Consider the following 115,343-nt stretch of genomic DNA (forward strand, 5'->3'; position numbering starts at 1 on the left):
CTGTCGTACTGGCGCGGGTAATTCTTTCCCCAGAGAACGGGGTCCGTCGTGCTGTCGTCGACGTTGACGACGCGGAATACGTGCTGCGTCGCCTCGGCCTGACGGTTCACGATGTTCTGGTAGAGCAGCAGCACCAGAAACGTGGCCAGCGCGACACCGGCGATCACGGCGACGTAGACCCAGAGGGCGACGCCACGACGGGAGGAGAAAGGCGAGTTCATGAGGGAAAGAAGTCGGACGGGCGGAGTGAAGGAGGGCGGAGGTGGCGGGCGTTCAGATGGTCGGGCCGTGGCCGACGTCCCGGTGACAGTGGATGCAGTCGAGCATCTCGCGGCTCTTGCCGGGGTGGGTGTTGATTCCGGATACGATCTGCTGGTGGCAGGACACGCAGTTGCGCTGCAGCACGGTGGAGTTCTTGGGGCGGATCTGGATCGGCTCGTGAAAATCCTGGAGCGTGAACCCCTTCGAGTGCCAGTAGCCGTTCTCCGCCTTCGTGAGGTACTTCCCGAGCAGATCGTGCGGGGTGTGGCAGTCGTTGCAGGTGGCGACCGCATGATGCGGCGACTTCAGCCAGCCGTCGTATTGCTCCCGCATGATGTGGCAGTTCACGCAGGCCTTCGGATCGTTCGAAAAATACGAGAGGCCGCGGGCGTAGTAGAACGTGTACGAACCCGCGCCGGCGAATAGCCCAACCGTGCTCGCCAACGCGAGCAGCAGCAGGATCTTGGTACGTGTCCGAGGTGGGGTCACGGGCATGCGGCTCAGCGTCAGTTCGGAGGTGGGATGGTCAAAGCAGAACCGCCGCTGTTCCCGGGAAACTGGCCGGGCGCATGATCTGGATCAAGCCTGCGCGCGCGGGCAAAGACGGAAAGCTGAAGCCGTCCCGGGGAAAGGCTGAAAGCTGAAGGCGGAAGGCTGAAGTCGAACTCGATTTCCGGCTTCCGGCTTCTGGCCTCTGGCATCCGGGCATCTGGCCTCTGGCGTCCGGCCTCTGGCTTCTGGCCTCGGGCTTCCGGCTTCCGACCTCTGGTTGTCAGCGACTGATGCGGAGGCGGGTGGGGCGGGCGGGAGGAATGACGACACCCGGGACGGTGATATGCCCCGTGGGGTCGACGCGGATACGCGTCGGAGCTGCGCTGTCCTGGATGACCGTAAGCTCGTCACCGGGACGCGGGCGGAAATGCTGGACGCGGCGCAGGGTCACGTCGGTCCGCACGGGTTCGGCGCTCACGGAGGGCTCCGCTTGGAGGGTGATCTCGTAATGGTCGGGCTCGTCCACGATTCCAGACCAGTCGAGCCCGCGGTTCATCCAGCCCACGATGTCGCCCGAGGTGGGCGCACCGTCGCCGGGGTCGCGATTGGTCGAGGTGTGCGAGAACGCGGGGAAGCTCTCGTTCAGCCGGAAACGCCGCAGCCGCTTCTTCCAGCCCTTGATGTCGTCCGGCGCGTCGCGGGCGACCGTTCCGTGCGTGCCATCATTCCAATGGGCGGCGAAGCCTTGCCGGGATTCGTCGAGGGTCCGGTAGAAGCCGGGGTTGTTCGCCCACGGAATCGACGTGTCCTGCCGGCCATTCAGGATGAACAGGAACGGTAGGTCGGCGGACGCGCCGGTGACATACCGGCCGGTGTCCATCCGTTCGAGAAGACGGGCGCCATCGTCTGTCAACAGGTCCGACGCGATGGGGCCGCCCACGAGTGGCTCGAGCCGGTGGGCGGTGAAGCCGGCGGCGGCTGAGCTGGCGTAACGATACGCCACAATCGGCACATTGGCGTGGCACGCCGCGAACAACTCGGGATGCCGATAGGCGAAGGTGAGTGTGCCACACCCGCCCATCGAACTGCCGTTGCAGTACCAGCGGTTGCGGTCAGTGCGGTAGTGGCGCTGCACCCAGTCGAGAAGCCAGAGCAGCCGACGCTCGGTGTAGGCGGTCGGGACGCCCTGCGCCGTGGTCGAGCGGTCGTAAATCTGCGAACTCGTGCCATACCAGAACGTCCAAATCGCCGGAACGCCGCTGTCGCCCGCCTCCGTGAAGGGGCGGTTGATCCAGTTGCGGTCGGTGGGCCGCACCACAACCTCGTCCTCCGCGATGCGCACGCTGAAACGGAAGGGCAGTCCCTCCCGCCAACCCATGCTGGCGTCGCCAAACATCAGATACTCGCTGCCAGCGACCACGCCGCCCTTCGCGTGCAGTTCCATGCGGAGCGGCAGTCCCTCGCCCGCTCCCGGCGCGGGCGCCGGCGCATCGGGTTGCCAGATGGGTTCGATCGCCCGGTGCGAGACGGCGACACCCGCCGCCGTGGCGTTGCGGCCGAGGCGCACGCTCCGGTCCTCGGTGCCGTCTGGGCCGGTGGTGGTCACCGCGAAGAACCGTGCCTCGGCGGCGGCGCTTGGCGTGTGGACGAACAAGCCGCCGCCGGGAGCGAGCCGGTCCGAGTGCGCGACGAGGCGAAAGCCGGGGGCGGCCGCGGGCTTGGCGTCCCGGGCAAACGCGGCCGGGTTCTCCCACCAGTCGGTCGCGCTGTGCGCCTCAATGTGGTGGCCGATGCGCGTGGCCGCCGCGACATCGCGGATCGGCGCCGCCGCGACGTACACGTTGAAGGTCGTGCCGGGCGGGGTGTCCGATTCCGCCCAAGTGAGGAAGACCTGGCCCTGGCGAGGCGCGGCGTGGAGCTGGCTTGCGGCTGGTTGCGCGCGGAGCGCGGCGGCCGGGAGGAGGCACGTGAGCAGAAGGGCGAGGTAACGGAGCAGCGGGTGCATGGGGCGCGAGCGTGGCGGCGAAGCGGCCCGGTCGCTCAAGTACGGTGACGTGCGACGCGCTGGGACCGAGTGCAACCAGGGTAGATGATGCCCTCCGATGCTCGGCGCTGCCATTGGCCGATCGGTCAGCGGCGACCGGCCCCCGCGGGCCTCGCGGTGGCCGACTCAAGCTTTGGCGGGAGCGGGCTCCAGGGTGACCGGATTGGTGAGGGCGCCGATCTTCTCGATCTCGATCGTGATGCTGTCGCCGGCTTTCAACCACACCGGCGGGCGGCGCGCGAAGCCGACGCCATGCGGCGTGCCGGTGAGGATTACCGTGCCGGGGAGGAGGGTCTTGGAGCCGCTGAGAAACTCGATGATCGCCGGCACGTCGAAGATCATGTCGTTCGTGTTCCAGTCCTGCATGACCTGGCCATTCAGGATGGTCTTCAGCTGGAGCGCATTCGGGTTCGGGATCTCGTCCTTGGTGACGAGCACCGGCCCGAGCGGACAGAAGGTGTCGAAGCTCTTGCCCTGGCACCACTGGCCGGCGCCGGCGTCGCGCTGCCAGTCGCGGGCGGAGACGTCGTTGGCGCAGGTGTAGCCAAGGACGTAATCGAGGGCGTTGGCGCGCGTCGCGTTCTTGCAGCGCCGTCCGATCACGACCGCCAGTTCGCATTCGTAGTCCACGCGGTGGCTGGCGAGGTGCTGGGGAATCTCGATCGGCTCGCCGGGGTGCTGGAGGGCGGCCGTGTTCTTGATGAACAGGACGGGGTACTGCGGCAGCGGGCTTTTGCTCTCGGCGGCGTGCTGCTTGTAGTTGAGCCCGATGCACAGGAGGTTCGTCGGCACGACGGGCGCGAGCGACTTGCCCGGCGTGACGACGCGGTTCGTTACCTGGAAGTCGCCGAAGATGTCCCCGACAACTTCGAGCGCGCGGCCATCAGGCTGCAACGCGGCGTAGGCGGGTCCGGAAGCGGTGAGGTGACGGAGCAGGCGCATCGGGAAGAAAAGGCTGAAAAGCTGAAGGACTGAAGGGCTGAAAAGGAGAAGGCTGAAGGGACGAAGGCTGAAAGCTGAAGGGAGCGGGAGCAGGCTGGGGGAACGAAGGGCTAAACTTGGCCGTCTTTTAGCCTTCGGTCTTTCAGCGGTTTCTTCCTCAGCTTTCAGCCTTCAGCATTCAGCCTTGCTCGTTCATGCCGACGCAGGAACAGACGAGGTTGCGGTCGCCGTACACGTTGTCGACGCGGCCGACGGTCGGCCAGAACTTGCTGGCGCGGGTAAAGCGGTCGGGGAACGCGGCGGTCTCGCGCGAATACGGGTGCGGCCACTCGTTGCCGCAGACGACCTTGGCGGTGTGAGGCGCGTGCTTGAGCGGGTTGTTGGCCTTGTCGGCCTCGCCGCTGGCCACGGCCTGCATCTCAGCGTGGATCGAGATCAGCGCGTCGCAGAACCGGTCGAGCTCGGCCTTCGATTCGCTCTCGGTGGGCTCGACCATGAGCGTGCCGGGGACGGGGAACGACATCGTCGGCGCATGATAGCCATAGTCCATCAGCCGCTTGGCGATATCCTCCACCTCGACGCCGTGCTTTTTCCAACTGCGGAAATCGATGATGCACTCGTGGGCCACCAGGCCCGAGGCGCCGCGGTAGAGGACCGGGAAGTAGGGCTCGAGCCGCTTGGCGACGTAGTTGGCGTTGAGGATGGCGACCTTCGTCGCGTCGGTGAGGCCGATGCCGCCCATCATCCGCATGTACATCCACGGGATGACGAGGATGGAGGCGCTGCCCAGCGGGGCGGCCGAGACCGCGCCCGCGGCGGGCTTGCCGGCGGCATGCGCGAACACGTGGCCCGGCAGGAAGGGAATGAGATGGCGCGCCACGCCGATCGGACCGACGCCCGGTCCGCCGCCGCCATGCGGAATGGCGAAGGTCTTGTGGAGGTTGAGGTGGCAGACGTCGGCGCCGATGTGGCCGGGGGAGGTGAGTCCGACCTGCGCGTTCATGTTGGCGCCGTCCATGTAAACCTGGCCGCCGTGCTCATGCACGATGGCGCAGATCTCCTTGATGCCGGCCTCGAACACGCCGTGCGTGCTCGGGTAGGTGACCATCAGCGCGGCGAGCTCGCGGGCGTGCTGGGCGGCCTTGGCGCGCAGGTCGGCGAGGTCGATGTTACCGTCGGCGTCGCACGCGACCGGCACGACCTTGAAGCCGCCCATCGCGGCGCTGGCGGGGTTCGTGCCGTGCGCGCTGGTCGGGATGAGGCAGAGGTTGCGATGACCCTCGCCGCGGGACTCGTGGTAGCCGCGGATGGCGAGAAGGCCGGCGTACTCACCCTGCGAGCCGGCGTTGGGCTGGAGCGAAACCGCGGCGAACCCGGTGCATTCGCAGAGCCAGGTCTCGAGATCGCGGACCACCTTGTGGTAGCCGCGCGCCTGCTCGGCGGGGGCGAACGGGTGGAGCTTGGCGAACTCCGGCCAGGACACCGGGAGCATCTCGCTGGTGGCGTTCAGCTTCATGGTGCACGAGCCGAGCGAGATCATCGAGTGGACGAGCGACAGGTCCTTCGCCTCGAGCCGGCGGATGTAGCGGAGCATCTCATGCTCCGTGTGGTACCGGTTGAAGGTGGGGTGGGTGAGAAACGCGCTGGTGCGGGCGAACGGGGCGGCGAAGTCGGCCTGGCTCTCCTGCAGCCCGGCGAGCTGGGCCTCGAACTCCGCGGCGGATTCGCGGAAACAGCCGAGCAGCGTGCGCACTTCGTCGAGCGTGGTCGTTTCGTCGAGCGTGATGCCGACGGTGTGGGCGTCGACGTGGCGGAGGTTGATCTTGCGCGCGGCGGCGGCGGCGTGGACGCGCTGCGCCGAGACGTTCGTCACCATCACGGTGTCGAACACGGGCTCGGCGTTGACCTTGGCACCCGCAGTGCGGAGGCCGGCGGCCAGCAACTCGGTGAGGAGCTTCACGCGGCGGGCGATCCGCTTCAGGCCTTCCGGACCGTGGTAAACGGCGTACATCGACGCCAGGACGGCGAGGAGCACCTGGGCCGTGCAGATGTTGGACGTGGCCTTGTCGCGGCGGATGTGCTGCTCGCGCGTGCCGAGCGCGAGGCGCAGCGCCGGATCGCCCTGGGCATCCTTGGACACGCCGACGAGCCGGCCTGGCATCTGGCGCTTGAAGGCGTCCTTGGTGGCGAGAAAGCCCGCGTGCGGTCCGCCGAAGCCCATGGGCACGCCGAACCGTTGCGAGGAGCCCACGGCGACGTCCGCCCCGAACTCGCCCGGCGGGCGCAGGAGCGTGAGGGCGAGCAGGTCGGTGGCGACGATGGTGTACGCCCCCGCGGCGTGGGCGGCGGCGAAGAAGGCGCTGAAATCGTGGATCGACCCGGCGGTGTCCGGATATTGCACCAGCACGCCGAAGCAATCCGCGCCAACCTGATACGTGGCGGCGTCGCCGACGACGACCTGGATGCCGAGCGGCTTGGCGCGGGTCTTGACGATGTCGATTGTTTGGGGGTGGCAGCGGTCGGAGACGAAGAACGTGCGGTGGCCGGCGAGGTCGCCCTCCTTCAGCCGGGCGCACATCATCATCGCTTCCGCCGCGGCGGTGCCTTCGTCGAGCATCGAGGCGTTGGCGATCTCGAGGCCGGTGAGGTCGGTCACCATCGTTTGGAAATTCAGCAGCGCCTCGAGCCGGCCCTGCGAGATTTCCGCCTGGTACGGGGTGTACGCGGTGTACCAGCCCGGGTTCTCGAAGATGTTCCGCTGCACGACCGGAGGCGTGTGCGTGTCCGTGTACCCGAGCCCGATGAAGCTGCGGAAGACCTTGTTCTCGCCCGCGAGGTCGCGCAATTCGCCGAGGGCGGAGCTTTCACTGGCGGCCTCGGGCAGGTTCAGGGCGCCGCGCCGGATGGAGGCCGGCACCGCCGCGTCGACCAGCCCGTCGAGCGACGTTTGGCCGAGAATTTGCAGCATGGCCTGGGTGTCGGCGCTGCTGTCACCCAGGTGGCGACGGGCAAAAGTGTCGTTGGGGGCAAGGAGGGCGCGCGCGGAAGACATGATTGGGCGCACGCTAGGACGGGCTTGCGGACTCGCAATCGTGATTTCGCGGGCCGGGTGGCCTTGCCGCCAAAACGTAGCTTTCGCGCCATTGACGTTCCGCGAGCATGATCTTTGCTGATCGCAATCGTGAACGTCTACCACGCCGAATTATCGGGTTCTCGAGTTGCAGCCAGCGGACCGCCGCCAGTGGCGTCCCGCCCCAGGATTCTGACTCGATTGCGTTCACGCTGAACGGCCACCTCGGCCGTCGATCGTTGCGCCGGGATCTTCATGGTCCACGCGCACCCACCACTCTTTCGCCGGCGCCAACCCCGCCGCCGGCACTCCGTCCCGTTTCAGCCATGTCCTTATCCCAACTCGTTACGCGGCGCGCCATCGTCGCGCTAATGCTCCTGGCCACCCTCGTGGTGGCTCCCATCGCCCGCGCCTACCAGGGCGTCACCCTGCAGACGCAGCTCGGCAATCCCAGCAATGCCACGGCCGATGCGACCAACCACACGCATTACCTGATCCAGCGCGACCAGTACGTGCTCGATTACAACGACACGAACTTCGAGTCGAACTGGGTGAGCTGGAGCCTCACCAGCTCGGACCGCGGCGGCACCGATCGGACGGACAAGTTCGCCGCCGACCCGCTGCTGCCGAGCGGTTTCACGGCCATCGACCAGAACGGCTACAAGGGCTCCGGCTACGACCGCGGCCACATGTGCCCGTCGGCCGATCGCACGACCAGCGTGGCGGACAACGAGGCCACGTTCTTCATGACGAACATGGTGCCGCAGACGGCGGACAACAACCAGGGCGTCTGGAATAACTTCGAGGGCTACTGCCGCGATCTCGCCGCCGCCGGCAATGAACTGCTGATCATCTCGGGTCCCGGCGGGTTCGGCAGCTCGAAGATCGCCAGTGGCGTGGCGATCCCCGGGTACACCTGGAAGATCGTCACCGTGGTGCCATTGGGCTCCGGCTCGGCCGTCAGTCGCATCACGGCCGCTGGCGCGGCTTCGATCCGCGTCATCGCAATCAAGGTGCCGAACATCGCGGGTATTCGCAGCAATCCCTGGCAGAACTACGTGACGAGCGCGGCGCAGCTGGAGTCTGACACCGGTCTCACGTTCTTCACTGAACTCGATACGGCCAGCGCCGCGACGCTTCGTGCGAAGGTCGACGGCTCCACCACGAGCGGCCTGCCGGTGATCTCCCTGCAGCCGGCCGGCCAGTCCGCCGCCGCGGGCGGCATGGCGACGTTCTCCGTCACCGCCACCGATGGCGGCAACCCGCCGCTCTCCTACCAGTGGTTCAAGGGCGAGGACGCGATCAGCGGCGCCACCAACGCGACCTTCACGCTCACGAACGTGCAGGCGACCGATGTGGCCGGCTACTCGGTCCGCGTCACCAACACCGTCGGCTTCGTCACGAGCTCCGTCGCCAACCTCGTCGTCACCGGCCTGCCGCCCGCGATCACCAGCGCGCCGCTCTCGCAGACCGTCGGCGCCGGCGCGAACGCGGTCTTTTCCGTCACGGCCAGTGGCTCGCCGACGCTCACCTATCAGTGGCGCAAGGACGGCAACCCGCTTGGCAATGGCACCGAGATCACCGGCGCCACCACGCCGACGCTCACGCTGACGAACGTCCAGGCCGCCGCGCAGGGCTCCTACGATGTCGTGGTCACGAACAGCGTCTCCTCCGCGACCAGCGCTGCGGTCACCCTGACGGTCACGGCCACCGCGCCGACCATCACCTCGCAGCCGGCTTCCCAGTCGCTCGGGCTCGGCAGCACCGCGACCTTCGTCGTGGTCGCGAAAGGCTCGGCGCCGCTCAGCTACCAGTGGCGCAAGGGCGGGGCGGACCTCACGACCAACAGCTCGGCGACCACCCCGACGCTCGTCATCACGGGCATGACCGCCGACGACGCCGGTGACTACGATGTGGTCGTCACCAACACCGCCGGCCACGCCACCAGCAGTGTGGCGACGCTGTCTGTCGCCTCGGCGACCGAGGCCGCGGTCTTCTACACCGGCGGCACGTACTCCCAGAACTTCGATTCGCTGCCGAGCGCCACGGGCAACTTCACCCTGACCGGCACCGGCCCGATCAATCTCTCCGCCGCGCCGATCTCGGCCACCGGGCTGGGCGGTTGGAGCTTTGCGAAGACGATGGGCAACGCGACGGTTGCCTTGTTCAACGTCGGCACCGGCAGCGGCAACACCGGTTCGCTGTACTCGTTTGGCGCCGCCGCCGCGACCGAGCGCGCGCTGGGGGCGCTCGCGAGCAACACGCTCACTTGCGGCTTCGGGGTCACGCTTGTGAACCAGACCGGCCACACCATCACCGAGTTCACGATTTCCTACACCGGTGAGCAGTGGCGGCGGGGCAATACCACCGCCGGCAGCCAGGATACGTTGGCGTTCGGCTACCAGGTGGGCGGCACCGACCTTGCGACGGGGACGTTTACCGATGTCGCGACGCTCAAGTTCGTCTCGCCCATCACGACGGCGTCGGCCGTGGCGCTCGACGGCAATCTCGCCGCCAACCAGGCCGTGATCAGTGGCTCCGTCACGGGCATCACGTGGAACCCCGGCGAGAAGCTCATCCTCCGCTGGAATGACGTGAACATCAGCGGCTCCGATGACGGGCTCGCGATCGACAATTTCTCCTTCACCACCAGCACCACCGGCCCGGTAGGACCGGCCGTGACCGCGACCTCGCCGATCAGCGGCGCGAGCGACGTCGCCCTCAACAGCCCCGTCACGATCACCTTCAACCAGGAGGTGAATGTCACCAGCGGGTGGGTCGCGCTCACGAGCTCGACGGAGGGCAGCATCAGCCCCGTCATCGCGACGACCGATCACAAGACCTTCACGCTCACGCCGCCGGCCAACTACGGCTACAGCGACACCATCGGCGTCACCGTCTACGGCGCCAACGTGACCAGCGAGTCGACCGGCCTGCATCCCGAGGGGGACTACACGTTCTCCTTCGTGACCGCCGCCCCCGTGGCTCCTTCGATCACGACGCCGCCCGCGAACCAGACGGTCGCCGCCGGTGAGACCGCCACCTTCACCGTGGTGGCCGATGGCACCCAGCCCTTGACCTACCAGTGGCGCAAGGACGGCGCGGACCTCAATATCACCACCAATCCCAGCGCCGCCACCGCCACGCTCGCCCTGGCCAACGTCCAGGCTGGTGACATGGGCAGCTACGACGTCGTCGTCAGCAACGGCGTCCTCCCCGTCGCGACGAGCACGGGCGCCACGCTCACCGTCACCGCCGCGGCGCCGACGATCGTCACGCAACCCTCCGCGGTGACCGTCACGGCCGGTGAACCCGCCAGCTTCAGCGTCACGGCCAAGGGCACGGCCCCCCTCGCTTACCAGTGGCGTAAAGACAGCACGCCGATCTCCGGCGCGACCACGGCGACGCTGAGCATTGCGCACACCGTGCAGGGCGACGCGGGCAGCTACGACGTCGTCGTCTCGAATTCCGTGGACGCGGTCACGAGCTCGGCGGCCGCCCTTGTGGTGAACGCCGCGGCCGCCGGCCACGCGACGTACGTGGGCGGGACCTACACGCAGGACTTCGACACGCTGCCCGCCGCGGGCACGTTCGCGCTCACGGGCAAGGGCCCGATCCAGCTCGACGACGGCGCGACCATCAACGCCACCGGCATGGCGGGCTGGAGCTTCGCCACCTACCTGGGCACCTCCACCGTGGCAAAATTCACGGTTAGCGATGGTTCCAGCAACTCCGGCAGCGCGTTCTCCTTCGGCGCCAGCGGCGCGACCGACCGCGCGCTCGGCTCACTCGGCAGCGGCTCCGTGGCCTCGCGCTTCGGCGTGACGTTCCTGAACAACTCCGGCCAGACTATCACCGAGTTCACGCTCTCCTACACCGGCGAGCAGTGGCGGCGCGGCAGTGCCGCGGCCAACACGCTTACGTTCGAGTACGCCGTGGACGCCACCGACCTGAACACCGGCAGCTACGCCGCGGCGACCGCCCTGAACTTCGTCGCCCCGGTGGCGACCGGTTCCGGCGCCGCCCTCGATGGCAACGCCGCCGCGAACCGCACCGCGGTCACGGCCACGGTCACTGGATTGAACTGGGCACCCGGCCAGACGCTCACGCTCCGTTGGAATGACGTCGACGACACCGGCAGCGATGACGGCATCGGCATCGACGACCTGACCTTCGCCACGCCGGCGATCGTCATGGCGGCGCCGACGATCACCACCCAACCCGTTCCGCAGATCGTCACGCCCAACTCCACCGTGACCTTCTCGGTGGTTGCGACCGGCGCGCCGGCTCCGACCTACCAGTGGCGCAAGAATGGCTCCGCTCTCGTCGACGGCACCGGCATCGCGGGGGCCACGACGGCGACGCTGACCCTTACCGGCGTCACGACTGCCGCCTCCGGCAACTACGACGTCGTCGTCACCAACGCCGCCGGTGAGAAGACCAGTGACGCCGCGGCGCTCACCGTCGCCGGCTTCACCCCGGGCAATCTCGTGGTGGTGCGCGTGGGCGACGGCAGCACGGGGCTCCTCAACACGGGCAACCCCGTCTTCCTCGACGAGTTCACGACCACGGGCACGCGGGTGCAGTCGATCGCGCTGCCCGCCGCCGTGAATGGCGCCAACCAGCCGTTGATCCTCAGCGGCACCGCCACCTCCGAGGGCCTCATGACCCGCTCTGTCGACGGCCGCTATCTCGTGCTCGTCGGCTACGGCGCGGTTCCCGGAACCCCCAACCTCACCACCTCTTCCTCCGCGACCGTCAACCGCGTCGTCGCCCGCGTGGCGGCGAACGGCGTGATCGACACGACCACCGCGCTGACCGATGCCGCGACCGGCAGCAACCCGCGCGGTGCGGCTTCGGTTGATGGCACCAGCTTCTGGGTCACGGGCGGCGCGGGCGGCGTGCGCTACGCTGCCTTCGGCGGCACGACGTCCACCCAGCTCACCACCACACCGACCAACGTCCGCAACGTGGCGGTGTTCGGCACCCAGCTCTATCTCTCAACGGGGTCCGGCACGCTCCGCGTCGCCAGCGTTGGCGCCGGGTTGCCCACCACCGCGGGCCAGGTGGTGACCAATCTCCCCGGCCTGCCGACCAGCTCGGGCAGTCCGTACAGCTTCTTCCTGGCCGACCTCAACCCGGAGGTCACAGGCGAGGACGTCCTCTACATCGCCGACGACTCCGGCAAGATTCTGAAGTACTCGCTCGTCGCCGGCGTCTGGACCGCGAACGGCTCGGTGAGCGCCAGCTCGATCCGGGCGCTCGATGGCCGCGTCAGCGGCACCACCGTCACGCTTTACGGCGCCTCGGGCGCCAGCAGCGGCACGGGCGGCGGCAACCTGTATGCCTTCACCGACACCACCGGCTACAACGCTACGCTTACCGGTACCGTGACGACCCTCGCCACGGCGGGCACCAACACCACGTTCCGCGGCCTGGCCTTCGCGCCGGGCGTTGAGCCGCCGACGACCCCTGCCATCACGACCGACCCGGTCACGCAGACCGTCCTGGCCGGCGACAACGTCACGTTCACCGTCGCCGCCAGCGGCACCGCGCCGCTGACCTACCAGTGGCGCAAGGGCGGCGTGGCCATCACGGGCAACAGCTCCGCGACCACCGCGACGCTCACGCTCGCCACCGTCGCCGTCGGCGATGGCGGCAGCTACGACGTCGTGGTGACGAATGCGGCGGGCAGCGCCACCAGCGCGGCCGCGACGCTCACCGTCAACCCGGCCCCGACCGCCCCGACGATCACGACCGACCCGCAGTCGCAGACGGTCTCCGTCGGGGGCAACGTCACCTTCACCGTCGTCGCCACCGGCACCGCGCCGCTGAGCTATCAATGGCGCAAGGGCGGCACTGACATTTCAACCGCGACGACCGACACGCTCACGCTGACGAACGTCACGCTGGCCGATGCCGGCAGCTACGATGTCGTGGTCTCCAATGGTGTCAGCCCGGCGGCCACGAGCGCCGTGGCGATCCTCACGGTCAACCGACTGCCGTCGGTCCTGGCGGCATGGGACTTCAACGGCACCTCCGCCACCACGATCCCCGGCGGGGTGAACGCACCCCTGCCGGTGGCGGGCTTCGGCACCGCCTCGCTCGTGGGCGGCACCACGGCCACGTTCGCCAGCGGCACCGGCTCGTCGGACAGCGTGACGACCTCGCCGCCGAACTACGCCTGGAACAACGCCGGCTTCCCGGCCGCCGCCGCCGCGAATCTCTCGGCCGGCGCCCAGTTCATGGTGAGCACCGTCGGGTACGACCACGTGGCGTTCCACTTCGACCTGCGGCACTCCAACACCGCGAGCCGGTATGAAGCCGTCCAGTACACACTCGATGGCGGTACCACGTGGACGACCGCGACGTTCTTCGACGGCAACGTGGGCAGCACCTGGTTCAACCGCGTGGTCGACTTCTCGACTGTCGCCGGCGTGGCCAACAACCCGCAGTTCGGCGTCCGGGTCGTCGCGGCCTTTGCCTCGACCGCCACGGGCACCGGCGATGCCGCCTATGCCCCGACCAGCGCGACGGGCACCTACGGTACCTCGGGCACGTGGCGCTTCGACATGGCGGCCGTCACCGCGCAGCTTGCCGGCGACCCCGTCGTCACCCTGGTGGCGACCGACGCCACCGCGGCGGAGGCCGGCCCGGAAACGGCCGCGTTCCGCTTCGCGCGCGACGGCGACACCACCGCCGCCCTGACGGTCAACTACACGCTCTCCGGCACGGCGACCGCGGCGGATGTGACGCCCGCGCTCACCGGTTCGGTGACCTTCCCGGCCGGCCAGGCCGTCGTCGACCTCGTCCTCACGCCCGTCGATGATGCCGCGAACGAAGGCGACGAAACCCTCACGTTGACGCTGGACGCTGGTACCGGCTACGTGCCGGGCGCCTCCACGGCCGGCACGGTGACGATCACCGATAACGACATGCCGGTGAATGTCGCGCCGACCCTCACGACGCAGCCGGTCGCGCAGACCGCGACGGTGGGCGACACCGTGACCTTCACGGTGGCGGCCGCCGGCACGCCCGCGCCCACGTTCCAGTGGCAGAAGGACGGCGCGGCCCTGGCCGGCGCCACCACCGCCACGCTGACGCTTCCCGCCGTGACGAGCGCCAGCGCCGGCAACTACTCGGTCGTCGCAACGAACGTCGCCGGCACCGCCAACAGCGCGGTGGTCGCCCTCACCGTCAACAAGGCCTCGGCCACGGTGACGCTCGGAGGACTCGACATTGTTTACGACGGCGCCCCGCATGCCGCCACGGTGACCACGGCCCCCTCGGGCCTGGCGGTCACGGTGACCTACAACGGCGTCGCGACGGTTCCCTCGGCGATCGGCACCTACGCCGTGGTCGCCACGGTGGACGACACGGATTTCGAGGGCAGTGCCAATGGCACCCTCGTGATCTCGCGGCCTGCCCCACAGGCTCAGGAGATCACGTTTGCCGCGCTGCCGGATGTCCTCTCCGACGCCGCGCCGATCACGCTCGTGGCCACCGCCAGTTCCGAACTGCCGGTCACCTTCACCTTGGTGTCAGGCCCGGCCACCTTGTCCGGCCGCACGCTGACGCTGACTGGCGAAACCGGCACCGTCACGGTGCGGGCGTCGCAGGCGGGCAATGACTTCTACAGCCCGGCGGCCGACGTGACCCGCAGCTTCGCGGTGGCGGCCGCCACCGAGGCGCCGCGCATCACCACGCAGCCGGCAAGCGTCAGCGCCCTGCGCGGCGAGAGTGCGACGTTCACCGTCGTGGCGACGGGCCGTCCGGCCCCGACCTACCAGTGGCGGCGCAACGGCACGGCCATCCCGGGGGCGACGGCGGCGACCTGTACGATCGCCGCGGTGCAGCCGTCCGACGCCGGCAGCTACGACGTGGCGGCCACGAATGTCGCGGGCACGGCGGTCAGCACGCTCGCCCGCCTGACCGTGACCTCCGCCGACCTCGCGCCGGTCATCACCACCCAGCCGCGCAGTCTGACGGCGGTGGTGGGCCGCAGCGCCGCGATGTTGGTCAGCGCCACCGGCGTGCCCGCGCCGACGTACCAGTGGTACAAGGACGGCGCGCTCGTGAAGGGCGCGACGGCCGCCACGCTGACGTTTGACCCGGTGCGGCCGCCGCTCGCGGGGAGTTACACCGTCGTCGTCGCGAACCGCGCCGGCGTGGTCACCTCCAACGCCGCCACGCTGCGCGTGATCGGCCGCAGCTATGCCGGCTGCTACTTCGGCCGGATCGGCAGCATCGGCTTCTTCGCGATCCAGATTCGCGACGACAACACCGGCGTGTTCCTCGGCTACCTGACCTCGATGCAAGTGCCGTTCATCGCGCTCGAGGTGACGGTCGACGACGACGGTCACTTCCACTTCGGCTCGGTCGTCGCCCCGGCGGGCGGCGCCTCGATCGCCGCGGACGGCGTGGGCACCGAGGCGGATCCGCTCGAGTTCACCTTCGACGGCGCGATCTCCGAATCGGGCGAGCTCTCCGGCACCATCACCGGCGCCGCGGATGCCGACCTCAGCGCGACCCGCGCGTCGGACACCGGCACGACCGGCGAATACGCCGGGTTCTACCAGGCCTCGGCCGCCGGCTCGGCGGCGACGACGTACACCATCGTGAGCCCCGAGGGCGAGGCGCTGGTGATCACGCAGACCGACAGCGGCGTCGATGCCGGCACCGGCACGATCGACAGCTCCGGTGCGATGGCCATCACCACGGTGAACAACCAGACGATCGCGGCGACCATCGCGGACGCGACCATTGCGGCGCAGGTCACGACGGCGGACGGCAAGACCACGAACTTCGCGGGCGGCACCGAGACGGTGCTGGCCGTGCAGCGGCTGGCCAACCTCTCGTCGCGCGCGACGATCGATCGCGGCGGTTTTGCGATCGCCGGCCTGGTCATCACCGGCCAGGAGGCCAAACCCGTGCTCCTGCGCGTGGTCGGCCCCGGCCTGAAGCAGTTCGGCATCGCCGACTTCCTCGCGCGTCCGCGCCTGCAGCTCTACTCGGGCCAGACGGTCATCGCGACGAACGAAGGCTGGAGCACCGGCAACGTCGAGGAGACCGCGGCGGCGGCCGCCATGGTCGGCGGTTTCCCGCTGGACAAGGGCAGCACCGACGCGGGCATGGTCATCACTCTCGCCCCCGGCCAGTACACCATCATGGTGACGGCGGCCGACGGCGGTGCGGGCACGTTCCTCGTCGAGGCGTACGACCTCGCGGCACCGAGCGTGGGCCAGAAGATGGTTAACATCTCGACGCGCGCGCACGTGGCCGCGGGGCGTCCGGTCATCGCCGGCTTCGTCGTCAGCGGCACGGTGCCGAAGCGCCTGCTCATCCGCGGCGCGGGCCCGACGCTCGTCGAACTGGGCATCACCGACCCGGTCGCGCAGCCGCGCCTCGCCGTTTATCACGAGGGCAAGGTCATCGCGGAGAACGCCGGCTGGACGGCCGACGGGAACGCGGCGCAGATCGCCGCGGTGGGCGCCCAGATCGGGGCCTTCGGCTTCACCTCCACCCGCGACGCGGCGCTCCTGCTCACGGTCGAACCGGGGGTTTACTCGGTCGTGCTGTCGAGCGACAGTGGCGTGCCGGCGACGGCGCTGGTGGAAGTGTACGAAGCGCCCTGACCGGTCTGCCCATGTCCCTCCGCAAAGTTCTCCTGTTCGTCCTGATTCTGGCCGCCGTCGCGCTGGCCTGGTTCGCCTGGCGGCGGGCCGGACCGGCGACGCCGGCCGCGGCAACGCGCGGCGCGGGGACGTCTTCGCGTCCGGCGGCCACCGCGACGGCGGGCGCCCCGGCGGACTTTGCGGCGCAGTTTGACGCGGCGCGGACGCTGACCGACCGCGGGCAGCGGAATCGCGAATTTGGCCGGCTCTTCCGGGCGTGGCTGGACCGCGATGCCGCGGGCGCGGTGGCGTGGTTGCGGCAACAGCCGCGCGACGCGGCGGAGTTCACGCCGCTGCTGCTCATGGCGCTGGACACGCTGGTGCGAACGGATCCCGACGCGGCGCTGGCGCTGGCGGGCGAGTTGGCGACGAATCGCGACCAGCGCGCCGGCTACAGCGTGATCTTTGCGGTGCTCGCGCAGCAGGACCCCGCCGCGGCGGCGCGCCGGTTGGCGCGGGTGCCGGGTGGGGAGGCGCGGGAGCTGGCGTTGCGCGCGGTGGCGGCGGCCTGGGCGCGGCGGAATTCCACGGCGGCGCTGGGCTGGGCGGAAGGCCTGGCGGACGACGACCGCGAGATGGCGGTCGAAAGCGTTTTGGCGGATCTCGTGCATGCCGATCCCCTGCGGGTGATCGAAGTCGCGCAGCGCTCGCTGCACGGCGAGGCGCTGGCGCGGACGCTGACGGCCGCGTTGCATGGCCTCGTGCGCACGGATCCGGTGGCGGCTTCGGCCATCGTGCCCCTGTTGCCCGCGGGCGAGGGGCAGGTCGTGGCCGCAGCGGCTGTGGCGCGCGCGCTCGTCGCGAAAAGCCCGGCGGAAGCGGTGAGTTGGGTGAACGGTTTGACGAACGACACCGCGCGGCGCACCGCGATGGCGCGGCTGCTGGAAACCTGGACGGCGACCGACGCCGAGGCGGCTGGGCGCCACGTGGCGTCGCTCCCGCCGGCGCAACAGGCGACTGACGCGCCGGTGGTGGCCGGCATCATGGCGGCGAAGAACGAGCAGGCCGCTCTGGCCTGGGCGCAGGCGCTCAGCACCGCCGAAGCGCAGGGCGTGGCCTTGGCGGCAGCGGCGAACGCGTGGTCGCAGCGTGATGGGGCGGCGGCCAGTCGCTGGGTGGCGGACAACGCGGCGCGGCTGGGCGAGCGGACGCCGGAGACGCTGCAGGCGGCGCTTTCGTATTGGATTTTGCAGGACGCCGCGGCGGCGCAGCGGTTCGTCGGCGCGCTGGCGCCGGCGCTGCAGGCCGGCGCGGCGGAGTTCGTGGCGCCGCTCCTGGCGCAGAAGAACCCGACGGCCGCGCTGGCTTGGGCGCAGAGCCTGCCGAGCGCGGAAGCGCGCGACGCCGCGGTTGCGGCCGCCTTCGTGCGCTGGCGCCGCAACGCGCCCACCGCCGCCGACGCCTGGCTCGCGGCTACGCCCCTCCCGGTCGAGACGAAGGCCAGGCTGGCGCCGCCTGCGCGCTAACACCGCTGCACTCCGATTCCGCCCGTCGAGCCAACAGCGGCGTGGGGACGAAACCCGAATCTTACAGGGAGTGACGCAGACCGACGGTCGGACTGGCGCCCTGAATTTCCGTTCGCTCTCCGGCTCACCTTCGCCCGGCGGAACTCGTCGTGGGAATACTTTTCTCCAGCGGCGAAAAATTCCGCTTGCCAGCTAACACGTTTTAGCATCCATTCGGGCTAAATCGATTCAGCCGCCCCCCTATCATGAATACCGATTTCAAGCCCCGCGGGGTGTATTCCGCGCAATGGATTCCAACCGACGCCGAGGGTCGGACGAAGCGCGGAGCACTGGCCCGCCATATGGCCTTTGAGCGAAAACAGGGCGTCGCCGGCTTCCTGGCGCTGGGGAGCTCCGGCCAGTTCCCGCTCTTCACGCTTACCCAGCGGCGGCGGATCCTCGAGGCGGTCCTTGCTTCAGCCGAGTCCCTGCCCGTCATCGCCAACGTCACAGCGCTGCGCGTCGGCGACGCCATCGAGCTCGGACGGCATGCAAAATCGGCCGGAGCGCGCGCGATCGCGCTGATGCCCCCGATGTTCTACCCCCTGTCCCAGGCCGACATCCTGGCCCATTTCCTGGCGGTCGCGGATGCCGTCCGCTTGCCGGTGATGCTCTACAATTTTCCCGAGCTCACTGGGAAGAAGATCGAGCTCGCCACAATTTCAGCCTTTGCCGACCGCGCGTCGATGGCGGCGATCAAACAGAGCGGCGGTGAGTTCTCCTACCATCGCGAGCTCATCGCGCTCGGCCGCAAAAAGGGGTTTGTTGTCATGTCAGGAGCGGACACGCGGCTGCAGGAGGTCTTTGCCCTCGGCGGGGCGGGCTGCATCGGCGGCCTCGTCAACATCGTGCCCGAGGTGATGGTTGCAATCTACCGGGCCAGCACCGCGGCGACGAAGACCGACATCGCCGCGCCGGCTGCGCTGATGGTCGAAGTGGGGCGGATCGTCGATCAACTGACCTTCCCAGTGAACGTGGGGGCCGGGCTCCAGGCCCGCGGTTTCGAAGCGGGCGAGCCCCAGATGCCGATCTCGGCCCAATCGAAAGTTTTGTATCGACGCATTGTCGCCGAGCTCCGTGCGGTCCTTGCAAAGGCGGGACTCACGGCGCCGGCCGAATCCCGTCCACGCGTCAAGGCCTGAGGCACGCCGCCATCGTCCATGACGAACGCACTGAGAGCACAGCCAGCGGAGTCCCTCCGTCCCGCCTACAAATGGTGGGTGGTCGGCATGCTTTGGTTCGTCTGTTTCTTCAACTACGCCGACCGGCAGGCAATCAGCTCGGTGCTTCCGCTGCTGGCGCGCGAGTTCAACCTCGATGATGTGGCGCTGGGCTGGATCGGCTCCGCGTTTGCCTGGGTCTATGCCGCGGCGGCGCCGGTAGCTGGTCTGATTGCGGACCGGCGGCCCCGCAAGATCCTGATCCTCGTGGCGTGCGTGGTCTGGAGCTTCTTCACGCTTGCCACCGCGTGGTGCCAGGGGGTGACGGCGCTGTTCGTGATCCGCGCGCTGACGGGGCTGGGCGAGACGTTCTACTTTCCAGCGGCGATGTCGCTGCTGAGCGACTATCATGGCCAGGGCACGCGTTCGCGGGCGATGTCGTGGCACCAGTCGGCGGTCTATGCGGGGACGATTCTGGGGAGCTGGCTCGCGGCTGAACTCGCGGAACGGCACGGCTGGCGGGCGCCGTTCTGGTGGTTTGGCCCGATCGGAATCGTCCTCGCGCTCGTCCTGTTCTGGGCGTTGCGCGAGCCGCGCCGGGGTTCGTCGGGCGCGGTGGCCGAGGCCCAGCATCCGGCCGTCGGCACCACCTCGCTTCCGATTGGCCAGACGTTGCGCCTGCTCTTCCATACGCCGGTGGCGCTGCTGCTGATGGGCGCCTTCCTCTGCGCGAATTTCGTGGCGGTGATCTTCCTCACCTGGACCCCCAAGTTCCTGGTTGAAAAGTTCGGCTACTCGCTCGGGTCCGCCGGCCTCACCGGCACGCTCTACATTCATCTGGCGAGCGCACTCGTCGTGCCGATTGCCGGGTGGCTCGCGGACTGGCTGGGGGCGCGGCTGCGCTTCGGCCGGATCCTCGTGCAACTGATCGGACTCTCGGTCGGCGCAATCTTCGTCTTCATCGTCGGCCACACCGAAAGCCGCGTGACCCTGGTGACGGCGATGACCTTGTTCGGTGTCTGCAAGGGGATGTACGACTCGGGCATCTTTGCGGCGCTGTACGACGCGATCGAGCCATCGGCCCGCGGCACCGCGGCCGGAATCATGAACACCGTCGGCTGGGCCGGTGGTGCCCTCGGGCCTTTGGCCGTCGGCATTGCCACTCGCTATGGACGGCACCCGCGTCTCATCGACAACATGAGCGAGGCGATCGCCCTCGGCTCGGTCGTCTATGTTGCCGGCGCCCTTTTGCTTGGAATTGCCGCCTGGCACCGCGCCCGGCACGCCGAGTAACGGCCGCTTCAGCCGGTCACGTCCGTCCCCTTTTCCCCAAGATACCACGATGCCTCAAAACACACCCACCATCCGCGGAGCGCGCGCCCGTCATCTTTGCTCGCGCGTCCTTCTGGTTCTCGTTTGCGGCCTGATGACGTGCCTGGCGGTCAGCCGGGTCGAAGCCGCGAGCCTTTCCGGCACGGTGAGCAATGCCGCCACCCGCCGTTTCCTCGAGGGCGCCCGGGTCGACGTTCCCGCGTTGGGCCTGTCGGCCATCACCGATCAGACGGGCAACTACCTCCTGCTCGACCTGCCGGCGGGCACGCATCAGGTCGTCGCCTCCTACACCGGCCTGGATCCGATCCACGCCACCGTCGCGGTGGGCGGCTCCGACCGCGCGGTGCACAATTTCGACCTGACCGCCGAAGTATACCGGTTGGAGGAGTTCCGGGTGTCCGGCGAACGCGAGGGCAATGCCGCCTCGATCACGCGGCAGCGCACCGCCGACAATGTGAAGAGCGTCGTCGCGCTCGATGCGTTCGGCCGGCTCAGCAACGACAACGCCGGCGAACTCCTCGTCCGGCTGCCAGGCATCGGCGGTCGGCTCGATGATGAGGGCAACATCACCGGCGTCATGATCCGCGGCACCGCCCCCGGCTTGAACACCGTCAGCGTCGATGGCAATCTCCAGGCCAGCACGGGTGGCATGGGCCGTGATTTCCGGCCGCACGCCATCTCGGGCGCGCTGTTCGACGAGATCGACGTGGTCAAGGCGCCGACGCCCGACATGCCGGCCGATTCGCTCGGCGGCTCGGTGAACTTCAAAACGCGCTCCGCCCTCGACATGAAGGAGACCCGGCGTTTCGCGTATCGCCTCTCGGGCCGCTGGGCTGCGCCGTTCTACGACACCATCCCGATGCGCGAGCAGCGGCGGCTCCATCCGCTGCTGAACGCGAGCTACCAGGAGGTGTTCAACGCCTTTGGCGGCACCCACAACCTCGGCATCTCCGTGGACGCCTTCTACAGCGAGAACGTATCCGGCTACTACAAGATGATCCAGGACTACGAGTACACGCTGAACTCGCCGGCGTACGTCTGGGATTACCGCACCACCGACGGCTACAACAACCGCAAGCAGACGAGCACCAACTTCAAGGTCGATTACCGGCTCTCCGACAACTCCCGGTTCTTCCTCAACTTCCTCTACAACGACGCGTTCGAGCCGTACAACCGCCTCTATACGATGCGCGCCTACACGTCGCGCAGCGTGGGTACCACCAGCTCCTCCGGCATTGCGCCCGGCTACACCGAGGATGTCACGCAGGTGAACCCCATCTCGTCGTCGCGCGTGCAGCTCAACTCCACGATGTACAGCTTCATGACGCGGGAGCGGCAGCTGAACCTCGGCGGCAAGCACGAGTTCGACCGCTGGAAGCTCGATTACGACGCGAATTACAATTACAGCCACCCGAACCTCGGCAACGGCCGGACGCCGGACCAAAGCGGCGGCATCTTCACGATGAACACGACGAAGACGGGTTGGATCCTGGACAAGACCGGGAGCGACATCTACCCGCAGTTCACCCAGACGTCCGGCGCCAGTCTGTCGAGCATTGCCAGCTACGGCAGCGGTCAGCTCGTCACCCGCAACGGCGGGCGCGATACCGATATCTACGCCGCTTCCGCCAACGCCAGCTACGTCCTGCCGACGACGCTCAAGGCAATCGTCAAGGCCGGCGCCCGCTACCGGTCCGAGCGCTTCGATGTCACGGCGGGCGATCGGCAGTGGGCGTATGCCGGCGGCGCGCTCGGCTCGTTGGTTGATCCGTCGATCGTGACCTCGGGCGAGCTGCGGCACGGCATCGACCTGCCCTATGTCGAGTCGTCGCTCGCGATGCGCTCGATCCGGGAACACCCCGAGTTCTGGAAGGAGAACCTGTACTATGCCGAGTCGGGCCGGCTTTCGGATTCGAGCCAGGTTACCGAGGATGTCCTCGCGGCCTATCTGCAGTCGCAGGTCACGGTCAAGCGCCTGCGCATCCTGATTGGCTCCCGCTTCGAGCGGACGGATGTGGATGCGTTTGGACGGATCGCGGCCAAATCGCTGACGACCGCCGCGCAACAGGCGGCTGATCCCATCGGTTCGGCGCGCCTCGACTACGATCATCCACAGACCACGCGCGGACACTACGCCGACTGGTTCCCGGGTGTGTATCTCACTTATCGCATCGCTCCGAACCTCCAGGCCCGCGCCAACTGGTCGAACAGCATCGGCCGCCCCGCCGCCAGCCAACTGACGCCGAGTCGGACGGTCAGCGACACGAACGGGACGGTGACGATCAACAATCCGAGCCTGAAGCCGCAGCACGCGGAGAACTGGGACGCCAGTCTCGAGTACTACTTCGAGCCGGTGGGCCTGCTGTCGGTCGGCGTGTTCCGGAAGGACCTGACCGACTTCATCACCAGCGCGCAGGTGGGGGTCATCGGCACCGGTCCGGACAACGGCTATAACGGCGACTACTCCGGCTACGGCCTGATCAGCGCGTTCAACGGCGGTAACGCCCGGATGCAGGGCATTGAATTGAACTACCAGCAGCAGTTCAGTTTTCTCCCCGGCCTGCTCAAGGGGCTCGGCGTTTTCGCCAACTACACCCAGCTCACGACGAATGGAGACTACGGCGAATCGACGGTGCGCTCGACGAGCGAGATCGCGAATTTCGTCCCGAAGACGGCCAATGGCGGGCTGACCTACAAGTACCGCCGGTTCGGCGCTCGGGTGCTGGTCAACTACACCGGCCGTTACCTCTCGAACTACTCGGCGGATCCGTCCCGGCTGCAGTACCGGATGGCCAAGACCACCGTGAACCTCGGCACGTCGTACGAGCTCACCAAGGGACTCTCCCTCTTCTGCGACCTCGCGAACATCTTCAACGCGCCGCAGAAGCTCTACCGCGGCTTGTCCTCATCGCACATCTCCGCCGCCACGTATAACGGCACGGTCATGACGTTCGGCGTCTCGGGCCGGTTTTGATCGCAGGGGCTCACCCGCGTCGGTCTCGCCTTGGGCATCATGGGCCAGGCGAGGCCGATGGCCGGTGGCCCGTTTGGCACCATGCAATCCATGATTCGCAGCACGTTTCCCCTCCGCGCCGTTGTGGCGTGGTCAGTCCTCACGGCCGCGCTCGGCGCAGCGACGCCCGCGGCGACCGAGTCCGTCGGCGGTCCGGTCCGTCCGCTCGCCAATCCGTTCGTGGCGGTCGGCGAGTCTCCGGACCCGGCGACGATCCCGTTGTACACGCCCAGCCTCCTCCGGCTGCCGAGCGGACGCCTCCTGGCGGCTTACGACCGCGGCGGTGCCGCGGGTCGGAAGGGCATGGCCAACGCCGTCCTGCTCAGCTCCGACGACCATGGCGTCACGTGGACGCAGCGCGGCGCCATGGCGATGACGCATGGGCGGCTGTTTCAGGCCGGGACCAACATCTATTATCTCGGGCAGAAGGGTGACCTGCGCGTCGCCTGTTCGAAGGACCAAGGCGAGACCTGGGGCGAGCCAGTGGAGCTGACGTCGGGCCAGCAATGGCATCAGTCCGCCTGCAATGTCTGGCACACGGGCGGACGCGTATACCTCGTGATGGAGCGCCGGGTTTCGAACACGATCCGCGCGTGGCCGGTCGGCGAACTTGCGCCAGTTTTGATGCGGGCCAGCGAGGCGGCCGACCTCACCAAACGCGAGAGCTGGACTTTCGCCTCCGAGCTCGCGTTTCGGGACGTCGTTCCCGGCTACGAAAAGAACGACATGGACCTGGGCTGGTTCGGCGTTCCGTTCTTCCCGATGACGTACCCAGCGAAGAGCAGCGTGGGCGGCCGGCGCTCCATGGCTCCGATCGGCTGGCTCGAGACCAATGTCGTGCAGGTGCGGGACCCGGATCACGTCTGGTACGATCCGACCGGTCACACCTTCCATCTCTTCATGCGGGGCCACACCGGCGGCACCGGTTACGCCGCGGTCGCCAAGGTGGTCGAAAACGACGACGGCACCATGACTACGCAGCTCGAGAAGATGCCGTCCGGTAAGCCAGTTCTCTTTCTGCCGTTTCCCGGCGGACAGATGCGCTTCCATATCTGCTACGACGAGAAGACGCGGCTCTACTGGCTGTTGAGCTCGCAGGCGACGGACTCGATGGCGCGCCCCGACCGGCTTCCGCCGGAGCGTTACGACCTTCCCAACAACGAGCGCCACCGGCTCGTGCTGCACTTCTCCCGCAACCTCGTCGATTGGTGCTTCGCTGGCGTCGTGGCCATCGGGCCGTCGCCGAAGCAGTCGCGGCACTATGCGAGTATGGACATCGACGGCGACGACCTCGTGATCCTTTCGCGGAGCGGAGACAGTCGCGCCAAGAGCGCGCACGACGGGAATCTGATCACCTTCCACCGCGTCCGAAACTTCCGCGACCTCGTGTACTGAGCCGCGTCCGACGTTTCCGCCACCCCACGTCGATGAGCTTCAGACTTCTCCTTGCCCTTGACGCCGCGCTCATGCTCGGCGGAGCCGGCGTGGAGACGCAGGCCCAGCCGATCCGCCCGCTGGCCAACACCTATGTCGTCGTAGGCGAATCGCCGGCGCCCAGCTCCGTCCCACTGTACTCCCCGAGCATCCTCCGGCTGCCTTCCGGGCGGCTGCTCGCGGCGTACGCCCAGGCGAGCAAGGACTCGAAACGCTTCGGTCCGGCGCAGGAAATCCTCCTCAGTTCGGACGATCATGGCGTCACCTGGACGCGGCGTGCGACCAGCCCTGAGTTGCAGGGCCGGCTGTTTCTCGCGGGCAAGGCGGTGTACTACCTGGCGACCGGAGCGGGCCTGCCCATTCAGCGCTCCGCCGACGAGGGCGTGACCTGGTCCGCGCCTCGCGAACTCACCGCCCACCGCGAGGTCTGGCAGCAGACGCCGGCGAACGTCTGGTACGCCAACGATAGTGTGTATCTGGCCTTCGAACACCGGCACGCGGTCATCGACGCGTGGGGACCGAGCGAGAAGGGGCTCGTGCTGCTGCGCGCCCGTGCCGGGACCGACCTCACCCAGCCGGCGGCGTGGACCTTCTCGAGCGAACAGGTCTTCGCGGACGTCGTTCCCGGCGTACGGGACAACGCGATCAACACGTCCGGCCTCGATTTCTTCGGCGTTCCCTTCCTCCGGCAAAACTACCCGCACCGCGCCGTTGTCGCCGAGTCGCCGCGGCGAACGATGCCGCCGATCGGCTGGGTCGAGCCCGAGGTCGTGCAGATCCTCGATCCCGATCACGACTGGTACGACCCCGCCGGACACACCTTTCACATCCTCGCGCGTGCCCACACGGGCGGCACCGGCTTCGCCTGCCTCACGAAGGTCGTCGAGCAACCGGACGGCTCGATGACGATGTCGCTGGAACGGGCCCCGTCCGGGAAGCCCATGCTTTACCTGCCGGTACCCGGCGGACAGCTGCGCTTCCACCTCGTTTACGATCGCCAGACCAAGCTGTACTGGATGGTCGGTTCGCAGGCGACCGACTCGATGCGTCGCGCCGATCGATTGCCCCCTGACCGGTTCGATCTACCCTACAACGAACGGCACCGGCTCGTGCTCCATTTCTCCCGCAATCTCGTGGACTGGTGTTTTGCCGGGCTGGTCGCCGTGGGGAACGGTCCCGGCGAGGCGCGGCACTACGCCAGCATGGATATCGACGGTGACGACCTCGTGATCCTCTCGCGCAGCGGTGATGCCCGGGCCAAGAGCGCCCACGAAGGCAACCTGATCACCTTTCACCGGGTGAGGAACTTCCGGGACCTCGTGTATTGAAACCCACCCGATGATCCCCCTGCGTCCATCGGTTGTTTCCGTTGCGGCTGGCGCGCTGCTGGCCGTCATTGCGGTCACTTCCCAATCCACGCTGGCCGCCGAAGCAACGCCGCCCGATCACAGCGAGGGGGCGGCGCTTCCCGCACGCACTCGCTGGACGGCAACAGGATCGGCGCTGAACGCGTCGCTGCGTCCGCCGAACGCCGACCTGCCTGCGACGGTTTGGGCGGACAGCCGGGTGGCGACGAATGGCACGGGCGCGACCGGCACGCTGACTTCGCCGCCGTTCTCGCTGACGCAGCCTTGCTTGGTTTTCCAGATCACGGGCGGCGCCCATCCCTTCCGCGCCGCCTTCAATCTTCTCTGTGACGGACAGGTCGTGCGGACCGCGACCGGTGGAGGCACCACGCCGCGGACAGTTACTTGGGATGTCCGCCGCTGGTTGGGCCGGAAAGGACAGCTCCAAGTGGTGGATTTGGTGGACGGCGACGACGGTTTTGTGCGCGTGGAGGCGCTGAGTTGGGCCGAAACGCCGGCGACTGCACCGAGCGGCGATGTGCCCATGGCAGTGCAAAGCGCGCGGCAGGAGGCGCAGGCTGACGTCGCAGCCGCGCGGCGGCGGGCGGGCGAGGATCCCTGGCGGCCGCAGTATCATTTTCTCCCCCCGGCCCAACGGATGAACGATCCCAACGGCCCGTTTTGGGCGGATGGCTGGTATCATCTCTTCTATCAGTGGAACGTCTTCGCGGACCGGCCCGGAGCCGGGGCCATGACGTGGGGACAAGCCCGCAGCCGGGATCTCGTGCGCTGGGAGCATCTGCCAATCGCGCTCTGGCCCGATTGGGAGCGGGGTGAGGCGCAGTGCTATTCGGGCGGCGCGTTCCAGCCCCGTGGCGGTGCTCCGCTGTTGTTCTATGCCTCGGTGCCGGCGACGGCGGGCATGCGGTCGCAGTGGCGCGTGGCGCCGCGCGATGCGGCCTTTACCCGCTGGGAACGCGACCCAAGTCAGGCCGTGGTCGCGGCGGACCGGCAGGACGGCCCGGCCCAGCATGCCGCCTGGCGGGATCCCTTCGTGTTCGAGACGGGTGGCCGAACCTTCATGCTGTTGGCGGCAGAGCACGTGCCGATTTACGAGGCCACCGACGCAGCGCTGACTCACTGGACCTATCGCGGCGTGTTCTACGATCGGCCGGGTCTCAGCGCGGAATGTCCCAATTTGTTCCCGATCGGCGACCGCTGGATCCTACTGCTCTCGCCCAAGGGGCCGGTGGAATATTGGGTGGGCCGCTTCGATCCCGAAACCGCGCGGTTCACCGTCGAGCGGGAAGGCCGGCTTCATCAGGGCAAGGCGTTCTATGCGACCCACGGCCTGCGCGACGGCCAGGGCCGGCAGATTCTCCTCGGCCTCGTGAAAGGCTTCCCGAGCGGACGCGGCTGGCGGGACTGTCTGGCGCTGCCTCGGGTGCTGACGCTGGGCGCTGACTTGCGGCCGCGCCTCGAACCCGTGCCGGAACTCGCGCAACTGCGAGGGGAGGCAAAGACGGTGGCCAATCTCACAGTCGCCAACACAACGCGGGCGATTCCGGGTGTGACGGGCGATCGGCTGGAACTCATCGCCGACCTTGAGCTCGGTGATGCCCGCGCCTGCGGGCTGCGCGTGCGGACCGCGAGCAATGGGAGTCGCGGCGTGGAACTGCGCTATGTGCCGGGCGAACTCCGGTTGCCAGGCAGCACCGTGCGGCTGGCACCGTCGAACTCCGGACGGGTACGTCTGCACGTCTTTCTTGATCGGGGTGTAATCGAGGTGTTCGCCGACGAAGGCCGGATCGCCGAAGTGGCGGTCGTGCGGCCTGATCCTGCCGATCTCACGCTAACTTTCTTCGCGGAAGGTGGCACCGCCGTGCTCCGCCGCCTCGATGCGTGGACCCTCGCGGCGCTGCCGGAGACTGACGTGCCTTGGGAGACAACCGCCCCGTGATCACGTTGCCGCCATGGTCCTGGCCTCTGGTCGTGGGCGCACTTGTGGGCGCGCCCCGGACGGCGGTCGCGTTCGGTTTGGAGGATGTCTCGGACCGCTGTCGTGACCACGTCCTCACCACGAAGGAGCACGGCCACGTGCTGACGAATCTCAACGTCTGGACGCCCGACAGTGGGGCGGTCGTGTACGACACGCGTTCGGCCGACGATCGCTTCGACGGGATCAGGATCGAGGAAGTCGACGTCGTGACCGGCCAGGTCCGTGAGCTCTTCCGCGCCACGGGGGGCGCTCATTGCGGTGCGGTGACCTGCGCGCCCGATGGCTCTCACGTGGTCTTCATCCTCGGTCCCGAGCATCCCACCCCCGACTGGACCTACGGCACGACCCGGCGCTGCGGCTGGATGGTGAGCCGGGCGCAGCCGGGAGCGGGCACCGCGCTCGATGCGGAGGGATACGCCCCGCCATTTGTCGCCGGCGTACTGCGCGGCGGTTCGCATGTGCATGTTTTCAGTCCGGACGGCACCCGCATCAGCTTCACCTACGAAGACGAGGTGTTGGCCCAATTGGACGCCCGGGCAGATGCGCCGGAGCACGACCCGAACCAGCGCAATGTGGGCGTCGCCCTGCTCGACGGCGGCCCGGTGCGAGTGCCTCCCACGCATCCGCGTTCCCACGACGGCTCGGCCTTCTCGGTCCTCGTGACGCGCACGGTGGCAAAACCGCGTCCCGGCTCCGATGAAATCAGTCGCGCCTTCGAGGAAGGCTGGGTGGGCACGCGCGGCTATCGGAAGCCCGATGGTTCCTGGCAACAGCGGGCGCTCGCCTTCCAAGGCCGGGTGGTGGCGGCGGACGGCCGCGAGCACGCGGAAGTGTTCATCGTCGATCTTCCCGACGATCTGCGGCGTCCCGGTGCGGGCCCGCTCGCGGGCACGACCACGCGTCGACCGGCACCGCCCGCCGACGTCCGGCAGCGGCGGCTCACCTTCACCGACACGCGCGAGCGACGGGGGTTGGCCTCCGTACCGAGGCACTGGCTCCGCTGCGCGCCGGATGGGAGCGCGATTGCTTTTCTGCTGCCGAATGAAGACGGCGCGGCGCAACTCTGGACGGTTTCCCCCAACGGCGGGCCCATGCACCCGATCGGCCACGGTGCCCCCGCGGTGGCGTCGACGTTCACCTGGAGCCCCGATGGCCGGTGGATCGCCTGCATTCGCGACGGCAGCGTCTGCGCAACGGAGGTCGCCAGCGGACGCACCCTTCGGTTGACCGCCCGCCGTGATCCGCCGCACGACCCGCAGCCGTACGCCTGTGTGTTCGCACCCGACGGCCGCCGCATTGCCTACACGCGGCGCGTGGGTGAATGGGCGCAGGTGTGCGTGGTCGAGGTCGGTCCGGACCTGCTGTCGCGCTGAGCATTCCTTTTTCCCATGAGAAGCATCGCCGTTACCTTTCGCCTCACCGCGCTCGCGGTCGGATGGGTTGCCGCGCTGGCGCTCGGCCGGGCCGAGATCACGCTCGCGCCGTTGTTCCGCGACGGAGCGGTCGTGCAGCGGGATCAGCCGCTCCCGGTTTGGGGCTGGGCCGCTCCCGGAGAGAACCTGAAGATCACGTTTCATTCCCAGTCGGTCATGACCAAGGCGGGCGAGGACGGCAGCTGGCTCGCGATGCTGGCGCCGGAGCCAACCGCGGCGCAGCCGGCGCAACTCGTGGTGCAGGGATCAGAAACCCGGCGTGTCGACGGCATATTGGTCGGCGACGTGTGGCTGTGCTCGGGTCAGTCGAACATGGAGTTCCGCGTTTCCGAGGTGCGCAACGCCGAGCAGGAGATCGCGGCGGCGACGTTCCCGCTGATCCGGCATTTCAAGATTCCGCATCTCGTGGCGGAGAGGCCGCAGCGCGACTGTCCCGGAGCGTGGGAGACCTGCTCGCCCGAGACCGTCGGCGCGTTCACCGCCGTCGGCTTCTTCTTTGCCTGCGAGTATCAGGCGCGGACGGGCGTCCCCATCGGCTTGGTCAACGCGAGCTGGGGCGGGACTTTCATCGAGGCTTGGATGAGCCCGCCCGCGCTCGCCGCGGATCCGGCGGCCGCGGCGATTCAAAGCCGCTGGAAAGAGTTCCTGGCCACCTACCCGGAGCGCGTCGCCGCCCAGGAAAAGGCGACGGCGAAGTGGACGGCCGACGCTGCGGCGGCGAAAGCGGCGGGCAAGGCGTTCAATCGTCGCAAGCCGGTGGCGGCCGAAGGTCCGGGCAGCCGCTGGATGCCGTCGGGCATCTATCACGCGATGATCGCTCCGCTGCTGCGGGCACGCTTCTGCGGCGTGCTCTGGTATCAGGGAGAGGCGAACGCGTTGCGGGCGGCTGAATACCAGACGCTGTTTCCGGGCATGATTCGGCAATGGCGGGCCGAACTGGCCGCGCCCGAGCTGCCGTTCTACTTCGTGCAACTGGCGAACTATGGCCGGGTGCCGGAGAAGACCGACCAGGCGTGGGCGTTTCTCCGGGAGTCGCAGATGGCGGCGCTCGCGCTGCCGCGAACCGGCATGGCGGTGACGCTCGATATCGGCGACGCCACCAACATTCACCCCAAGAACAAGCAGGAGGTCGGGCGCCGGCTGGCGCTCGTGGCCCGGCACCAGTTGCTCGGCGAAAAGCAGGAGTACTCCGGGCCGTTGTTTGCCGCGGCTCAGCGGGACGGGACGGCCCTGCGGGTGACCTTCACACATGCGGACGGACTCAGGCTGCGGAATCCCGCGGCGCAGAGCTTTGAGGTGGCGGGGGCGGATCGCGTGTTCGTGCCGGCGGAGGCGAAGGTCGCGGGCGATGCCCTGATCGTTTCGGCTGCGTCGGTGCCGGCACCGGTGGCGGTGCGCTACGCCTGGCGCAATGCGCCGGATGCGACGCTCTTCAACGCGGCCGGTCTGCCCGCCGCGCCATTCCGTTCGGACCGCTGGTAGCCCGCCGCTGCCATGCCTGATTATTTCGCATGAAGTACTTTCTTGGCCTTGATGTGGGAACAGGAAGCGCCCGGGCCGGTGTTTTCACCGGCAAGGGCGTGCGGCTGGGTTCGGCCAGCGCACCGATTCGCCTGTGGAAGCCGGCGCCGGACCACGTCGAGCAATCGAGCGAGGATATCTGGCGCGCGTGCCGGGTCGCGGTGCAACAGGCGCTGCGTGCAGCGGGGCTCAACGGCGATGCGATCGACGGCATCGGCTTTGATGCGACCTGTTCGCTCGTGGCGATCGACGCCGAGGGGAAGCCCGTGTCCATCAGCACCACCGGACGCGCCGAGCAGAACGTGATGGTCTGGATGGATCATCGTGCGACCGCGCAGGCGGAGCGGATCAACGCCACGCGGCATGCAGTCCTGCGTTACGTCGGCGGTGCGGTTTCGCCGGAAATGCAGACCCCGAAGCTCCTTTGGCTGAAGGAGAGTCTGCCGACCCACTGGAGACGGACGGCGCAGTTTTTCGACTTGGCCGACTACCTGACCTATCGCGCCACGGGCGACGCCACGCGGTCGCTGTGTACCGTCGTCTGCAAATGGACTTATCTCGGCCACGCCGGACTTGATGGCTCGGGTTGGGATCGGGACTTCTTCCGCCAGGTGGGACTGGACGAACTGGTGGACGACGGGTTTGCGCGGATCGGAGCGCGGATCCGCCCGATGGGACAACCTCTGGGCCGTGGGCTTACCGCGACCGCGGCCCGCGAACTCGGGCTGCGGGCCGGCACGCCCGTCGGCGTCGGTATCATCGATGCGCATGCGGGCGGGATCGGGCTGCTCGGGACCAGCGCGGGCCAAGGGCGGCTCCGCGCGGCGGACCTCAACCGCCGGCTCGCGCTGATCGGCGGCACGTCGTCCTGTCACATGGCGGTCTCACGCGAGCCGCGTTTCGTGCGAGGAATCTGGGGGCCCTACTATTCGGCGATGCTGCCCGGGTTTTGGCTGACCGAAGGCGGGCAGTCCGCGACCGGCGCGCTGATCGATCACATCGTCTTTTCCCATGCTGCGGCCGGGGTGCTCAAGCTGGAGGCCCGGCGGCAGTCGCGAACCGTGTACGAAGTGCTCAACGCGCGGGTCGAGGCTCTGGGCAAAGCCGCCGGTCTGCCCTCCTCGTCGTTGCTCACGCGCGAGTTGCACGTCCTGCCCGACTTCCATGGCAACCGCTCGCCGCGGAGCGATCCGACGCTCCGTGGCGTGGTGTCCGGCCTGTCGCTGTCCGCCACGCTCGACGACCTTGCCCGGCTGTATCTGGCGACGATCCAGGCCGTGGCCTACGGCACCCGGCACATCATCGCGGAGATGAACCGGAAGGGCTACGCGATCGACACCGTCCTCGTCTGTGGCGGCGGGAGCAAAAATCCCCTTTTCCTGCGCGAGCATGCCACCATCACCGGTTGCCGGCTGATTCTGCCGCGGGAGCCGGAGTCTGTCCTGCTCGGCTCCGCCATCCTCGGCGCGGCGGCGGCCGGCGGCGGAAAACTGCCGGCGCTAATGGTGGCGATGTCGGGCGAGGGGAGGGCGGTCGAGCCGGCCGGCGGAGCGGTCGCCGGGTACCACGAAGCCAAATATCGCGTTTTTCACCGGCTGCACCGCGACTTCCTCGCGGCGCGGCGCCTGATGCAAGCCAGGTGATCCTGTTTCTATGACTATGAAAACCGTTCTCTTGGTCGCGAGTGGCGACCTTCGTCAGTCGGCCAATGAAGTCTGCTGGCCTGCGCAGCACGCGATGGAGCAGTCATTGGCTCGGGCGGTGACCAAGCTCGGGTGCAAGCTGGTCCGGGCGCATCCCTACAAACCCGATCTGCAGCACGGATTCATCGCCTCGCAGAAGGAAGGTATGGAAGTGTTTTCCCGGATCGATCCGGAGGCGCCCTTGATCGTGGCGGAGGCGGTCTGGCAATACTCGCATCATGTGCTGCCCGGCCTGATCTCCCATCGCGGACCGATCCTCACTGTCGCGAACTGGAGCGGCCAGTGGCCGGGCCTCGTCGGCATGCTGAATCTCAACGGCTCGCTGACGAAGGCCGGCGTCCGCTACTCGACGCTCTGGAGCGAGGACTTCACGGATGCGTTCTTCCTCGGAGGGCTGGAGCGCTGGCTCCGGACCGGGACTTGCCGCCATCGCCTGACGCATGTGCACCCGTTCTCGGCGGCGCGGGTGCCGAAGGAGGCGCAGGCCGTGGCGCGGCCGATCGCCGAGGACCTTCGTCGCAACAAGAGCATCATGGGCGTGTTCGACGAAGGCTGCATGGGCATGTTCAACGCGATCATCCCGGACCGCCTCCTGTTCTCGACCGGCGTGTACAAGGAACGCCTGTCGCAGTCGGCGTTGTACTACGCGACCACCTTTGTGCCCGATGACGACGCGCTGGCGGTTTACGAGTGGCTCCAGGCCAAGGGGCTGAAATTCCACTTTGGCCGGGACGAAGCGACGGAGCTGACGGAGAACCAGGTGCTGGCGCAGTGCCGGCTGTACGTCGCGGCGCTGCGCCTCGCCGACGACTTCGGCTGCGAGGCGATCGGCATCCAGTACCAGCAAGGGTTGAAGGACCTCCTTCCGGCCAGCGACCTGGCCGAGGGTTTGCTGAACAACGCGAGCCGGCCGCCGGTGAAGAATGCTGCCGGCCAGGTGATCCGCCGCGGCGCGCCGCTTACGCATTTCAACGAGGCTGACGAATGCGCCGGGCTCGATGGCATCTTCACGAGCCGCGTCCACCGCGCGCTCCGCCAGCCGGTGGAGAACACGCTGCACGACCTCCGCTGGGGCGACTGGGATCGGAGCGGCTCCACCAAGGATTACGTCTGGGTTCTCCTGATCTCCGGCGCCGCCCCGGCGGCGCATCACATCGGCGGCTATCGCGGCAGTGAATCGTACCGCCAGCCGCCGATGTACTTCCGGCTGGGCGGCGGCACGCTGTGCGGCGTGGCGCATCCGGGCGAAATCGTCTGGAGCCGCATCTACGTCGAGGACGACCGGCTCAAGCTCGACCTCGGTCGCGGCCGGGTGGCGAGGTTGCCCAAGGCCGAGACGGAGCGGCGCTGGAAGGCAACCTGCGCCGAATGGCCGATCATGCATGCGGTGACCTACGGTGTCTCGCGGGACCAGATGATGGCGCGTCACAAGGCCAACCACGTCCACGTCGCCTATGCCAACAGCGCGGCGGAGGCGGATCTCGCGGCCTACGCCAAGGCGGCGCTGGCGAACGAGCTCGGGCTCGAGGTCAACTTCTGCGGAACCAAGGCGGATGGCGCTGCGTTTTAAAGACGTCCCCGGCCTTTGGGGGCGCGGTTCGACGACCTGGTCACGGCCGATGCCGGCCTTGTCAGGGGGGCTGTACGTGCCGCAGAGATAGACCATGGCTGACGCGAAGAGTCCCCCGGTCACGATCCGCACGATCGCTCAGCATGTGGGCGTGTCCAACGCCACCGTCTCCTCGGTGCTGGCCAACCGGCACGAGGAGCGGCGGGTCGCCCCGGCCACCGTCGAACGCGTGCGCCAGGCCGTGCGCGAGCTCGGCTACGTCCCCAATCTCACCGCCCGCCGCCTGCGCACCAACGATCCCGGCGTGCGCCAGTATGACCTGGGCATCCTCACGACATTCGAGGCTCCGCTGCCGCTCGTGAGCAGCCTGCTGCGGGAGGTGCAGCGTGCGATCGATCGCCGGGCCGGTCCCGGCCGGCAGTACTCGGTCTCGATCGACATGTTTCACGCCGGTCGGCTGAAGGAGCTGCGCGGGCTCTTCAACGCCAGCCGGTTCAACGGCGTGATCCTCACCAACACGCTGCCGGCCGACGATGCGTTTCTCTCCGCCACGACGCTGCCGTATCCTGCCGTCGTGCTAGGCCGGCGGCTCCCGACCTACACCTGTGTCCTCGATGCGCCGGGAGAAATCGGCCGGCGGGTGGCGGGCCTCCTGCTCCGCGGCGGCCGGACGCGTCCGGTGGTGCTGGTGCCGCCGACGTTGACGCAGAGCACCGCCGACCGCGTGGCGTCTTTTGCCGAGGCGGCGCGCCTGCAGACCGGCGAGGAGCCGCGCCGGATCACCGCGGGCGGCTTTGCGCCGGCGACGGCCGAGCGGGCCGTCCGGGAAGCCTTGCGGCGCGACTCCCGGCCGTTCGACGCGCTGTTTTCAGTCACCGATTCGCTGGCGCTCGGAGCGTACCAGGCGATCAAGCACGCGAACCGTCGCATCCCCGCGGAGATCGCCATGGTGGGCGTCGGTGACGACGACCGCTCCGAGTATTTCGATCCGCCGCTGACGTGCGTCGGCCCCGACAACGACCAGATCGTGCACCAGGTCGTCGGGCAGCTCTTCAAGCTCATGGGCGAACGTGTCGCCGCCCAGCCGGCCGAGATCTTCGTGCCGCCGATCGTCACCATCCGCGACTCGACCTGACCGCCCGCCGCTCCGAAGCGGGGCGGCCCCCCTTTGTCTTTATGTATCGATACCTCGTCTGCCTCTTGTTCCTCACCGTTGCCGGAGTATCGGCTCCGCACAACCAGCTCTCCCGCCTGCAGTACAACCAACCCGGGACCGTCTCGGATCTCGGCGTCGGCTTGTGGGCGTGGCCGCTGCCGATGGACTACAACGGGGACGGCCTCATGGATCTCGTGGTCGTGTGCACGGACCGTCCCTACAACGGCGCCTATTTCTTCGAGAACACCGGCACCATCGACATTGCCACTGGCCTGCCGCTCATGAAACCAGCGGTCCGCCTCGGCAAGTCGGCACCGTCACCGCAGGTCTCGTACGTGAACGGGCGCCCGGTGGTGACGACGACGGGAACGGTCTATCCCAATTTCCTGCGCTCTGCCTTCGAGCATCCCCAAGCGTTGGCCGCGACCGACCCGGTGCCGGCAAAGGCCCGGGTGCGGGCGAAGCAGTGGCGGTTTGTGGATTACGACGGGGACGGCCGGACCGATCTCGTCGTCGGCGTCGATTACTGGAGCGACTATGGCGAGGTCTCACCCAAGGTGTCGCAGTGGAGCGACCAGGGCGAATGGAAGACCGGTCCGTTGCGCGGCCAGGTCTATTTCCTGCGCAACGTCGGGACGGAGTCGGCACCCCGCTATGCCGAGCCGATCCAGCTCAAGACGCAGGACGATCGCTGGCTGGAGACGTACGGACAGCCCTCGCCGTCGTTCGGCGATTTCGACGGCGACGGTGACCTGGACCTCGTGTGCGGGGAGTTCCTCGATGGCTTCACCTATTTCGAGAACGTCGGCACGCGCACCAATCCGGTCTATGCTCCGGGTCGCGCGATCACCGTGGGCGGTGTGCCGCTCCACATGGACCTGTGCATGATCACGCCCACGGCGGTGGACTTCGACGGCGACGGCATCCTCGACCTGGTGTGTGGCGACGAAGACGGACGCGTGGCGCTGCTGCGCGGGACGGGAAAGCGGGTCGATGGCATCCCGCAGTTCGTGCCGCCGGTGTATTTCCGGCAGATCGCCACCGACGTTAAGTTCGGCGCGCTCGCGATCCCCTGTGCCGTCGATTGGGACGGCGACGGACTGGAGGATCTCATCGTCGGCGACAGCGCCGGTTATGTCGGCTTCATCAAGAACCTCGGCGGCACGACGCCTCGTTGGGCGCTCCCGGTGTATCTCACGGCGGCCGGCAAGGTGATTCGTGAACAGGCGGGACCCAATGGCTCGATCCAAGGCCCGGCGGAACGGAAGTGGGGCTACACCAACCCAAGCGTCGCCGACTGGGATGGCGACGGCCTGCCGGATCTGATCACCAACGGGATCTGGGGCCGGATCGTCTGGTACCGCAACGTCGGGACGCGGACGGACCCGAAGCTCGCCGCCGCGCAGCCGATCGAGGTGGCGTGGTCCGGACCGACGCCGAAGCCGGCCTGGAACTGGTGGCAGCCGCAGGGTCGCGAGTTGGTGACGCAGTGGCGCAGCACGCCTCTGGCGATCGATCTCAACCACGACGGCCTGACCGACCTGGTCACCTTGGACACGGAGGGCTATCTCGCCTTCTTCGAGCGGCGACGGACGCCCTCCGGGGCGTTGGAACTGCTGCCGCCGCAGCGGGCGTTTCAGGTGGTCAACGCGGACGGGAGTCGTACCGCGCTGCGCGTGGCCGAGAAGACCGGCGGAGGCAGTGGACGCCGGACGTTCTGCTTCGCGGACTGGGATGGCGACGGGAAGGCCGACCTTCTGATCAACGGCGTGAACGCCGATTTCTTCCGGAACGTCGGCGAAAAACCGGGTGAGTGGGTGTTCAAGAATGAAGGCCCGGTCGATCCCGAGCGCCTCGCCGGGCACAACACCGGTGTGACGGTCGTGCACTGGGCGAAGAACGGCGCCCCCGACCTGCTGATCGGCGCCGAAGACGGCCGCCTCTACCACCTGCCGAATCCAGCGCGCTGACGCGCGCAGTCGAGCGTCTGAAGGACCAGATTGAAGGACGCGACGGTGTCCTCGATCGTGAGCCAGCCTCCGTCATGCCGGTGGCGCTGGCGGTCCATCAGGCCGCTCGCTGCGCGGTCCGGCGGCGCCCGCGCGTGGATTGCCAACGGGCGGAACGTGGCTGTTGTGAACGGCGATGACCCGAGCTGAACGTGCCGCGCTGATCGACCGACGGTTGGCGGAGTTGTACCCCGATCCCGCGATCCCGCTGGCGCACAAGGATGCGTTCACCCTGCTGATTGCGGTGCTGCTGTCGGCGCACACGACGGATAAGTCCGTGAACCGGGTGACGCCGGAGCTCTTCGCGCGGGCCGATACCGCGGCGAAGATGGCGCAGGTGCCGGTGGAGGAGATCCAGCGGATCATCCGCCCGGTGGGGCTATCGCCGACGAAGGCCAAGGCGATCGCGGCGCTTTCCCGGATCCTGGTGGAGAAACATGGCGGCGAGGTGCCGGCGAGTTTCGAGGCGCTGGAGGAGCTGCCGGGGGTGGGGCACAAGACGGCCAGTGTCGTGATGGTGCAGGCGTTCGGCGTGCCGGCGTTCCCGGTGGACACGCACATCCACCGGCTGGCGGAGCGCTGGGGCCTGAGCAACGGCCGCAGCGTGGAGCAGACGGAGACCGACCTGAAGGCGCTGTTTCCCCGCGAGCACTGGAGCGCGCTGCACCTGCGCTTCATCTACTACGGGCGCGAGCACTGCACCGCGCGCGGCTGCGACGGCACCACTTGTGAGATCTGCCGAACGGTCTTTCCGCCGCGGGCGAAGGCGGCTGGAAAACCCGTCGCGAAGGCAGTACGAAAATGAAGTAAGGCGATCGTCAGAATAGACACCGCGTGCACGGGATGTCTGGCTCGGCGTGACCCACACGTTGTCGCCCCCCCCCGTTCCCTATGAGACTTTTCTGCCCGAAGTGCGCGTCGGAGATCCCCGCTACGAACGCCAACCTCGCCGAAGGCGTCTGCTCATGTCCGCGTTGCGCCGAGTTCTTTCAAATCGCGGCGTTGCTTGGCGGCGAGCCTGATGTGGCGTCGGTGCCGAAGCCGGCCGGCAGCCCGGTTGAGCTCGTCCGGACGACGGATGGGCTCGGCCTCGTGATTCCGCGCGGAAGACGGTGGGCGCTGGCGGTGGGCCTCGGGCTGTTCGCGGTCTTCTGGGGCATGATCGTGGGCACGATCTTCAAGGATGTTTGGACGGCGCGGATGATCGACGTCACCACGGTGGCCGTGGCCGGCGTCTTCCTGGTGGCTGGGGTGGGGATCGTGTGCTTCGCGGTGTTCATTGGGCTCGCGGAATTCACGCTCCTGGTGGGTCGGGACGAGTGTCTGGCGACGTGGACGATCCTGACGTGGAAGTACACGCGAAGGATTCCCCGGGCCGCGATCAGCGGCGTGGTGGAAACCGTGAGACACACGCAGAACGGCCTGCCGTGGTACAGCATCGGGATCATGCACGGGACCAGGATCTTGAGGTTCGGTTCGAGCCTGACTCACGCCGAGCGCGCCTGGCTAATCTCGGAGCTGCGTATGTATCTCGGGAAGAAGCCGGTTGCATCCGTGGCGGAGTGAGGGGCCGGGCGGGTTTCGGCCCGATTCCGGAGGGGCCGAGGCAATCCCGCGCAAACTCAGAAAACGGGATTGATTCGGCGCGCGGCCCTCTCCACGTTTCGGCCCTTCTTCGGACGCTTAGCTCAGTTGGTTAGAGCACTAGTATCACACACTAGGGGTCCCCGGTTCGAGTCCGGGAGCGTCCACCAGTCTTCGCCAGCAGCGACGGCAGTGGGTTTCGGAAGAGCATGGGCGTTCACTGACGTAACTCTTAATTCATTTCGTGGGAGCTGCTATCAGCTCTTCCCCATAGATTTCGGCCACTCGGTCGTCGGCGAACTCCACAATCAAGATCCACATCGAGCCGTCCTTTCGTACCGGGTGGTAGGTGTACTCATCTTCGCCGTGATCCAAGTCTGACACGCCGAGAAAAGCGCGAACCGCGTCGTGGCTTTTTCCGATCAGCGCCCGTTTGCAGATCGACACCCCATCGGTCGCGCTGTGCTCGACGATTGATTTCATGCTCTCCGGCATTGGATGTCTGGCTGCCCAGTCGTCTCCCTTCGTGACTGAACGATCCGCCTGCAATCGGCCTCCTGCGTGGCCCAGATAGATACGCCAACCATCGATAGCGCTTTGCCGCTCTGCGTCCGAACCACCGTTCACAATGTTACCAAAGCTCTGGCCGGTTAACTGATTTAGAATCGCGTCCAACGCATCAACCACCTTCTGCGGCCCGTAGTGTCGGGTCGCTTCGAAGGCGCCGGGGCCATTTTCCAGAGTGATGTGCTCAATGGGCAGTGCTCGCCGGTCATCCATTTGGGTGATGATCGCAGGAACTGCGGTCGGTCCCATGCGGAGCAGTCGATTGAAAGAGTCTGTTTCAGTTTCCTCGCGCGTCATCGCCGCAATGATCGACCGCACTTTCTCGAATGCGGGCTGATTCTGAACCGGGAACGCCTCATTGAAATGCTGCAAAAGTCGCCGCTGCACAGCGGCTTCATCACGCAGTTGCCCAAACAATACGGGATCGAATTTTGTCAGCGCGCATGGTGTGTACCCTGCAAAATAGAGTCCCTTCACCGCCGGATCGTCCACCGCGAGTAAGCAGACGAGGACCTTCTTGCCATTTAGCGCCATCACGTCGTCAGGACTGGGAGCGTAGGATTTGGGTTCGGTGAACCACCGAATTTTCAACTCCGGCGAGGCCGCCGCCCCCTTAATGGTGGTACCAACGTGAAATGACAGCTCGACGTAGTCGTACTTCTTAGACGAGAGCTGCGATTGAACTTCCTTTATCGGGACACTGAGGACTCCGCTCGCGATGATCGACGAGTTAGCGACCAACGGCCAAGCTTCGTCGGCCGGTATGTGAGCCGCGTTCGCCACGGCTGCGGTAATCAGCGCGACTCCCAAAACGCCGATCGCCCGGGAGGGTATCTTGAACAGGCTCACAGACGATTCATGTCGATGGAGAACCCCGCCGCGCGGAGCTCTCTTGCGACTGAGAATTCCCAACTGGGATCGAGCGGGGTGTAGACAACGCCCAAAATATCCGACGGCAGCTCGACTCCCGGCGTGTAGAGCACGCACACGCGAGCGCGACCTAATTTTCCGATGAAGTAACCCAACTCTAAAATTACATTCTGCCGCGCTCGTGGCTTTGTCTTACCGTCTGATTCCGCGCAACCCACGTCGTCTGGCGTAAGAAGCACCACCGCGAACGACGCTCTTCCGGCATGCTTTTCGAACTTTTCGATAATGGTTAGGCCCTCGTTCGGCCGCTCGTGTAGAATTACGGGTTGGAAACCCAGCCGCTCTAACAGCCGGGCCACTTTTACCTTGGTCGCATCGTCGTGGCCATGTACTACGAAGATCTCACGAGTCGACGGAATGGAGGATTCTTCTTCTCGCGCTTCCGCGGGGGCCGCTGCCTCGGCCGGATCAAAATCGACGGCATCCAAGATGGCCACGAGCACCTCAACCTTCTTGGCCAGCTCATCATGACGACGCTGGTTCCAATCGGTGTGGTCGGCGCGGCCCCACGACGGCCCGACGATTCCAATCGCGGAACGACCAGCCCACATAAACGTAGTGACGTGCTGTGATTCTGAACCAAAGGCACCCACCAGGGCCTCGCGTGTTACGTTCCGCCAAGTATCGAACTGCGCTGCTTCGATAGAATTGCTGGCAAGTATTTTTCGCCCGCGTTCGACCGCATTTTGCAGCGCAGCTTTAGCTGCTGACGGGGATAGCGACGGAGGAATCGCAGGAGGTTGACGGCTGGACTTAGCCACAAGGCCAGCCTGCGTGTAGCATGTGCCCGCGGCAATGCGATTGTCGGTTTCCCGGCGATGTCGCACCGCGCGTTTTTGCACAGGATCGCAATCGCCTCAGTCTTGAACCGCTTCGACCCGGATCGCACTAACGTACGGCTTCCCCTCCGAAACCGCTGCGTAATCCGGCGGCAGCTCCCGCAGGCCGGCGAGTTTTCCGTCGCCGATGGCATCGCTCACCTGATCGAGATTCCTGCCGGTGATCTCGATGCGGCGATTGTGGAACTCAATCGTGAGCGTCTCGCCATCCAAACAGGCTTCGACAAACCGCGCCCACGGCAGCAGGAGCTGGTCGCCGTTGCAGAACTCGAGCCGGAGGCACGGCGGCGAATCGTTGTATGCCAGCTTCACGCAGGGCGAATGCGGCCAGCCACCGGTTTTCTTTTCTTCGACGATTTGGCGTAACGATGTCATAGGTGAATTCCCATACCCCTCCGGGCGTTGATCTGCGCGACACGTCGCTGCCGGATGAATTCGCGCTCCCGCTGGCGCCGTTGCAGCACCTGACGTTGAGCGATGCCAACGGCGAACCGACCGTCATCGATCGCCAGCTCGCGCTCGCGCGGTTGCTCGATGCTGGCTGCAAGCTGACGATCAGCTGAACACCTTTGGTTTGCCGGAGTAATCGTCCTATCGGGCCGCAGGCGACATGCGCGAAAGGGCCCCGCCGTCGCCACCTGCCCAAGTTCAGCTTCCACCCAGATTACAGGCATGGGCTTTTTCAGGTGTGGCTCGGAACCCTGGTGCGAGTTGCCGTGGATCCGGCGTGAGCGATGGCTCCTGCCGGGGTCAACCCGGCCGCGGGCGCTCCGGACGGACCCGGCGGGCGGGCCAAAGGAGCCGAGTGACCCAAGGTGCCGCGACCGCGCCAGCGGGCCCAAAACGGAGATAACACGCCAAATCTGGCGTATTACGGGAGATAACACGCCAGATTTGGCGTGTTATCTCGGATGGGAAGTGCGTCCGGCGGCGGCGAGGGCGCAGCTGGGGCCGGCCCCCGGACACGGAATTGTGGCCGAGGCGGGGCGTGCGGTCTGGGGGGCGCTCGGACTTCAATGGACGTCGTGCGGGGCGGTCGCCGGGGCCCTTGTGATTCAATCGCGGATCCATTTACTTGGCGCGAACGATGTCTGTTGCCGCTCCAGTTCCTGTCTCTTCCGCCGTGCTCGTCTGGGCGCGGCAGGAAAGCGGCTATGCACTGGAACGGGTCGCTGAAAAGCTGGCGGTTGCCCCCGAGCGGCTGGCCGAATGGGAGCGCGGTGAGCGGCAACCGACGATGCGACAGATCGAAATGCTGGCCAGGGTCTTCCATCGGCCGCTCAGTCTGTTTTTCCAGCCGAAGCCGCCGTCACTTCCGCCGCTCGCAGCCGAGTATCGACGCCTGCCCGGCATCGTGCCCGGGGCCGAGTCTCCGGAGTTGCGACTTGCGTTGCGGAAGATGTCCGCGCGACGGGAAGCGATGCTGCAGCTGCTGATCGAACTCGGTGAATCGACGGCCGTGTTCGACTTGGCGGCCCATCTTGCCGAGTCTCCTGTCGCCGTCGCGGAGAGACTTCGTGCCGCGTTGGGCGTCAGCCCGATGCACCAACGCGAATGGTCGAACGAATGGCAGGCGTGGGCCGCTTGGCGCACGGCGGTGGAGCGGCTCGGCGTGCTCGTCTTCCAGTTTTCCAAGATTCCACCTGAGGAGGCGCGTGGTCTCGCGCTGCTCCGTACGCCCCTGCCGGTGGCTGCCGTGAATCCGAAAGAGATCCCGGAAATCCGGGCTTTCACACTCATCCACGAGGTCGTCCACCTGATGCTCGCAGCGGCCAAGGAGGAGGCCCCCGCGGCTCGCGAGACGCGGGACGATGAGGCGTGGGCGGCGGTCGAGCGGTTCGCGGAAGAAACCGCCAGCCAGACCTTGGTGCCGGAAGCGATGCTGGCGCAGGAAATCCAGGCTGGCGCCTTGCCGCGGCACGACTGGGACCTGAGCGATGTGCGCAGTCTGGCCCGGCGGTTCAAAATCACGCCGCTGGCAATGGCGACGCGGCTGCGCGGTTCCGGGTACTTTGATTGGGCGCATTATCAAGGTTGGAAGCGCGCCTGGGAAAGTTTCGTTGCGACGCTCAAACCCAGGTCCGGAGGCTACGCGCATCCGGTCGAGCTGACGCTGGGCCGCGCGGGACGCCCCTTTACGCGGACCGTACTCGAAGCGCTGGATGCCAATCGCATCACGCCGGTGAATGCGGCCCGCTATCTGGACCTGAAGTTCGAGCATTTCGAAAAACTGAGGGCTGCCCTTACAAAGCGCCCCGGAGCGGAGGCCGCGGACGAATAACATGGCCGGTCCCACCTACGCGCTGGACACCAACGTGTTCATGGATTGGCAGGTGCGGTTTTACCCCACGGACATCTTCGTGTCGCTCACGGCCAAGGTCGACGTGCTGATCAAGGAGGGTCGGCTGTTTTCTCCCGCGTTGGCCAAAGAGGAACTGGCGGTTGTTGGGTCGGCCGAACTCGTGACATGGGCGGAGGCCAGGGATGAAATTTGGACGCCGACCGAAACGCTGCTGGGGACCGCCTTATCCATTCAAAATCGGTTTCCTGGCCTGCGTGATCCCAAGGCCGAATACGAAGAAGCGGACGCCTATGTGATCGCGCTGGCGCAGATCTGCAACGGGAACGGCATCGTCGTGACGCAGGAGACCTCCGCGGCGGAAAAGCGAAACCCGAAGCGTCCGATGTTTATCCCTGACGTGTGCCGGGAACTGGGTCTGACCTGCATCAGCCTGCAGGGGCTCATGCGGCGCGAACGGTGGGTGTTCTAGCGATTGAGTCACCAACGGCACTTGAAATTCCGGTGCCGGTTCGATCGCGCCCCTAGCTAGGCGTGCAGGTACGCGTGCTACGTCTCAGTTCCGCACGTAGGGCAGCAGCCAGGTGGGTTGGGCGGGGGCGGCGGGGGAGTCGAGGAGCGCCTTCCACTCGGGGTCGGTGAGGCGCTGGTGCGAGCGGTATTCGTAGTAGGGCAGCACGGCGCCCTGACACAGGATTTCCAGGCCGTTCCAGGGATAGAGAACGTAGAGGATCCGGGGCCGGCCGACGCCGACCGCGAGCGTGTCGTTGCCCTGCTCGGTGTGATGCACGTCCGCCCAGCGCGGCGCGTCGTCGTGGGGCGTCAGATACGAATTGGCGGCGTAGCCCATCACGTGCGCCAACCGCGTGCCATAGTCGCGCAGGAAGGTCTCGTCCGTCGGTGACCAGGGTTGCTGCCGAAGTTGTTTCTGCGCGAGGGCCTCGAGTTTTCGCGTCACGCTCGCCAGGTCGTCCCACTGCGCGCGGTTCGCCTCGAACAGCCCCCGCGCCCGTTCGATGAGGTCGGCCATCTGCGCAAAGAACTCGGGGTTCGGCTCCACGAAGCCGGGCGGGGTGATGGTCATCCCGAGATACAGCTCACTGCGTTTGGCCTGGAGCGTGAAGGTGTGCCGCATCTGCGCCCAGCCGGAGAGCAGGGTTTGCGTCGATTTTGCCTGCCACGCTGCGCTGCGCAGGAACGCGGGCGCCTCCGGCGGCGGCGGCGCGGTCAGCGTGCGAAGTACGTTCAGGTAATCCTCATACAGCGAGGGCTCGCCTCGCGGTTCTGACGTGGCGCCCGCCTTCGCGGCGTCGGCGGCCGCCTGCACCTGCCCGGGCTTCAAGTGCTGGAGGTGCGTGCGCGCGAGATCGGAGCCCAGGAGCATCGCGACGGCGAGTCCCTCGGGCTCGAGCTGCCGATTGGCCAGTTGCTGGAAGACCGCCGAATCCCACACGCGATGCGCCGGGAGCACGCGGTATTCGAGTCTCGCCAACAGGGCCTCCGCGTTCGCCGGCAGCTGGCCGCGCGGTAGCGACGCCTGCTCATCCGGCGTGACCACGAGAGGCAGGATCCACCGCTTTTTCTCGCGCAGCGCGTCCGCCCACGTCCCGCCTCTCGCGACCGAGAAGAAATTCTGAAAATCATAGGCTGCTTCGGGAAGCCCGCGAGTGTCGGTCTCCCCGAGCACGACGCCGTACTTGGCGAAGTACTGGGCGCTGCCGCTGCGAAGCGCCTGGTTCACACCGTAACCGAGCATCCCGATGGCGGCGACCTCGACGTCACGCTCGGCGCGGAACGGCACCAACTGCAGCCAGCGCACCGCGCGGAAATAGTCGGCCAGCTTGTCTTCGCCCGCGTAGAAGCCGATCGGCTGGCACGCGCGGTAATCGAGCGAGCGAAAACTCGGCGCGACCGGCTCGAGCCAGGTGGGCAACGCGAGGTCTTTCGCTTCCCGAATTTTCGCCACTTGGGTTTGGATTTCCGCCCGGACGTCTTCGTCGAACAGGTCGACCGGGCTGCCGAGCAGGCAAAGGGCCGGACCGATCGCGAACTGAACCTGACGCCACGCGGGGGCGGTCTCGCCGGCGGGAAACGGGGACTTCTCCAGGTTCACGCGCGCCTGGCGAAAGACCGTTTCCAGGCGCTGGCGGAGTTCAGTGACCTGCCGCAGCTCGTATTCGCGAAAGGTGTCCTCGAACAGCACGTGAAACGCATTCAGGAGCGAGTCGCTCGTTATGAAGACCGGCCCATGGAGGTACGGGACAAACGACTGCTTCACCGTGGCCCCGTAGGCGATCTTGTCGGTGCGGAGCCTCGCGATCTCGGCCGGGGCGAGCTTCCTCTGCGCCGCCGCCATCTCCCACGCATAGCCGTCGGTCGCGACCGGGAGACGCCTTTCGCGTGCTGCGGCTTCCCGACGTTCATTTCGCACCCGCTCCTCCTCCTGCTTCAGGGCGGCACGCTGCTCCGGTGTCAGCGCCGCCTCCCACGCTTTAACATCCGCGCGCCAGCGCTCCCTCGCCTCCTGCCAATGCGCTTGGGCGGCCTTGCGCTGCTGCGGACTGAGCTCGCGTCGGTCAAGTTCCTCCGGCCGCGCCGGCGGGGCCGGCCGCGGGGGAATCACGACGCCTTCACCGAGGGCAATCGAAGCCAGGAACAGTCCAACCACCGCGAGGAAGATCCGTGAGATCACGGAGTACATAACTGACGAAATGCCGGATTATTAGAAACTAGTTTTCGGGTGGCGTAGTATCAGCGTCGGCCGCTCACCATACCCAGACCAGATACCACAGCCAGATCACGATCAGCACCGGGTAGGAGAGGAGATTCGCAAGCCAGGCATAGCGCCAAAGCGCGGCTGGTGGCATCTGTGGCCAAGTTCTGCGAAGGATCCAGCGCTCCGATGTGACCGAGACGACGAAGGCCAAGGGTAGCATGGAGCATCCGGCCCGCATGATCTTTTCGGAATCGACGTCGGGTCCGAGCCAGAAGACGGCAACTCCCGTTTCCATGCTCCGCCGCGCAAAGATCCAAGCGGATGGGATCGCCTCATCGAGACGTTCGCCGAGCAGGACAATACCGAGTACGCCCGACAGCCAGAACAGGGGAAATCCCAGGAGCGTGGAGCAGCAATTGGCGGCGATGACGCCTTTCGCCGCCATCTTGCTCGGGATGCAAAACTGGCGCCGCGCCACAAACCATTCCACGAGGACGACCGGCACCAACGCCATCACCATCGCGGGGAGGTGGAAAAATAGCATTGGTATGCCGGCATCTGCGAGGACCAGGGCCATGCGGCCAGCGTGTCGGTCCGCAGAAACAACTCCATCCCTGAGTGCGACGGTCCGGCTTCGCCGGCGCGCGGCGTCTGCGTGCTCGGGGCGCGACCGATCGCGGGCCTGGGCGGCGCGCGTTGAGAGGAGGCCCGGGCGGTAGTCGATTGTTTCAGCGTTCTGCGGCCACTCCCGGCTTGGCGGGGGTGGGGCGGGGGCTCCATCGTCGGGTTTCCAGTTTTCCAGCTTCCTTCATGGCTTCCGATATCTCTACCCCCGGCTCCGCCCCTGCCCCTGTCCCTGTCACCGCTGCCGAGCGCGAAGCCGAATGGCTCGCCAAGGTCTATCGCCCCAGCGACGCCAACCTCACCGTCCGCGCCGTGCTCATCGGCATGCTCATCGGCGCGGCGATGTGCCTCTCCAACCTCTACGTTTTCTTCAAGACCGGCTGGAGCATGGGCGTCACGCTCACCGCGTGCATCCTCGCGTTCGGCGTGTTCCAGGTGCTGCAGCGCGTCGGGCTCGTGAAGAAGCCGCTCGGCGCCCTCGAGAACAACGCGCTCACCACGGTCGCCTCCGGCGCCGGCTACATGACGGGCGGCGGCAACATGGCCGCCTTCGGCGCGCTGCTCATGGTCACGACCGTCCGCCCCGACACGCTCTCGATGGTCGCCTGGTTCGGCCTCATCGCCGCGCTCGGCGTGTTTGCCGCGATCCCGATCAAGCGTCAGCTCATCAACCACGAGGGGCTCGCGTTCCCCACCGGCACCGCGACGGCCGAGACCATCAGCTCCATCCATGAGGCGGCCGCCGGCTCCGGCCGCAGCAAGGCCTCCTGGCTCGGCTGGTCCGCCGTGTTCGCCGCGGTGTTCACCTGGCTGCGCGACGCCTGGCACTGGATTCCCGGCGCGGTCGGCCTGCCGCTCACGCTCGGCGGCCGCGCGCTTGCCGAATGGACGCTCGCCCTCAAGGCCGAGGTCGTCCTGATCGGCGGCGGCGCGCTCATGAGTTTCCGCACCGGCTGGTCGCTCCTGCTCGGCGGCATCCTGACCTACGCCGTGCTCGCGCCCGCGCTGCTGCAGAAGGGCATCATCACCTCGGTCAGCTACAAGGCCATCGTCGCGTGGACGCTCTGGCCGGGCGCCGCGATCCTCGTCGCCTCGGGCCTCACCTCGTTCGCCCTCGACTACAAGAGCATCGCCCGGTCGTTCACCGGCCTGACCAAGGTCTTTCGCAAGAAGGACGCCACGGCCGAGACCGGCATCAGCGCCGTCGAGTGCCCCGAGTGGTGGTTCCCCGCCGGCTTCGTGATCCTGTCGCCGTTCGTCGTGTTCCTCATGGTGTGGCTGTTCCAGATCCCGATGTGGGCGGGCATTATCGCCGTGCCGCTGGCGGTCGTGATGGGCTTCGTGGCCGCACGCGTGACAGGCGAGACCGACGTCACGCCCACCAAGGCGCTCGGCCCCGTTACGCAGCTGATCTACGGCGTGATCACGCCCGGCAATCTCTCCGGCAACATCATGTCGGCCAACGTCACGGGCGGCATCGGCCTGCACGCGGCCGACCTGCTCACCACGCTGAAGACCGGCTGGCTGCTGGGCGCGAAACCGCGGCACCAGCTCTACGCGCAGCTCTTCGGCGTGATTGCCGGCGCCATCATCGTCGTGCCCGCCTTCAACATCATCCTGCCGGATCCGAGCTTGCTCGGCGGCGAAGCCTGGCCGGCGCCTTCGTGCGTCGTCTGGGCGGGTGTGTCGAAAGCCTTCTCCGGTGGCCTCGCCGCGCTGCATCCCACCTCGAAGACGGCGATCCTGGTCGGCCTCGCGTTGGGCGTCGCGCTGGCGCTGCTGGAGAAGTTCGCTCCGAAGAAGCTCCGCTCCGCGCTGCCTTCGCCCTCCGGCCTCGGCATCGCGATGGTGATCCCGGGCAGCAACTGCATCGCGATGTTCATTGGCGCCGCCGGCGCCGAGTTCATGCGCCGCCGCTTCCCGAAGGTCGCCGAACGCACCGTCGTCCCCGTCGCGTCCGGCCTCATCGCGGGCGAGAGCCTGATGGGCATCCTCATCGCAGTCCTGACCGTCGCGCACCTGCTCTGAGTCGGTGGCGCTGCTCCGGCGCGCCGGAGGGCGGCGTTCAGGGAAGCCGGCGCCCACTTGGCCTGCGCGTTCCGCGTCCGCGTCGATGCCGCACGGGTCGCCGCTCCGACGGCTGCACGCCGAGCATGCGTGTCCCTGGGCGGCGGACTCCGGCTCGTTCCGGAAACCGCCGCGACGGAGCTCGGGCCAAGGACAACGAGGTACCGAGGGCTGCAATTATTAAGTCCCTGGCAGCAACAACCTGCGGGATAATGTCCAGATACTTCCGAATAATGTCCGGATACTCGGGAATAATGTCCGGATACTCCGGGCCTATTGCGGCCGGCGCTCGGAGCCGAGTCTTCCGCCGGCCGGGCTGGGGCGGCGTGGGACACGCTGTCGCGAGCGATGGGGCGCTGCGCTCTCCGCGCGAGACGCAGCTCGCCTGCCCGTCGGCGCTCAGCGGCCGCCGCCGGCAACGGCGACGTGCTCCTCGTCGGCCGAGAACGGCGCGACCTGGGACTCCATGGCGCGGCGTTTCCGATAGAGCGTGGATTTGTCGATTTCCAGGATGCGCGCTGCCTCCTCGAGGGTGCCGCTGCGGGCGACGACCATCTGGATATGCGCGATCTCAAGCGCGCGGAGGCTGATCGGCGCGCCGACCTGGTAGCGCGGCACCGAGGGTTGCCGCAGCAGGTCCGGAAAATCGTTGAGATCGAGCGTCGCGGCGTCGCTCAGCACGGCGGCGCGCTCCACGGCATTGCGCAGCTCGCGCAGGTTGCCGGGCCAGCCGTGGTTCTCGAGCAGCCGCCGCGCCTCGGGCGTGAACGTCGGACACCGTTTGCCGAGCTGCCGGCAGATCGTGGCGAGGAACTGCTCCGCGGCCGCCATGATGTCGGCCGGCCGGCAGCGTAGCGGCGGCACCTCGAGCGTGATCACGTTGAGCCGGTAGTAGAGGTCCTCGCGAAAACGGCCGGCGGCGACCTCGGCCTTCAGGTCGCGATTGGTCGCGGCGATGATGCGCACGTTGGCGCTGCGGGGAGTGGTCTCGCCCACGCGCTCGTACTGCTTCTCCTGCAGGAGTCGCAGCAGCTTGGGCTGGAGCGAGGGCGGCAGGTCGCCGATTTCGTCGAGGAAGAGCGTGCCGCCATCCGCCGCGGACACCTTGCCCCAGGTGTCCTGCACCGCGCCGGTGAAGGCGCCGCGCACGTGGCCGAACAGGTCGCTCTCGAGCAGCTCGCGGTTGAGGCTCGGGCAGCTCACCGTCACGAACGGCTTCGCGCGCAACGGGCTTTGGTCGTGGATCGTCTGCGCGAGGAGATTCTTGCCCGTGCCGGTCTCGCCGAGGATCAGGATGGCGACGTTGGACGGCGCGGCGCGCACCGCGATCTCGAGCATGCGGCGGGCAACCTCGTCGCGGGCCACGAGCGTGGGCTCGCTCGGCGCGGCGGCGGGCACGGGGGGCGGAGGGGCGGCAGGCGAAGCGATCCGCGTCGGGGCAATCGCGACGGGTCGGGCGGAGGCCGGGACCGGCTCGGGCGCGGCGTGAAGGTCCAGCGTCTCGCGCAGGGTCTCGATCGAATACGGGCTCGTCAGGTGGGCCTCGACGCTGAGGTCGCGCAGCGCGGTCACGAGCCGGCGGTCACGTTCGGCGAGCAAGGCCACGACCGGGAGCTGGGGCGTGCGCTTGCGTAGGAGGCCGATCACGGAGAGCGCGTCTTCCTCCTCCATCCGGGTGTCGACGCACGCCACGTTGAACGCGTGGCGGTCGAGCAGGCTGTTCACCTGGCCGCGGGTGGTCGCGCAGTGCATCTGGCAGCCATCCGACGGCAGACCCCAGCTTTGCATGCGACGCGTCCTGCGTTCATCGCCGATCATGAGGAGTTTGAGCGCCATGGAAGTGAAGTTGGGTTGGAGCCGGGCCCAAATCGTAGCAGGTGGAGTGCCGAAGAAAATCAGGGCGGGGGAGCGGGTCCCTCCCGGTAAACTCCCGCCCCCGCCGTAGGGGAATCCCGGCTATCCGCCTGGCGGTTGGGAAACCAGCGTGTACGGCGGGGGCGGCTGCGGCCGAACCAACGCCGACGGAGGCGCACTATCGCGGACGCCATGTCCATCGACAAAGAGAGCAACGGTCTGCCGCAGATCGACCCGCACCGGAGCACGACGAAGGTCAACTTCGGCGTCATCGCGGGCGTCCTGGTTTTCCTCTTCCTCGCGGTCGGCGGGATCATCTGGCTCGCGGCGAGGAACAATTGAGTGCGTCGACCTCGCCCCGACGGGGGACCACCGCCGCGTTCGCTTCGGTGGCAACCCACGAAGTGCCTTGCCGCAAAAACCGTTCGCCACGACGACCTCCCGCACTACGGTGCCGGCCATGCTCGTCGTTCACGTCCATGTCCAGGTGAAGCCGGAGTATGTGGAGGCCTTTCGCGCCGCCACGCGTGCCAATGCGGAAGCCAGCGTGCGGGAGCCGGGGATCGCGCGGTTCGATGTCGCGCAGCAGGCCGACGACCCCACGCGTTTCGTCCTGGTCGAGGTGTACCGCACCGCCGCGGCGCCGGCCGCGCACAAGGAGACCGCGCATTACGCGACTTGGCGCGACACCGTGGCGCCGATGATGGCGCAGCCGCGCACGAGCGTGAAGTACACCAACCTGTTCCCCGACGACGCCGGCTGGTGAGCGCCGGCCGCGCTGGATTTTGCCCATGACCTTCGAATTCGCCACCGCGGCGCGCATTGTATTCGGCGCCGGTTCGCTCAACGGCATCGGCGCGCTCGCGCGCGGCTTCGGCTCGCACGCGCTCGTCGTCTGCGGGCGCAACGCCGAGCGCGCGCACCGGCTGATCGAGCTGCTCGGCGCGGCCGGCGTCACCGCCACGGTGTTCCGCGTGCCCGGGGAGCCGACGACGGACGACGTGATCCGCGGCGTGGGCTTCGCGCGCGCGGGCCAGTGTGAACTCGTGATCGGGCAGGGCGGCGGCAGCGCGCTCGATGCCGCCAAGGCCATCTCGGCGCTGCTGACGAATCCCGGTGACCCGACCGACTACCTCGAGGTGGTGGGCAAGGGCCAGGCGCTGCAGCACGCGGCGGCGCCGTGTATCGCGATTCCGACGACGTCCGGCACGGGCGCGGAGGTGACGCGCAACGCGGTGCTGGCGTCGCGCGAGCACCGGGTGAAGGTCAGCCTGCGCAGCGCGCTGATGTTGCCGCGCGTGGCGCTGGTCGACCCGGAGCTGACGTACGGGCTGCCCCCCGCGATCACGGCGGCGACGGGATTCGATGCGCTCACGCAGTTGATCGAGCCGTACGTGTCCTCGCGGGCGAATCCGCTGACGGATGCGTTGTGCGTCGACGGCCTGCGTCGCGTGGCGCGTTCGCTGCGCCGCGCGGTGGAGCACGGCGCGGATCCCGCGGCGCGCGAGGACATGGCGCTGGCGAGTCTTTACGGCGGGCTGGCGCTGGCCAATGCCGGGCTCGGCGCGGTGCATGGATTTGCGGGGCCGATCGGCGGGGCGTTCCCGGCGCCGCACGGCGCGGTGTGCGCGGCGCTCCTGCCCCACGCGACCGCGATGAACCTGCACGCGCTGCGCCAGCGGGCGCCGGAGTCGCCCCTCTTGCGGAAGTACGATGAAGTCGCGCGGCTGCTGACCGGCCGCTCGCAGGCGAGCAGCGACGACGGCGTGGCGTGGCTCGAGCAGATGGTCGGCGCGCTGGGCATCCCGCGGCTGGCCACCTACGGTCTCAAGCCGTCGGATACGGCCGACCTGGTCGGCGCGGCGATGAAGGCGAGCAGCATGAAGGCCAACCCGCTGCCGCTGACGCCGGACGAGTGCCGGGAAATTTTGGAGCGGGCGTCCTGACGCGCTCGGTTGTCGCGGCGAGGGCGGAAAGGCCGGGCCGCGGCGAAAGCTTTGCGCTCGGGCCACGCTCGCGCGCGCGGCGGATGCGCGTGGACGATGCGTGGAGCCGCAGCGCGGAGGCGGGACTATTGGCGCACGCGTCGCGATCGACGGACGGACCGCCGAGGGCGGCGTTGACAAAGCCGGGCACGGGCGGCCGGTTGGGCGCATGCAGCTCACGAAATTTCTGACGATCGCGTTGCTCGTGTCGGGACTGACGGCGTGCACCACCGGGCGCGGCGCGGGGCCGGACCTGAAGGACTGGGTGGTGGAGCAGATGCCGGGCGGGCGTGTGACGGTCGCGGGCGACGCCCTGGTCATTGAGGACGTCGACGGCTGCTCGGTGTGGTGGCGGCAGAAGCTGACCGCGCCGGTGGAGATTTCCTACGAGGTCACGGTGGTCTCGCGCGGCGGGCCGAACGACCGCGTGTCGGACGTGAACTGCTTCTGGATGGCGTCGGATCCGAAGGCGCCGGACGGCAGCCCGTTTGCCGCGGGGCATGGCCGCAGCGGGCGGTTCGCGGACTACGATTCGCTGCGCACCTACTACGTGGGGATGGGCGGCAACACGAACTCGACGACGCGCTTCCGGCGCTACGACGGCGCGGGGGCGAAACCGCTCCTGCCCGAGCACGACCGGCGCAGTGCGGACGTGTTGCTGCAGCCGAACCAGACCTACCGGATCCGGGTGGTCGCCAGGGAAGGCGTGGCGGAGTTCTGGCGCGACGGCCGGAAGCTGTTCACGTTTGCCGATCCGCAGCCGCTCACCGCCGGCTGGTTCGCGTTCCGGACGGTGAAGAGTCACCTCGAGATTCGAAACTTCCGCGTGACGCCGCTCGCCGCGAAGTAGCCGGCGTGGGCGCGTTGCGCTCGCGATGACGGCGGCCGCGTCGGGTGTCGCTGCGGCCAGCGTGGCACACCTCGTGCCCCCGGACCGGCAGCGCGCTGGAGGTCGGGACGGTGGAGCGGCGATCGGCGCGCACGCGTCGCGCGGCGCGTGGACTACTCCCAGTACTCGGCCCAGCTCGACTCGGTCTCGGTGACGCGGACGCGCTCGAGCCGCACGCAGGCGGGGATGGGAAACTCGGCGTCGTTCGCGGCGGCCTTCATCTGCGCGTTGATCTCGAGGAAGATCTCGCGCGCCAGCACCTCCGTCGTCGGGTCGGTGTTGGTGAACGCGAGCACGCGCTCGCCGTAGGCGGTCCGCAACTCGCGGAAGTGCGGGTCGGCGGTGTTGAGCGCGAAGGCGTGATCGTAACGCGTGATGATGTCGCCCACGGCGGTCTTCAGCGCCTTGAAGTCGCACACCATGTCCTGCGCATCGAGGGTGTCGGCCGTGACGATGACCTCCACCGTCCGGGAGTGTCCGTGCGGAAAACGGCACGCGCCGGGGTGTTTGGACAGCAGGTGTCCGCTCTCGATGGTGAAGGTCTTCGCGATGCGAAACGGCATGGGCAGGGAGGAAGAGTCGGAGGGTTACTCGCGGCCGTCGTACAGCCAGGAGACGCTCATGGCGACGAGGCCGATGCACACGGCGGCGACGGCGATGGCGGGGAACCGGATGTCGAACGCCTTGGTGACGGACCATGCGATGGTCTCACCGGCGACGACCGCGACGAGCATGGCGGCGAGCAGCCACCGGGCCTTGAGGTGATGGATGTGCTTCATTTTGGGGGAGGGGGCGTGGGCATGCATCGTGGGAACGGGGGTTAAATGGTGCGGGAGTGCTTGCGGGGGCCGCCGGACAGCGTGGCGTCGAAGCGCATCGCGACGACGCGCAGGAGCGGCACGCCGACGTGCGTCACCTCGATACCGTCGGCCGTGCGCGTGACGAGGCCGTCGGCGACGAGGTCGTCGAGCGAGGCGATCTCGCGCGCGTAGGTCCCGGCGAAGTCGAGGCCGAGCTGACGCGAGAGGTTGGCAAAGTTGAGCCGGCGGTCGCACATCAGCCGCATGATGATGTGGCGGCGGCGCTTGTCCTCGGCGGTGAGCCGCAGGCCGCGTTCCGTGGGCAGCTGGCCGGCGTCGAGTGCGGCGCGCCAGTCGGTGAGCGACTTGAAGTTCTGCCGGTAGGTGTCCTCGGTCGACGAAATCGACGAGATGCCGAACGAGTAAAGCGAGGCGCCGCCGCGGGTGCTGTAGCCCTGGAAGTTGCGGTGCAGCGTGCCCTCGCGGAGGGCCACGGCGAGCTCGTCGTCGGGCTTGGCAAAGTGATCGAGCCCGATGTCGATGTAGCCGGCCGCGGTGAGCTTCTCGTGGGCGACGGCGAACATCGCGAGTTTCTCCTCGGCGCTGGGCAACTGGTCGCGGTCCTCGAAGATCTTCTGCGCCGGCTTGATCCACGGCACGTGCGCGTAGCTGAAGACCGACAGCCGGTCGGGGTTGAGCGCGAGCACATCGTCGACCGTGCGGGCGAAGGTATCGGCGGTCTGCAATGGCAGGCCGAAGATCAGGTCGACGTTGATCGAGCTGAACCCGACGCTGCGCAGCCAGGACATCGTCTGCTCGTTGAGCCGGTGCGGTTGGTGGCGGTGGATGGCGAGCTGGACGCGCGGGTTGGTGTCCTGGACGCCGAGCGACGCGCGGTTGGCGCCGATCTCGCGCAGGGCCATGACGTGCTCGGTGGTGAGCCGGCGCGGGTCGACCTCCACGCCGAACTCCACGTCGGGGGAGATGTTGAGGAAGAAGTTGCGGATGAGCGCGCCGAGGCGGCGGAGCTCGTCGGGCGGGAAGAAGGTGGGCGTGCCGCCGCCGAGGTGGATCTGGGCGACAGGCCGGGAGGAATCGATGCGGGTCGCGGTGAGCCGCATCTCGCGGGCGAGGTCCTGCAGGTACTCGCCGGCGGAGTCGCGGCGGCGCGTGATCACGGTGTTGCAGCCGCAGAACCAGCAACGGGTTTCGCAGAACGGCAGGTGAAAGTAGAGCGACAGCGGGCCCGAGCCGGGGCGGTTGTCCTCCGCCATGGCCTCGTCGAGTCCGAGTGACGGCAGGTCCGTCGTGAACTGCGTGGCGGGCGGGTACGACGTGTAACGCGGTCCGGGAATCGAGTACTTCCGGATCAGGTCAAGGTCGAGGGCCGAGCGGGCTCCGGCGGGGGCGGCCGGTCCGGCAGGCGTAGGGGCTGCAGGAGGGGGGCCTGGAGCGGTGGAGTCGTGGGCCGAGATCATGCTTGTGGGAGCTGCGCGAACTGTCGCACGTCGCCCCAGGAGCGGCTGCGCGGTCGTTGTGAAAGCCTATGCGGATTTTGCGAGCGGGTGGCGCCGGCCAAATCCCGCTGGCGGGCGGCCCGGAAGGAAAGCGTTTGCGTCCGGCATTTTCCGGGATCCGCGTGCTGCCGACCGCCCAGTTGCTGGCCGAGCTGGCGGGCTAATCTAGTCGCCGCGGCTCGAAGCCGGCGTCGCCGCTTCCGTGTTTTCCTGCACGCGGAGGGCGAGAAGGAACAGCACCATCCCGGCGACGAAGTAGTAGTAGTTACAGAAAGCCAGATTCCCCGTAAGGAAGATGACGAGGGTGGAGAGGATGCTGGCGTAGAGCCAGTGCGCGGTCGTGCCGGCGCGGAACCACCAGCCGGTGGCGAGCGCAGTGAGGCCGCCGCCGAGGAGGGCCACCCAGGCGGGCGGAGTATAGCCCCACCAGCGGTGCAGCGCCGCGGCGATATTCAGGCTGTCGGCGCGGTAGGGTGTGCGCAGTTGGAACCAGAGGCCGTTCTCGAACGCACTGCGCCAGTCCCAGATCAGAAACGGCAGCCACGTGAGCAGCACGACGGCCGCCGTGAGTGGCAGGAGCCGCCAGCGCCGGCGCGGGGCGAAATAGAGCGCGGCGAAGTACACGAGGTACTGCTTCAGGCTGAGGAAGAGTCCCAGCATGACCGCCACCCCGCGCGAGGCCGGCCAGCGCACGCGGACGAGGCAGAACGCGCCGGCGGCGGCGAGCAGCAGCGGTTCATTCCATGCCTGTTCGAGGACGAAGAGCGCGACCGGGTTGAATAGAAGGAGGAGGACGAGCAGGGCGGCGAAGGTGCGCCGCGCCGGGGCCACCAGTGCGTACAGGCACGCCGCGGCGAAGGCTTCGGCCGCGAGGTGGGCGTAGCGGATGTCGCCGGCCAGCAGATATCCGAGTGCCTGCGGATAGAGTCCGGCGGGCGGATACGCGTAACCGGCAAGCGCGTAGCCGTAGTTCTGGCGGCCGTGCCAGGGATCGGGGACGAGCGTCGTGTACGGGTTGATGCCGTGGAGCAGGTTGGCGCTCGACTGCTGGAACATCGCGTAGACGTCTATGAGCGGCCGCGGGCTCGTGACGATCATTCCGACCTGCTGCGCCAGCGCGAGGACCACGCCGGAGAGCAGCACCGCGCGCTGGACGCGCCACGACGTGCCTGGCCGCAGGAAGACGGCACCCACGACGCCGGCAAACAGGACCTGGGTTACGATGAAGACCTGTCCGAAGGTCGCGCTCTGGCCGTACTTGCCTGCGCCGTCGACCGCGACATCGACCGTGCCGGCGAGCAGCCCGACGATCACGCCCACCGCGCCGAGCGACTCGAGCGCGCCGGCCGCCCCCGCCCGCGGCGCGGCGTGGCGTCCGGCCATGCCAACATGCTTCGCTGCCGCACCTGCCAACGCCGCGGTCGCCAGGAGCAGTAGCAGCAACGCCGGAGCGGAGAAGTGCCCGTGCGACAGCGACAGCGTCACCCCCAGCAACACGTAGGCGAAGAGCAGCAGTCCCCGCTCCGACCCCAGCGTCAGGAGCAGCCCGGCCCATCCCGGCCGCGCTGCCGGAAACGGCCGCGACTGCGTTGGCGCCACACGGAGCTGGTTCATGAGAAAAAGGTGCGTCGGCGTCGGTACCCGGCCCGCCGCGGAAAGCCGCGCAGCCTGATTTCCCGCTGCCCCCGACGCGAGGGTGTTTTGCGCGGGGGCATGGCGTCGCTTTCACAATGCTGGGAAACGCTGCGACCGAGAATGCGGTTTGCGCCCGACGATGGCGCGGGCAGTTTTCAACCGGTCAGCGCGTTCGAACCCCAGACCCGGCTTTGAACCATGCAATGTGTTTCGACTGATTCAATCGATGGGCGTGTGGTCGCCGTCTATTGCGGCATCGTCGCCGCGGAGGTCGTCTTCGGCGCCAACTTTGTCCGCGATTTGGCCGCGTCGGTCGTCGATGTTACAGGAGGAAGAAGCGCGACCTACGAACGCGAGTTCGAAGCGGCCCGGCAGACGGCGTTGCAGACGCTGATCAAAAAGGCCCAAACGCTGAAAGCGGATGCGATTCTGGGGATGCGGTTCAACTATCAGGTGCTGGGAGAACGAAACGGGATGATGCTGGTGGCTGCTTACGGGACGGCGGTGCAACTGACGAAGTCAGACGAAGAAAAACGGAAGGACGCGACTGCGGCAGAGGATGAGGCGGCGCTCTATTTTGTGACGGTTGGAAGTATGCAACGGGGCCCGTTCTCGGCCGCACAATTGCGTGAGTTGCACGCCGCGGGTCGGATCGACGGTTCGGGGAGCGCTCGAATTGAGGGATGCGATCGTGAAATCCCGCTCGCTGAACTCCTCACTCCTCGCAGATCTTAACTGGTGCTCTTCGGTGGCTAAAGCTCTGGAGGGCAGTTTTTCGCACCGCGAGAAACTGGCGGAGAGGGGGGGATTGGCTCGCTCGGGCTCGGGGCTTCGCCCCCAAACAGTCGCGACCGACTGTTGGCCCATATCCCCGCCTCGGCGCTGCTGCGCATCGCTTTGCCGCTTCCCGGCCGCCGCCATTTGCTGAGGATTGCCGTGGGCTTTGAGAATCAGCGCGATCAGGGCGAATCAGCCCGAACGAAGTCGAAAATCAGCGACTTACGAAAAATCAGCGCGCTGGGCGGAGTTTGAGAAGAAATCTGCCGAAACCCGCCGAAATGACAGAGGTTTGATAAGGATTCGCCTGACCGGCCGCGATCAATAGCCACCTGCGCGTGCGACTGCCGCCACGCCTAACGTCAGCGCCGTCTGAACCAGATGCGCGACCGTCTGGGTGGATGCTTCTCGGCCAAGTTGCTTCAGCCGCTCGCCCACCGTCTCGGTTGGAGTCACTGCGTCGGGGACGCGGTTCATCGCGACGAGTCCCTTGTGGGTTAAAACGACCATCGTAAAACCCGAAGGCCTGTTGGTCTCGTTATAACGAACGAATCCCTCGTCGGCGAGCCACTTCACAGTGGCCCCGGTTTCACAAATCATCGACCTTGCGTCGGCAGTGCGCGGAACGCCGGCAGCCTCACAGAGCGACTCAGAGTCGAACCTAACAATCGGGGTCGGAAAGGACTCGTACAGGCACTTGAAAAGCGCTGCCGCGGTGCGGTTGAAGCGTTCGATGTTGTCCATGGGGTTAGAACAAGCGTGGCTGATCTGCATCGGCCCTGCAAGCCGCCTGCCGGGCGCGTGCGCGGGCCATGCGTTGCCGAAGGGATACCTCTTTGGCCTTCGCGACCTCGTCGGCCCGCTGGGCGACCAGCTCGGGCAACGAAGGACCGCTGGCCGGTCGATTGACCCCGAGGGCAGCGAGCACCTGCCCGACGTGAGCGCCTGCCCTCATCGCCTCTTCCCGGATCTCTTCCGCGTTCAGACCCACGTAGCGGTTCACCGCCGCCTGAAAATAGGCCCAGAAGTCCCGGACGTTCCCCGTTCGCTGGTACTTCGCGACGGTGTCGAGCAGTTCCTCGATCCGCCGGGCAAGCCGCTTGCCGTCGAGCATCCAGCCGCGCCGCCACAGATCCAGCACCATGCCTTCGAGGCACACCCGGCATTGCTCGATCCGCTTCGCTTTCGCCGCACCTGCCCAGGTCCAGTCGACCCGCTTGGCCAGCTCCCGACTCACCCACGCGTCGAATTTCAACAGACGAACTTCAGGCGCGACGCCATGGTTCAGCCACACGAGCAGTTCGGAGTCCGTGTGCTGGGCGCGATCGTCGCGCGCGTCGAGGAATCCGTTAAAAACGTCCATCGGAAGCGGGGGCACCGCGGAACCGGCGATGGTAGGCCTGCCGGTAAAGCACGGCGCGTTTCATCATATCACGGGCCTGCGCTTCGAACGCGTCGATACAATGGTCGATCTCGGCGACGGTGCAGAGGCTCCAGAGCTTGTAGCCAGGACTACCGGGATAACTGACAACGACTGGGCAGGCGGCGCTGGCGATGGCCCGGACGTCGCGGTCGGTCGTATCGTCGCCCATCACTGTGGCGATCTCGATTGCCGTCAGCCACCCCGCTGAGGGCTTCCTGCGGCCGGCGCTTGGAAGTGAGGCCCGGTGCTCCTCGGCCTTCGAGAGCACGCCGACGAGCTGCTCGATCTGCTCCGGGCGAATTTCCGGCTCAGGAAGCTTCAGGGGGAGTTCGAGCGCTTCGACCATTGGGCATTTAGCGCCGCTCGTTGTCGTTGCGGACGGGTCCTCTGGCGGTAAACAATGCGACCTCACTCATTTGGCTGGGTACACGGGAGGCACTTACGCCTTGGTTGGTCGTGGCCATTACGTTCACGACGGGACAGCTTTTCTCTACGGCTTGGCTCGGTCTGCAGATCGCGGAGCGCGAGAGCCGAAAATGGGAGTTCAATAGAAGACTGGTTGGACGCAGCACGGGTTGATACAATCTCGGCATGCCCCAAAAACTCCCCCGCATCGCTGAAGATATTCGCAAAGCCGAAAGTGTTATGGAGAGTCTCGCTGGTCTCTTCGATAAGCTGAACCAAGCCGGCCAAAGCTTCTCTGCCGCTGAAGTTCTGATCGCGAAAAACCACGTTGGGGACGCGATCAAACACCTGAAGGCCGCTCAGCTGTCTGTGCAGCGGTCAACGAAATCCCCTGTGAGCAGCCTTGATCCAAGGGTGCTCGGTTCGCCGCGTTCGTCGCCTGGACGGCCTCAGTAACGGTTCCGCACTGGCGGGCGTATTGGAGGAAGCGGTCAATCTTCGCCTTCTTCTCCTCGATACGCCAGCGCTCGACGTCGGGAAGTAGGCTGCGGCCCTGGCACATCTCGACAATAGCGATCAGGTCGGCGTACTCATGCATGACCCGTTCGGCGTTCGTGTATGGCTGGTTCGGTTGGATCTCGGACGTCCCGAAGCGAAGAGCCTTCGAAATGCGTTGTGCGACCTCGACGCATTCTTCGGCTACGATCTCTAGCAGGTGTTCGTTTTCGGTCATAGGTGTTAGCTCGCGGCATCGACGGCGGTTTAGTCACTTGGCCCGTTCGACCCAGACGGTCCCTTTGCTCGGGTCGCGTGGATCGGCGAGCTGCTGAACGTGGGCGCGGATCGCGAACGGAGTGGTCTTGATCTTCCGGCGGGCGCTCTTCGCCTGCTGCTCGGCGAGGGAAAACGCCTGGGCAACGGTCACCGCTCGAACCTCGATCTCGTCGAACGCCATGATCGCGAGCGTCACCTTGAAGACGCGCGACTGATCGGCGTCGTGCTTGGGTGCCGGCTGGGCGGTCGCGTCAGACGCGAGTATCTGGCCGATGCTCTTCAAAAGGCCTCCTGGTTTCGCTTGGCGTCGAGTGCGGCTGCCGCCTCGGGATTACGCCGGCGCAGGACGCCGACCCGGCGTTCGAGGCAGCCGAGCACGACGGCCAGTTCCCGTTCCGAGCAGTCAGCAATATCCTTCTTAACCACATTCCGCGCGGTGCCGCCGATGTACCCTTCGCGGGCCGCGTCATCGCGCAGCCGGTCGTCGCCAAGCGCGTGCATGGTCGTCACCTGATCGAAGCAGCGATCGAGCAGCGATTGCTTCCGCTCGTCAGCCTCGCCGACGAACTCGAGCTGGGCGTCGAGATTCGATCCGTCCCAGATGGCGCGGAAGGCGGCCTTGACCTTGTCGAACTCAGCCGACGTCAGAGTCGTGGCTGACTTGTCGGAGCCGAGCGCCTTCCGGTGGATCGCCTTGCGTCGCTCCTCGATCTGGTCGGCGGTCAGCCCCCGGCCGCGGTAGTACGCGCGCACGGAGGCAAACTGCCACCAGTAGAGTTTGAGCTGTGCCGCGTTCACAGGCCGAAGTACCTCGCAATTTCGCGTCCGATCCACTCGCCGACAGGTACACTCACGCCCAGTCCGATCATTCGGTATGCGTGGGCTTCGCTGCAACGGAAGGTGAACGCGTCCGGAATCCCCTGCAGGCGTGCGTACTCACGGACCGTGTACGGTCGCGCGCCGTATTTGAAGCGACGATCAGCCACGAGGCGCGTGCCGCGGTCCTTATGATAGTGCGCGACGCAGGTTGGGGCCAGATCATCGCGGTCCGGATCACTGATGATCGGGCGATCGCGGTACTTTCCGCGTAACCGTGAGATGACGTTCCGCGGGATGTGGACGTCCGGGTCGCGCTCGACGATCTCACTCAGGTGAACGCGCCGCGTGGACTCTGGCGCACGCCATGCGAATGGGCGGCGTGATCCGATAATGATCAGCCGGTCTCGGCGTTGCGGAAGCCAGAGTTCGGACTGCACCGGGCACTCAACGTGAACGTAGTATCCGGGGAGGCGCGTCATCGCCTCCATGACGACCGGGAACTTCCGCATTCCAGGCACGTTCTCGACGACGTACACCTCGGGCGGTTCGATCGCGAGATTCCGGAAGAAGTGAAGGAAGAGATCGTCGCCTGTGCGCGTGCCATGCAGGTCGGCGCTCTTGGAATACTTGTTACACGGGTACGTGGCCACCTTCACGTGGCAGGGTTTCTCGTCGCGTACTAGCTTTGCGCGAAGGTCGCACGCGCGAATCTCGTGGTCGAAATTCGCGCGATGATTCTCAACGCAGACAGGATCGATCTCGAAGCTTTGCTGCAGCGTCAGTCCAGCGCGCTGCAGTCCGATCTCCATCAGACCGGTTCCCGAGAAGTAGCTGTTGACCAAGACCGACATCTTCCGGCACCTCAGGCCTCATCCGACGCTTTCGCGCCTTCCTTCAGGATCTTCGCCACCAGCTTGTCGACGGCCGTGTCCGCCGCCTTGATCACGACCATCTCGCCGGTCGTTTCGATGCGGGCGCCGATCCGCGCGAGGTCTCGCGTGTCGAGGTTCTTCAGCGCGTCGGCCGACGGCTTCTCCTCGACGATGATCAGGACCTCCGCCTGCTCGGGCAGATGCTTCCGGATCAACGCTACGACTTTGGCGTTGTCGTCCCACTCGACCTTCCCGGAGCCCTTCCGATACCCCACGGTGATGCCGTGCAGGCAGAACGTCTTCGGCTTCTGGAACAGGCCGGGAGAGGACTCGATCGCGCCGCGAAGCCGCGCCTGCGCGTCGGCCGCGGTCGCAGCGGCAGCCTTGATTCCGGCGATGCGCCGTTTCTGGACGGCGGCGATGTCCGTCTCGAGTTCGTTGACTCGGTCGCCGAGCACCTTGCGGGCAGCGGCATACGTTTTGGCGAGATCGTCGATCTGGGCGATCGAGAGTTGTTCGATGGTGATCATAGATTCAGCGGGCGGTGATGATGATGCCGAGCGTCCAGATCGCCGTGGCGAATCCGGCGGCGTAGAGAGCAGCGCCGACGAGGATGAGCGACTGGGTGGAGTACACGCGCGGGGCGCGTGCGATGGAGATGCCGTGCAAGCTCAGGGCGCGGTTGTTCATTTCTGGAAGTAGGTCTTTTCGATGGGCACGAGTTGGCCGCCGGTGGTCACGACGGCTACGATGTCGAGCGGATGGGGAGATCCGTCCTCGCGCCACGCGCCGCCGGATTTCCAGAGTTCGAGGTTGCCCTCCTCTGTGTTCCCTTGGAGGGCGAATGGCCGTGCATCGACAAAGCCGAGCACGACCGCGGCGTGGCCGTTGCGCAGTTGTACCTGGATCATTTTGCGGAGGTGACGCGAAGGGGCTTCAGCGTCGCGGTTGGGGTTTTCGCGCAGCGCTGAGCCTTGATGATCTCAGCTCGGATCTGGGTCACGTACGTCAGGGCGTCGGCGTACTGCGCTTTGCGGAGGAGGATCGGCACGATCCCGCAGCCAAACGTCGCCGTCGCGATGTGGGTGGCAGCGCTCACGAGCGACCTCCGTGGCGGTAGTTCTCGGTTCGGATCAACTGGGACGCGTTGCGCAGTAGGTCGGCGTCGTGGCGGCGCTGGGCGCGATAGAGATCCCGATGCAGCGCAGCCAAGTCGATCGCTGTGCGGTCCCGAAATGCTCGATCAAGAGCGGCGGCGATGCCCCACACCTCCGGTGACACGGGCGCGAGATGCAGCCGGAGCACGAGCAGGTTGCTGCTGAACCACGCCTCCGTTGAGGCCAGTTTCGCGCTTGCGGCGTCGCGTTGAGCCCGGACAGCAGCGGCGTCCAGCAACAGCACAACGATCGCCAGCACGAGCAGGCAGGCGGTGATGATGAACGCGGTGATCATGCCGCCCTCCTTTCGCCCAGGTGGATTGCCAGCGCACGCGAGTCACGGTAGCGCGGCGCCTTGACTGGACGGATAACGCTGTAGTTTACCTGCTCGACCTGGACGCGGAGGCCTCGCCGGCAGCAAGCCTCGGCCATGAATCCGTCTTTGTGCCAAGTGCGCAGACGATCGTCCGGAATTCGGCCGAACCAGCGGCGGAAGTAGTCGATAGTGAAAGCGCGGATGCGCGCAGTGGAGTGAATCTCGTAACCGGGCCAGTTCTCGAAGCGGCACCCAGGGCCCATAACGAGAACGTGGTAAATCCGGCGACAACGGCCGTGGGCGGCGCGACTATTCGGTTTGTTCATCGTGGTGCCCTCCTCAGACGGCCTTGCGGGCGCTCAGCGCGTCGTACTTGGCCTGGGCGGCGATGACGTCGTCCCACCGGAGTTCGCGGCGCTTCTTCCCGGCGATGATGTTCCCGTCTTGGAACACGCACACGAGGTGCTTCACGCCGGCCTCGTACGCGATCCGCTCACTGACCTTCAGCCCGAGGAAATTCGGGTGGTTGGCGTTGAGGTTCTTCCAGGTGTCGTCGGCCTGTTCGGGCGCGGCCGGGAAGTCCAGGCCGTACGCGATGGCGAACGCGCGCACGTCACCCACGCGCAGCGCATCCGGCAACTGCAGCTTGATCGTGCCGCGGCGCCAGAGCTGCTTCAGCAGCTTCGCCTCGTGGCCCTTACCCTCGTCGAACTCCTCGCGGCCGACGTTCGTCGAGCAGATCACCATCGCGCAGCCAGTGCGGTCTTTGATCTCCTTCAGAGCGTTCACCATCTTGATCGCACCGCCCTTCTGGTACGCGTAGGTGATATGGTGAAACTCGTCGACGATCACGAGGTTCGTCTGGTCGATCGCCGCGAGCACGCGCGGGCGGAGTTTCGTGGGCGAGACGTTTGGGCTGATCCGCAGCGCGCGGGCGAACGTGCGAAAGATGTCCTGCACGCCGGCGACACCCTGCAGGTCGACGTAGATCGTCGCGCCGTGGTTGTTCTCGTCGCGAAACCACTTCAGGCCCTCGGTCTTGCCGACGTGCGACTCGCCGAACACGAAGCCGATGGTGCGATCGTTCCAGACCTTCCGGCATACCGCGTGGATCTCGCCGACGGTCGGCGTCATCACCCGGCCCTTAATCCGCTTCTCGGCGTCCTCCCGCTCCTGCTCGCGGATCACGCGGATGCGCGAGACCATCTTCGCGGGCGGCGGCAGGATCAGACCGGCGGCGTTCTTGTACTCGCCGCGGAGCACCTTCGAGTAGGTGCCACCGTCGACGCCGAGGAGCGTCGCCGACTCGACTTGGCTCATCTTCTTCTCGCCGCTGTAGCGGTAGAACCAGAACAGGTCCTCGTGATACTCGGGCTTGTTCTTGCGGATCCCGTTGGCGACGACGTCGCCGGCCAGATTGGTGCCGTCCCACTCGGTGGTGTCGGCAGGAGTGGCGTCGGTGACGTCACTGCTCGCAGTGGCGGAGGTGGTGTTTTCGATGCTGGACATGGTTTCTTCCGGTTGGGGGTTGATGGTTGAGAGTGGCTGCCGGTCAGGATTCCGGCAGAAGGTCTGCAAGGGCGTTGCTGGCGGCTTGCGCGGAGATCCCGCGCTCGGCGCGTTTGGCAGCGGCGGCGGACTGGATCGCCCGCGCCCGGTTCTCGCCGGCCGCCAGCGCGATCTTCTCGGCGGATGAGAGCCCGCCCGTTGCGGCGACGTGCTCCTGCCGAATCGCGTCGTTGTGAGCCTTGTCGAGCGCGAGCTGCTGGTCCTGCTCGGAGTGGCGCTCGCGCAGCTCGGCGACGGCGCGGTTCAGGATCGTCGCCGTGACGGCGCTCGCCTTCTGCAGCGCGTCCTTGTCGCGGATGTCGATCGCGCCCTTCTTACCGCCAAGGCGGTTCAGGGTGCCGACGTATGCGCCCTTCGTGTCGGTCAGGTGCAGCTGCTCGGGCGCGGCCGTGTCGAGGTAGCCGAGAAACTCGGCGCCATCGGTGACGCCACCGAGGATCGTACCGGACTCGTCGACGTACGTGTATCCGATCTTGTCGTGCGCGAAGGTGATCTGGTGATTCCGGTACGTGACCTTCTTCGGCGTGAGCAGCAGGAGGGCCAGCATCGCCGGCGGAATCGGCCGAAAGTGCGCAGTCGCCGCGAGCCGCTGCCAGCGCTCGATCGGAGCCTCGGGCCGCTGCGTGATGGTGAGGCTCGCCTGTTGCGCGACGGGCACGAGAGCCAGTTCGGAGAACGGACGGGGCTCGGAGCCTTCGGTCAGGCAGAACTCGGTGACCTGATCGAACCCGATGTACTTGTGGTCGGTCCGGGTGTCGTACGCATTGCACGCCCAGGCAAACGCGCGCTCGACCGCCTCGGGCGATGGGAACGGCAGGCGCAGCAGCGCGATCTTCTCGGGCGGGAGGTTCAGCTTTCCGTCACCCTGGCCGATCAGGACATTCGTGTAGCGGATCGCATCGTCCAGGCCGGCGGGCGAGTGCAGGCGCTGGTTGTTGCCCTTGTATCCGGGCATCGCACCGAGCTTGTTCCAGAGCGAGTTGAACGCGGACTCGATCCAGCCCTTCTCCCACGGCTTGCCGCCCTTTTCGCAGAAGCCGTTCGTGAGCAGGCGATGATTGATCAGCCCGGTGCGTTCGACGCGCACGCGTCCTTCGAACAGCGTCGAGAGCGCGAGTTCAAGCTCGGCCGAGATCGAGGCGGTTGCGTTCTCGCAGAGGATCGTGACCGGGTAGTCCGGCAGACCGAACTTTGCGAAGAGGGCGTGCAGCAGTGTCTGCACGTCGACGCGGCGAATACCGCACCGCACCTTGCGCACGCTGCCGTCGGGCATGCGTTCGTCGCGCTGGACCTGGGCACCGATGCCCCAGACGAGATTCCGGCGCGTCGCGACATCCTTAGCGAGCAGGCCAGCGACCGGCGCGATCTGCGGCGGCGTCTTCGAGTCGCCGGGGAACACGCAAAGCGTGTCGAGATTGAAATCGTCGATCGCGATCAGCTCGAGCGGTCGCAGCTGCGACGGATCGCGCGTGATGCTTGGGAAGTACCGCTTCGCGGCGGCGATGCCACGCTGGAAGAGCACGCGGGCGCCCTTGTTCGGCGCCTTGCGGTACAGGTTGCGCTTGCTCCAGCCGATCGGGAAGAACCCGCGCGGGCAGCACTTCGGCAACGGCTCGGTCGGCTTGGTGCGGACCCAATGATCGATCCAGCTTCCGTAGCCTGGGATCGGTTTGCCGCTGGGCCAGATCTCGGTGCGGAGCAGCTCCCACGCCTCGGCCATGCTGCGGTGGTTGTCTTCCGCAAGCTGCTTCACGAACTCGTCGAACGCGGTTTGCTGCTTCGCGGAGAGAAACGACGGCCCTTTGTACTGCGCCACGAGGCAGCGCCAGTCGCCCTGTGGCCGGACCTCGGTGACCGAACCGAGATAGAGGTAATACTTCCGGAGCAGCGACGACGCCGAGCAGCCGCGCATTTGGTGGCGGTGGTTCGCGGCGATCACCTGCGCGGCGGTCGTGATATTGCCCTCGCCGCGCAGCGCGTGCAGTCGCTCCAGCAGCTGCAGCGTGAAACGCACCTCGGTGCGTCGCGCTTCGGCCAGCGCCGAAAACTCGGCGAGATCGTCGAGCGGAATTGAGAACCGCGGGCCGGTCGGGAGCGTGATTGTTTCGCTGGAAAGGGTGGGAACAAGCGACGTGCTCATGGGGTGCAGGGGTCAGGCTTTCGGTGCTGCGGTGAGCAGCGGCTTGGCTGCTGCCTCTACCTTGTCGGCCAGGGTGCGGAGACTCTCGACGACGCCGCGGACTTCCTCCGGATGCTTGGCGAGGAATTGCAGCCGGTTCTCCTTCACGAGGAGCGTTTCGGCCTGGTTCAGCAGCCCGCCAATCTCGTCTCGGGCGAAGAGGTAGAGCTGTTCCTCGTTCGGCGTGTCGGGCGACGCATCCTTCGCGGCCGTGCGTGCGCCGCCGACCTTTCCAGCGTCGCGGATGCCGTACGTCTCCAGCAGCTCGCCCCAGCTAAGGTCGCCGACGAACTTCGTCGCGGCGGAGACAAGCTTCCGCGTCTCGGCATCGCGGCCCCTTACTTCGACGGCGAGTTCACCATCGGCGAGGCGAAGCACGTCGGGCTGGGCGATCCGCGCGTTCTCAACAAACACGCGCGCTGCCCGCATCATGTGATTCACGTGCGAGTGGCCCGCGTTAACGTGCTTCTTCAGCCAGGGACCGAATTCGCCATGCCTGAGGGAGGCTTTGATTCGCCACAGCGCGAGACCGACGAAGATGCGGCGAAGCACATTCTCGTTTTCCGTTTTGAAGATGATCGCGATCTGCTTTGCCGTGCGGTCCTGAAACTGGGCGAGTTCCCGTTTGTCAGTGATCAGGGCACTCGTGCCATTGAGCACGAGCAAAGCGGTCTTGGGTTTTTCGGTGCTGGTACCTTTAGCCATGGAGATTCAGTTTTTCAGAAATTCGTTCAGCTCGCGGACCAGCTCGCGGAGCACCGGCTTCGGCAGGTGGCGCAGCAGTTCGATCCGGCGCTGGCCGGTGATGCGGGCCGTGATGAAGTCGCGGTAGGATTCCGCCGGCACGCGGTACGATCCGCGCGAGGCACCTTTGCCCTTCCCGTCGATGCCCGGCAGTTCACCCTCGGTGATGAGGTCCCGAACGTGCTTCTCGTCCCAGCCGAGTCGCGCCGCGATCTCCGCTGCGGTCAGCGTCGTGCGACCGGGGAAGTCGAGGCTCGGGAACGGGAACTGGAGCTGCTCGGGCATGGCGTCAGACGTGGTCTTGGGGCAACTGGCAGATGATCGATTCGAGCTGCAGCTGCGCCTTATCGCCGCACCGCAGGTGGTACAGTTGTGCGCCCGCGATCTCGTCGGCGGGACTCGGTAGGCACTCGGTCAGGATCTCGAGCACAGCGACCTTCTCGTCGTGCGACAGCTTCGAGAAGCTGCGATACGCGGCCTTGGCCGTGATCAGTATGGCGCTCTCGCTAGGCACAGAGCACCTCCTCGATCTTCGCGCGGACGCGAGGATACATCTCGTAGTTGATGGCCTTCGACACGACCGCCGTGTCGTGGCCCACCATTTTGGCAAGGTCGCGCAGCTTGAGGCCCTTCTTCTTACGGGCCGCCCAGAGCCGAAATGATGCTTGCTTTGTCTGCCGCTTGGTCATTTGGTGGCGCGAAGTTCAAAAACTTGAACCACAAGTTCAAGACTAAAATTGATCCACAGGCCAAAATCTTGAACCATCTGGACCAACGGAGAGACGGTTTCGAAAAACTGCAGAGGGCTCTCAAGCTAAAGGGCTATGAGTTTGCGCAGGAGCTGCGCTGCAGCCCGGAGTGGCTTTCGAAAGTGATGAGTGGCCGGCGGCCGATCTCCGCGGAGTTGCACATCCGCGCCCTTGAACTCATGAACCGTCGCGGATTGTCCGTTAGTTCAATTCCAGAGCTGGCGACGAGTTTGGCTGCCTCCGTTGGAGAGCCATCGCAGGCGGTATATGGCACGAGCGTACCGCAGTCCGTTATCGTCGAGGCCGACATCCGCCGGAAGATCGATGAGGCGATCCGTGCCGCCGGCGGAGACGTCCTCCGGCTCGGATATCTCCGCGAGCAAATCGAGCAGCACCTCCGCCCACCGACACATTGGACGACGGAGGATATCCACGATGAAGCGTTACGTCAGGCGCTCGAGGACCAATTGCGGGAGACTGATAGCGTCACTCCTCAGGAAAAGAGCCGGAGTGTTGGCAAAGGGTAGTATGTTTCAGCTGACAGAAATCACACGGGATCCCATCTGCAGTGCGCTCAGCCTGCAGCAGGAGACGCCACGCGAAGCGCGCGATCTCCAGGCGCGTTTTGCAGGAGCGAAGCTCGCGCCGAAGGCGTGCGCTGTGACTTGGGGTGAAGTGGACCACGCCAGAGTGCTGCGCGGGGTTGGGGCGGCGTACTGAAATGTTCACTACAAGAGATAGCAGGGGGCCACTTAGGGCACCAAAACACTACTCGGTAGTGCGGGCGTACCATTGTTTCGGTTCGTGCCCGGAAGATGCTTCTGAGGGTGGGTTACGCGCGAAAGACTCCCCTGCGGTTACTTCCGGGCATTGCGGCTGCTGCCCAGGATCGGGCGCGATCGCTGGCATTGCCGCTGAGCACTTACGTAGGGGCCCTGCTGTGGAACTACGCCCAAGCCCCACGGCGCGTCGATCGGATCGGCGAGGTGGATACGCTGGCCAGAGTCCACGTGCCCTGCTCGATCCGGCCTACGGTCTGGCAGGTCGTTGCTCCCACAGTGGGCGCATCAGGCGTCGCGCTGAATGCGTTGATCGAGGCCCTTATCGCGGAGGATGTCCGGCACGCCAATCGTCCGCTGCAGATCAACCCACGTTTGTGAAAGTCCCATCATGAAGACTCTAGCCACCCTCCTGCCCGCTCTCGCAATCGTCATCAGTGGCTGTGTCACCAGGGAGACCGCAACGCATCATGCCACACGGGAGGAGATACAGCAGTCGACGGATCGCATGGTCGCCGAGGTTAACCGCGAATTAGCAGCGCGCCAAAAGGCTGTGGACGATGCGGCTCGAGCGAAGGCGACTGAAGCGGCGAACGAAAAAGCCGAAGTGATCGCTACATCTTCGCCGGAGATCGCTGCAGCCATCCGCGCTGGAGTGCTGGTGGTCGGGATGCGGTGGGATCAGGCCCGTGCTGCTATCGGGGATATCCGTAGAGAGCAGGCGAGCGATGGTGTCGGTGGATCCGACGAGTGGTATTCCCACTACGGCGATGCCATGCGTACCGATCTCTATTTCCACGAAGGGACTTTGGTGCGCTGGTTCACGAGTCCGCACTATCGCTGATTCGCCGGGCGCCGGGGCCGAGTCTCACGCGTAGATCGGCAAATTTCCACGGTCTGTGGAAATTTGGGGAACGGACGCACTGGACGGAATGGACGGGGTGACGTCCCTCGGGGCGGCTGATAATCTGGGCGCACTGTGCCGCCCCGGACAACGCCGCTTCTCTCCAATAAGGACCCGCTCGTCAACGCGGGAGCGATCGCGCTGCCCGTTCTGACGTCGGTCGGCGAGTGGGCACACCTCACCGCGTCGACGACGCAGTGGCGCAAGATCGTCTGCGATCTCGCCAAGCCCCTCGGGCTCGAACTGGTACCGGCCGGCACGATGGCCGTCGTCGCTGATCCCGAGTCGATCACCGAGGCGCTCCTGGGCGACGCCGCGTTTCGCGCCGCCGTCACCAATGCCGTACGCCGCGCGCACAAGGCCTGCACCACCGCTGCACCGGCGGACCGCAGCCCTGCGGCGGCGCGCCTACCGCTCACGAAGCCGGGCAACGGGCGGCTGCTCTGATTTCTGCCATGAACAACACCCGTACGTTTCGTTCGGTCCTACTCTCCGCGATCTTCTTCGCGTTCCTCGTCGGCCTGCTCTGCGTTTTCATCGCGCCGGCCCAAGCCGATACCGCCGTCGCTGCCAGCACGTCGGCGGTGACAAGCGCCACGCTCGACACGGCCGCCGCGGTGGCCACGCCGTTCATCGTCTCGTTCGCCAGCTCGCATCCGTGGCTGGTCACGGTCCTCACGATCATCGCGACGATGCGGCTGATCTTCAAACCGGTGATGTCGGTCGTGCAGGCGTACGTGAAGTCCACTGCATCGCAGACCGACGACGCCGCGCTGGCCAAGGTGGAGACGTCGACCGCCTACAAGATCGCCGCGTGGCTCCTCGACTACCTCGGCTCGATCAAGGTTTCGACCAGCCCGGCCGTGAAGCCGGCCGACACGCCTGCCGCGCCCCAGGGCTGACCCCATTACTCCGTAATCCGATCACGCGCCCATCCGATGTCCTCGCTGCTCTCGATCCTGCTGGCGCTCGCGCGTGCGCTGCCCGCTCTCGACAGCCTGCTCCGGCAGGTCGTCGCGGAGCGGGACAAGGATCGGGAGCGGGAGGCTGCGGCTCGGCTCGTCGCGAAAGACGCGGCCGTCGATGCCGCGATCGACGGAGGCTCCCGATGAAACGCTTGCTCGTCTGCGCGGCGTTGCTCTTCGGCGGTTGCCAGACCGTGCGCCTCGACAACGCGGCACGGCTCGCCGCGCGCCCCGATTTTCCCGCTGCCAAAGCCGCTGCGCCCGAGTGGTGCCGCGATGCGATGAAGACGATCAACCAGCTCGAATACCAACTCGAACGCCGATGACTGCGCTCCCCCTTTTCGCCCAGATGCCCGCGCCCGATTCCGCCCAGGCGATCGGCTGGCTCGCGCTCGCGGTGTTCTGCGCGATCGGAGGCATCAATCAGGTGCTCAAGTTCACGGACCGTTTCCGGGAGACCCCGCCCTCGCATCAGACTTACGCGACGAAGACCGAACACGCTCAGCTCGCCGAAAAGCTCGATACCGAACTCGGGCGCGAGCGCGGGTCGCGCAAGAAGATGCACGAGGAGATCTCGAAGATGCAGAGCGACATCTCGGCGATCAGCACGGACAACCACGCCCAGAGCAAGGACCTCGCGGATCTGAAGCGGCAGATTTCGGCGACCGAACAGCGCATCGACGCCGTGCCGATGCGCACGATCCAGCTCCTGCGCGAGACGCAGCAGCTCCACAGCTCCAAATCATGACGACGCTGCTGATCGACATTCTCCTCGCGCTCAAAGGGGCGGACAAGTTTGGCCTCCCGCTCGACAACCTCCTGGTTGACCTGCGGCGCGGGCGGCACCGGAGCCTGAGCGTCCCCCAGCTTGAGAGCGCCCTCCGCGATCTCGCCGATCGCAGTTTCACGACCCCGGTCGAAGCGACCCTGAGCGGCACCCGCTGGCGGATCACTGCCTTGGGTCTGTCCGCGCTCCAGGAGGAGGGGCTCGCGTGAATCCATTTTGCACGTCGCCAGCCGCAAACGGACGCACGCGTTGCGCGTGCGCAGGGGTGCGTACCCCATGCCTTCGGCACACCTCCGTAGTCCCTGCGCGGCGTGCGATCTTTGGCTACGGCGTTACCCAGCCGGCCGGTGCCCGAGCGTGGCCCACGGTTCTCTTCGCGCTCTCGCGCGTTCTCCGCCGTGTAAGCGATACGCCGGGTGCTTGCGCGCCCGACCAAGCTGCCGGCCGGCTGAATCCTTTGCCGAATGTCGCATGAACAAGAAACCACGCGGCGATTCGAAACTCGATGCGCTCACGCCGGAGCAGCAGGAGCTGCTCGCGGAGTGGCTGACGATCGAGAACGTCACCTATGCGGAGGCACGCACGCGCGTGCAGGATCAGTTCGGCGTCTCCACGACGGCCTCGGCATTGCAATCCTTCTATTCGCGGTTTGCGGCGCCGTGGAAATACGCGCGGGCGCATGGCGAGGCGGAGAACTTCGCCTCGCTGATGGAAGGGAAGTTCGACGCCGCCTCGATCAAGCGGGCGAAGCAGCTCGCGTTCGAGGCGCTCACCTCCCCGCAGCCCGACCTCAAGACGGCGCGTGCGCTGTTCAAACTGATCGGCGACTCGGCGAAGACCACCATCGCGAAGGAGCGCCTGGCACTCGACGACCGGAAGGTGAAGCTGCTCGAGGCCAAGGCTGCGTTGGCGGACAAGGCGACGGCGATCGTCAACAACCACGAGATCTCGGAGGAGGAGCAGGCCGCCCAGATGCGCGCGCTGTTCCGGATGTAATAATGGCCGACCGACGCAAAGACGCCTTCGAAAAGCTGCGGGGCAGTGTGGCGGCGGCTCAGGCTGCGGCTCTTTCCGATCCGCTCTGGAGCGCCGATCTCGCGACGCTTCGCGAACTGGCGGCCAAGCATGCGCTGGGCAAGACGCACAGCGGCTGGGTGAATCCGTACCCGAAGAAGGATCCGCGCTCACTCCTGCTCGAATACCAGTTCGCGAGCTTCCACGACGAGAGCCGGTTCAAGGCCGAGCTGCAGGCGCGCCAGACGGGCAAGGACTTCACAGGCCAGGGCGAGATCGCCGAGGACTGCCTGCGCCGGCCGGGCACCGATTGGATGATCGCGGCGCCGTCGGAGCGCCAATCGACCGACTCGCTCGACCAGGGCAAGATCTGGGCCGAGGCGTTCGGGCTGGCGATCGAGAGCTACGACATCAAGCGCGAGGGGCTGCATCCCGAGGCGCTGCTGAAGAGCGCGGAGATCGTCTACAGCAACCGGTCGCGCGTGCGCGCCGTGCCCGGCAAGCCCGACACCGTGCGCGGCCGGAGCGCGAACATCTACCTCACGGAGTTCGACTTCTTCGAGAACGCGGAAGCCACGTGGCGCGCGATCCTGCCCTCGATCACGAATCCTCTCCGAGGCGGCGAGAAGAAGGTGCGGCTCAAGACGACGCCGAACGGTTTTGGCGGCGCGATGCATCGCATCTGGACGAAGGAGGACAAGCGCATGCGCTGGTCCCGCCGGCTCGTCACCATCTATCACGCGGTGCTGATGGGGCTGCCCGTCGATATCGAGCAGATCCGCGAAGCGCTCGACGACGCCGACGGCTGGGCTCAGGAGTTCGAGTGCCTGTTCCTCGATCAGGCGACGGTGCTCCTCCCTTACGAGTTGATCGCCACCTGCGAGAGTACCGAGGCGACGACGACGATCGGCCCCGACTTCTGGGAGTCTGCCGCTCGCCGGCCGGTGTTCATCGGCTGGGACTTCGCACGGAAGAAGGATCTCTCGGTGCCGTGGACGATCGAGCGCGTCGGCGACGTGCTGCAGACCCGCGAGATCGAGGAGTTTCGGAAGATGAGCACGCCGGCGCAGTTCAACGCGATGGCGCCGAAGATCGAGTCAGCCACCCGCGTGTGCGTCGACTACACGGGCCCAGGCATCGGCCTCGGCGATCTGCTGGTCGAGCGTTTCGGCGAGTACAAACCATCCGAGGACAAGTTCGGGAAGATCGAGCTGTGCACGTTCACGCCCGCGCTGAAGCGCGAGCTGTTCCCGGCGCTGAAGGTCGCCTTCGAGCAGCGCCGGCTGCGGGTGCCGGTCAACCGGGCTGTCCGGGAAGATCTGCACGCCATGCAGCGGATCGTGACCGGCAGCGGCGATGTGACTTACCGCGCGCCGCACTCCGACGATGGCCACAGCGATCGCTGCACGGCCCTCGCGCTGGCGCTGCGTGCCGCTTCGGGCGGCGTGAGCGACGGTGCATTCACGGCGGCAACTCTCGCCGCGGTTCAGCTCGGCCGGCCCAACGGGGCCTTGTTCCCACGTCCGGAGATCCGGCTATGAAATCACCCATCCTTGCCAAGTTCGTCCAGGCGGCAGCGCGCAAACTCGGCGTCGGCCTGATTTCCGCGCCGGTGTCGGTCCCGTCCGCCGGAGAGTTCTACGGCAACTTCTTCGCGACCCGCCGCATGTCTCCCGCCGAGGTGCGCATGACGCTGGAGCAGGCCGCCCAGGGCAGCATCCAGGCGCAATGGGAGCTGTTCGCGATGATGGAGGACACGTGGCCCCGGCTCGCAAAGAACCTCTCCGAACTGCGCCGGGCCGCCGCGCGGGCAACGTATGCCGTGCAGCCATACGCGGACCGTGGCACGACGCCGACGACCACCGCGAAGGACAAGGCGGCCCTGGTCGAGAAGTCCATGCGCCAGTGGTGGCCGCGTCCAGGCACGCTGGAGCTGGGGTTCGAAGACACGCTGTTTCACGGGCTGGATGCGTTTGGTAAAGGTGTGTCGGTCCTGGAGGTGCAGTGGCAGCAGTTGCCGGGTGCGCTCGTGCCGCGCTGTGCGCATGTCCTGTCTTCGCGTGCATACGGGTGGAACGCCGATTGCACCGAGCTTGGGCTGGCAGGCGCCGACGGACAAACGTGGCAGCCTTTCCCGCCGGGGCACTTCCTCGTGGGTATCTGGTACGCGCGCACAGGTGCGCCGGCTGCGACGGCCGTGCTGCGGGTGCTCGCTCCCTTCTGGGCGGGTGTGACGTTCGGCTGGGAGTGGTTGCTGTCGACCGCCCAGATCTTCGGGGTTCCCTTCCGCTGGGCGACGTTCGACAAGAATCATCCCGAGCTGGGCGCCGTGCTGCGGGACATGCTGGCGGCCATGGGTGCGAGCGGCTACGGCGCGTTCCCGGACGGCACGAAGCTTGAGTTCAAGGAAGCCGCCACAAACGCCCAGGGGAATCCGCAGGTCGTGCTGCAGGAGCTGGCGAATCAGGCCTGCGACCTTGTGATCCTCGGCCAGGAACTCTCGGGCGCCGCCCAAGCGGCAGGCCTCGGCGGCGGTGCCGCCGGGTTGCAGCAGAGCGTCCGTGCGGACCGGCTGCAGGACGCCGCGCAGTGGTGCGCCAACTTGCTCAACTACCAGCTCGTCCCGGCCGTGCTGCGCGCCAACTGGGGCAACACCGAGGAACCGCCGACGATCGTCCCGGATCTCGATGCCGAGCCGGATCCGGTGAAGCTGGCCCAGCGCGACGAACTCCTGCTCCGAGCGGGCGTCGCCATGCCCCGCGCGTGGTTCTACGAGCGCCATGGCATCCCCGAGCCCATTGCCGGAGAGGCGGTCATAGCCGGCTCGGCCCGCGCCGCCGCCGCCCCAGCGGCTCCCGGCGAAGATGGCGAGGGTGATCCGAAAGACCCGGATAGCCCGGAGGACATCGCCGAGGATACCGCCGAGGCCGATTCGGCCGACAAAAACGCCACCAAGGCTGGAGGCCGAGGAATCGCTTTAAACGCGTTGGCGGGTACGAAGACCCCAGCCGGAGGGCCAAAGGGGCGTAAACAAGCCGTGCAAGGCCCGTGCAAGGCCGTGGCGGCGAAGGATCCGGGGCTACTTTCACCCCTGTTCGACGCAAAGGCGCTCCGCGAGATCGTCCTTTCCCGCGCCGACGAGATCGGGCCGGTCCTGGACAAGTTCGAGGCTGCGCTCGCGATCTCCGATCCCGAGCAGCGGGCTGCCGCCTGCCGTGCCCTGCAGGAGTCGCTGCCCGCGTCCCTCCGGCGGATCTCCCCCGCGTCGCCGCTGGCGACCGCCATCGCCAACGCCACGAGCACGGCTGCCGTCGCCGCTGCCGTCGAAACCGCTTCGAAACCCTGACCCATGCCCGACCACGTACCCGTCAAATCCGAGCCGATCACGGCGCGCATGCCCGCCCTCGAGTTGCCGCAGAGCGACCAATTGCCAGCAGAGATCATGTCGTTCCCCGCCGGGGTACACACGATCAACGCCAAGCAGGCCGGCAAGGCGATCAACACGTCCGTCCAGGTCGATGCCCAGACCGCCGCGGTCATGCAGGCGACGCTTGAGGCCCACATGGCGGCGTCTCCGCAGAAGCCGTATTTCGACTTCGACCACGACGACAAGGACGCGAGCGCCTGGCCAAAGGCGTTTCGCTGGGAAGACGGCAGCAACGGCCGGCCCGCCGGCGTGTATGCCGCGGTCGAATGGAGCGGCTCCGGATCCGCCGCGATCGCCGGCAAGGACTACCGGTCCTTCTCGCCCGTGTTCTACGTCGACGAGCGGAAGCCCGCTCGCGTCACCGGCGCGCCGTTGAACATGGGCGGCCTCGTGAACTCTCCCGCGTTCAAGAAACAGGCCCCGATCTGGGCCAAGGACACCCTCTCGGCGGCGCAGCCGCCAAACCAAAACCATACGCATATGCCCGACAAAACCGATACGACTCCGGGCGCCACGCCCTCACCGGCTGCCGCCTCCGATACCTCCGCCATCCAGGCGAAGGAGCAGATCAGCGCCCTGCAGACGCAGGTCCAGGCGCTCCAGGCCAAGGACACCGAGCGCCGGAAGACCGATGCCAAGGCCGCCGTTGACGCCGCCGTGGCGCGCGGTGCGCTGCCGCCGAAGGACACGGCGATCCAGGCGAAGTGGACCGGTCTGATCGAGGCCGATCCGGCGAATGCCGATCTCCTCGCCGCCATGCCCGGCACGTCGCTGCTGACGCCGGTCACCCAGCCGGGCGGTCACGTCCAGGCGAAGGATAACCTCGTCGAGTGCCTCAAGAAACTGAAGGCCGAACAGGATGTGGATACGCGTTCCGCGATCTACGCGAAGGAGGTCTCGCCGCTGTTCCGCGATTCGGAGTTCCGCATGGGCCCGATCCTCGCGGCGAACTCGCTCGGCACTCTGTCGGGCGAACTGATCACCCAGCGGTCGTTGACGCTCCTCAAGCGTGCGTTCCCCGCGCTCTTCGCAATCTCCACCAATTTCACGAATGAGGCGGCGTCGTTCGGTCAGACGGTGAAGGCGCGTCTGCGGACGATTCCGACGGTCACCGACTACAACGTTCTCACCGGCTATGCTACCAGCGACGCCAGTGCCGTGGACGTGCCGGTCGTGATCGATGGCCACAAGGCGGTGCAGATTGCGTTCAACGCGAACGAACTCGGTTCGACCTCCCGCGATCTCTTCGCGGAGCAGACCGAGGGCGCTCACGTCGCGATCGGTGGCGATCTCGTCGACGCGCTGCTGGCGGTGATCACGGCCGCGAACTTCGCGAACGGCACCGTGCAGGCCGTCGCCGGCTTCGGCCGGCCGACCATGACGGCGATCGCGAAGGCGCTCACGACCCGGTTCGCCCCGCGCGCCGGCCGGTTCGCGATGCTGAATCTCGATTACTACGAGAAGCTCGGCCAGGACGCGTCGATCGTGTCGCTCGCGACCTATCAGAAGGCCGAGATCATCACCGAGAACCAGCTGCCGCCGGTGGCCGGCCTGCTCCCGATCGAAGTGCAGAACTTCCCGACGGTGGGCAACCTCACCGGATTCGCCGGCACGCCGGACGCGCTCGCTCTGAGCACGCGTCTGCCGAACGACTACACGCAGGCGATGCCCGACGTGCCGTCGAACGGCTCGGTCCAGATCGTCAAAAATCCCGACACTGGCATCGCCGTGATGCTTGTCCGGTTCATCGACCACAAGCTGGGCGCCGCGGTGTGGCGCGTCGCGTACATGCGCGGTGCCGCCAAGGGGCAGGCCGCCAGCGGCCAGCGCATCACCTCGGCCTGATCGACCGGGTGAGTTCTTCGAGCTGCTCCGCGTCCGACGCGGGGCGGCTTTGTAGAGCCCACCACCGAACCACCCATGCCCTGGATCACTCTCACGATCGACGACCTGAACGACGCCCGCGCCGGCGCGCTCGTCACCGCCATGCGCACCAAGGCGCTTGCCGAAGGGCAGAGCGATCCGTCGCCACGCGTGATCCAGATGGTCGTGGACGAGATCCGGCGCTGCATCGCGTTCGCACAGCAAACCCCGCTTGAGACGGATCCGACGACGATTCCGCAGGGCCTCCGCGAGATGGCGGCGCAGAAGATCATTCGCGTGATGAAGGCGCGCCTCCTGCAGGCGCTCACTGACGACGAGAAGACGGCCGAGCAACTTTACCAGAAGCGCCTCGAGCAACTGACCCGCGCCGAGTGGCCGGTGGATAAGCCCGCGACGCCGCTCGATCCGTCTCCCGTCAACGCGTCCCTGACCGGGTACTTCGGCAGCGACACGAAGCAGCCGCTCTGAGCCATGCCGTTCTCGCAAGCCATGCCGTTCGAAGCCGCCGTCGACCGTCTCGGATCGAAGACGGCGATCGCGTCGACGCTGCGCTCCGACGAGTGGGCGGCGTTCGGCCTCGGACTGCGGGACCGCGCGTTCTTCTCCGCTGGGGTGGATTCGCTGCGCACGGTCGCGACGATGCAGCAGAAGATCGACGACGCGCTGCGGATCTCGGTCGACGCAAAGACGGCCTTCACCGATCGCGCGAAGTTCATTGCCGACATGCGCGCCACGCTCGGCGCGCTGCCGGGTGACTCGAAGCAGTTGACGGACATCACGAGCACGACGCGTCTCGGACTGATCTACGATTTCCAACTGCAGGACGCCCGCGAGTTCGGACGGTGGCAGGCGTCACAGGATCCGGATATCCTCAACGAGTTTCCTGCGCAGGAGCTGATCCGCGTCGAAGAGCGGGAAGAACCTCGCGACTGGGCCAATCGCTGGGCGGAAGCCGGCGGCAGCTTCTTCGACGGGCGCATGATCGCGCGGAAAGACGATCCGGTCTGGACGAAGATTTCCCGCTTCGGGCGCCCGTGGCCTCCGTACGACTTCGGCAGCGGAATGGGAATCGAGGACATCGATCGAGACGAAGCCGAGCAGCTCGGCCTCGTCGCTCCGGGCGAGCAGCTCGCGCCCCAGGAGGCCGACTTCAACCAGGCACTCGAAGCCAGCGTTCCGAACGCCACGCCCGCGCTCCTGGACGGCTTCCGGGAAATCTTCGGCGATCAGGTCGACGTGAGTCCGGAGGGGCGGATCGTTTGGCATGGCCAGCGCGTGCAGGATCTCGCCCGCGCAGCCGCGAGTGATGCCACTGCCGATCGCTCGCTCGATCTTGGCCGTGCGACGGCGGAAGCCGCCGCAAAGGCGAAGGCAATCGGTGCGGATCTCGGCGACGCTCGGCTCGTGATTGGCGCCAGCGATCTGCGCAGTGCCGCAGCCAAGCCGCTATCCCCGCTCGATGCGCAACTCGTTCCGCACGTGTGGCGGTCGCCTGACGGCGTGAGCGTTGGCGCGGATGGCGCGCTGGAGTTTTCGGCGCGGATGGTCGGCCGCACCGTCCGCATTACCTTCGCCCCGACGATCGCCGGCGCCTGGACGGTGCGGTCGTTCACGTCCGCGAAGATCGGAGGCAAACTGTGAGCACGACGATTACGCGCGACACGGCCACGCCTGCGCTCGCCCGCATCTACGACCAGATCGCGCCCGGCCGCCGCAAGGCGCTGATGGGAGTCCTCGGTCGGCAAACCGAGAAGGAGTACCGTGCTTGGTTCCGTAGCCGGAACGCGGATTCGCCCAACAAGGAAGGTTTCCCCCGCTCGAATTTCTGGTCGAAACGCATTGCGAACGCGACGGCGTACGATCCGGCCAAGACGACGGACACGAAGGCTGTCGTCGTGATCTCCGACCCGGCGATCAAAGCGAAGGTGTACGGTGGAAGCTGGGGTGCGAAGGAGGCAAAGAATCTCGCGATCCCGCTGCGGGGTGAGGTGTACGGCGTGTTCCCGCGCGCGGGCACGATTCCGGGTCTGCGGTTCGTGCCCAGCCAGCGCGGTGGCAACACCGTCGGCTGGCTCGCGTCAGGCGAGGGCAAGGAAACCGTGTACTGGTGGCGGTTGCAGCGGCGCGTGACGGTGGCGGCCGATGCGCGCGCCCTGCCGCCGAAGAGTCGCGTCCAGAACGCGCTCTCGGCCCGCGCGCTCGCGTTCTTCTTTCGGCCGAAAGCGGGAGGTGTGTCGTGAGCAATCCCTTCTTCGACCTGCAGCAGCGTCTCGCGGATCTGCTCCGCGCGAACGCCTATTTCGCGGATCTTTCAGCCGAAGCAGTCCTCACGGAGAAGGTCGGCGACATCGATGCGAAGATCGTGAACGATCTTTTGCCGCTCGGGTTCGGCGTCGCGATCAAGACCGCCAAGGGCGACGGCCAAAGCTCGCTGGGCTTTGTCACATCGCGAGAGACGATCGTCGTCGCGCTCATCAACAACCCGACGCTTTTTCCCGGCAAGAACGTGCTCGACGGCCTCGGCGCCGCGATGGACGCGATCGTTGGCAAGCCGGTCTTTGCTGCGACGCAGATTCGCCGCGAGAACGACTGCTGGCAGTTCAGCGGGCATTCGCGGCGCGACGATGCGCCGCCGGATCTGCACGTGCATGAGCTGTACGTCTCGGCGCACATCAAACTTTCAGGGTCGCCGCTCACGGTGAACCCGTAGCAACGCGCTCCTATCAACCAACACGACCATGATCAAAGCTCGCACTGTCATCGGCGCCCACGGGTTCTTTTTCCCGGACGGGACCGCCTTCACCATCCCGGCCGCCGGCACGTGCGGCCGTCAAGCCAAGCCCGGCGCCGCCGATCCCAAATGGTTCGACCTTGGCATCTCCGACTACGGTTTCAAGCCGAACAACAAGGTCGAGGAGGTCAAAGCCGCCGCTCCTGGTGCGCGTGTGCTGTGGGATCTGATCACGGTGGAGAAGGGCCTCACGATCACCGCGAAGATCATGGAGCTGAGCAATCTGGTGTACCAGATGCTCCTCGGCACGAACACGCTGCCGGACTCGCCGACCGCCGGCGGGCAGTACAATCCGCTCGAGGGTGATCCCGTCGTGCGCGGCTGGCTGCAGGTCCAGCAGTACAACCAGGCCAACGTGCTGATCAACACGCTCGACGTGTTCGTCGCCATGCAGATCCCCGGCGACGTCAAGTTCGACGACAAGCTCGTCGACGTGGACGTCGAAATGAAGGTGCTCTTCAGCACCCTCAACACCGGCACGCTGAGCTGACGCGCCGCGCCCACTCGTAACCCGCGAACAGGAGGTCAGCCATGCCGACGCTCAGCTACACGCCCGACAACACGCCGCCCGGCGCCATCGCCCTGGCGGCGCAGACTCCGGTCAACTCCGCTCCGGTCGGGGTGGGACTCGCGTCCATGGCTGGCACCGCCGCTGCGCCGGCGCCCGTCGCGCTCGATCAGGCGCCCACCGCCATCGCGCCCACGGCGCTCACCGTCGATCAGCAAGTCCGCACGGACGCTCCGCCCGCCGCGGTAGCCGTCCAGGGCGTGACGCCCGATGCCACCGCGCCGGCCGCGCTGCCGATCGCGTCGACCGCCTGGAGCAACGTCGCACCGACGCCGGTGGCAATCGGCGGCATGACGGGCACCGAGGCCACGCCGCAGCTTGTCGCGTTCGCTCCGATCATCCCACTCCCAACCGACTCCAACATGCACACCGCTGCGCTCAACTTCGTCGGCCAGCTCAAGCTCAACCAGCTCTTTGGCTTCTACAAGGCCCCGGCCCCCGTCGCGATTCGCGGCGTGCAGCTCGCGGCGCAGACCGCGCCCACGGGCGCTGACGTGACCGTCGAGCTGGTCGATCCGGACGGCGTATCGCTCGGCCGCACGGCCACACTGCCCGCAGGCAAGACCTACGCCGACGTCACGTTTGCGACGCCGCTCCCCGTGCTCGCTGGCGCGCTCGTGCGCGCGAAGGTCACGCAGATCGGCAGCGGTGCCGCGGGCGGCTACCTGACCGCGAACCTCGTCGTCCAAGTCGTCTCCTGAACCCCCGCTGCAACGCCTCAGCAATCACCATGCAAATCCTTCGTCGCATCATCGCTCTCACGCTCCTGTTCAGCGCGGCGCTCGCGTCCGCGCAGGTCGAGATCCCGTGGACTGACATCAAGAGCACGCCCACCACGGCCGCCGGTTACGGCATCCTCAACGGGGCCAAGATTGACGCCGCGGCTGCGCTCACCTGGTCGGCCAACACCGCGCCGTACTACACCGGCAACGCGACGATCTCGAGCTACTCGCTGACCGCGTTTGCGCGCGGCGTGCTCGCTTCGGTCGATGCGGCCGCCTGGCGCGCCGCGACCGGCAGCGCTCCGCTCGACTCGGCCGCGCTCACCGGCACGCCGACCGCGCCCACGGCCGCGCTCGACACCGCGACCACGCAGCTCGCGACGACCGCGTTTGTGCGGAGCACTGCTGATGCTCGCACGCGAGCCCCTCGCGGTGGCATTTCTAACGCGACGGCAAATCCGGTGGGCATCACGCCTGACGGGCCCGCGCTATCAAGACTGGCAACCAGCGACTTTACTCTCGGCGTGTGGTATCGCTCAGGAGGCACAATATCGCTCGTAAACAAGAGCAGCACGACGGCGGGTGTATATGCGTATGCCTCATCGACTGGACTGGTGTTTTGGTTGGGGGACGGGGTCGGGTCGTCATATACGTTTCCGTCGGTCACCCTCACGGACGGTAATACGCACTTCGTCGCGGTGACATGCGTGCGCGGCGGCAACGCTCAGGGATATCAGGATGGAGCGCCGATCGGGAGCGCGGTTAGCACTGCTGCTCGCACCGGCAGTTTGGCGACAAGCAACAGGCTCGAGTGGGGAGGTGGTGTCGGCGGCACACTCGGCGAGAGCTGGATTGTGCTTGGAGCGCTTAGCGCATCACGGTGCGCGGCGATCCAGCGTGCTGGATCGATCGCGCCATTTGTCACCTGGACGTGGGATGCCGAAAAAGGTCAACACGTCGGAACGGTTGATGGCTTCGCATTTTTGACGTGGCCCGACTTCGAGCGCGCGGACCCCAATTACAATCCAATCGCTCGAGACCGATCTGGCACCAATGTCCACGCCGTTATTGCGGTGACTGGCCTGGCTCCAGTAATCCGGACCAATTGGCTGACCCGTGTACTCGGCCCCGCAGTGGTGAGTGATGGATCGCCGGCCGCTCGTGCATACGCCGCGCTCAATGGTCAGAATCCAGGCACAGGCGATGTTTTGCTGAGTTGGGAAGGGATCTATCCGCAGGAGGTGAGCGGACCGACGCGCCGGCTTGTCGCGCTGACTCAAAATATCACTTCGGTAGGTCAAGGCCGGTCGTTTCAGCTGGCGTACGTCGGATCAGAGATGCGGATTCTCCTTTATGGGCCCCTGTCCTCCGACATTCGGACGCTCGCTTCTTCGCAACTCCACGCGGCGTTTCAGTCATTGGGTGCTCGCGGCATTCCGTGCCGCATTGATGTTCGGCGCAGCGCAACCGGTATCAAAGTGTTCGCGGGTATCGGAGGAGATGGTACCCGCTACTATGACGTGACGGCGCTCTTCTCCGAAAGCACCAGCGGAAGCAATCCGCCGGCGTGGACAGATGAGATTGTTGGGACGTACATGACGGGGTTTGTATCTGATAGCGTAGTCTCCACTGCCGGGCATATCGCTCAGCTCGCCCTCTATAATTTCGCACCTACCGAGGCAAACCTTCGGGCGGAATACGAGCGTGGCTCGCCGGCGGCGGAGCTGATGGGGGCGAGTAGGACGGCGATATATCGTCAGGATTTTTCGTCAGGTGACGGCACGTGGACAAATGGCAGCGGCACTGTTGCGTGGTCAGGAAGCGCGCTCACATGTACGTATTCAACCGCGGGGCAGTACGTTAATGCGCCTGTCAACCTATTGTCGTACATCGGGCGGCGAGTGCGGGTAGCGTTCACGATCGCGAATTGCACCTCTGCGACGGGCACACTTGAGCTACGGTCTTCGGTATCGAATTCCGTATTACAATCAATTAACCTCGCGAATGGCACGTACGCGAATGATTTGACGCTGCCGGCAAGCTATGCTGGCGCGACCTTGGTGTTAGTGCGGTTGGCGGGCGGCGCGGTGTCGTTCGACTTAGACAATGTGTCAATCACGCAGCTCGGATACACCGCGATTCTCGATCCCGCCATCGCCGCCGGCCTAACCGCGATCAACCCATCCCGCGGCACCAGCAACGACTCGACCGACTGGCTGTTTTCCACGACGGGAATCACCGCACCGTCATCCAACCGTACGCAGACGATCCGCTGGACTACCTCTGCCGCTGGCAACCAGCAGTTGTTCGGCGCGCCTTGCATCGACACGACCGGCCGCTGGCGGATCCGGTCCTGGACGATCTACACGACCGGCACGCCCACCGTCTCGCTGGGTAACATCTCCGCGGGTACGGCGTACGCCAACGGCGTGACGCTCGTCGCCGGCGTCAACGACATCACGGTCGCCACGCGCACGCCTGGCACCGCCAACCTTTGGTGCAACAGCTCCACCAACGCCTCGCTCGAGCACGTCGTGCTCCTCGATCGCGTCGACTGATTTCTGCCATGAAACTCCTCATCCGATCCCTCCTCCTCATCGCGGCTCTGATGCTCGGCGTCAGCGCCTACGCCGGCACCAACATCGCGCTCGATGCTCCGGTCGACTGCACGCACTACGTCGGCGGCGGCGGCACCGCCGTGTCGATCGACCTGCTCTCGATCGACTACGAGACCGGCGAGGCGCGGTTCCGCTTGATCAACGCGAGCGGCGTCGCCCTCGGCAACTCCGCCGTCTTCGGCGTGCGCCTCACCCTGCCGGCTGCGGAATCCGCGGTTAAGGCCGCCGTCCTGGCTGCGATCGCAGCCGCCGCTCCCACGCCCTGATCAACCTCCAACCCTCCACCGCGGCGTCGCCGCACTGCACACCATGGCCACCGACAGACCTCCCTCCAAGACCTCCATCATCTTCGCCGGCGAAATTTTCGCCGGCCAGGATGCCGACCACCCGCACATCCGCGATATCGCCGGCAATCCTCACGCCGTGCGCGTTCGCGCCATGCCGGCCCGCCACCTGGGGCGCGTGCTCGAGCTGTGCACCGACGAGGCCGGGCTGCTCGAGCTGGTCCTGCAGCGCAGCGAGACCGACGCCGACGGCAAGCTGATCGGCTGGGTCCCCGTCGACGCGGCGTTCGTCGACAACCTCGACGACAGCTCTCACGACCTGCTCGTCCACGCGGCCAGCCGCCAAAATTTCCAGCGCGCCGCGACGTGGGGGGAGCGAGCGATCGCGGCGAAGACGTTTCAGGCTCCGCTGCTGCTCAAGGCGGACGAGGCGCTGAGTCCGGTGATCCAGCGTATGGTGCGCTTGCTGATCTCGTCACTGCCGCAGTCCGGATCTCCGGCCGCACCTACGACTTCGTCCTAGACCACTACACGCTCCACCAGCTCGCCGCGCTGAGCGACGCCGAGGAGCGGATCGAGGCCCGCCGCGCGCTCCGATTCCTGCAGGCCATCCGCCACGCCGTGCCCGCCTCGCTCACCGACGCCACTGGCCCGCAGCGCGAGTACGAGGGCCTCGAGAAGCAGTGGGTCGCCCTTGCCAACGGCACCTCTCCCGATGAGCGCAGCACCCGCCGCTATACAGCCAGCAAGAACCAGACCCGCAGGCGAAAAGCCCAAGGTCCCGCCAAGCCCAACTGATCGATGCCCGCCGACGGCCAACTCGAAATCCTGATCGATATCCGCGCCCGCCTGGACGAACTGTCCAAAGCGCAGCAGGGCATGCGCGATACCGCGAAGGAGGCGACCGGCCTCGGCGCGGCCATGAAGACCGGCCTCGGCATCGAAGTCGCGCGCCGTGGCGTCGATCTGCTCACGCGATCCTTCGCGGAGAGCGTCGGAGCAGCGTTCCAAATGGCGGGCGCAATCAAGGACCAGAGCGAGAACCTGCAGATCTCTGCGGAGGCGTATCAGGTGCTCGGCCTCCAGATCCGCGATGCTGGTGGGGACGTCTCGCTGCTCACTCAGATCCTGTCGACAAACAACCGATCGCTCGCGGAAGCGCGCGAGATGGGCAGCAGTGCGGCGTCGGCGTATCGGCAGCTCGGGCTCGACGTGGCGAAGCTTGAGGGGATGACCGCGCAGGATCGCCTCGCGGAAGTGAGCCGCGCAGTCGAGGACGCGGGAGACAGCACGAAGGCGTTTAGCGCCGCCTCTGTTGTTCTCGGATCGCGAAATCTTCCGACCACGCTCGGGGCGCTGCGCTCCCTCGCCACTGATGGCTATGAGCGGGTGGCCGCGACCGCGAAGAAGGCCGGACTCGTGATGGAGCAGGACACGATCGACACGCTCGATCGTGCCCAGAAACAGATCGAGAAGTTCAAGCAGGCGTTGGCGATCTCCACAGGCAACGCGATCAGCTCTGCGCTGAGTGCTGATCCGGCGCTCATCCAGGATGTCTCGAACACGCTACTTGGCGGCGTGAGCATGTTTTTCGGCGCTGGCCGGGCGTTTGGATCCACCCTTGGAAACATCACAAACCTCGCCGCGGGACGTGATATCTCATCCTACGATGAAGTCGCAAAAGAGGAGGCCCGCCGGCAGGCCGAGATTGATCGCATCAAGGCTGCTGCCGATGCAAAGAGACGCGCCACAAATGCCAAGGCGGCGGCGGAAGAAATGGCGCGCCAGAACGCGATTGCTGATGCCCAGCTGAGGCTCGAAGAGTTGTCGAATCGTCGTGGGGTCATCGAGAGCAACCAATACCTCGACACCCCCACGAAGGAAAAGGAGCTGCTCGATGTTCTGAAGGAACAGATCAAGGCAAGAACCACGCTGATCGATCTGATCAGGACGAATCCGGATTCCAAAGACACAAAGCAGCAGCGAGCTTCCAAGATCGACCGGCTGCAGTCGGATCAAACAGTCGACATTCGCGAATACTACGCCACGAAGCCGACGGCGTTCAGCGATCGAAAGAATCAGTTAGCAGAGATGAACCTGCCGCAGAACTCGCTGCAGGGTTTTGGCGAGGGTGCGCAGGGCGGCGCGATGGACTACGCCATGCAGCTTGGCTCAACCGGTGACCAAGTTGCAGCCGCAATGCAGTCGTCGATCGGCGCAACGGTGTCTTCGATTACTGAGGGGATCTACGGCTGGATCACTGGCACGCAGTCGTTCGGTGAGGTACTCCGCAACCTCGGTGCAACGGTCCTGCAGACGCTGCTGCAGACCATCATCCAGATGGGCGTGCAGTGGCTCATCACGGCTGCGCTGGGCCGCACCGCGATTCTCAGCATCGCTGTCACTGGCGCGGCGACGCGCAAAGCGGAGACCGCCGACGTCATTGCGTCCGAGACCGCGAAGAAGCCGGCGATTATGAGCAACGCTGCGGGCTCCTCCATCTCGTCGTGGGGCCTCGCTGCTGCGATCGGTCTCGCCGCGTTGATTGCCGTCCTCGCTGCCTTTGGCGGGTTCTCGTCGGGCGGCTACACTGGCGACGGTTCGACGTCCGAGGTCGCCGGACTTGTCCATCGCAAAGAGGTCGTGTTTTCGGCTGCCGATACCGCTGCGTGGGGCGGCGCCGGCGCGGTCGAGGCGCTGCGTCTCGGCGGACCGTCCGCGGTGCGCCCATCCGCGGCCACCGCGACTGCAATGTCCGGCGCCGGCGGCATCGCCGCACTCGGCGGCGGAAGCGGCAGCGCGTCGAACATCCATCTGTACATGGACAAGGCCGCGTACTTCGACGCGATTCGCGCCGACGTCAGCGGCGTCGCCATGGAAGTCTACGAAAAGCTGGCGCGCTCCTGACCATGTATCCTGTCACCATCTACGGAGCGTCCGCCTGGGCGTTCCCGTACGGGCCCAACAACGACGAGACCGTCAGCCTCAAGCCGTCCATCGACCTCGAGACGGTACGCGGCCAAACCGGCCGCGGATCCCGGCGGCCCCAGGCGTGGCTGCTGCGCCACGAGCTGAGCTGGACGTCGGATCTCGGCGCGTCCGAGTTCTTCGCGGCTCGGGCCGCGAGCATCGACGCCCAAGACGAGCCGTTCGTCGTGCCGTTTTGGCCGGCGGCGCGACCGGTCGCGCGGGCTCCGCTCATGACGACGGGCCTGACCGTCGCGTGGACGCGTGACTGGTCCAGCTACGCGCTCAACCCGGCGAGCCTCACCGGCTACGACTTCTTCGCGCCGGCGATCATGGGCGTTTTCAAGCAGCCGCCGCGCCTCGTCGGCCGCTCGAGCAACTGGGTCCGCGGCGAGTTTACCCTGGTCGAGCAGGGCCCCGCCGAAGCCGCTCTCACGCCTCCGATCGTGACGGACGTCACTCTCGCCACGCCCGACGGCTATCTCGCCCCGGTGTTCCCATTTTCCCCGGACGGCGGCGCTGATCCGAAGCTCGGCTTTGCCCAGGTCGAGAGCGAGCGTCGCGCGCTCGGGCCGGGCCGTATTCCGTCGCGCGTCTTCTACCCGCAGAAACCTGAGACTCCGCTGCAGCCGTCGTTCAAGTTCAGATCCGTCGAGGAGATCGTCGCGTTCCTCGGCTGGTATCATCGCCGCGCGGGTGGCGCCGGCTCCTTCTGGATCGCGTCCACGCAGGCGGTCGGCGAACTCACCGCGGATCTCGCCGTCGGCGCGACAGCAATTCCGACGGCCCAGCCGATGGCCATCAAGGTGGGCGACACGCTCGCGCTTTGCACCACCGGCCGCGCGCCCGAGCTGGTTCGCGTGCAGTCGATCGTCGCCGGCGTGCCGCAACTCGCGGCTCCGATCTCGATCGCGCATCCCAGGGCATGGACGATCGTCGCTCCGGCGATCCTCGCGCGGCACACCGACAGCGAGCCCACGATCAAACTGGCGCAGTCGGGCGATGGCTGGATCGGCGGCACCACGCTCGCATTTCGTGAGGTAGCCTCCGAGTACGCCGCGACCGACGGCGAGGTCCGCGGGGTGACTCTCGGCCGGTTGGCTCCCTGGGCGTGGCTCGCCGAGATCGAGCTGGATTACGCCGGAGCGCTGCAGACCTGGTACGTGACCAACTTCGAGAGCGGTGTGACGACGCCCGGCGGGCAGGTCTGGGAGTACCACGACTTTTCCTTCTCGGATACGACCGAGAGCGTCGATCTCGAGGACGACTCCTGCACGCTCAAGATTCGGTGGTGGGACGGATGCCCCTGGGAAAACTGGCTGCCAGGAAAGCTCGCGGCTACGGGACGCCTTCGCATCAAGCGCGCAGCGGTCGCGGCCGACGGATCGGTTGGAGCGCCTGAGAGTTTCTGGTCTGGCATCCTGTCGACGCCGCAACGCGAGGGGCCGATGCTGTCCGTCAAGGTTGCTGGCGCGAACTCGATGTTCAGCCGGCGCACTCCGCGTGCCCTTATGGAGCCTGTGTGCTGGAAGCAGCACTACGGCGTCGAGTGTGGCCTCGTGCTCAGTGAGTGGGAGCACAACGCGACCGTGACGGCCGTCGCCGGCCTGCAGGTGACCGTCAACGCGCTTGCCCGCAAGGACGGCGGTGCGACGCATCCCGGCTTCGCGTTCCAGGACTGGTTCGCGCTTGGTTGGGCGCAGCGGGTTGACGCTTCCGGCCGGCCGGTGCGCGCCGAGGTGATCGCGTCGACGGGGCTCGCCGGCGGCTCGATCACGCTGACGCTCGGTCGCTCACTCGGCTGTGCGGTCGGCGACGTGATCGTCTTGGCTCCTGGCTGCGATCGCTCGCACGACACGTGCTACGTTTACGACGCGACGAACAATCCGCGCGGAAAGTTCAACAACCTGAACTCATTTGGTGGGAGCCATGAAATGCCGGCGGTGAGCCCCAATTTCAAGGTGCCGAACACGTCGCCGAACTCCGCGAAGAAATGATCACCGCCGCCCAGATCCGCGCGCTCGAGTCCGCTGCCGAGTCATGGCGAGACACGCCGTTCTGCGAAGGCGCTCCCGTCAAGGGCGCGGGGGCCTCGTGTCATCACGCCGTGGCAGAGATCTATTTCGAGTCCGGCCTTCTCGAGAGGACGCCCATTCCGAATGGCCCATCGCATTGGAGCCCGGCAAATCCGAACAGCCTGATCGTCGAGTGGGTCGAGAGCAGCGGCCTCTTCGTGCGCGTCGGCGAGGGGCTCAAGGGCCGCGAGTTGAGCCGACTGGCGCGGCCCGGCGACATGCTTGGTTTTCGGATTTGCACAGCGATTCACCACGCCGCGATCCGGCTCGGGGGCCAGCGGATCGTCCACAGTGTGATGGGGCACGGCGTGAAGATCCCGCCGTCGATCCCGTTCGAGTGGGAGCATCGGCTCGAAGCCATTTGGCGCATCAAGGCGCTTGCCTGACCATGTCCACCAGTCGCGAAACCACCGAGATCAAGCTGACGCCGTTCCAATCCGAGAACGTCGCCACGAATCAACAGCAGATCCCGATCCCTTATCTGGGCGGCGAACGCGTCGTCGCGATCCGATGGATCACGCCCGCGCTCGATCACCGCACCAAGCAGGCGGACTCGCAGGGCAAAAAGAGCGGCTGACGTATGAGCAGCGGAGGCAAATCAGGTTCGAGCCAAAAAACGCTCAACCACTATTTCACGATCGCGGGCACGATCTGCCGCGGGCCGCTGGACTGGCTCACCGCCGTCATCTCCAACGGCAACTACATCTGGCAGTGCCCAGGCGACGGACCGCTCGATCTGATGGCGGACGGCGTGGTCAACTCCGACGGCTACGTCGACCTGACCGGCGGCATTCTCGATCCGAGCCTGCTGATGGAGGGCGGATTCGTGCATCTTTATCCGCGACGGCCGACGGCAAATCCATCGGCCGCGTTGCCTGGGCATGGCGCGTATCGTGACCGCGCCTACATGGTCGCCCGTCACATCTTCTTTGGGCAGACCTCGGGCAGCGCGCCGAACGTGCTCGTCATTGGTGGGCATATTCCGCGCGTGCCGACGTCGATCGTGGCAGCGGCCGACAACATCGCCGACGATCGTCAGATCAACCCGATCGCATTCCTCGCCGAGTATATGCTGGACGAGGGTGGCGGGGCGATGACCGAGCAGGAGTTGGACGCGCCGAGCTGGCTGGCGTCTGCGCACTGGTGCGCGCAGGACCAGGCGCATCGGGATTACTGCTTCGTTTCGCCGCTGATCTCGGAGCAGATGGCAACCCGAGACGTCGTCCGGAGATTGCTCGGGCCCGTCAACGGATTTCTCCGGCGGACGCGCGAGGGGAAACTCGGGTGCTATATCTACGAGTGGGGAGTGGATCCCGGCGCGCTGCTCACGCTCGATGCGCGGCACTGGTCCAAGGCGCCGAAGTTCACCGACGGCGACTGGAAGGATATCCCGACCGAGTACGCGGTATCTTTCACCGATCGTGCCTACGAATTTCAGGAAAATACCGTCGTCGTTTCGAATCAGCGCGCGGAGCGGATTCGGCAGACCACAGATCAGGCAAAGCTCGATCGCGTCGACGTGACCCGCGCGAAGCAGGCGTTTGCGCATGGGCTCGAGTTCCAGCGGCGGAAGGGTTCGGCGCCGGGAACCGCCACGCTCTACGTCAGAGGCCCGATCGTCGCGGCCGTGCAGCCGGGCGACAAGATCAAGGTTGACACGGATCCCGAGCCGGGCGGGGCAGGAGCGGCCCAGCTCGCCCGTGTGGACAAAATCAAGCGCAACCAGGGTGACGAGACCGTCCTCGAGGTGACGCTCGATCCTCTCGTGCCGGCATCGGCGTACACGCCCGCCTGGGTGTCGCCATTGCCCGAAGAGCTGTTTGCCGGCGCGAAGCAGACCTCGCCGTCGATTGCGCACTTTCAGCCGATTCCGCTCCCGGTCGATTACTTCGGCTGGCCTCCGGCAGTGGGCTTTCTCGCCACGCGGCCGAGCCCGCAGGTTTCGGGCTTCAACGCCTACTTCACTAGCGCTGCGCTGCAGCCGTACACCAAGCTCGGCTCGCAGTTCGGCTTTTCAGCGCGGTGCCAGCTCGTGACTGGAGTCGCTGCAGGGACGGGCACGCTGCGTTTGCAGCTACTCGACGGCGCATCTGGGCCCGATGCGTACTTAGCGGCCGAGACGCCCGGCGGTAACGCGGCAGACGCCCAGGACAACCGTCTCGTGGCCGTGCTGCTCGCTCTCGATGGGAGCGGGCGGGTGGCGCTCGACGCGGCTGGCCAGCCGACGATGGAGTTTGCGTCGATCATTCAACGCAGTGCGATCACGGCCGACACGCACGACTACACCGTCTATCGCGGCCGCTGTGGTCTCACGGCAAAGGCGTGGGCGGCCGGCGCCGTCGCGTGGATCGTGCCCATCGCCAACCTCGTCGAGTGGCGGCACGATTTGTTCGAGTCGATGTTCGGCCAGCCGGCGTATTTTCGGCTGGGATCATTTACCTCAGCGGCTGTCGACGAAACCAATCCGCTTCCTCAGCGAGATCTCGTCTGGCCGTCTATCCCGGTGCCCAACTCGCTCACGGCCGCCAACGGCACGGGCAAGGCGGTCGACCTGGACTGGACGTTCTCGTCCGAGACCAGCTTCAGCGGCGAGTATGGCGTCTATCGCGCGACTGGGCCCGGCTACTCGGACTGGGCCAAAATCGGCGAGACGAGCGCCTCGCGCTTTACCGATCATCGGGTGACGCTCGGGGTCTCGTACCAGTACAAGATCGCGGCAATCACGCCAGGAGAGCAGGCGTCGGCCTACAGCAACGTCGTGACGATCACGGTCGCTGCCGTGGCGGGATCTGACATCGACCTCACTCCGCCCAACGATCCCGGCACGCCCACGCTCGTAGGCTCCGGGACGTACCTGGACGACGTCGGTGGCGTGCATTCGTACTTGTTGATTCGAGTGCCGGCGCTGCCGGCCGCCGGCGGCGGCAAGGTCGCGGCTACCCTGCAGGAGCTGCGCTGGCGGATCTCCGGCACTGGCGCGACGGGCTGGACCATCCAGGACCAGCCCCAGAATGCCGGCGGCACGAAGGACGTGCGGATCGACGATCTGCCGCCTGCCTCGCAGATCGAGGTCGAGCTGCAGTCCTACAGCCGTTTTGACGTGGCCTCCACGACCGCGGTGACGGCGGCCGGGTCGCCGTTTACCGCTCCTGTCCGCACGACGGTACCGACGGCGCCATCGACGGCATCGTTGGCCGCCGATTCGACGGCTCCGGCGGTCAAGGGCGACCTTTCCGGCATGATGTTCGGAAGCCGCGTCACGGTCACAATCCCAGGCGACAAGGATATCTGCCTCCTCGAGGTCAAAGCCACGTTCTCCAATACCGACTCGGCCATCGACTACACATGGTTTGATTACGTGTCCGCTGCCGGGCTGATGACGCGGGCGGTTCGCCCAGGCCAAACCGTCTCGCTCTCCATCTACAACGGATTCGCCTCCCCAGGGTGGGTCCGAGCGCGGGTGCGCAACACTTCTGGGGTGGCGTCCAACTGGCTCTACATCGGCAACGCCAACGGCTACGCGACGATGGCGCTGGGTGACGTGGCACTCCAGGCGTCGGGCAACATGCGCTCGAGCGGGATCGCAATTGCTTCGGCCGGCGCGTCGTCGGCCAAGAAGGTGGTGACCCGTTACACGCTCGACACCGACGCGTGCCCGACGCTCGTGGGCGGATCCGCGGAAGAGATCGTGAACATCTCGCTTAGCGGGCGTGGATTCACGACGCAGCCGGACACCGTGTCCGGGTTGAGCGTGGGCTTTCCGCCGGGCCTCGCAGCCCGATACGACTGGGATGCCGCCGGCAACAGCTCGACCAATGCGGTCGTTAAAATTCGCAATGAGCTAGGCGGCGTCGTCCCCGCAGGCCCGATCCGTCTCATGGGCGAGTTCGTGGAAAACTACTGACACCATGGCCCTCCAAAAATCCATCACGCTGCCCAACGGCGCCACCGGCGACTACATCCACATCTCTGAGTACGCTCGCGACGTCGATAACCGCTACGTCTCCTGCCACCTCAACCTTTTCACCTCGGCCGCTCACTACGCCAGCCAGCCGGCGCCCAAGCAGCCGATCTGCCTGATCGCCAAGTTGCGCCTCTCCGGCGCCAAGTATGACGCCTATCTGTCCACCGCGGCGCTCGCGGCCGTGGCTGACACCGAGGACGCGGTTCGCGCCCAGCTCTACGTGGCCGCCAAGGTGGAGCCCCTGATCGCCGGGGGAGGCCTTCAGTCGATCTCGCTGGTCGACGCGCTGGACGTCTAGAGCCGTTTAAATAAAGCTGTAGCCGCAATGGGCAAACCAGTTCATGGTATCCGCGGCGGTAACCTCCTTCGTTGCTGCCGCGATTGCCTTCAGCAGGTCCGGAAGCGTCCGTGCTTCAGCCCGTCGTAGCAGCGCCTTGATCTTGCTCCACATCAGCTCGATGGGATTGAGGTCAGGCGAGTAGGCCGGCAAGAACCGGACGGTTGCGCCCGTTGCAGTGATCAAGGCGCAGGTCTCGGCGCTTTTGTGCGGCGCCAGGTTGTCCAGCACCACAATGTCACCGGAGCGCAGGGTGGGCACGAGCACCGTGCGCACGTAATCTCGGAAGGTCTGCGTGTTCGTCGCTCCGTCGATCGTCGTGCAAGCAGTGGATCCGTCCAAGCGAACCGCCCCGATGATCGTGGTGCTTCGCCAGTGGCCATGCGGACACGATGCCACCAGACGTTTCCCTCGCGGCGCACGGCCCCGCAGTCGCGTCATGTTTGTTTTCGCCGCTGACTCGTCGATGAAGACGAGCCGAGCCGGGTCGAAGCCGCCCTGCTGGCGCCGCCACTGACGCCGCGCTCGGGCAATATCGGGCCGGTCCTGCTCTGCTGCATGAAGCGTCTTTTTTTATATGTCAGATCCATTGCCGCCAGGGCGTAATGAATGGCCGGCAACGTGCAGCTCAGACCAACGCAGGATCGCAACTCCGCCAAGGTACGATCCGGTTTCTCGGCAACCAACTCGCGCAGCCGTTTCCGATGCTCGGGCGTTATCCGCGGCTTCCGGCCGCAGCGATGGTGCTGAGGCCGGATATCGCCACAACGCCGACGCTGTTGCAGCAGCTTCTTCACCATAGCCTCCGAAACGCGGAAGCGCTGCGCCACTTCCGCTCGGGTGACGTCCCCCACGTCGTAGGCAGCCACGATTCGTTCGCGCAGATCCACGGAGAGCGTTTTCACGCCCGGCAGCCCAGCACAAATCGCGGAAACCGGCTACACTATTATTTAAACGGCTCTAGCGGGCCCTGTGCAAGGGCCCTGCACTGGTCAGGCAGCCGCGTTGCACGACAGGGGTAAAACGGGCCGTATTCTCAAACCTCTGTCACAGTTTCCCAAACCCCGCGGCGCGGTACATTGCGCGGAGGCGCAAATGGCGGAGAGGGGGGGATTCGAACCCCCGGTAGCCTTTCGACTACACGTGATTTCCAATCACGCACATTCGACCACTCTGTCACCTCTCCGGGTGCTCGGCCACGACCGCCGAAGCGGCCCTGTCCGTTGGGCGAACGGCCAAGGAAGGCGGGCGCTCGCGCGCGGTCAACGGTAAATCCTTGTTCCGCGAGATCGCGTTGGGCACGCCCTCAAAGTCGGCGTCCCGGTGCCGACTGCGCCTGGGGTGGGGGCCGATTCGCCCTGCGGCGGGCCGCGACATTCGCTTTTGCAAATCGCCGGAGCGCCGACATCACGGTGGCGCGCGCGGGTCGCCGCGCGTTTCTCCAAGTGTCCGCACGATCCTTTCTTACCTGGCTCCGGGCCCTGCTCCTGCCTCGGCGGCAGTCGCGTGGCCGCGCGCTGTTTCTGCGCCCGGCTGCGCTCGCCGCTGGCTCCCTCGTGGCGTGCGTTGTTGGTTCCGGGTGCCAGTACCTCGGCACCGTCGCCCGCGAGGGGCGCTATGCTTTGCGGCAGCAGCGCAACCCCGAGCAGCGCGTGTACAAACACATGCTCACGCGACAGACGTTCTACGTGTTCGGGGTCATCCGGCCGGAGACCGTGAACGTGCCGGCAGATTTGCCGCTCGCCGTCGCCGCCATCGCCGCCGGGCCGGTTGCCGGAGAGGTGGTCGACGTGAACCACGTCTCCCGCGCCGAATCCTACTACGGGCTGAACCTGCCGGACGGCTCCTACCAACTTGTCGTGCTCGCGGATGCGAATCGCGACGGCTTCTACGAACCGGCCGAGGCCATCGCGGTGCGCCCAATCGATTTGAGCGAGGACCAGCAGCCGGACCGGGTTTGCGGCGACATTGACCTGGAGTTGCCGCCGAGCGCGCCCCGGTATGTCCCGCCCAAGCCGTTTCGCATCGCGGTGCCGCGGCGCCGGGAGGCCGCGCTGGCGGAATCGCTCTTCTATCCCAAAGGCAGCATCCGCTCGCTCGACGACCCGATCTTCTCACCGGCCATGGCCCAACTCGGGTTGTACCGGCCGGCCGCGTTTCTCGAACGCGCGCCGATGATGTTCTACGCCCTCGAGGAGGACAGCTTCCGGGTGCCGGTCGTCTTCGTGCATGGGATCGGCGGCTCGGCGCGCGATTTCGCGGACATCGTCTCCCGCCTCGACCGCACGTACTACAAGCCATGGTTCTTTCACTACGCGTCGGGCACCGATCTGACGCAGCTCAGCGCGATGTTTCATCGGATCTTTCTGTCCGGGAAAGTCGTGCCGCTCGGCCCGATGCCGCTGGTGATCGTGGCGCACAGCATGGGCGGCCTGGTCGTTCGCGACGCGCTCAACCGATGCACCGGAAAGCCGGGCGAGAACACGGTCGCGTGCCTCGTGACGATTGGGAGCCCGTTTGGCGGGCACCCGAGCGCCAAGAGCGCCGCGCACGCCCCGCTGGTCATCCCGTCCTGGGCCGATCTCAACCCCGACAGCGCCTTCATCCGGGATCTCCACCGCCGGCCGCTGCCGAGCGCGCTCAAATACCACCTGCTCTACACGTTCGCCGATGATCGAACGCTGAAGCTCGGCGAGACCGGCGACGGCGTCGTGCCGCTTGGGAGCCAGCTCGTCGCCGAGGCCCAGCGCGAGGCCACGGTCCAGTTCGGCTGCAACGCCACGCACACGGGCGTGCTGCAGGACCCGGGGGCGGTCGCGCGCGTCATCGCGGCGATCGAGGCGGTGAAGTCGCCGCTGCCGGCGGAGCATGTGCGCGAACTGCAGCGCGGCGGCTACGCGCTGCCCCCGGACGAACGCTTCACGTTGATGGAAGCGTTCTACGTGCGCAACCTGGGCTGGTACCTGGATGCGCTGGCGAGCGGACGCCTGCAGCCGGCCGATCCATTCCAGCGCGACTTTGTCGCTGCCTGCCGCGGAGAACGGCGTCCTCGCACCGAGCCCGAAACTGCTTGGCGGAAGCTTAACGAATTCTATCCGGAACGCGCGCGGTTGCTCCGGAGCGTATCCGGAACCCCACACTGACCCCCTGGCTACCTCGGCTGCGGTTGATGCCACAGGGTTGCGGGCGCCGACCATGCAGGGATTTACGTCATCTCCTGAAACCTCCGCCGATGACAGCCGGGCTAATTCCGGGGCGGTGGGGCTTCGCTGACGCTGATGCCACGGCGCCTGGTGCCGCCTTTTGCGAAAACCGACTTGCGCGAGCCGGTTAGGAGGCCAACTCTCAACAGGATTTCCGTCCCGCCCTACCACTCCCACACCATGGTCACCGCGAACGTCGAATACGGCTACAACAGCAAGGTTGAAGGCTCTGTGGTCGTGTCGCGCGCCGACGCCGTGATCAACTGGATCCGCACCAACTCCATGTGGCCGATGCCCATGGGTCTGGCGTGCTGTGCGATCGAGCTGATGGCGGTGGGCAATGCCCGTTTCGACATCTCGCGCTTTGGCGCCGAGGTGATGCGTTTTTCGCCCCGGCAATCCGACTGCATGATCGTCGCCGGCAGCGTCACCTACAAGATGGCCCCCCAGGTTCGCCGCATCTATGACCAGATGCCCGCGCCCAAGTGGGTCATCGCCATGGGCGCCTGCGCCAGCTCGGGTGGCATGTACCGCAGCTATGCCCACATGCAGGGCGTTGACCGCATCCTGCCCGTCGACGTGTACGTCAGCGGCTGCCCACCGCGGCCCGAGGCGCTCCTGGATGCGCTCATCAAGCTGCAGGCCAAGGTGAAGCGGGAACCTGCCGCCCAGACCCTGCTCAAGCCGCGATGAGTGCGCCGGCCTGAAGACCACGCCGCCACCCGCTCCCTCCTGTCCCTTCACCCTCATATTCCACCCACCTTCCCGTGCCCGCTGACGCTGCCACTGCGCTGAAAGAGAAATTTCCGCAGGCCACCGCACGTCCGAGTGTCGACCACCCGGCGTTCAACGTGCCGATCGCGGATGTACCCGCCGTGCTGGCGTTCCTGCGCGATGAACTCGCGTTCGAGCTCCTCATGGACGTCACGGCGATCGACAACGGCGAGCACAGCTCCCCGCGGTTCACGGTGGTGTACCACGTGTTGTCGGTGACGCATCCGGGCGCCTACCTGCGTATCGCCGCCGACTGTGCGAACGACGCCGAGCCGACCGCGCCCAGCGTGGTTGCGCTCTGGGCGGGCGCCAACTGGCACGAGCGCGAGGTGTACGACATGTTCGGCATCAAGTTCACCGGGCATCCCGACCTGCGCCGCATCCTGATGTGGGACGGTTATCCCTACCATCCGCTGCGGAAGGAGTTCCCCCTGGCCGGGATCGAGACCGATTTGCCCGTCGAGGACATCGCGGAGGAGACCGGCACGAAGGTGATCGCGGCGCCCATGCAGGGCGGCCCGTTCGTCGCTTCGCCGGGCGAAATCAACCTCACGGAAGCGGAGCCCCGCGCCAAGGACGAGACCTGGAGCGATCGCCGCGCGAAACCGGGCCACAGCGAACTGCGGCAGGTGAAGGAGTGAACCGATGAGCACCGGATTTGCCTATCCCGACCATGAGGCCCGGGCCGCCGAGGCGGCCGAAGCCGCGCGCGCCCGCGCCGCTGGCGAGACGCCCGAGTTCGAGACCGAGAAGATGTCGCTCAACATGGGCCCGTCGCACCCGTCCACGCACGGGGTGTTCCGGCTCCAGATGGAGCTCGATGGCGAGACCCTGACCAAGGCCGACCCGGTCATCGGTTACCTGCACCGCGGCGACGAGAAGATCGCCGAGAACATGACCTACAACCAGTTCGTGCCGTACACGGACCGGTTGGATTACCTGGCGCCGCTCGCGAACAACATGGCCTACGCCATCGCGGTCGAGAAGCTGGCCGGCCTCACCGTGCCGCCGCGCTGCCAGGCCATCCGCGTGATCACCGCGGAGCTCGCCCGCATCTCGTCGCACTTGATGGGCCTCGGCGCGTTCGGCCTCGATGTCGGCGCCTGGACTGTCCTCGTCTGGTGCCTCAACGAGCGCGAGAAGCTCTACCGGCTGTTCGAGGAGCTCACCGGCGCCCGCTTCACCACGAGCTACACCCGCATCGGCGGCGTCACTCGCGACGTGCCGCCCGACTGGCTCGGGCACGTGAACACGTTCTGCGACGAGTTCCTCCCGATGCTCGAGGAGACGCTCGCGATGCTGACGCGGAACAAGATCTTCATGGACCGCACGGTCGATGTCGGCGTGATCTCGAAGGCCGACGCGCTGGCCTACGGTCTCACCGGCCCGAATCTCCGTGGTTCCGGCGTCGCGCTCGATCTGCGCAAGGACAAGCCGTACTCGGGCTACGAGAACTACGAGTTCGACGTGCCCGTGGGCAGCAAGGGCGACTGCTACGATCGCTATCTCGTCCGCGGCGAGGAGATGCGCCAGTCGGCGCGCATCATCAAGCAGGCCGTGGCCAAGTTCCCCGGCGGCGCGTGGTTTGCCGAGGACGCGAAGAAGATCTTCAACCCGCCGAAGGACAAGGTGCTCACCTCGATGGAGGAGCTGATCCAGCACTTCATGCTCGTCACCGAGGGCCCGCAGATGCCGGCTGGCGAAGTCTATTTCGAGGCGGAGAATCCCAAGGGCATCCTGGGCTTCTACATCGTGAGCAAGGGCGGCGGCGTGCCGTACCGGCTGAAGATCCGGTCGCCGTCGTTCTGCAATCTTTCGATCATTCCCAAGGTGAGCGTCGGCTGCCTCATCTCCGACGTCGTCGCGATCCTCGGCTCCTTCGACTTCGTGATGGGCGAGTGCGACCGCTGATCCCGCGCCCGCCGTGACTCCTGTGGTTCAACCATGAATCTGAAACCCGAAACCCTTCGCCGCATTGACGAGGTGATCACCCATTACCCGGTGAAGCGCAGCGCCGCGCTGCCGCTGCTGCACCTCGTCCAGGAGGACGTCGGCTTCATTTCGAAGGAGGCGATCGAGTGGATCGCGCAGAAGCTCGAGCTCGAACCGATCAACATCTACGAGCTGGTCACGTTTTACCCGATGTTCCGGCAGCAGCCGATCGGCCGCCGCCACATCAAGGTCTGCCGCACGCTCTCCTGCGCGCTGATGGGCGGCTACAAAACCTGCGAGGCCTTCGAGAAGGAATTCAACACGCGCCGCGGCGAGGTCTCGCCCGACGGCGAGGTGACGATCGAGTTTGTCGAGTGCCTCGCCAGCTGCGGCACCGCGCCGGTCGTGATGGTCGACGACGAGCTGCACGAGAAGGTCGACGTCGCGAAGGCGAAACAGATCAGCGAACAGATCAAACGGGAGAAGGCCGAAAGGCCTAATGGCTGAATCGGCCACAGACCTCGAATGACCCTTCAGCCCTTCCGTCTTTCAGCTCTTTAGCCCTTTCCCCGCATGCGCGCGCCGCAACAACGCCGGATCATCTTCAAGCACATCGACGAGCCTGGTTACACCAATGACCTGGCCTGCTACGTGCGCCATGGCGGCTACGAGATGCTGAAGAAGGCCGTCGGCATGCAGCCGGCGGCGATCATCGACGAGGTCAAGAAGTCCGGCCTGCGCGGCCGCGGTGGCGCGGGTTTCCCGTGCGGCGTGAAGTGGGGTCTGGTCGACCGCAAGAGCGGCAAGCCGATCTACCTCGTCGTCAACGCCGACGAGTCCGAGCCGGGCACGTTCAAGGACCGGTACATCATGCACCAGGACCCTCATCAGCTGATCGAGGGCATCATGATCACCTGCTGGGCGAACAACGTGAAGCAGGCCTACATCTACATCCGCGGCGAAATGCCCCACGGCGCGCGGATCCTGGAAAAGGCGATCGCCGAGGCCCGCGCCGCGAACTTCTGCGGGCCGAACATCCTCGGCACGGCCTACGGTTGCGAAATCTACGTCCACCGCGGCGCCGGCGCCTACATCTGCGGCGAGGAAACCGGGCTCATCGAATCGCTCGAGGGCAAGCGCGCCTACCCGCGCATCAAGCCGCCCTATTTCCCCGCCGTCCTCGGCCTGTACCAGTGCCCGACGATCGTGAACAACGTCGAGACGCTCTGCCACGTGAAGCACATCGTGGACATGGGCGGCGACGCCTTCTCCCGCATTGGCACGCCGAACAACACCGGCACCCGCATCCTGTGCGTCAGCGGGCACGTGCAGAAGCCCGGCTATTTCGAGTACGAGGTCGGCAAGATCACCCTCGGCGAACTGCTCAACGAGGTCTGCGGCGGCCCGCTGCCCGGCCGCACGTTCAAGGCCGTTATTCCCGGCGGCTCCTCGGCCAAGATTCTCCGTTTCGGCGAGACCTTCACGTTGAAGAACAAGGACGGCTCCACGCGCACGCTCGCGGTCGAGGACATCCCCATGGACTTCGACACGCTCGCGGCCTGCGGCACGATGGGCGGCTCCGGCGGCGTCATCGTGATGGACGACTCCGTGAACATCGTGGAGGCCCTGGGCAACATCAACGCCTTCTACGCCCACGAGAGCTGCGGCCAGTGCACGCCCTGCCGCGAAGGCTCGCTGTGGATGAAGAAGATCACCGCCCGCATGGTCCACGCCACGCCGCGCGCCGAGGACGGCGTGCTGCTGAAGAGCGTCGCCGACCAGATCGCCGGCCGCACCATCTGCGCCTTCGGCGAGGCGTGCTCCTGGCCCACGCAGAGCTACGTCGCCAAGTTCCCGGAGGAATTCCGCGCCTATCCGGAGGCCAAAAAGGGCAAGACCCACGTCAGCGCCCTCCCGCTCGTCTGAGTTTCCACTTTCGCAATGATCCCACCCGCCAAACCCGACCTCATCACCGTCAACATTGACGGCAAGGATGTCGCCGTGCCGAAGGGCACGAACATGATCGAAGCCGCCCGGCTGGTTGGCGTGGATGTGCCGTACTATTGCTACCACCCGAAGCTAACGGTCGTGGGCAACTGCCGGATGTGTCTCATCGAAATGGGCATGCCGGCGGTCGATCCCGCGACCAAGGTGCCCGTCATCGACCCGGCCACCGGCAAGCAGAAGATCAATTGGATGCCGCGGCCCCAGATCGGCTGCGCCACCAACGCGTCGCCCGGCCTCCACGTGCGGACCAACACGCCGATGATCAAGGACTGTCGCGAGGGCGTGATGGAGTTCCTGCTCATCAATCACCCGCTCGACTGCCCGATCTGCGACCAGGCCGGCGAGTGCAAGCTGCAGGAACAGGCCACCGGTTACGGTCGCGGCTACTCGCGCTTCATCGAGCAGAAAAACGTGAAGCCGAAGCGCACCCAGCTCGGGCCGCGCGTCACGCTCGACGACGAGCGCTGCATCCTCTGCTCGCGCTGCATCCGGTTCTGCAAGGAGATCGTCAAGGACGACGTCCTCGGCTTCATCGATCGCGGCAGCTACTCGACGCTCACCTGCTACCCGGGCAAGGCGCTCGCGAACAATTACTCGCTCAACACCGTCGACATCTGCCCGGTGGGCGCGCTCACGAGCACCGATTTCCGGTTCAAGATGCGCGTCTGGTTCCTGAAGCAGACCAACAGCATCGACATCGAGTCCTCGGTCGGCGCCAACACCGTCGTCTGGTCCCGCGAGGGCGTCATTTACCGTATCACGCCGCGCCGGAACGATGAGGTGAACGACACCTGGATGGCCGACTCCGGCCGCGATCTCTACAAGCAGGTCCGCGCCAACGACCGGCTCACCGAGCCGCAGGTCAACGGGGCGGCGACTTCGCTCGACGCCGCCATTGCCGCCGCTGCCGATGTCTTCCGCGGCGCCGCTGGCGCCATTGCCGTCGTCGGCTCCGGCCGCAGCAGCGTCGAAGAGCAGTTCCTCACGCGAAAGCTCGCCGAATTGCTGCGGGCCTCCACGCACGTCGTCACGCGGGTGGGGCCGGGGGACGGCATTCTCATCTCTTCCGACCGCAACCCGAACCTCCGCGGCGCTCTGGTCACCGGTCTCGTGAAGGCGCTGCCGAAGGCGCCCGCCGCGCCCGCCGCCGGGCTGGCGCTGGGTGGTCTCGCCGAACTCGGCGCCGCGATCGACGCCGGCAAGGTGAAGGCGGTCGTGACCGTGGGCGAGGACCTGCTCGCCGCCGGCCTGTCGACCGCGCAGCTCGCCAAGGTCGCAGTCGTGGCGCTCGGCACGCACGTGCAGGCGACGACGCTCGCGGCCAAGGTCGTCATTCCGACGCTGACGGTTTTCGAGAAGAGCGGCACGTTCGTGAACCAGCAGTTCCGGCTGCAGGCCTTCTTCAAGGCGGTTCCCGGGCCCGTCACCGCGTGCGACGACCTCACCGCGCTCAACCGGCTCATCGTCGCCGCCGGCGGCACGTCGGTGGCCGCCGAGATCCACGCGGTGTGGACGCTCCTCGCCGCCGCCGTCCCGGCGCTCGCCTCGGCGAGCTTCGCGCGGTTGCCCGACACCGGCCTCGTGCTCGACGGCTCCGCCTGGGCCGGCCAGCCGTTCGCCGAGGGCGAGACGCTGCACTACCAACCCGCGGCCGCGCCGGTCGCCACCGCCGCCCGCTGACGTTCCCGCGCGACTCCCCTTCACGCTTCCATGCACAACCTCCCTGTATTCGGACTCGGACTTTTCTTCGCCCTCGCGGGGCTTGGGCTGTTCGCCTACACGCTGCGCAAGACCGCGCCGGCGCCGGCGCCGGTGAAGAAGGCCGAACTGCGCGAGCTGGAGGCCCGCCAGGCCGAAACGAACAAGCTGCGCATCGCCGCCGCCGTTGGCGTGGTGGTGGGCGCGGCGCTCATGGTCCTTTCCTGAGATGGTCGATTTCTACCTCCAACTCCCTCTGGTCGTGCAGGGCCTCCTGAAGGGGCTCGCGGCGATTCTCGTGATCTTCCCGATCGCGGGCGTCTGCTCGATGGCGGAACGCAAGGTCGCGGCCTGGGTGCAGGATCGTCCCGGCCCGAGCCGCGCCGTCGTGCCGTGGTTTGGCTGGATCCCGGTGGTCGGCCCGTTCCTGCGGCGGCTCGGCGTGTTTCACGTCATGGCCGACGGCGGCAAGATGCTGTTCAAGGAGGACCCGGTGCCGGGTCACGTGAACAAGTTCTACTTCATCCTGGCGCCGATCCTCGCGATGGTTCCCGCGCTGACGACCGTGACGACCGTGCCATACGGCGCGTACGTCAATGCGGCCGGCGAGGTCGTGCCGGTCGGGCTGACCAACCTCGACATCGGCATCCTTGCCATCTTCGCCGTCGCCTCGCTCGGCGTGTACTCGGTCATCCTCGCCGGCTGGGCCTCCAACTCGAAGTACCCGTTCCTCGGCGGCATCCGCGCCTCGGCGCAGCTCATCTCGTATGAGCTCTCGATGACGCTCTCGGTGATCCCCGTTTTCCTCTGGCTCAACGAGCCGGGCCGCGAGGGCACGATGAGCCTCGCGCGCGCCGTCGAGTTCCAGAGCCACCCCGGCTTCCTGGGCGGGATGTGGTTCATCTTCATCATGCCGATCTCGGCGTTCGTCTTCCTCGTCTCGCTCTTCGCCGAAACCAACCGCCAGCCGTTCGACATGCCGGAGGGCGAGGCCGACCTCGTCGGCGGTTTCCACACCGAGTACGGCGCGTTCAAGTGGGGCCTGTTCTTCGTCGCCGAGTACTCGCACATGCTGATCGGCTCGGCCGTCTTCACGCTCCTGTTCCTCGGCGGCTGGAATCCGCTGCCCTGGATCTCGCTGGCGCAGTTCGCCGAGTGGACGCACCTCGCCGGCCACCCGATCGCGCTCGGCCTCGTTTCCATCGCCATCTTCATCCTGAAGGTGCTCGCGATGATCTTCTTCTTCATGTGGGTGCGGTGGACCCTTCCGCGCTTCCGCTACGATCAGGTCATGGAGATCGGCTGGAAACGGCTGCTCCCGCTCTCGATCGTCAACCTCGTCGTCTACGCGATCGCGATCGCGGTGATCGAACGGACGTAACCTTTCCCACGCATGGCCACTGGAGTTCCCGTCCAACGCAAGCCGCTCACCTTCCTCGAGCGCACCTACATCCCGCAGATCCTGGGCGGGATGAAGTCGACGCTGAAGCACCTGGTGGCGCCCGCGCAGACGCTCGAGTATCCCGAGCAGCGGCCCGCGATCCCGCCCGGCTACCGCGGCGTGCCGACGCTGGTGAAGGATCCGAACGGCCGCGAGAAGTGCGTCTCCTGCCAGCTCTGCGAATTTGTCTGCCCGCCGAAGGCCATCCGGATCACCCCGGGCGAGATTCCGCCCGACGCCGTCAACGCCCACGTCGAGCGCGCGCCGCAGGCCTTCGACATCGACATGCTGCGCTGCATCTACTGCGGCATGTGCCAGGAGGTCTGCCCGGAGGAGGCCATTTTCCTGCAGCAGCAGTATTCGCTCTCGGGCTACACCCGCGAGGACCTCGTCAACAACAAGGCCAAGCTCTACGAGCTGGGCGGCACGCTCCCTGACCAGCATTTCAAGTGGGACAAGAAGAAGGCCGCCGAGATCGAGGGCAAAGCCCACCATCATTGAGTCCCCGCGCCGCCCGAGCCTCCCGCTTCCGATGATCTTCCTCTTCAATCTCCTCGCGCTCTTCACGGTGATCTGCGCCGTCGGCGTGGTCGTGAGCAAGAACACGGTCAACGGCGCCATGTGCCTCCTGCTGTCGCTGGTCGGCGTCGCCGGCCTGTTCGTTGGCCTCAATGCCTACCTCCTGGCGTTCCTGCTCCTGCTCGTTTACGCGGGCGCCGTCGTCGCGCTGTTCCTGTTCATCGTGATGCTGCTCGACACCAAGGGGGACGAGAAGCCGCGCCTCGCGAAGATCCCGCTCGTCGCCCGCGGCCTCGCGCTCGCGCTGGTGCTGGCGGGCATCGCGTCGTTCTACGCCCAGGGCCGGCTCACCACTCCCGACACGGCCGCTCCGGCGCTCGGCAGCTCGCTGAAGCTGTATGCCTACCAGCTCTTCACCACCTATCTCCTGCCGGTGCAGGTGATGGGCTTCCTCCTCCTCATCGCGATGATTGGCGTGATCGTCGTCAGCCGCCGCCTGCCCGCCGAGGGCGAGCAGCCCAACCGCTGAGCTTCGCCGCCACCATCCGCCTCCTTCCGAACATGATCGCCCCGACGCTCAACGCTTACCTCGTCCTCAGCTTCCTGCTGTTTGCGATCGGCCTGCTCGGCGTGCTGATCCGCCGGAACACGCTGGTCGTGTTCATGTGCCTCGAGCTGATGCTCGTCGCCTCGACCCTGGCGCTGGTCGCGTTCTCGCGGTTCAACGGCACGATGGACGGCAACGTCTTCGTCTTCTTCATCCTCACCGTGGCGGCGGCCGAGGTGGCCGTGGGCCTGGCGATCATTGTGGCGCTCTTCCGCAAGCGCCAGACCGTGCAGCTCGACGAGCTGAACTCGCTCAAGAACTGACCCGCCCCTCGCTGCCCCTCTTCCTTTCATGACGCACACGACCGTCATTCCCATGCTGCTGCTGGTCCCGCTGCTCTCGGCGGCGGTGATCGCGCTGTTCCTGCGCCGGGCGGGCGGCGTCGCTGCCATCGTTTCCGTGATGGCCGCGGTCTTCATCTGCGTGTTCGGCCTCCGACTCGCGCTTTCGGGCGGTCGCCATGAGTCCGCGACGGAGTGGCTGCAGCTCGGCGGCTTCACGCTCTCGATCGGCTACAAGTTCGACGACCTCGCCGCGCTGATGCTGACGATCGTCGGGATCGTCGGCCTGTGCGTGCACGTGTTCTCGCTGGGCTACATGGCCGAGGACGGCGCCAAGGCGCGGTACTTCGGCGGGCTCTCGATCTTCATGTTCTCGATGCTCGGCATCGTCTTTGCCGACAACCTTTTCATGATGTTTATCTTCTGGGAGCTGGTCGGTTTCAGCTCCTGGCTGCTGATCGCGCACTACGTGACGCGCCCCGCCGCCGCCGAGGCGTCGAAGAAGGCCTTCATCGTGAACCGCGTGGGCGACTTCGGTTTCCTGCTCGGCATCGTCTGGTGCTACCACGCCAACGGCACCGTGAACCTTTCGGAGCTCGGCCACCATCACGTTGCCAGCGCCGCCATCCCGCTGCTGCTCTTCTGCGGCGCGATCGGCAAGTCGGCCCAGATGCCGCTGCACGTCTGGCTGCCCGACGCGATGGAGGGCCCGACGCCCGTGTCCGCACTGATCCACGCGGCGACGATGGTTGCCGCCGGCATCTACATGCTGTGCCGGATCAACGTGCTCATGGTGCCGGAGGCGCTGCACGTGATCATGTGGGTCGGCACCGCGACCGCGCTGTACGCCGCCCTTTGCGCGGTCGTGCAGAGCGACATCAAGAAGGTGCTGGCTTACTCCACGCTCTCGCAGCTCGGCTACATGGTCGCCGCGTTCGGCCTGGGCTCGCTCTCCGTCACCCACGAGATGGGCGGGATGTCGCACCAGATCGTCATCGCCGCCGGCCTGGGCGCCGCAATGTTCCACCTGGCCACGCACGCCTTCTTCAAGGCGCTCCTCTTCCTCGGCTCCGGCTCGGTCATCCATGCCTGCCATCACGAGCAGGACATCTTCCAGATGGGCGGGCTGAAGGCGAAGCTGCCGGTCACGTTCGCCACCTTCACGATCGGCGTCCTGGCCATCAGCGGCATGCCGCTGTTCGCGGGTTTCTTCTCGAAGGACGCGATCCTCTATCTCGCGTACGCCAATAACCCCGCGGTCTTCGCGGTCCTGGCGTTCACCGCCGCGCTCACGGCCTTCTACATGTTCCGCCTGCTGAAGATCGTGTTCTTCGGCGAACCGCGCAGCCACGCGGCCGAGCACGCGCATGAAAACAGCTGGGAGATCACCTTGCCGCTGGTCGCGCTCGCGGTGCTGTCGATCGTCGGCGGCCACGGCTGGTTCTATCAGACGGTGTTCCGCAACGCCTTTGCCGGCGTGCTCAGCCAGGTGCCTGAGGCCCACGGCGGCGCGTACACCGTCGTCATCCTGACGAGCGTCGCGGTCATGTCAGTCGGCGCGATGGGCGCATGGGCGTTCTACTCCGGCGGCGCGAAGGACGCGCTCGCCGAGCGTTCGCCCGGGCTCTTCGGTGGGCTCGTACGGCTGAAGGAGTGGTTCGACCGCGTGTACGGCTACTACGTCGCCAAGGTCCAGCAGCGGTTCGCGCTCTTCCTCAATTTCCTCGAACAGATCTTCCTGGCCGGCCTGATCGTCCGCGGCCTCGCGGGCGTCGTCGGGCTGTTTGGCCTCGGCGCGCGTGCCGCGCATGTCGGCAACGTGAACGCCTACGTGTACTGGTTCCTGCTCGGGCTCGTCGGCCTCTGGGCCGCCGCCGCGGGCCTGATGTGTTTCTGATCCAGCGATGAGCGACTTGCCCTTCGATCCCCTCCTCCTGTCCATCGCGGCGCCGCTCGCGGTGGCCCTGCTCATTGCGCTCGGGCTGCCCAAGCGCTGGTCGGTGTGGCTGGCCGGTTTCGGCTTCGCCGTGCCGCTGCTGATGAGCCTGCACACGTGGTGGCACTTCGACGGCGTGGCGCACCGGGACGGCTATGCCTTCCTCACGCAGTACGCCACCGGGCTCGGCGGGCTGGGCATCAGCCTGAAGCTGGGCCTGAACGGCATCTCGATGCCGCTGTTCGCGATGGCGGGCATCGTCGGTTTCGCGGCCGGACTCTACGCGCTGCAGTCCGAGGCGGAGCGGCTCAAGATGTACCTGATGCTGCTGCTGGTCATGCTCGGCGGCCTGATGGGCGTCTTCGCGAGCGTCGACGTCTTCTTCCTCTACTTCTTCCACGAACTGGCCCTCATCCCGACCTTCATCATGGTGGGCGTCTGGGGCGGCCGTGATCGCAGCTACGCGGCGATGACGATGACGATCTACCTGACGGTGGGCGCGATGATTTCGCTGCTCGGGTTGATCATCCTCTACGTGAAGAGCGGGGCGCACACGTTCGACCTGATTGCCCTCCGCGCGCACCTCGCGGCGCATCCGCTGGGCGAAACGCTGCAGCAGAATATCTTTGGCCTGCTGATGTTCGGCCTCGGCATCCTGGTTTCGCTCTGGCCGTTGCACACCTGGGCTCCCCTCGGGTATGGCGCCGCACCGAGCTCCAACGCGATGCTTCACGCCGGTGTCCTGAAAAAGTTCGGCCTCTACGGGCTCATCCAGGTGGCGCTGCCGCTCGTGCCGGCTGGCCTCGGCCATTGGGCGGTGACGCTCGGCTGGCTCGCCGCGATCGGCAACGTGCTCGTCGTCGGCTTCATCACCATCGCCCAGCGCGATCTCAAGCAGATGATCGGTTACAGCTCGGTCATGCACATGGGCTATGCCTTCCTCGGCATTGCCGCCGGTTCGACGCTCGGCGTGGGCGGCGTGGTCATGATGATGGTGGCCCACGGCCTGTCGGTCGCGCTCCTGTTCCTGCTCGCCACCAGCATCCACCACCGCACGCAGACCTTCGCGATGGACGAGATGGGCGGTCTCGTGACGCAGGCGCCGGTGCTCGCCGCGTTCTTCGCGGCCGCGAGCTTTGCCAGCATCGGCCTCCCGGGCTTTGCCAACTTCTGGGGTGAGCTCGCGATCTTCGTCGCGCTCTGGGCCTTCTCGCCGACCCTCACCGTCATCGCCGTCGCCGGCGTGATCATCTCCGCGATCTACGGGCTCCGCGCCGTGGCGCGCGTGTTCTTCGGCGAGGCGACGGACAAGATGAAGGAAGTCGCGGCCAAGACACCGCCGACCGACCTGCGCTGGGCGGAGAAGATTCCGGCGCTCGTCCTCCTGGCCTTCCTGTTCCTGATCGGCTTCTGGCCGCGCTCGATCTCCGACCCGATCCATGCCGCGGTGACGCCGGCGGCGAACGCCCCGGTCGCGGCCGTGGCCACTCATCCCGTTCTCCCTCGATGAATCTCGAAGCTGTCAAACTCGCCGCGGCGGACAACGCGTGGTGCGCGATCTGGCCCGAGCTCACGCTGGGCTGCGTGGCGCTGCTGCTGCTCGTGCTGGAGATCCTGCTGCCGAAGTCGCAGCACCGCCTGATCCCCGGCGTCGCGGCCGTGGGCCTGCTCGGTACGCTCGTGGCCCTGGCCGTCACCTGGGGCGCGCCGACGCTCGGCACCGAGACCTTCAACGGACTCCTCCATCACACGACTGGCGGGCAGTTCATGCGGGCGTTCTTCCTGCTCTCCGCGCTGCTCGTGTGCCTGCTCGGCCGCGTGAGTTTCGCCGGCCAGCGGGTGCCGCGGATCGAGTTCTACCACGTGCTCCTGGTCGTGACCGGCGCGATGATGCTCCTGGCCCAGAGCAGCCACTTCGTGATGCTGTTCGTGGCGCTCGAGACGCTGACGATCGGCCTCTACATCATGGTCGGCTACTTCCGGAACAGTGCCGCCTCGCTCGAAGCGGGTCTGAAGTACCTGATCATGGGCGCGCTGAGCTCCGGGTTGCTGCTCTTCGGCATCGTCCTGCTTTACGGTGTGGCCGGAAATCCCGCGCTGCCGGCGCACACGGTGGCGTCGATGCACTACGCCGACCTTTCCCGTTTCCTGGCGGCGAACCCCGACCTCTTCCTGGCCAAGCTCGGCATCGTCCTCGTGCTCGCGGGCGTCGCCTTCAAGATCGCGGCCTTTCCGTTCCAGATCTGGGTGCCTGACGTTTACCAGGGCGCGCCCACGCCCGTGACCGCGTTCCTCGCGGTGGCCTCCAAGGCCGCCGGTTTTGCCGTGCTCCTGGGCCTTTGCGCGGCCGACGGCGCCTTCGCGCCGTATCGCAACCTGACGCTTCCGATCCTCAGCGCGATGGCAGCGGCCACCATCCTCTTCGGTAACATCGCCGCACTCACGCAGCACAACGTGAAGCGGCTGATCGGCCTCTCCGGCGTCTCGCACGCGGGCTTCCTCCTGCTGGGCGTCGTCGCGGCGGGGACGCCCGACCTTGCCGGCCTCGCGACGGGTGCGATCTACTTCTACCTCTTCGCGTACCTCATCGCTTCGTTCGCGGTGTTCGGCGTGATGGCGCACATGGCGGGGGCGAACGACGCCGAGCAGGACGTCGATCACTACCTCGGGCTCGCGAAACAGAATCCCTTCCTCGCCGCGATCCTCGCGGTTGGCCTCGGTTCGCTGGCCGGCATCCCGCCGCTCGCCGGGTTCATGGGCAAGCTGCTCGTCTTCATCGCGGCTTACGAAGCGGGCGCGCGCTGGCTGCTGCTGATCGCGATCACCGGCGTCGTCATTTCGATCTATTACTACTTCGGCTGGATTCGCGCTGCGTTCTTCGAGACGTGGGTGCCGCCCACCGACGCCAGCACGCCCGCGCGCCCGGCCCCGGCGCGCGTGACCCTGCCCGTGAAGTTCGCCCTCGGGGCCCTCGCGCTCGCCTCGATCGTTCTCGGCTTCTACCAAGGGCCCCTCGGCGAGTGGATCACGTCCCGCTGAGCGCCGTGTTCGCGGGGTGACGTTGCCACGTCCCCGGCCCGGTGTGACCCCACCATGAACGCCTTCCTCCGCCTCGTCCTTGCCCTGGGTCTGCTGACCGTCGCGGCGCGTGGCACGGAGCGGCGCATCGAGCGCACGTTCCCGGCCGCGGTCGGTGGCACGCTGACGATCGATACCTACCGGGGCGCGATCACGGTGACCGAGGCGGACACGAAGGAGGTGCAGATTGCCGTTACGTTGAATGTCGCGCCCGAGTCGGCGGTCGACGTGGAACGGATTCTGAGCCGGCTGAAGCTGGATATCTCGGACGAGGCCGGGCACGTCCGCGTGGTGGCGCGCCACCCGCACGAGACCAAGGCGCGGTTTGTCTGGAATGACGATGATCAGATTGAGCCCGCGTTTCAGGTGACCGTGCCGGCCGCGTTCAACCTGGACCTCAAGACGATCAATGGCTCGGTGATCGTGGGCAATGTCACCGGGCGGCTGCGCGTCGCCCTGGAGACTGGCAACATCTTCGTGCGGCGGGTGGGGGGCGACGTGGACCTCGCGACGCAGTTCGGTGACGTCATCGTCTCGCGTTGCACCGGACCGCTCAAGGCGCGCGTCCTCCGCGGGCTGATCCGCGTGGGCACGGTGACCGGCGCCACAGACCTCAGGAACACGAGTGGTGACGTGGAGGTGATGGCGGCCAAGGCCGACCTGCAGGTGTACGCCGAGGCGGGCAATGCGATCGTCGGTTTCCCGCGCGACTTCCAGGGGCGGGCGGAGGTGAGATCGTCCGGCGGCAGCATCGGCGCGAAGATCGATCCAGCCGCGAACTGCGACCTGGAGGCCAAGGCGGCGTGGCTCGGGAAAGTGAAGACGAAGGTGGCCTTCAAGACGGCGCCGGGCGGCGTGGGCGAGCGGAAGCTCGCCGGCCGGCTCAACGCCGGTGGGCCGCGCATCGTTCTGCGCGCGAGCGGCGGCAGCGTTCTGATCGAGCCCGGCGAGTCCCCCTTTGAGGACGACGTGACGGTTGGGCGCTGAGTTGGCGCCGAGGGCGCGACGTTTGCGTCGGGTAAAATGCCGCGGGTGGCCGGCAGGGCCAGCGGGTGCGCAATGCGCAATGTCGCGGTGACGCACGCACGCGCGTCTTGAGCCTTCCCGGCTCCTCGCTTGAGTGGGGCGCATGGCTCTCATCGACACGCACACCCACCTCGAGTCCTTTGCTCGCGCCGGCACGATGCCGGGAGCGCTCCAGCGCGCGCGCGAGGCGGGGGTCGATCAGCTGATCACGATCGGCACGGGGCCGGACGATTGGACGATGTATCGCGAGATCGCGGGCCAGCAGCCGGAATTCGTGCGGTACACGGTTGGGCTGCATCCTTGTTCGGTGCAGGCGGACTGGGCGGCGGCCGTGGCGCAGATCGAGGCGTACTGGAGCGAAGCTTCCCAACCGAAGCCGGTTGCGCTGGGCGAATGCGGGCTCGATCGCTTTCACCTGCCGAAGAACGATCCGGCGAAGGCGGAGGAGATCTTCGGCTGGCAGCAACTCGCGTTTGCGGCCCAGCTCGAGATCGCGAAGCGGCTGGGCTGCGTGGTCGTCGTGCACTCCCGCGACGCCTTCCGGTCGAGCGTGGAGATGATTGATGCGAGCGGGGTGGATTGGCGGCGCGTGGTGTTCCACTGCTTCACCGAAGGCGAGGCCGAGATTGCGGAGCTGAACCGCCGCGGCGCGGTGGGCTCGTTTACCGGGGTGCTGACCTACAAGTCGGCTGAGAATGTGCGCCGGGCGGCCAAGGCCCAGGGCCTGGAGCGCTTCATGATCGAAACCGATGCGCCGTACCTCACGCCGATGCCGCATCGCGGGAAGCCCAATGAAGTGGCGTATGTCCGACACACCGCGGAATACGCCGCCCAGCACGTTTTCGGCATCCCGTTCGACGAACTGGCCCGAATCTCCTCCGCCAACGCCCGCCGCTTCTTCATGCTTCCCTGACGCGAATCATGTCGGTCGCTGCAGCGCCCCGATCGGTGGCAGACGATCCGTCGAGAATGCCCCGAATCTCCCGGTCGCTCACCTCAAC

Annotated in this window: 105 protein-coding genes, 2 tRNA genes and 1 pseudogene (1 of these 108 only partly in view); 72 read left to right on the top strand and 36 right to left on the bottom strand. The window is 66.6% G+C overall.

Going from position 1 to position 115,343, the window contains the following annotated elements; translation table 11 throughout:
* The 5 genes from DB354_RS09800 to gcvP all read right to left on the bottom strand — a co-directional run.
* Nucleotides 1–221: the start of an ammonia-forming cytochrome c nitrite reductase subunit c552 gene (locus tag DB354_RS09800; RefSeq protein ID WP_107835415.1), read on the bottom strand. It extends 1,243 nt beyond the left edge of the window; the window shows 221 of its 1,464 coding nt (coding positions 1–221); it begins with the start codon at nt 219–221; the stop codon falls past the left edge of the window.
* Between the two features lie 52 nt (nt 222–273).
* Entirely contained in the window at nt 274–756 is a 483-nt protein-coding gene (gene nrfH / locus DB354_RS09805; protein WP_233256600.1) for a cytochrome c nitrite reductase small subunit, read from the bottom strand.
* A 277-nt stretch (nt 757–1,033) separates the two neighbouring features.
* Entirely contained in the window at nt 1,034–2,758 is a 1,725-nt protein-coding gene (locus DB354_RS09810) for an alpha/beta hydrolase-fold protein (protein WP_158277464.1), read from the bottom strand.
* Between the two features lie 165 nt (nt 2,759–2,923).
* Nucleotides 2,924–3,739 carry a fumarylacetoacetate hydrolase family protein gene (locus DB354_RS09815; RefSeq protein ID WP_107835419.1) on the bottom strand — a complete coding sequence of 272 codons (816 nt, stop codon included), beginning with the start codon at nt 3,737–3,739 and terminating at the stop codon, nt 2,924–2,926.
* A gap of 178 nt (nt 3,740–3,917) precedes the next feature.
* Nucleotides 3,918–6,791, bottom strand: a complete 2,874-nt coding sequence (gene gcvP / locus DB354_RS09820; protein ID WP_107835420.1) for an aminomethyl-transferring glycine dehydrogenase — start codon at nt 6,789–6,791, stop codon at nt 3,918–3,920.
* 344 nt (nt 6,792–7,135) lie between these two features.
* On the opposite strand from gcvP, the gene DB354_RS09825 reads away from it, so the two are divergent.
* The 17 genes from DB354_RS09825 (at nt 7,136) to DB354_RS09905 (ending at nt 39,418) form a co-directional block, all read left to right on the top strand.
* Nucleotides 7,136–16,444 (top strand): immunoglobulin domain-containing protein, encoded by a 9,309-nt coding sequence (locus DB354_RS09825; protein WP_158277465.1) that lies wholly within the window; start codon nt 7,136–7,138, stop codon nt 16,442–16,444.
* Between the two features lie 11 nt (nt 16,445–16,455).
* A complete protein-coding gene (locus DB354_RS09830) occupies nt 16,456–17,949 on the top strand; it encodes a hypothetical protein (protein ID WP_107835425.1) in 1,494 nt (497 codons plus the stop codon).
* Nucleotides 17,950–18,194: 245 nt separating this feature from the next.
* Nucleotides 18,195–19,130 (top strand): dihydrodipicolinate synthase family protein, encoded by a 936-nt coding sequence (locus DB354_RS09835; protein ID WP_107835427.1) that lies wholly within the window; start codon nt 18,195–18,197, stop codon nt 19,128–19,130.
* A gap of 18 nt (nt 19,131–19,148) precedes the next feature.
* On the top strand, nt 19,149–20,441 hold the full coding sequence (locus DB354_RS09840; RefSeq protein WP_107835429.1) for an MFS transporter: 1,293 nt from the start codon (nt 19,149–19,151) through the stop codon (nt 20,439–20,441).
* 133 nt (nt 20,442–20,574) lie between these two features.
* Nucleotides 20,575–23,454, top strand: coding sequence for a TonB-dependent receptor (locus DB354_RS09845; protein WP_158277466.1), 2,880 nt, complete (start codon nt 20,575–20,577; stop codon nt 23,452–23,454).
* An 81-nt stretch (nt 23,455–23,535) separates the two neighbouring features.
* A complete protein-coding gene (locus DB354_RS09850; RefSeq protein ID WP_146180176.1) occupies nt 23,536–24,888 on the top strand; it encodes a sialidase family protein in 1,353 nt (450 codons plus the stop codon).
* A gap of 32 nt (nt 24,889–24,920) precedes the next feature.
* Nucleotides 24,921–26,255, top strand: a complete 1,335-nt coding sequence (locus tag DB354_RS09855; protein ID WP_107835435.1) for a sialidase family protein — start codon at nt 24,921–24,923, stop codon at nt 26,253–26,255.
* Nucleotides 26,256–26,265: 10 nt separating this feature from the next.
* Nucleotides 26,266–28,233, top strand: coding sequence for a GH32 C-terminal domain-containing protein (locus tag DB354_RS09860; protein ID WP_107835437.1), 1,968 nt, complete (start codon nt 26,266–26,268; stop codon nt 28,231–28,233).
* A 77-nt stretch (nt 28,234–28,310) separates the two neighbouring features.
* A complete protein-coding gene (locus DB354_RS09865) occupies nt 28,311–29,645 on the top strand; it encodes a DUF3748 domain-containing protein (protein WP_107835579.1) in 1,335 nt (444 codons plus the stop codon).
* A gap of 15 nt (nt 29,646–29,660) precedes the next feature.
* Entirely contained in the window at nt 29,661–31,187 is a 1,527-nt protein-coding gene (locus tag DB354_RS09870; protein ID WP_107835439.1) for a sialate O-acetylesterase, read from the top strand.
* Between the two features lie 29 nt (nt 31,188–31,216).
* Entirely contained in the window at nt 31,217–32,869 is a 1,653-nt protein-coding gene (locus DB354_RS09875; protein ID WP_107835441.1) for an FGGY-family carbohydrate kinase, read from the top strand.
* A 16-nt stretch (nt 32,870–32,885) separates the two neighbouring features.
* On the top strand, nt 32,886–34,499 hold the full coding sequence (locus DB354_RS09880) for a fucose isomerase (protein WP_233256601.1): 1,614 nt from the start codon (nt 32,886–32,888) through the stop codon (nt 34,497–34,499).
* A gap of 94 nt (nt 34,500–34,593) precedes the next feature.
* A complete protein-coding gene (locus DB354_RS09885; protein ID WP_107835445.1) occupies nt 34,594–35,634 on the top strand; it encodes a LacI family DNA-binding transcriptional regulator in 1,041 nt (346 codons plus the stop codon).
* Nucleotides 35,635–35,675: 41 nt separating this feature from the next.
* The gene (locus DB354_RS09890) at nt 35,676–37,625 is read left to right on the top strand and encodes a VCBS repeat-containing protein (RefSeq protein ID WP_107835447.1); all 1,950 of its coding nucleotides are present in this window, start codon (nt 35,676–35,678) and stop codon (nt 37,623–37,625) included.
* Between the two features lie 175 nt (nt 37,626–37,800).
* The gene (nth, locus tag DB354_RS09895) at nt 37,801–38,469 is read left to right on the top strand and encodes an endonuclease III (RefSeq protein WP_107835449.1); all 669 of its coding nucleotides are present in this window, start codon (nt 37,801–37,803) and stop codon (nt 38,467–38,469) included.
* 86 nt (nt 38,470–38,555) lie between these two features.
* Nucleotides 38,556–39,230, top strand: a complete 675-nt coding sequence (locus DB354_RS09900; protein ID WP_107835451.1) for a hypothetical protein — start codon at nt 38,556–38,558, stop codon at nt 39,228–39,230.
* Between the two features lie 111 nt (nt 39,231–39,341).
* Nucleotides 39,342–39,418: transfer RNA gene (locus tag DB354_RS09905), tRNA-Val, on the top strand.
* A gap of 67 nt (nt 39,419–39,485) precedes the next feature.
* On the opposite strand, the gene DB354_RS09910 is transcribed toward DB354_RS09905, so the two are convergent.
* The 3 genes from DB354_RS09910 to DB354_RS09920 are packed head-to-tail and all read right to left on the bottom strand — an operon-like array spanning nt 39,486 to nt 41,896.
* The gene (locus DB354_RS09910; RefSeq protein WP_107835453.1) at nt 39,486–40,664 is read right to left on the bottom strand and encodes a hypothetical protein; all 1,179 of its coding nucleotides are present in this window, start codon (nt 40,662–40,664) and stop codon (nt 39,486–39,488) included.
* On the bottom strand, nt 40,661–41,587 hold the full coding sequence (locus DB354_RS09915; protein ID WP_199226828.1) for a nucleotide-binding protein: 927 nt from the start codon (nt 41,585–41,587) through the stop codon (nt 40,661–40,663). The genes DB354_RS09910 and DB354_RS09915 overlap by 4 nt, the downstream gene beginning before the upstream one ends.
* Nucleotides 41,588–41,602: 15 nt before the next feature.
* Nucleotides 41,603–41,896: a hypothetical protein gene (locus tag DB354_RS09920; RefSeq protein WP_146180177.1), complete on the bottom strand. Its 294-nt coding sequence runs from the start codon at nt 41,894–41,896 to the stop codon at nt 41,603–41,605.
* Between the two features lie 65 nt (nt 41,897–41,961).
* Between DB354_RS09920 and DB354_RS09925 the strand changes: the two genes are divergently transcribed.
* From DB354_RS09925 to DB354_RS09935, 3 genes are all read left to right on the top strand, one after another.
* The gene (locus DB354_RS09925) at nt 41,962–42,147 is read left to right on the top strand and encodes a hypothetical protein (protein ID WP_107835458.1); all 186 of its coding nucleotides are present in this window, start codon (nt 41,962–41,964) and stop codon (nt 42,145–42,147) included.
* A 524-nt stretch (nt 42,148–42,671) separates the two neighbouring features.
* On the top strand, nt 42,672–43,865 hold the full coding sequence (locus DB354_RS09930) for an XRE family transcriptional regulator (RefSeq protein WP_107835460.1): 1,194 nt from the start codon (nt 42,672–42,674) through the stop codon (nt 43,863–43,865).
* A gap of 1 nt (nt 43,866) precedes the next feature.
* On the top strand, nt 43,867–44,355 hold the full coding sequence (locus DB354_RS09935; protein WP_107835462.1) for a DUF4411 family protein: 489 nt from the start codon (nt 43,867–43,869) through the stop codon (nt 44,353–44,355).
* A gap of 84 nt (nt 44,356–44,439) precedes the next feature.
* On the opposite strand, the gene DB354_RS09940 is transcribed toward DB354_RS09935, so the two are convergent.
* Both DB354_RS09940 and DB354_RS09945 read right to left on the bottom strand, forming a co-directional pair.
* Nucleotides 44,440–46,575 carry a DUF3160 domain-containing protein gene (locus DB354_RS09940; RefSeq protein ID WP_233256602.1) on the bottom strand — a complete coding sequence of 712 codons (2,136 nt, stop codon included), beginning with the start codon at nt 46,573–46,575 and terminating at the stop codon, nt 44,440–44,442.
* Between the two features lie 73 nt (nt 46,576–46,648).
* Nucleotides 46,649–47,176, bottom strand: a complete 528-nt coding sequence (locus DB354_RS09945; protein WP_146180178.1) for a hypothetical protein — start codon at nt 47,174–47,176, stop codon at nt 46,649–46,651.
* Nucleotides 47,177–47,409: 233 nt separating this feature from the next.
* Here DB354_RS09945 and DB354_RS09950 point away from each other — a divergent pair, with 233 nt between their 5' ends.
* A complete protein-coding gene (locus tag DB354_RS09950) occupies nt 47,410–49,251 on the top strand; it encodes an OPT family oligopeptide transporter (protein WP_107835465.1) in 1,842 nt (613 codons plus the stop codon).
* A 438-nt stretch (nt 49,252–49,689) separates the two neighbouring features.
* Here the strand turns inward: DB354_RS09950 and DB354_RS09955 are convergent, their stop codons facing one another.
* Nucleotides 49,690–51,126 carry a sigma-54 dependent transcriptional regulator gene (locus DB354_RS09955; protein WP_107835466.1) on the bottom strand — a complete coding sequence of 479 codons (1,437 nt, stop codon included), beginning with the start codon at nt 51,124–51,126 and terminating at the stop codon, nt 49,690–49,692.
* Nucleotides 51,127–51,336: 210 nt separating this feature from the next.
* Here DB354_RS09955 and DB354_RS22285 point away from each other — a divergent pair, with 210 nt between their 5' ends.
* The 4 genes from DB354_RS22285 (at nt 51,337) to DB354_RS09970 (ending at nt 53,979) form a co-directional block, all read left to right on the top strand.
* On the top strand, nt 51,337–51,486 hold the full coding sequence (locus DB354_RS22285) for a hypothetical protein (protein ID WP_158277468.1): 150 nt from the start codon (nt 51,337–51,339) through the stop codon (nt 51,484–51,486).
* A gap of 118 nt (nt 51,487–51,604) precedes the next feature.
* The gene (locus DB354_RS09960) at nt 51,605–51,910 is read left to right on the top strand and encodes an antibiotic biosynthesis monooxygenase (RefSeq protein WP_107835467.1); all 306 of its coding nucleotides are present in this window, start codon (nt 51,605–51,607) and stop codon (nt 51,908–51,910) included.
* A 25-nt stretch (nt 51,911–51,935) separates the two neighbouring features.
* Nucleotides 51,936–53,090, top strand: coding sequence for an iron-containing alcohol dehydrogenase (locus DB354_RS09965; RefSeq protein ID WP_107835468.1), 1,155 nt, complete (start codon nt 51,936–51,938; stop codon nt 53,088–53,090).
* Nucleotides 53,091–53,298: 208 nt separating this feature from the next.
* Entirely contained in the window at nt 53,299–53,979 is a 681-nt protein-coding gene (locus tag DB354_RS09970; protein WP_107835469.1) for a DUF6250 domain-containing protein, read from the top strand.
* Nucleotides 53,980–54,131: 152 nt separating this feature from the next.
* Here DB354_RS09970 and DB354_RS09975 read toward each other — a convergent pair whose 3' ends face one another.
* The 4 genes from DB354_RS09975 to DB354_RS09990 all read right to left on the bottom strand — a co-directional run bounded on the left by DB354_RS09975 (nt 54,132) and on the right by DB354_RS09990 (nt 57,949).
* Entirely contained in the window at nt 54,132–54,581 is a 450-nt protein-coding gene (locus DB354_RS09975) for a 6-carboxytetrahydropterin synthase (RefSeq protein ID WP_107835470.1), read from the bottom strand.
* A gap of 24 nt (nt 54,582–54,605) precedes the next feature.
* Nucleotides 54,606–54,797 carry a hypothetical protein gene (locus DB354_RS09980; RefSeq protein ID WP_107835471.1) on the bottom strand — a complete coding sequence of 64 codons (192 nt, stop codon included), beginning with the start codon at nt 54,795–54,797 and terminating at the stop codon, nt 54,606–54,608.
* A 41-nt stretch (nt 54,798–54,838) separates the two neighbouring features.
* Nucleotides 54,839–56,296, bottom strand: coding sequence for an oxygen-independent coproporphyrinogen III oxidase (gene hemN / locus DB354_RS09985; RefSeq protein ID WP_107835472.1), 1,458 nt, complete (start codon nt 56,294–56,296; stop codon nt 54,839–54,841).
* Between the two features lie 204 nt (nt 56,297–56,500).
* On the bottom strand, nt 56,501–57,949 hold the full coding sequence (locus tag DB354_RS09990) for a hypothetical protein (RefSeq protein ID WP_107835473.1): 1,449 nt from the start codon (nt 57,947–57,949) through the stop codon (nt 56,501–56,503).
* Nucleotides 57,950–58,168: 219 nt separating this feature from the next.
* Between DB354_RS09990 and DB354_RS22995 the strand changes: the two are divergent.
* Nucleotides 58,169–58,483, top strand: a pseudogene (locus DB354_RS22995) (YbjQ family protein); the annotation flags it as partial.
* A 345-nt stretch (nt 58,484–58,828) separates the two neighbouring features.
* Nucleotides 58,829–59,002 (top strand): hypothetical protein, encoded by a 174-nt coding sequence (locus tag DB354_RS22290; RefSeq protein WP_158277469.1) that lies wholly within the window; start codon nt 58,829–58,831, stop codon nt 59,000–59,002.
* 66 nt (nt 59,003–59,068) lie between these two features.
* Here DB354_RS22290 and DB354_RS10000 read toward each other — a convergent pair whose 3' ends face one another.
* The 18 genes from DB354_RS10000 to DB354_RS10085 all read right to left on the bottom strand — a co-directional run bounded on the left by DB354_RS10000 (nt 59,069) and on the right by DB354_RS10085 (nt 69,694).
* Nucleotides 59,069–59,491 (bottom strand): hypothetical protein, encoded by a 423-nt coding sequence (locus tag DB354_RS10000; RefSeq protein WP_107835475.1) that lies wholly within the window; start codon nt 59,489–59,491, stop codon nt 59,069–59,071.
* 4 nt (nt 59,492–59,495) lie between these two features.
* A complete protein-coding gene (locus DB354_RS10005; protein WP_107835476.1) occupies nt 59,496–60,110 on the bottom strand; it encodes a hypothetical protein in 615 nt (204 codons plus the stop codon).
* Entirely contained in the window at nt 60,097–60,516 is a 420-nt protein-coding gene (locus DB354_RS10010) for a hypothetical protein (RefSeq protein ID WP_107835477.1), read from the bottom strand. The genes DB354_RS10005 and DB354_RS10010 overlap by 14 nt, the downstream gene beginning before the upstream one ends.
* A 399-nt stretch (nt 60,517–60,915) precedes the next feature.
* Nucleotides 60,916–61,308, bottom strand: a complete 393-nt coding sequence (locus DB354_RS10015) for a hypothetical protein (RefSeq protein ID WP_107835478.1) — start codon at nt 61,306–61,308, stop codon at nt 60,916–60,918.
* A 33-nt stretch (nt 61,309–61,341) separates the two neighbouring features.
* Complete coding sequence (locus DB354_RS10020; RefSeq protein ID WP_107835479.1) at nt 61,342–61,632, bottom strand: hypothetical protein; 291 nt, start codon at nt 61,630–61,632, stop codon at nt 61,342–61,344.
* Nucleotides 61,629–62,147, bottom strand: coding sequence for a hypothetical protein (locus DB354_RS10025; protein ID WP_107835480.1), 519 nt, complete (start codon nt 62,145–62,147; stop codon nt 61,629–61,631). Before DB354_RS10025 ends, DB354_RS10020 begins: the two co-directional genes overlap by 4 nt.
* Complete coding sequence (locus tag DB354_RS10030) at nt 62,144–63,019, bottom strand: DNA cytosine methyltransferase (RefSeq protein WP_107835481.1); 876 nt, start codon at nt 63,017–63,019, stop codon at nt 62,144–62,146. The genes DB354_RS10025 and DB354_RS10030 overlap by 4 nt, the downstream gene beginning before the upstream one ends.
* A gap of 11 nt (nt 63,020–63,030) precedes the next feature.
* Complete coding sequence (locus DB354_RS10035; RefSeq protein ID WP_107835482.1) at nt 63,031–63,570, bottom strand: host-nuclease inhibitor Gam family protein; 540 nt, start codon at nt 63,568–63,570, stop codon at nt 63,031–63,033.
* Between the two features lie 4 nt (nt 63,571–63,574).
* A complete protein-coding gene (locus tag DB354_RS22295; protein WP_158277470.1) occupies nt 63,575–63,730 on the bottom strand; it encodes a hypothetical protein in 156 nt (51 codons plus the stop codon).
* Nucleotides 63,727–63,951, bottom strand: a complete 225-nt coding sequence (locus DB354_RS10040; protein WP_107835483.1) for a hypothetical protein — start codon at nt 63,949–63,951, stop codon at nt 63,727–63,729. Before DB354_RS10040 ends, DB354_RS22295 begins: the two co-directional genes overlap by 4 nt.
* Nucleotides 63,948–64,139 (bottom strand): hypothetical protein, encoded by a 192-nt coding sequence (locus DB354_RS10045; protein ID WP_107835484.1) that lies wholly within the window; start codon nt 64,137–64,139, stop codon nt 63,948–63,950. Before DB354_RS10045 ends, DB354_RS10040 begins: the two co-directional genes overlap by 4 nt.
* Nucleotides 64,136–64,492 (bottom strand): hypothetical protein, encoded by a 357-nt coding sequence (locus DB354_RS10050; protein WP_107835485.1) that lies wholly within the window; start codon nt 64,490–64,492, stop codon nt 64,136–64,138. The genes DB354_RS10045 and DB354_RS10050 overlap by 4 nt, the downstream gene beginning before the upstream one ends.
* A gap of 360 nt (nt 64,493–64,852) precedes the next feature.
* On the bottom strand, nt 64,853–66,022 hold the full coding sequence (locus DB354_RS10060; RefSeq protein ID WP_107835487.1) for an ATP-binding protein: 1,170 nt from the start codon (nt 66,020–66,022) through the stop codon (nt 64,853–64,855).
* Between the two features lie 43 nt (nt 66,023–66,065).
* Complete coding sequence (locus DB354_RS10065; RefSeq protein ID WP_107835488.1) at nt 66,066–68,222, bottom strand: hypothetical protein; 2,157 nt, start codon at nt 68,220–68,222, stop codon at nt 66,066–66,068.
* Nucleotides 68,223–68,234: 12 nt separating this feature from the next.
* Nucleotides 68,235–68,966: a DUF3102 domain-containing protein gene (locus DB354_RS10070; RefSeq protein WP_107835489.1), complete on the bottom strand. Its 732-nt coding sequence runs from the start codon at nt 68,964–68,966 to the stop codon at nt 68,235–68,237.
* A gap of 6 nt (nt 68,967–68,972) precedes the next feature.
* The gene (locus tag DB354_RS10075; RefSeq protein ID WP_107835490.1) at nt 68,973–69,290 is read right to left on the bottom strand and encodes a helix-turn-helix domain-containing protein; all 318 of its coding nucleotides are present in this window, start codon (nt 69,288–69,290) and stop codon (nt 68,973–68,975) included.
* Between the two features lie 4 nt (nt 69,291–69,294).
* Nucleotides 69,295–69,519 carry a hypothetical protein gene (locus tag DB354_RS10080; protein WP_107835491.1) on the bottom strand — a complete coding sequence of 75 codons (225 nt, stop codon included), beginning with the start codon at nt 69,517–69,519 and terminating at the stop codon, nt 69,295–69,297.
* On the bottom strand, nt 69,512–69,694 hold the full coding sequence (locus tag DB354_RS10085; protein WP_107835492.1) for a helix-turn-helix transcriptional regulator: 183 nt from the start codon (nt 69,692–69,694) through the stop codon (nt 69,512–69,514). Before DB354_RS10085 ends, DB354_RS10080 begins: the two co-directional genes overlap by 8 nt.
* 23 nt (nt 69,695–69,717) lie before the next feature.
* Here DB354_RS10085 and DB354_RS10090 point away from each other — a divergent pair, with 23 nt between their 5' ends.
* From DB354_RS10090 to DB354_RS10230, 28 genes are all read left to right on the top strand, one after another.
* Nucleotides 69,718–70,281: a hypothetical protein gene (locus DB354_RS10090; protein WP_107835493.1), complete on the top strand. Its 564-nt coding sequence runs from the start codon at nt 69,718–69,720 to the stop codon at nt 70,279–70,281.
* Between the two features lie 643 nt (nt 70,282–70,924).
* Nucleotides 70,925–71,377, top strand: a complete 453-nt coding sequence (locus DB354_RS10100) for a hypothetical protein (protein WP_107835495.1) — start codon at nt 70,925–70,927, stop codon at nt 71,375–71,377.
* Nucleotides 71,378–71,512: 135 nt separating this feature from the next.
* The gene (locus DB354_RS10105) at nt 71,513–71,884 is read left to right on the top strand and encodes a hypothetical protein (RefSeq protein WP_107835496.1); all 372 of its coding nucleotides are present in this window, start codon (nt 71,513–71,515) and stop codon (nt 71,882–71,884) included.
* Nucleotides 71,885–71,892: 8 nt separating this feature from the next.
* Nucleotides 71,893–72,339 (top strand): hypothetical protein, encoded by a 447-nt coding sequence (locus DB354_RS10110; RefSeq protein ID WP_107835497.1) that lies wholly within the window; start codon nt 71,893–71,895, stop codon nt 72,337–72,339.
* A gap of 36 nt (nt 72,340–72,375) precedes the next feature.
* On the top strand, nt 72,376–72,549 hold the full coding sequence (locus DB354_RS22305) for a hypothetical protein (RefSeq protein ID WP_158277472.1): 174 nt from the start codon (nt 72,376–72,378) through the stop codon (nt 72,547–72,549).
* Nucleotides 72,546–72,728 carry a hypothetical protein gene (locus DB354_RS10115; protein WP_107835498.1) on the top strand — a complete coding sequence of 61 codons (183 nt, stop codon included), beginning with the start codon at nt 72,546–72,548 and terminating at the stop codon, nt 72,726–72,728. The genes DB354_RS22305 and DB354_RS10115 overlap by 4 nt, the downstream gene beginning before the upstream one ends.
* The gene (locus tag DB354_RS10120; protein WP_146180179.1) at nt 72,725–73,150 is read left to right on the top strand and encodes a hypothetical protein; all 426 of its coding nucleotides are present in this window, start codon (nt 72,725–72,727) and stop codon (nt 73,148–73,150) included. The genes DB354_RS10115 and DB354_RS10120 overlap by 4 nt, the downstream gene beginning before the upstream one ends.
* On the top strand, nt 73,147–73,398 hold the full coding sequence (locus tag DB354_RS10125; RefSeq protein ID WP_107835500.1) for a hypothetical protein: 252 nt from the start codon (nt 73,147–73,149) through the stop codon (nt 73,396–73,398). Before DB354_RS10120 ends, DB354_RS10125 begins: the two co-directional genes overlap by 4 nt.
* Nucleotides 73,399–73,660: 262 nt before the next feature.
* Entirely contained in the window at nt 73,661–74,185 is a 525-nt protein-coding gene (locus DB354_RS10130; protein WP_107835501.1) for a hypothetical protein, read from the top strand.
* Between the two features lie 2 nt (nt 74,186–74,187).
* Complete coding sequence (locus DB354_RS10135) at nt 74,188–75,744, top strand: terminase family protein (RefSeq protein WP_107835502.1); 1,557 nt, start codon at nt 74,188–74,190, stop codon at nt 75,742–75,744.
* Entirely contained in the window at nt 75,741–77,549 is a 1,809-nt protein-coding gene (locus DB354_RS10140; protein WP_107835503.1) for a DUF935 family protein, read from the top strand. The genes DB354_RS10135 and DB354_RS10140 overlap by 4 nt, the downstream gene beginning before the upstream one ends.
* A 3-nt stretch (nt 77,550–77,552) precedes the next feature.
* A complete protein-coding gene (locus DB354_RS10145; RefSeq protein ID WP_107835504.1) occupies nt 77,553–79,475 on the top strand; it encodes a phage protease in 1,923 nt (640 codons plus the stop codon).
* 75 nt (nt 79,476–79,550) lie between these two features.
* Nucleotides 79,551–79,982 carry a hypothetical protein gene (locus DB354_RS10150; RefSeq protein ID WP_107835505.1) on the top strand — a complete coding sequence of 144 codons (432 nt, stop codon included), beginning with the start codon at nt 79,551–79,553 and terminating at the stop codon, nt 79,980–79,982.
* 21 nt (nt 79,983–80,003) lie between these two features.
* Complete coding sequence (locus tag DB354_RS10155; protein ID WP_146180180.1) at nt 80,004–81,155, top strand: hypothetical protein; 1,152 nt, start codon at nt 80,004–80,006, stop codon at nt 81,153–81,155.
* Complete coding sequence (locus DB354_RS10160) at nt 81,152–81,754, top strand: hypothetical protein (RefSeq protein WP_107835507.1); 603 nt, start codon at nt 81,152–81,154, stop codon at nt 81,752–81,754. The genes DB354_RS10155 and DB354_RS10160 overlap by 4 nt, the downstream gene beginning before the upstream one ends.
* Nucleotides 81,751–82,224 (top strand): hypothetical protein, encoded by a 474-nt coding sequence (locus tag DB354_RS10165; protein ID WP_107835508.1) that lies wholly within the window; start codon nt 81,751–81,753, stop codon nt 82,222–82,224. The genes DB354_RS10160 and DB354_RS10165 overlap by 4 nt, the downstream gene beginning before the upstream one ends.
* Nucleotides 82,225–82,252: 28 nt before the next feature.
* Nucleotides 82,253–82,795: a hypothetical protein gene (locus DB354_RS10170; protein ID WP_107835509.1), complete on the top strand. Its 543-nt coding sequence runs from the start codon at nt 82,253–82,255 to the stop codon at nt 82,793–82,795.
* A gap of 41 nt (nt 82,796–82,836) precedes the next feature.
* Nucleotides 82,837–83,574 carry a hypothetical protein gene (locus tag DB354_RS10175; protein ID WP_107835510.1) on the top strand — a complete coding sequence of 246 codons (738 nt, stop codon included), beginning with the start codon at nt 82,837–82,839 and terminating at the stop codon, nt 83,572–83,574.
* 29 nt (nt 83,575–83,603) lie between these two features.
* Nucleotides 83,604–86,153, top strand: a complete 2,550-nt coding sequence (locus DB354_RS21965; RefSeq protein WP_146180181.1) for a LamG domain-containing protein — start codon at nt 83,604–83,606, stop codon at nt 86,151–86,153.
* 8 nt (nt 86,154–86,161) lie between these two features.
* Nucleotides 86,162–86,479, top strand: a complete 318-nt coding sequence (locus DB354_RS10190) for a hypothetical protein (protein ID WP_107835513.1) — start codon at nt 86,162–86,164, stop codon at nt 86,477–86,479.
* A 43-nt stretch (nt 86,480–86,522) separates the two neighbouring features.
* Nucleotides 86,523–87,020, top strand: a complete 498-nt coding sequence (locus DB354_RS10195; protein ID WP_107835514.1) for a hypothetical protein — start codon at nt 86,523–86,525, stop codon at nt 87,018–87,020.
* 98 nt (nt 87,021–87,118) lie between these two features.
* Entirely contained in the window at nt 87,119–87,295 is a 177-nt protein-coding gene (locus tag DB354_RS22310; RefSeq protein WP_158277473.1) for a hypothetical protein, read from the top strand.
* A 3-nt stretch (nt 87,296–87,298) separates the two neighbouring features.
* Nucleotides 87,299–89,404, top strand: a complete 2,106-nt coding sequence (locus tag DB354_RS10205; protein WP_107835516.1) for a hypothetical protein — start codon at nt 87,299–87,301, stop codon at nt 89,402–89,404.
* 2 nt (nt 89,405–89,406) lie between these two features.
* Nucleotides 89,407–91,461 carry a phage BR0599 family protein gene (locus DB354_RS10210; protein ID WP_107835517.1) on the top strand — a complete coding sequence of 685 codons (2,055 nt, stop codon included), beginning with the start codon at nt 89,407–89,409 and terminating at the stop codon, nt 91,459–91,461.
* Nucleotides 91,458–91,925, top strand: coding sequence for a hypothetical protein (locus DB354_RS10215; protein WP_107835518.1), 468 nt, complete (start codon nt 91,458–91,460; stop codon nt 91,923–91,925). Before DB354_RS10210 ends, DB354_RS10215 begins: the two co-directional genes overlap by 4 nt.
* Nucleotides 91,926–91,927: 2 nt before the next feature.
* Nucleotides 91,928–92,116: a hypothetical protein gene (locus DB354_RS10220; RefSeq protein ID WP_107835519.1), complete on the top strand. Its 189-nt coding sequence runs from the start codon at nt 91,928–91,930 to the stop codon at nt 92,114–92,116.
* Between the two features lie 3 nt (nt 92,117–92,119).
* Nucleotides 92,120–95,443, top strand: a complete 3,324-nt coding sequence (locus DB354_RS10225) for a phage tail protein (protein WP_107835520.1) — start codon at nt 92,120–92,122, stop codon at nt 95,441–95,443.
* A gap of 4 nt (nt 95,444–95,447) precedes the next feature.
* Entirely contained in the window at nt 95,448–95,801 is a 354-nt protein-coding gene (locus DB354_RS10230; RefSeq protein ID WP_107835521.1) for a hypothetical protein, read from the top strand.
* Nucleotides 95,802–95,807: 6 nt separating this feature from the next.
* Here the strand turns inward: DB354_RS10230 and DB354_RS10235 are convergent, their stop codons facing one another.
* From DB354_RS10235 to DB354_RS10245, 3 genes are all read right to left on the bottom strand, one after another.
* On the bottom strand, nt 95,808–96,374 hold the full coding sequence (locus DB354_RS10235) for an IS630 family transposase (RefSeq protein ID WP_107835522.1): 567 nt from the start codon (nt 96,372–96,374) through the stop codon (nt 95,808–95,810).
* Nucleotides 96,278–96,745, bottom strand: coding sequence for an IS630 transposase-related protein (locus DB354_RS10240; protein ID WP_158277474.1), 468 nt, complete (start codon nt 96,743–96,745; stop codon nt 96,278–96,280). Before DB354_RS10240 ends, DB354_RS10235 begins: the two co-directional genes overlap by 97 nt.
* Before the next feature lie 191 nt (nt 96,746–96,936).
* Nucleotides 96,937–97,026: transfer RNA gene (locus tag DB354_RS10245), tRNA-Ser, on the bottom strand.
* A gap of 259 nt (nt 97,027–97,285) precedes the next feature.
* On the opposite strand from DB354_RS10245, the gene maoP reads away from it, so the two are divergent.
* From maoP to DB354_RS10330, 17 genes are all read left to right on the top strand, one after another.
* On the top strand, nt 97,286–98,983 hold the full coding sequence (gene maoP, locus DB354_RS10250) for a DUF413 domain-containing protein (protein WP_146180182.1): 1,698 nt from the start codon (nt 97,286–97,288) through the stop codon (nt 98,981–98,983).
* Between the two features lie 240 nt (nt 98,984–99,223).
* Nucleotides 99,224–99,736 (top strand): NADH-quinone oxidoreductase subunit NuoB, encoded by a 513-nt coding sequence (gene nuoB / locus DB354_RS10255; RefSeq protein WP_107835525.1) that lies wholly within the window; start codon nt 99,224–99,226, stop codon nt 99,734–99,736.
* A gap of 74 nt (nt 99,737–99,810) precedes the next feature.
* Nucleotides 99,811–100,458 (top strand): NADH-quinone oxidoreductase subunit C, encoded by a 648-nt coding sequence (locus DB354_RS10260; protein ID WP_107835526.1) that lies wholly within the window; start codon nt 99,811–99,813, stop codon nt 100,456–100,458.
* Between the two features lie 4 nt (nt 100,459–100,462).
* Nucleotides 100,463–101,728: an NADH dehydrogenase (quinone) subunit D gene (gene nuoD, locus DB354_RS10265; protein WP_107835527.1), complete on the top strand. Its 1,266-nt coding sequence runs from the start codon at nt 100,463–100,465 to the stop codon at nt 101,726–101,728.
* Between the two features lie 33 nt (nt 101,729–101,761).
* On the top strand, nt 101,762–102,256 hold the full coding sequence (locus DB354_RS10270; RefSeq protein ID WP_107835528.1) for an NAD(P)H-dependent oxidoreductase subunit E: 495 nt from the start codon (nt 101,762–101,764) through the stop codon (nt 102,254–102,256).
* A 66-nt stretch (nt 102,257–102,322) separates the two neighbouring features.
* Nucleotides 102,323–103,675, top strand: coding sequence for an NADH-quinone oxidoreductase subunit NuoF (nuoF, locus tag DB354_RS10275; RefSeq protein ID WP_107835529.1), 1,353 nt, complete (start codon nt 102,323–102,325; stop codon nt 103,673–103,675).
* Nucleotides 103,676–103,690: 15 nt separating this feature from the next.
* Entirely contained in the window at nt 103,691–105,436 is a 1,746-nt protein-coding gene (locus DB354_RS10280; protein WP_107835530.1) for a 2Fe-2S iron-sulfur cluster-binding protein, read from the top strand.
* Nucleotides 105,437–105,466: 30 nt separating this feature from the next.
* On the top strand, nt 105,467–105,682 hold the full coding sequence (locus DB354_RS10285) for a hypothetical protein (protein WP_107835531.1): 216 nt from the start codon (nt 105,467–105,469) through the stop codon (nt 105,680–105,682).
* Between the two features lies 1 nt (nt 105,683).
* On the top strand, nt 105,684–106,835 hold the full coding sequence (locus DB354_RS10290; protein WP_107835532.1) for a complex I subunit 1 family protein: 1,152 nt from the start codon (nt 105,684–105,686) through the stop codon (nt 106,833–106,835).
* A 12-nt stretch (nt 106,836–106,847) separates the two neighbouring features.
* On the top strand, nt 106,848–107,396 hold the full coding sequence (locus DB354_RS10295) for an NADH-quinone oxidoreductase subunit I (RefSeq protein ID WP_107835533.1): 549 nt from the start codon (nt 106,848–106,850) through the stop codon (nt 107,394–107,396).
* A 31-nt stretch (nt 107,397–107,427) separates the two neighbouring features.
* Nucleotides 107,428–107,943, top strand: a complete 516-nt coding sequence (locus DB354_RS10300; RefSeq protein ID WP_107835534.1) for an NADH-quinone oxidoreductase subunit J — start codon at nt 107,428–107,430, stop codon at nt 107,941–107,943.
* Nucleotides 107,944–107,975: 32 nt separating this feature from the next.
* On the top strand, nt 107,976–108,284 hold the full coding sequence (nuoK, locus tag DB354_RS10305) for an NADH-quinone oxidoreductase subunit NuoK (protein WP_233256603.1): 309 nt from the start codon (nt 107,976–107,978) through the stop codon (nt 108,282–108,284).
* Between the two features lie 28 nt (nt 108,285–108,312).
* A complete protein-coding gene (gene nuoL, locus DB354_RS10310; protein ID WP_107835535.1) occupies nt 108,313–110,199 on the top strand; it encodes an NADH-quinone oxidoreductase subunit L in 1,887 nt (628 codons plus the stop codon).
* 7 nt (nt 110,200–110,206) lie between these two features.
* Entirely contained in the window at nt 110,207–111,748 is a 1,542-nt protein-coding gene (locus DB354_RS10315; RefSeq protein ID WP_107835536.1) for an NADH-quinone oxidoreductase subunit M, read from the top strand.
* A complete protein-coding gene (locus tag DB354_RS10320) occupies nt 111,745–113,277 on the top strand; it encodes an NADH-quinone oxidoreductase subunit N (RefSeq protein ID WP_107835537.1) in 1,533 nt (510 codons plus the stop codon). The genes DB354_RS10315 and DB354_RS10320 overlap by 4 nt, the downstream gene beginning before the upstream one ends.
* 54 nt (nt 113,278–113,331) lie before the next feature.
* Entirely contained in the window at nt 113,332–114,303 is a 972-nt protein-coding gene (locus DB354_RS10325; RefSeq protein ID WP_107835538.1) for a hypothetical protein, read from the top strand.
* Nucleotides 114,304–114,445: 142 nt separating this feature from the next.
* On the top strand, nt 114,446–115,255 hold the full coding sequence (locus DB354_RS10330) for a TatD family hydrolase (protein WP_107835539.1): 810 nt from the start codon (nt 114,446–114,448) through the stop codon (nt 115,253–115,255).
* The last annotated feature ends 88 nt before the right edge of the window (nt 115,256–115,343 follow it).

The sequence above is a fragment of the Opitutus sp. ER46 genome, from assembly GCF_003054705.1.
Lineage (GTDB): Bacteria > Verrucomicrobiota > Verrucomicrobiia > Opitutales > Opitutaceae > ER46.

Coding starts and splice junctions, on each gene's coding strand:
- nrfH (WP_233256600.1), bottom strand. CDS start 756: ATGCCCGTGACCCCACCTCGGACACGTACCAAGATCCTGCTGCTGCTC.
- DB354_RS09810 (WP_158277464.1), bottom strand. CDS start 2,758: ATGCACCCGCTGCTCCGTTACCTCGCCCTTCTGCTCACGTGCCTCCTC.
- DB354_RS09815 (WP_107835419.1), bottom strand. CDS start 3,739: ATGCGCCTGCTCCGTCACCTCACCGCTTCCGGACCCGCCTACGCCGCG.
- gcvP (WP_107835420.1), bottom strand. CDS start 6,791: ATGTCTTCCGCGCGCGCCCTCCTTGCCCCCAACGACACTTTTGCCCGT.
- DB354_RS09825 (WP_158277465.1), top strand. CDS start 7,136: ATGTCCTTATCCCAACTCGTTACGCGGCGCGCCATCGTCGCGCTAATG.
- DB354_RS09830 (WP_107835425.1), top strand. CDS start 16,456: ATGTCCCTCCGCAAAGTTCTCCTGTTCGTCCTGATTCTGGCCGCCGTC.
- DB354_RS09835 (WP_107835427.1), top strand. CDS start 18,195: ATGAATACCGATTTCAAGCCCCGCGGGGTGTATTCCGCGCAATGGATT.
- DB354_RS09840 (WP_107835429.1), top strand. CDS start 19,149: ATGACGAACGCACTGAGAGCACAGCCAGCGGAGTCCCTCCGTCCCGCC.
- DB354_RS09845 (WP_158277466.1), top strand. CDS start 20,575: ATGACGTGCCTGGCGGTCAGCCGGGTCGAAGCCGCGAGCCTTTCCGGC.
- DB354_RS09850 (WP_146180176.1), top strand. CDS start 23,536: ATGCAATCCATGATTCGCAGCACGTTTCCCCTCCGCGCCGTTGTGGCG.
- DB354_RS09855 (WP_107835435.1), top strand. CDS start 24,921: ATGAGCTTCAGACTTCTCCTTGCCCTTGACGCCGCGCTCATGCTCGGC.
- DB354_RS09860 (WP_107835437.1), top strand. CDS start 26,266: ATGATCCCCCTGCGTCCATCGGTTGTTTCCGTTGCGGCTGGCGCGCTG.
- DB354_RS09870 (WP_107835439.1), top strand. CDS start 29,661: ATGAGAAGCATCGCCGTTACCTTTCGCCTCACCGCGCTCGCGGTCGGA.
- DB354_RS09875 (WP_107835441.1), top strand. CDS start 31,217: ATGAAGTACTTTCTTGGCCTTGATGTGGGAACAGGAAGCGCCCGGGCC.
- DB354_RS09880 (WP_233256601.1), top strand. CDS start 32,886: ATGAAAACCGTTCTCTTGGTCGCGAGTGGCGACCTTCGTCAGTCGGCC.
- DB354_RS09885 (WP_107835445.1), top strand. CDS start 34,594: ATGGCTGACGCGAAGAGTCCCCCGGTCACGATCCGCACGATCGCTCAG.
- DB354_RS09890 (WP_107835447.1), top strand. CDS start 35,676: ATGTATCGATACCTCGTCTGCCTCTTGTTCCTCACCGTTGCCGGAGTA.
- nth (WP_107835449.1), top strand. CDS start 37,801: ATGACCCGAGCTGAACGTGCCGCGCTGATCGACCGACGGTTGGCGGAG.
- DB354_RS09900 (WP_107835451.1), top strand. CDS start 38,556: ATGAGACTTTTCTGCCCGAAGTGCGCGTCGGAGATCCCCGCTACGAAC.
- DB354_RS09930 (WP_107835460.1), top strand. CDS start 42,672: ATGTCTGTTGCCGCTCCAGTTCCTGTCTCTTCCGCCGTGCTCGTCTGG.
- DB354_RS09935 (WP_107835462.1), top strand. CDS start 43,867: ATGGCCGGTCCCACCTACGCGCTGGACACCAACGTGTTCATGGATTGG.
- DB354_RS09945 (WP_146180178.1), bottom strand. CDS start 47,176: ATGGCCCTGGTCCTCGCAGATGCCGGCATACCAATGCTATTTTTCCAC.
- DB354_RS09950 (WP_107835465.1), top strand. CDS start 47,410: ATGGCTTCCGATATCTCTACCCCCGGCTCCGCCCCTGCCCCTGTCCCT.
- DB354_RS09955 (WP_107835466.1), bottom strand. CDS start 51,126: ATGGCGCTCAAACTCCTCATGATCGGCGATGAACGCAGGACGCGTCGC.
- DB354_RS22285 (WP_158277468.1), top strand. CDS start 51,337: ATGTCCATCGACAAAGAGAGCAACGGTCTGCCGCAGATCGACCCGCAC.
- DB354_RS09960 (WP_107835467.1), top strand. CDS start 51,605: ATGCTCGTCGTTCACGTCCATGTCCAGGTGAAGCCGGAGTATGTGGAG.
- DB354_RS09965 (WP_107835468.1), top strand. CDS start 51,936: ATGACCTTCGAATTCGCCACCGCGGCGCGCATTGTATTCGGCGCCGGT.
- DB354_RS09970 (WP_107835469.1), top strand. CDS start 53,299: ATGCAGCTCACGAAATTTCTGACGATCGCGTTGCTCGTGTCGGGACTG.
- DB354_RS09975 (WP_107835470.1), bottom strand. CDS start 54,581: ATGCCGTTTCGCATCGCGAAGACCTTCACCATCGAGAGCGGACACCTG.
- DB354_RS09980 (WP_107835471.1), bottom strand. CDS start 54,797: ATGAAGCACATCCATCACCTCAAGGCCCGGTGGCTGCTCGCCGCCATG.
- hemN (WP_107835472.1), bottom strand. CDS start 56,296: ATGATCTCGGCCCACGACTCCACCGCTCCAGGCCCCCCTCCTGCAGCC.
- DB354_RS09990 (WP_107835473.1), bottom strand. CDS start 57,949: ATGAACCAGCTCCGTGTGGCGCCAACGCAGTCGCGGCCGTTTCCGGCA.
- DB354_RS10000 (WP_107835475.1), bottom strand. CDS start 59,491: ATGGACAACATCGAACGCTTCAACCGCACCGCGGCAGCGCTTTTCAAG.
- DB354_RS10005 (WP_107835476.1), bottom strand. CDS start 60,110: ATGGACGTTTTTAACGGATTCCTCGACGCGCGCGACGATCGCGCCCAG.
- DB354_RS10010 (WP_107835477.1), bottom strand. CDS start 60,516: ATGGTCGAAGCGCTCGAACTCCCCCTGAAGCTTCCTGAGCCGGAAATT.
- DB354_RS10015 (WP_107835478.1), bottom strand. CDS start 61,308: ATGACCGAAAACGAACACCTGCTAGAGATCGTAGCCGAAGAATGCGTC.
- DB354_RS10030 (WP_107835481.1), bottom strand. CDS start 63,019: ATGTCGGTCTTGGTCAACAGCTACTTCTCGGGAACCGGTCTGATGGAG.
- DB354_RS10035 (WP_107835482.1), bottom strand. CDS start 63,570: ATGATCACCATCGAACAACTCTCGATCGCCCAGATCGACGATCTCGCC.
- DB354_RS22295 (WP_158277470.1), bottom strand. CDS start 63,730: ATGAACAACCGCGCCCTGAGCTTGCACGGCATCTCCATCGCACGCGCC.
- DB354_RS10040 (WP_107835483.1), bottom strand. CDS start 63,951: ATGATCCAGGTACAACTGCGCAACGGCCACGCCGCGGTCGTGCTCGGC.
- DB354_RS10050 (WP_107835485.1), bottom strand. CDS start 64,492: ATGATCACCGCGTTCATCATCACCGCCTGCCTGCTCGTGCTGGCGATC.
- DB354_RS10060 (WP_107835487.1), bottom strand. CDS start 66,022: ATGTCCAGCATCGAAAACACCACCTCCGCCACTGCGAGCAGTGACGTC.
- DB354_RS10065 (WP_107835488.1), bottom strand. CDS start 68,222: ATGAGCACGTCGCTTGTTCCCACCCTTTCCAGCGAAACAATCACGCTC.
- DB354_RS10070 (WP_107835489.1), bottom strand. CDS start 68,966: ATGGCTAAAGGTACCAGCACCGAAAAACCCAAGACCGCTTTGCTCGTG.
- DB354_RS10075 (WP_107835490.1), bottom strand. CDS start 69,290: ATGCCCGAGCAGCTCCAGTTCCCGTTCCCGAGCCTCGACTTCCCCGGT.
- DB354_RS10085 (WP_107835492.1), bottom strand. CDS start 69,694: ATGACCAAGCGGCAGACAAAGCAAGCATCATTTCGGCTCTGGGCGGCC.
- DB354_RS10100 (WP_107835495.1), top strand. CDS start 70,925: ATGAAGACTCTAGCCACCCTCCTGCCCGCTCTCGCAATCGTCATCAGT.
- DB354_RS10110 (WP_107835497.1), top strand. CDS start 71,893: ATGAACAACACCCGTACGTTTCGTTCGGTCCTACTCTCCGCGATCTTC.
- DB354_RS22305 (WP_158277472.1), top strand. CDS start 72,376: ATGTCCTCGCTGCTCTCGATCCTGCTGGCGCTCGCGCGTGCGCTGCCC.
- DB354_RS10115 (WP_107835498.1), top strand. CDS start 72,546: ATGAAACGCTTGCTCGTCTGCGCGGCGTTGCTCTTCGGCGGTTGCCAG.
- DB354_RS10120 (WP_146180179.1), top strand. CDS start 72,725: ATGACTGCGCTCCCCCTTTTCGCCCAGATGCCCGCGCCCGATTCCGCC.
- DB354_RS10125 (WP_107835500.1), top strand. CDS start 73,147: ATGACGACGCTGCTGATCGACATTCTCCTCGCGCTCAAAGGGGCGGAC.
- DB354_RS10130 (WP_107835501.1), top strand. CDS start 73,661: ATGAACAAGAAACCACGCGGCGATTCGAAACTCGATGCGCTCACGCCG.
- DB354_RS10135 (WP_107835502.1), top strand. CDS start 74,188: ATGGCCGACCGACGCAAAGACGCCTTCGAAAAGCTGCGGGGCAGTGTG.
- DB354_RS10140 (WP_107835503.1), top strand. CDS start 75,741: ATGAAATCACCCATCCTTGCCAAGTTCGTCCAGGCGGCAGCGCGCAAA.
- DB354_RS10145 (WP_107835504.1), top strand. CDS start 77,553: ATGCCCGACCACGTACCCGTCAAATCCGAGCCGATCACGGCGCGCATG.
- DB354_RS10150 (WP_107835505.1), top strand. CDS start 79,551: ATGCCCTGGATCACTCTCACGATCGACGACCTGAACGACGCCCGCGCC.
- DB354_RS10155 (WP_146180180.1), top strand. CDS start 80,004: ATGCCGTTCGAAGCCGCCGTCGACCGTCTCGGATCGAAGACGGCGATC.
- DB354_RS10170 (WP_107835509.1), top strand. CDS start 82,253: ATGATCAAAGCTCGCACTGTCATCGGCGCCCACGGGTTCTTTTTCCCG.
- DB354_RS10175 (WP_107835510.1), top strand. CDS start 82,837: ATGCCGACGCTCAGCTACACGCCCGACAACACGCCGCCCGGCGCCATC.
- DB354_RS21965 (WP_146180181.1), top strand. CDS start 83,604: ATGCAAATCCTTCGTCGCATCATCGCTCTCACGCTCCTGTTCAGCGCG.
- DB354_RS10190 (WP_107835513.1), top strand. CDS start 86,162: ATGAAACTCCTCATCCGATCCCTCCTCCTCATCGCGGCTCTGATGCTC.
- DB354_RS10195 (WP_107835514.1), top strand. CDS start 86,523: ATGGCCACCGACAGACCTCCCTCCAAGACCTCCATCATCTTCGCCGGC.
- DB354_RS10205 (WP_107835516.1), top strand. CDS start 87,299: ATGCCCGCCGACGGCCAACTCGAAATCCTGATCGATATCCGCGCCCGC.
- DB354_RS10210 (WP_107835517.1), top strand. CDS start 89,407: ATGTATCCTGTCACCATCTACGGAGCGTCCGCCTGGGCGTTCCCGTAC.
- DB354_RS10215 (WP_107835518.1), top strand. CDS start 91,458: ATGATCACCGCCGCCCAGATCCGCGCGCTCGAGTCCGCTGCCGAGTCA.
- DB354_RS10220 (WP_107835519.1), top strand. CDS start 91,928: ATGTCCACCAGTCGCGAAACCACCGAGATCAAGCTGACGCCGTTCCAA.
- DB354_RS10225 (WP_107835520.1), top strand. CDS start 92,120: ATGAGCAGCGGAGGCAAATCAGGTTCGAGCCAAAAAACGCTCAACCAC.
- DB354_RS10230 (WP_107835521.1), top strand. CDS start 95,448: ATGGCCCTCCAAAAATCCATCACGCTGCCCAACGGCGCCACCGGCGAC.
- nuoB (WP_107835525.1), top strand. CDS start 99,224: ATGGTCACCGCGAACGTCGAATACGGCTACAACAGCAAGGTTGAAGGC.
- nuoD (WP_107835527.1), top strand. CDS start 100,463: ATGAGCACCGGATTTGCCTATCCCGACCATGAGGCCCGGGCCGCCGAG.
- DB354_RS10270 (WP_107835528.1), top strand. CDS start 101,762: ATGAATCTGAAACCCGAAACCCTTCGCCGCATTGACGAGGTGATCACC.
- nuoF (WP_107835529.1), top strand. CDS start 102,323: ATGCGCGCGCCGCAACAACGCCGGATCATCTTCAAGCACATCGACGAG.
- DB354_RS10280 (WP_107835530.1), top strand. CDS start 103,691: ATGATCCCACCCGCCAAACCCGACCTCATCACCGTCAACATTGACGGC.
- DB354_RS10285 (WP_107835531.1), top strand. CDS start 105,467: ATGCACAACCTCCCTGTATTCGGACTCGGACTTTTCTTCGCCCTCGCG.
- DB354_RS10290 (WP_107835532.1), top strand. CDS start 105,684: ATGGTCGATTTCTACCTCCAACTCCCTCTGGTCGTGCAGGGCCTCCTG.
- DB354_RS10295 (WP_107835533.1), top strand. CDS start 106,848: ATGGCCACTGGAGTTCCCGTCCAACGCAAGCCGCTCACCTTCCTCGAG.
- DB354_RS10300 (WP_107835534.1), top strand. CDS start 107,428: ATGATCTTCCTCTTCAATCTCCTCGCGCTCTTCACGGTGATCTGCGCC.
- nuoK (WP_233256603.1), top strand. CDS start 107,976: ATGATCGCCCCGACGCTCAACGCTTACCTCGTCCTCAGCTTCCTGCTG.
- nuoL (WP_107835535.1), top strand. CDS start 108,313: ATGACGCACACGACCGTCATTCCCATGCTGCTGCTGGTCCCGCTGCTC.
- DB354_RS10315 (WP_107835536.1), top strand. CDS start 110,207: ATGAGCGACTTGCCCTTCGATCCCCTCCTCCTGTCCATCGCGGCGCCG.
- DB354_RS10320 (WP_107835537.1), top strand. CDS start 111,745: ATGAATCTCGAAGCTGTCAAACTCGCCGCGGCGGACAACGCGTGGTGC.
- DB354_RS10325 (WP_107835538.1), top strand. CDS start 113,332: ATGAACGCCTTCCTCCGCCTCGTCCTTGCCCTGGGTCTGCTGACCGTC.
- DB354_RS10330 (WP_107835539.1), top strand. CDS start 114,446: ATGGCTCTCATCGACACGCACACCCACCTCGAGTCCTTTGCTCGCGCC.